This is a genomic window from Paenibacillus xylanilyticus, assembly GCF_047246825.1.
GTDB classification, from domain to species: Bacteria; Bacillota; Bacilli; order Paenibacillales; family Paenibacillaceae; genus Paenibacillus; species Paenibacillus xylanilyticus_B.
Map to the genome: position 1 here is coordinate 1,153,428 of NZ_JBFOLB010000001.1, position 115,343 is coordinate 1,268,770.

Sequence of the window (115,343 nt, forward strand, 5' to 3'; positions counted from 1 at the left end):
GTCATGGGAGCCGTTATTTTTCCCGCTTCTGCGGTTATGCTGGCCTCTGTCCGTAGAACTTGTTCCACAATCTGACGGGCTGTTTCAATGCGCAAGGGTTCCTGAATTCGCAAATGGAGTGAAGCCGTACCCACCGAAGCTTTCAAATGATCCACAGTACCTTCCGCAACGACACGTCCATGATCAATGACGGCAACACGGTCGGCCAGTTGATCGGCCTCATCCAGATACTGGGTAGTTAATAATACGGTTGAACCCGATTTTACCAATTGACGAATCGTGTTCCACATCTGTGCACGGGTGCGGGGATCCAAACCTGTCGTTGGTTCATCCAGAAAGATCAGCGGCGGCTGGGCAATAAGGCTGGCTGCCAGATCCAGACGACGGCGCATACCTCCCGAAAAGCTCTTCAACGGTCGTTTAGCGGCTTCTGTCAAACCGAACTCCTCCAGCAGCTCTGCCGTTTTGCGTTTGGCTTCCGTTCTTCCAAGTCCCAGCAAGCGTGAGAAAATCATCAGGTTTTCGTTCGCACTAAGCGACTCGTCAACCGAAGCATATTGTCCGGTCAGCCCGATAAGCTGGCGAACCATATGAGACTCTTTCACTACATCGTGGCCGAATATCCGGGCTGAGCCCTCATCGGGACGCAGCAGGGTAGCCAGCATGCTGATCGTTGTCGTTTTGCCTGCACCATTCGGACCGAGCACACCGTAGATCGTACCCGCCCTGACTTTCAAATTCACGCCATCCACTGCACGATGACTGCCGAACGTTTTGACAAGTTTCTCGGCTTCAATTGCCCATTCCCCTTGCTTCGTGTTAATTGTACTTTGAAGTGTATTCATCAATTTTTGTTCCTCCCATATCGTTTATAGGGGAAGAATATCGTACATTTATGAACTGAATATGAATGACATGACAGTTGCAAATCCGGCGAGATAAGAAAACCCCGCCTAGGTCTAACATAGACCGGCAGGGTTTGATCTGAAAAATCATATTCTAGTTGGCGGGCTTAATATCAAAAAAGTCCAGTTCTCCGTAACCTTCGCCTTTGGAAAAGCGAATCTTGTTCACACCTGCCTTCAGCTGAATCTTGGCAGTAGACAGTCCCCAGTTCTCCCAACCCTTGTTGGTAATATGAAAAGGACTGGCCGTTCCTCCATTTATACTCAGCAGCAGATTCGACCAATTGCCCCCAGCTGTGCCGTTCGCGGTTCGTGCCAGCAAAATGTAGGTACCCGCAGATGCTGCATTCACATTGAATTCAACATAGCTGTCCACGGTATCCATATGTCCGGCCTTCATCCCTCCAGATCCGGCAGGACTCTGCGAGGCATAAGCTATACCTCCGAATGTCCCCTCTTCCCCTTCATATCGAACATGCTGCGTTTCTCCTGATGGCAGTGCAATAGGAACATTGGGATTGGCTGGTACACCCAGATTCGGTGTATTGTCCGCATTCCAGGTGAATTTTTGCATACGAATCTCTCGATTCCAACCCGCATTATTGTATTTCGCTGTATGATATATCATCCAATCCTCGGTTCCATCAGGAGACTTGGTAAACGACTGATGACCTGGCCCATATAGACCGTTTCCTGACTGGAATATCGGCTGACTGCGCTTGGTCCAGGATGCCGGGTTCAGCAAATTGCTGGACGTACTTGCCGTAATAAGTCCGAGAGAATAATCATTGGTCCAGCTTCCGCTGGCCGAGTACACAAGGCTGATCACACCGTTTCGGATGATCACTTGCGGACCTTCATTAACGTTGGGAGAGTGATTGGTCTCCCATACATAGGTTGGCCGCGCAATCTCTACCCGATTCGAATCAATGGTCCACGGATTGCTCATATGGGCAATGTACAGGTTTTGCCGCACATTGGTATCACCCTCCCAACCGGACCAGATGAAATAGAGCTGTCCATTCGTTTGCAGCACCGTCCCGTCGATGGCCCACTTATTCGTTGGATCGGTGATTTGTCCTTTATACTGCCAGCTTCCCTCAGTTGGGTCAGCCGACGTATTTTCCATCACGTACATTCGATGATTAACGTTGTCCCCGTCGTCCTTGGCGTAATAGATATACCAGGCACCATTGATGTAGTGCAGTTCGGGAGCCCATATTCCGCAGCAGCCCGTATTCACCACTGTTGTTGGCGCCGCATCTATCGTCGTCAGCTGAGCAGATTTCCAGATGGTTACATTGCCACCGGTTGTTTTTGTAAAATAGTAGAATCCATCCGTATGTTTGTATACCCAAGGGTCTGCACCATCCTGCATGACCACATTATAGAAATTGTTCTGAACAGTAGCTGCATGTGAAGTCTGACCCATCGGAAGAATAAGGAGTGCACATAAGGCAAGCAGCAATTTGCTTCTGTAATTCATCTTCATTATCACTCACCGACCCTTTCATCAATCTTCAATTGCAGCCTTTCGCGAATTGATACGGCGAATGATCTCGGGGTCGAACTTGGCACGTCTGTCATAGGTGTACAGTCCGTTCACTTCCTGTTCCACGTCATACAATTGGGTATAACAAAATCCGAACATCATTGGATGGTCAAGCAACACATTGGTCAATCCCTCATATCGGGCAATAAACGCCTCTTCGGATGTCGGCCTGTCGCCGTAACCCCACGCTTTGTCATCTTTTTGATCCGGGTTCCACCATATTCCTCCATATTCACTGATGAAATAGGGCTGCCCAGCGTACGTTTGTCTATCCGGAAACGTATTGAACACTTCTCCGCCGCTTTTCATCGGTTCATATCTGGCCCGGAATGTTTCGGGATTCTGGTCATAATCATGCAGATCGAAAATATCAGTTACAACATGAAAGTTACCGCTGGTGTCAATGACCGGACGTGTCGGATCCATACATTTCGTCATTTCATAGACGATGCGCAGAACATCATTATTCTGCTTGGCCCCGTCCCGATCCCACGTTTCATTAAACGGGCACCAGCCGATAAGCGCAGGGTGATTGAAGTCGCGTTCCATACCCTCGATCCATTCCGGCAGAAACCGGGCAAGACTCTCGGTTGTCGTGATATCCAGTCCCCAGTTGGCATGTTCACCCCACACCAGATATCCAAGCCGGTCGGCCCAGTACAGGAAGCGCGGCTCAAATATTTTTTCATGCAGTCTGGCCCCGTTAAACCCCAGTTCCATGGAGATTTCGATATCCTTGCGCAGGTCCTCATCGCTGGGAGCGGTATAGATGCCTTCTGGATAAAAGCCCTGATCCAATACAAGCCGTTGAAAAACGGACTTTCCATTGATCCGGAACGCCATGCCATCCAATTTCACGGTACGCAGTCCAAAATACGATGTAACCTGGTCTATTACCTGATCCTGTTTAGCCAGTTTCAACTCCAGATCATATAACTTGGCAAGGCCCGGCTCCCATAAATGGATCTCGGATAATGGAATCGTAAGCTTCACGGAAGGCCCATGAATGAACGCAGCGGCCTCCCCAACTTCCTTCCCTTCATATCGTGCAATCGCGGTCAATTTCTCTCCAGCGGTATTTCCACCAAGCCTGATGTCCAGATGAGCACACTGATTGTCCGGATCGGCTACCACCTTCATTTCGGACAGGTGGACTTGTGGCACCCTCTCCAGCCATACCGTCTGCCATATGCCTGTAGTACGGGTGTAATCACAGCCATGGGAGTGATATCTTTCGCTTTGTTTTCCACGAGGCTGCCTTCCCGAACGCGGGTCGTCTTCCGCGCATACGGCAACTACATTCGTACCTGCCGATACATAGTCTGTAATATCAAAATGAAACGACGTATATCCCCCCCGATGTCTGCCAACCGAGGTTCCGTTGATCCAGACCTCGGCTTCATAATCAACGGCGCCAAAGTGAAGCAGAATCCGATCATCTTCCCAAGCCTTTGGAACTTGAAACTCCCGTTTATACCATACTGCAGCCATAAAATCGGTATATTGCACACCTGACAGCTTGCTCTCCGGACAGAATGGCACGGTTATTGTTCCGGTAAGCCGGTGTCCGGATTGCTCATACCCGCGTTCTCTTCCACTTTGGCCGTGATCAATCTCGAATTGCCAGGAACCATTCAGATTGGTCCACTCTTCGCGTACAAATTGCGGTCTCGGATATTCCGGACGGGGTGCAGCCATTTCATTCTGTGCATTCATTATTGAATCGCTCCTTTTAACCTTTTATTGAACCGACATAAACGCCTTTTACAAAATACTTTTGCAAGAAAGGATAAACCATCAAGATCGGAATAGTGGAAACGACAATGGTGCAGTATTTGACCAACTCACGATAAGCGGTCGAACTGCCCGCACTGTCAATCACGACACCACCTGCACTGCCCATCGTTGTTGCGCTCGAGTCATTGGCCACCAGGATCTCTTTCATAAGAAGCTGCAATGGGAATTTGTCCCGATCCTGCAAAAGAACCATGGCGTTAAACCAGGAGTTCCAGTTGCCAACGAGATAATACAGGAAAATAACAGCCAGGGTCGCCTTCGATAGCGGCAGGATGACGTACATCAATATGCGTGCCTGACTGGCTCCATCGATTGTCGCCGCCTCCTCCAGTTCCAGTGGAATGGCCTGAAATCCCGTCCGCAAAATGATGATGTTCCATGTGCTCAATGCCGTAGGCAAAATCATGGCCCACAGATTGTTGAACAAACCGATATCCTTCATTAACAGGAACCAGGGAATAAGCCCTCCACCGAAGAACATCGTAATGGTAATGACGATCATAATGGCATTTTTAAAATATAAATCGCGTCTGGACAGGACAAAGGCCCCCATGATCGTCATGACCATGTTAACCAGCGTACCTAGTCCCACGTAAATCAATGTATTGCGATACCCGATTAATAGACTGTTATCTTTAAAAATCAGCTTGTATCCATCCAAAGTGAAGCCCAGTGGTCTAAGCAATAGTCCTTTGTGTGCCACGAGCTGGGCCGGATCGCTGAATGATGCAAACACAATATGCAAAATGGGATAGAGACAGGCCATCGTCAGCAGTGATAACAGGGTATAATTTACGATGTCGAAAACCCGGTTTCCCCACGTTTTGTGAACAATCATTTTGATTCATCTCCTCCCTACCACAGGCTGACATCGGAGTTGCGCTTTGCAATGCGGTTTGTGGCCCAGAGCAAAGCGAAATTGATTATTGCGCTTAACAGCCCGACTGCGGTCGAATAACTCAAACTTGCTTCCCTCAGACCTCGTCGATACACATAGGATGCGATAACATCTGCAGTATCATAGGTCAGCGGGTTATACAGAAGGATGATTTTCTCATAACCGGATGCCATCAGGCCGCCAATAGCGAAGATGAACAGGATGACAATCACCGGACTGATCTGGGGCAGGGTGATATGCCACATCTTTTTGATTCTTCCCACCCCATCAATGTCGGCTGCCTCGTATAGAGCAGGATCAATCGAACTCATGGCTGCCAGATAAATAATGCTCTCCCAGCCGATGCTCTGCCAGATGCCCGAAAAGGTATAAATCGGGCGGAACATGGACGAGTAACCAAGCAGCGAGCTGTATTCCTTGCCTGTGATAACCTGCAGAATCTGTGTAATGATGCCTTCGTCCGCAGTGAAGATATGAATCATGCCGCATACCACGACGAGTGAAATGAAGTGAGGCATGTAAGTTACCGTCTGAACCACTTTTTTGAATCTGCTGTTACGTGCCTCATTCAGCATTAACGCCAGAATGATCGGTGCCGTAAAGCCAAAAACGATTCCCCATAGATTTAACAAAAGCGTATTCTTAACAACTCTCCAGAAATAAGGTCCCTGAAAAAATTCAATGAAATGCTTCAGTCCAACCCATTCACTGTCCGCGAACCCAAGCAGCGGCTTGAAGTCTTTGAATGCAATCAGCACACCCCACATCGGTCCATAACAGAAAACGAGGAACCAGGCGATTACCGGGATTGCCAGCAAATAGGCAAACCAGTTCTTTTTGAAATCTTTTTTAATGACATGACTGGTATTTTTGCGTTTGGGGGTCATCATTCCACTCTGCAATTCCCTATTTTTCCGTAAAGTCAGCAACTCATAAGCACCTCGTTTCTAACTCCTCACCATTCAGATCCTTACTGACTACCTTTGGTTGTACCGATCCAGTGCAGCCTGATGGATGCTGAGGAATTCATTCAATCCCATCTTTTGCGCATCACTCAGGAACTTGTCATAGGCATCCACCGGGAGTTCTCCCATAATAATTTTGGCAAAGTACTCTCCCCGAAGTGTTGACAATTGGTTGCCGAGCTCTGCCTCTCGTGAAGCTTCTTCCTGAGTAAACGTAATTGGAGGCATTGCCATGCTGGTGTCCATTTTTTCCGTCCACTCCTTCCGGATGTCACCGGAATAGCTTCCTTTGGCCACAATCAATGGATTAGAATTGTGCTCGTCACGAATGGACGGCCAGGAATGCATGCGGTACTTCAACAAAGTTGTCGCCACAGGCTGACCTTCCGGGTCTTTGTAAATGTAGCTGTCTTCATGGAAATAGGGTTTGCCATTTTCATCGATCAAGTGTACCGTTCCATATTCCCCATAGTTGAGAATTTCCCAGCCTTTTTTGCTGTAGTTAAAATCAAGCCAGGCCATTGCTGCTTCGACATCTTCACATTGGGTTGTGATCGCTGCGGTGGTTCCTGTTCGCTTGAAGTTTTTGTATGTGGTTGCGGACTGGTCCCCTTTGTTCAGAACAGGGTTAAGTGCTCCGATAAAATCGATGTCGTTCTGCTGTTTCCAGTAACTAAACATGGTATCCGGGGAATCCATCATGATTGCCGTCTTCTCCGAGATGGCGCTTGCCATTCTCTGATTGAAGTCAGCGGTTGCCCAATCCCGATTAAGCAAACCCTCCTTGTTCCATTGCTGCATGGTAGTTAGGTATTCCTTGGCCTTCGGCTGAGCCGGTCCCCAAGCCACTTTGCCGTTCTCATCAAGGAAGGTCCAGTCCCATACGCCATATGCACCATTAATAATTCCCGTAAAGATCTGACCATACGAAGAGCCGTAATTCAGTGGTTCGGTATATCCGACTTCCTTGCTCTTTTTCAGGAAGTTATGCCATTCGTCAATGGTTGTCGGGACTTCCAATCCCGTCTTTTCCAAAGCTTCCTTTTTAATCAGAGTGCCGAACCAGGTCCATTCGGAGTAAGGCGCGATTCCGTAAAAACCAAGCAGCTTCCCGCTATCCGTTACCGTTGTTTTGCGTCTCGTTTCATCGGAGTTCCGCCATGCCGAATAGTTGGGCGCATTCTTTTCCATAAGTTCGGTAAGATCCAGATATGCCCCGTCATTCAGTCCGGCCTCAAGGCCGCCCGGATAACGCTCAGGATTGATAATAATATCGGGAAGTTCGCCGGAAGAGATCATGAGGGTAAATGCATCTGCCTCCTGCCCAACAGGCGGTGTGATGAAATTAACCTTGATGCCGGTTAGTTCCTCTACCTGCTTTTGCACCGCATGATTGTTCATGTCGGGAATTTCTGCAATAGCTGGCATCCACACGTCCAACGTGACATCTTTCTCGTAGGGATACGCCGAGTAGTCATTAGGGATGGTTTCGTCGAAGAAATCGCCCAGATAGGTGTCATTCAACGTCTGATTGACCTCTTCTTGCTGCTCTTGCGTTGGCGTTTCGTTTCCGCGGATGTTCTGGCTAATATCCGTAAAAGTGACTTCATTCCGTACCTTGGTGTCCTCTTCCTTTTGACCAGCATCACCGGTTTCATTTTTGCTGCTGCAAGCCGCAGTCACCAGCACAAGCACAGACACCATAAAGATGCCAAAAAACCGTTTTGTGAATTTAGCCATATTCATCCCCCCGCTTCAAATTTGAGAAGCACTCTTTCCCTCTGTCTGATCCATTGGCTGATTTGTTATTTTCTGTATTTCAATCAAAGTATAGTTTCATAATTATTGTATGTCAACGCTTACAATTCAATTTGTTGTAATAAATTACACCCGCTACTTTATCCATTCAGTTATTCATAATAAAGATGTTAATCGATAAATATTTGTATAACCACCCTATATATAAGGGTTTATCTTGTCGGAATTGTTTGTTCCGAAGCTACACTTCACACTTCCCCTGTTTTCTCTGTTTCATTTAATTACGGAATTATTGTAACTAAAAGCCTATCTATACATTAACTCTGTCTCCTTCGACGTTACTCTCCGGATGGTCTCTGAAGGCCATCGTAATCACTGAACGGCACCCCAAAATCAGGTGTACCATTCGTGTTCCATTGAAATCGCTGGATGCGTGTTGCCCTTAAACTGGTGTCAGCCCCCGGAGCGGGAAGCCCATGGTAGACAATCCAGTCCTCCAAGCCGTCTGGGGACTTTGTGAAGCTGTTGTGCCCTGTGGCATATACACCGTTTTCCGGGCATTTGCGAAATACCGGCAGCGGGGACTTATTCCATGATGAAGCTTGCATCGGATCACTGTGTTCATTCATGGTCAACATACCCAAAGCATAGTCCTCGGACCAGGTCGTGCTTGCAGAATATATCAAAAAGATTCGTCCATTTCGGTGGAGCGTCACAGGTCCCTCGTTGATCGCCATTCCGCCTTTCTTTTCCCAGGTTAGAGTTGGTGCAGAGAGAAGCACATGATCTCCGGCCACGGTGGATGGGTCAGTCATTCGCATAATATATATGGCCGATCCATAATCGGGAAAATGTCCATAGCCTGCATACAGAAAATAAAGCTGGCCGTTAAGCTTCATCACGGTACCATCCAAACCGGGCACCGGTGTATCCAGGGCTCCCTTCCAGGCCCACTCCCCTGCAAAGGGATCCGCGCTTTCATTTTCCAGTACACAGATTCGCCGGGTATCGTCTCCACCACCATCATTGGCCGTGTAGTATACGTACCATCTTTCATTCAGGAAATGAATCTCAGGCGCCCACAAATGATGGCTGTAAGGACCGCCTGGCTCGGGTGACCAGATGATTTTACGGTCTCCCTCCCCGATTTCGGATAGTCGGGCCGATCGAACGAGTTCTACCTGATCTGAACGTGTTCGCATGAAGTAATAATAGCCATCCGTATGTCTGTAAACCCAAGGGTCGGCGGATTGAGCTGCCACCGGATTGTGAAAAGTTCCTTTGTCAGACATGCTTCTACTCCTCTCAAATCGTTCTGTCTTCTATTATCTGGCAGGGTTAGTTCACACACAATTATGAAACCGCTTCAAAGTGATCTCAAAAAAAGACAACCTTCAATCGATTTCGTCGGTCGAAAAAAAACCGCCCATGGGCGGTTACATGATGGATTATTCAATTCGTGTTTTGCATCCGCCATTCCAGCGGCGTTACTCCGGTAAATTTGACAAAATAATCATAAAATCTGCTGGAGGACGTAAATCCCACTTGTGCCGAAATCATCTCGATCGCTTTATTGGTTTGCTGCAGCAATCGTTTGGCTTCCATTAAGCGAAGATTAATGATGTATTGTTTCGGAGAAACACCTACAGTTTCCGTAAATTTTTTTCGCAGATTACTTTCAGACAAAAAGTGGCGGGATGCGAGCTCGCTGACCGTGATCGGGGTATGGTAAGAGGAATGAATGTCTTTCAGCACTTCCTGAATGATACCTTGACTGGTGGCATTAGCCGGGTAAGGTGATTCCAATGCATGACTTCGCTGAAACAAAAGCAGCGTTGTCTCCATCGCCAGACACATGAGTTGATGAGAAACGGGATCATGCCCGGCAGATTTCCATTCTTTTTCCAACTGGGATAAACTGATGTTTGCCCAAACCATTTGATCATCGGAGAGATGGGTGCTGTAGATTCGATCCAGCCCACGTTCAGGCCCTTGGAAGAGATAGCGGCAATGCACAGGCAGCTGATCCTGATAAAAATGGACCGATATCCCCTGCCATGACTCTGTACACACATAACCGTGATGAAGCTCTGGAGGAATGAGTACCAGGTCACCTGCTGACACTTTAATGTTTTGTTCAGGAGAACTATAGTACCCTTCTCCCTCCAGGATCAACGTCAATTCGTCATATGCATGTGAATGTGACATGAAGTAACCTTCACCATGTTCCAGCTTAAGCGTATGGGGTTTAAAGCGCTCAATGCTGACTATAAACGTTATATCTTTATTTTCCATCTTTGGTAACCTCGACATCTGAATTCAGCGAGTACTTCACACGCATCACAATATGCTGCCCATGATCACCGAACTGACTGCCGAACAGATTCATTCCCCCCTGGTGACTGGCTTCCGGGTCAATGCCAATGCGCAGGCGTAATTTGGGTTTGTCTCCCAAATCCAGATCGTGCAAAGAGATGTCGGAGATTTTCTCCTTATCCAGTGTAGTCCTGACTTGGTCTACTAACCACGTCTTGAGGATTCCATATTGTGTGGAACCGTCATACCACCAATCAGGGTTTAATTTGCCACGCCTGTCCCCGAGGTCTCCCGGGCTTGTCCACATTCCGATCTTGATGCCGTTCACCCAAACGGAAATATCCGAAGGCCAATCATTGTTATAGGTAGGCACTTCAGAGCACATTTCCATTGACAATTCCAATGATTCGATCGTTGCGCCAAACGGAATATTCATGGGCAGCAAATATTCCAGGTACCCTTCTCTCAACCAGATAATTTGAGCTTCTACATGCTCGGGATGAAAAAAGCTTGCCGGATCGTCCTCTTTCAGAATCATTCCTTCAGCGCTGGCCATCCCGCACGTTGGCGTCACCTCACAGTCACTGTAATGCCCGATGGGCATCTGGACCTCATATATATTCGTCGCACGCTCAGAAGCATGCTTCATCTCATCCAAAACAATATGTATATCATCATAATTGCGGCTGCACAATTTCATGGCTCCCCGGGATGCGGGAAGCATCTCTGTGTTTATTAAACTGGCGGCTTCAAGCACTTTGATGTGATTGGCCACTGTCGAAATGGGGAGATTCAGCGCCTCGGCAATTTCAATTATATTCAACTTGCTCACTTGTAACAGCTGGAGAATGTCAATCCGGGAACGGGTTGACAGGGCATGGGCGACACTTACCAGTTTATCCGGGTCGTTGAAACTGAGTTCCAGCACGTATCCGCTCTCCTTTGGGAACATATGAATTAAAATAATTTTACTGAATAACAGGATCAAATACAATCCAATCTCCTGCTTTATCCCATAGCGGAATGGTTGCCCTATTCAGTGACCAAAACAGCTTTACGATCATATGTACTGTCATTCACCTGCTTAAGCAAAAAATCCGCCAGATTGGCACGTGACAGCTTCAGCTTGCGGGATGAGCCCTGGCGAATCTCTGCTTCATGCACATACTTTCCATTATAACCACCCATTGTGAGCACAGGCGGTTGAACCAAAATCCAATTGAGCTTGCTATGGGTGACAAGCGCATCTTTGGCCCGGTGATCGCGAAGCAGATTGGTCATGATGTTTGGAATTACGTACTTATATAAGAAACCGAGTTTACCGGCATCTCGATGGGCGCCAATAAACGACACATGGATCAGTTTACCTGCGTCGCTTTCCTCCATCGCCTGAATGATGTTCTTCAAGGCACCGATTAGAACCACATCCCTTTTGAACATGCTCTTCGCACCAAGAACAGAAAAGACTGCATCAACTTTTTCTTTTTTTAAGACAGTCTTGATATCGATATAGCGGGTAACTTCGCCCTGCTCAACTTTTAAGTTTGGATGAGAAATGCCAAGTTTGGTTGGGTTCCTGACGAATGCGGTTACCGTATGCCCCTCACTTAGCGCGCGCTGCAGCAGTTCACTCCCTGTTCTTCCGGTCGCACCAAATATAATGATATTCATGGGTTCCACGCACACTCTCTATTTATTTTTACTACATCAATCCCTTATACGAATACGAGCGAATCAGAGAAAACTGTTTGGCCAGAAAATGTGGTGAATAGGGCATGTCATTACGAAGCCAGGCCACAATGGTACCGATCAGGGCCGAGGAGCTGTACCAAATCGCAATCTCCTTGTGGATGCCTGCCTGGGCAAAAGCGCTTTCGATCTCCAATCGCTCGATTTTCTCTGTCACGAGTCTGGTTAGCAATTTCAAAAGCCGTTCTGTGAAAATGGGGGTTCGCTTGGAGGCGAGAACGACACGATAGAATTTGGGATGCTCGGCAAAATGCTCAAGCACTTTCACGAGAACCGGCCAAGCCTCCTCTGTTTCAGTGTTGTCGAACCGGTGATATTCATCAACGATCCGTTCAATATGTTCATTCATCTCATCCGCCATCTTCTCCATCATATCTGTAATATCACGATAATGAAGATAGAAGGTCACGCGGTTGATGGTGGCACGTTCAGCAATTCGATTCACCGTTAATTTCTCGATATCCACTTCCTGCAGCAAATCTACAAAAGCATCACGTATTAATTGCCTGGTACGGAGTATTCGCGGATCGATAGCGGACTTGTTATCGTTTTTCATGCTCATGCACTCCTTCAATTTTTGAAAATTACAATTTTAAATAAACAGTCGTTTATTTTCACAATAAACGACAACTTTTATTTTTTTGTAAAATAAGCAACATGTATTCCCCGAAGTGTAAATTGTAATCTGCGGGAATATGTATATAATTCAATAGATACAATGTAAACTATACAACACGTTGTAAATTTAGTCACGTGTAGATTGAAAGGATGGAATGGATTGAGTCAGGCTAGATTATATGATGAGAAAAACATCAAAAAGGGTCCCATACTGTTTGTCATGATTTTGGGTGCGTTTCTTGCCACATTGAATCAAACCCTAATGAGTGTTGCCACGCCGGAGTTGATGATCGATTTTAACATCACCGCTGCAACGGCACAATGGTTTACGACCGGCTACATGCTGGTGAATGGAGTACTTATTCCAATTACAGCGTATTTCATGCAGCGCTTTTCAACAAGGCAGCTCTTTCAGGCTTCCATGCTCATTTTCCTGATTGGTACGATTGTATCGGCACTTGCGACCAACTTCGGTACACTGCTCACAGGTCGTATGATTCAGGCTGCAGGGGCTGGCATCATTATGCCGCTGTTGATGCATGTCATTTTGACATTGTTCTCACCTGAAAAACGAGGAGCTGCCATGGGTATGGTCGGTTTCGCGGTTATCTTCGCCCCGGCGATCGGGCCTACCCTTGCTGGATATGTTCTAGAGAACTATTCGTGGCAAACGATGTTTTATGGAATGATCCCATTGACGGTCATTGTTATCGGGTGCGCATTTGTATATCTGAAAAATGTATCAGAGCGCATAAATACCAAGTTCGATACGCTTAGTGTAGCATTATCCACTATTGGATTTGGCGCATTACTGTATGGCTTCAGCCGAGCGGGCAGTCTGGGATGGTCCAGTGCTGAAGTACTCATTTGCCTCGCGGCAGGTATTATTGCACTGGCCTTGTTCACATGGCGCCAGCTTGTTTCTGCAAGTCCACTGCTCGACCTTCGTGCGTTCAAGTACAATATGTTCTCCTTGACCACGATCATTAATATTGCGATTACGATGATCATGTATGCAGATATGATGCTGCTGCCTCTGTACCTTCAAAATGCACGTGGATACACTGCACTGGAGTCCGGTCTATTGCTGCTTCCAGGCGCTCTTGTCATGGGATTCCTGATGCCGGTAACTGGACGTTTGTTTGACCGCTTTGGAGCGAAGTGGCTCGCCATTATTGGTATGGTTATTACGATTGTAACAACGATTGGCTTTATCGATCTGACGGATTCGACCAGCTACACTTATCTGGTTCTGATGTCCACCGGCCGCCGAATCGGTATGGCTCTGCTCATGATGCCAATTCAAACGGCAGGCCTCAATCAGCTGCCACCAAGACTCGGTCCGCATGGTACAGCAATCTCCAATACAGTAAGACAAGTCGCTGGTGCTGTTGGTACTTCATTGCTCGTAAGTGTAATGACCAGTCGTACAACAACGCATGTGCAGGATATGATCGCGAGCGGAGCAGCGAGTGGCTTATCTCAGGAGCAATTGGCGATGGAGTCCATGATCCAGGGAATCAACGATGCTTACGTGGTTATTATCGGTATAGCGGTCGTTGGTCTCGCACTCTCCTTCTTCATTAAACGTACCAAGCAGGCAGCTGAGGAAGAAGTCAAAATGCCTGTCAGACAGAACGTTTCCATGAATTCGAATTAATTCGTTAGTTATATAAAAAGCGGCAGATCAGGACGATCCCTCATGTCCTGTCTGCCGCTTTTTATATATTTTATCGCTTTGGCTTTCCCTATTCGATCATCGTGAGAGGTAAGTGTGTCAAGGACTGTCCTGGCGCAGAAGTCGAAAGATTATGCTCCAGCTCAAAGGAATCAACCGCTTCAATCCGGGCAACCCTTTCCACAAAAGCCGTTAGTACAAGGGTGAGTTCCATCCTTGCCAGCGGTGCACCCAGACAAAAGTGCGGACCATTACCAAAGGTAAGGTGCTTCTTATTGTTGTGACGGTGAATATCGATTTCAAACGGGTTTTCAAACATCCGCTTGTCCATATTTGCTGCACTCATCCAGGAGATGACCACATCCCCTTTTTTCAAATCGACACCAAGCAATTGGTTGTCCTTCTTGACAGTTCGATGCCGTTTCGCATTATGGAATCGGTATCGAAGCATCTCTTCTACGGCAAGCGGAACCAGTTCTGGATTTTGTCTTAGCTGGCCGTATAAATCTCCTTCATCGTACAGAAAAGAATAAAACGTGCTCGAAACCATATGGCTCGTAGTTTCAATACCGGCACCGAGCAGCAGCATCGTTGTTCGTACAACTTCATCTTCCGTGAATTTCTCTCCCTCAACGTCGACATTCAACAAATCGGTAATGATATCATCCCCGGGATTTGTTCGTTTGTTAACTACGAGTGGATACAGAAATTGATAGTACTCCTGGGCCGCAGCCTGTTTTTTCATTTCGATTTCTTGTGCGTTCTCCTGAGTGGCAGGTTGGAACAGGATATCTACCCAGCTTTTGAACCGATGGCTGTCCGTGAGCGGGATCCCCAGCAAATCTGCCATGACCATGGCAGGCAGTGGAGCAGCAAGCTTTTCAACGATATCAATCGTTGTATTGAATTCCAGGTCTGCCACCAGTTGCTTCGCAATGTTGCGAATTCGGGGTTCCCAATTTTTTAGACTACGAGGGGTAAAAGCAGCGGATAACAATGAACGGCTTTTTTGATGTCTTGGCGGGTCTATGCTTGAAATGTTTAATTTGTCCGGAGGTGTGCCTTCCTTGTTCTTCGCCCCTACAGCTATGGTGGTTCGGGTTCCCTCAGCTGAAAAATATTCATGATTGCTTAGGACCTGTTTGACATCATCATACCTGAACACATTCCAGGTGTCGGTATCTTCATGATAATGTACAGGATTTTCGGACAACATTTTCTGATACCACTCCATGGGGAAAAACTCTTCAGACTTGGACTGGAATCTGGTTATATCCTCAACTCGAATCACTTCTTTGTACATGTGGATGCTACCTCCCAGAATAGTTTCATGTTTGGTTGCTGTAGATTAAAGGGTTTTGGTACATGAATTGACAGTTCAGCACCTTATTAAATTTTATACGAATCGTATAATTTTTGATATAAACCTTTTGAACTAAATTAAAAAACCCTCTTTTTACAAGAGGGTTTCTAGTATACGAATCGTATATTTCATATTTACGTTTGCTGTTCACCATTTTCGATCAGTCCGTTCAGCTCAATAAACCACCAGCATGCCTGGGCGATCTTCCTTGCCTGCAACTGTACGGGTCCGGATACAAAAGCAGCCTGAAAAGCGGATAACGTAATCTTCAGCATCGACATATTGAGTGTATCTTCCCGGAACAAGGACCATAGTCCTTGGCTTAATTCTTTGGCCTGAATGGATCCTTGCGACTTCTGGACAGAATGGTTGAACTTTTCGAGCTCGGCCAGCAGGTTGTTTTTATCCGGTACACTTTGCTTTAAACCAGGATCGATAACAGCCAGACTTGCGGGATCAATGATATGTTCTTGTTTATTCACCATGGCTCGCAGCAAAACTTCAATATAGTTCAGAATCTTCGGTACAAGAGACTTCCAGTTAGGTTGATCCAAGTGAAAGTTCCTCCACGTATTCGATATCTGGTGGACCATGCCAAAACAAAAGATGGCTCCTTCACAGGCATATGGCTTAACCTCTTCACCAAATAACTGAACAAGCCGTCCAGAAAGCCAGTTTAACTGAATTCGTGTAAGATGTTCGACATCAAATTCCCCGGAATAGAAACCTGTCCAGAACAACTCAACAACTCGCTGTTTGTCTGGCGATATCATCGGAACCACGATCTGGTCCACCAGCAAATCAAACTCAGAGGCATAACCCCGCGTTTCTAAATCTTGGCGAATCATCATATCTTCCTGAATCCGCTGCTCGAGAATGGCAAGAATACAATCATCCTTGGAACTAAAAAATTTATAAAACGTACCTTTCGATACGCCTGAATGATCTAGGATCATCTGAATCGTTGTATTGGCCACACCATTTTTCTCGAAAAGCATAAGTGCAGTGTCCAGGAGCAGTTGTTTGCGTTTATTCATAAGGACCTCTCAATCTGCCAGCTTTTCCAATTCATCCTGCAGTTGAACAAGCCGGGTGCGGATCGTTACCATTCGAGTCTGTACTTCGGCTAATTGATGCACCAGATTTTGCTCCTTAGCAGCGTCCTTGAACGAATTCGCATGATCCGTTAAGGATGATCTTAGCTGAGTCAGTTCGGATTCGTACCTTATACGATCCCCATCCGCTTGTTCCAATTCTTCCTTTACAGTACCGATCTGGTACTCCAGATAAGCTATATCTGATGAGCTCGCTTGCGTTAGTCGCTGTGAATACGTCATGCTTCACCTCATATTCGATTCATTATCATTCGTCCATTGCTTTGGCAACATCATAAGGAAGGATATCGATATCCAGCTCCTGATTGAGAGCGAGCTTCGCCAACTGACTGCCAATAAAGGGGCCCATGGTCAATCCCGAAGCACCAAGCCCATTGGCTGCGATCAGTCCCGTCCATCCCGGAACAGGCCCCATTACCGGAAGGAAGCCTGGAGTAAACGGCCGGAAGCCAACCCTTACTTCCTGAAAAGTGCTATCCGCCAAATCCGGTGCCAACTCCAACCCTTTATTCAGGATCTCCTGCATTCCACCCGGCGTTATTCGAGTATCATAACCTTCGATCTCATTTTCGTGAGTTGCGCCTATAACGATCTTGTGTTGGTCAAAAGCCAAAAGATATTGGTCAGAAGGAGGCATAACGACTGGCCAACTGCCCGTATCGTTCTGCTCCGGGACCAGTAAGTGCATAATTTGTGCTTTTTGGAAATGAACCTTAAAGTGAATGCCCAAAGGTTTCAGAATTGAATTGGCCCACGCTCCGGCACATACAATAACTTCGTCAGCCAGGAAGCTTTCTGTTCCGACAGTCACTCCTGTTACACGGCAGGAGTCAAATTGAAGCTTGGCATCGCCATGTACCAGGACAGCTCCATTTCGCCGGGCCGATCGTATCAAGGCATCTCGCAGGGCACGGCCATCTATGCGTGCTGCACCGCTAATATATACCGAATGATAACGTTGTTCCAATAGCGGAAACCGCTCATGGGTTTCTTGTTCATTAAGCAGCGTAATATCCCCAACTTCCGGGGCATCCGCTCTACGGAGATGAGCGCGCTCCTCCATCTTTCCGATTTTCTCTATATCCGGATGAATACTCAGGGCCCCCACTCGGGCATATCCGGTTTCCGTTTCTCCCTCACTTTTGAGTTCTTCAATCAATTCGGGGTAGAAGCGAGCACCGGCCTTCGCAAGCTGGTACCAATCCTGATTACGCCGCTGCGACAACCAAGGGCAGATAATGCCCGCCGCTGCATCCGTAGCCTGTCCTATATCGTTGCGGTCCACAATGATAACCTCAGCACCCCGTTTTGCTAACTGATAGGCTGTCGATGCCCCCAGAATTCCTGATCCTACTACGATGACTTTCTTCATGCTTGCATCCCTTTCCTCCATCACGATATCCATTATAGCGTATACTGTTTCGCATTATATTGGCAAGGCGCATCCCAATGGAGCACATGGCTGAACAGGGCATATTTAAAATAATGTTAATTATGTAATATAATTCTATTTGGGTTTCTTTTAACGCTGTAGCCGCGCCACTTACGCACACGATCCTTTAACGAAAAGAGGAATAACACGACGATGCCGAAACCTAGCATGGAGAATCCGCTGGATGCCGATATGCCACTCATGATTACAGGGCAGATCCGGATGAATGCAGATGAATTCATGCATTGGAGCGACCATTCACGGGATTACACCATTGTGCAATGCATCGGAGGAACTGGGCAAATCGCAGCCAAAAATCATGAATTCTCGATCCGTGAAGGAACCGCTCTTATTATGTTTCCTGAAGTTACCTATCGTTATCACAATCTGAGTGATTCATTGTTGTTCGATTGTCTGACGTTCAATGGCTATTTATTGCCCCGCTTCCTGCATACCTTGCAGATCGGGGAGCTGCGCGCCTTCAAGCCGGATGGAATGCTTCATATCCTGCTGCATGAAATAACACTGGCGCTGCAGTCCCGGCACAAGGATCAGATCTGGCACGTATCCGCATTACTCTACATGCTTCTGGTCAGATTGACGATTGAAGGAGAACGTTATGGTGCTTATGAACGCACCGATGCCCGATTAAAGCTGGCCGGACTCGTTACTTTTATCAAACAAAATTATCATGAGGATATCTCGCTCTCCATGTTGGCTCAGCAGATGAACGTTACCGAACAGCACTTGAACCGGATATTCAAAAAAGAATTCCAAATGACACCGCTTGATTATCTGACACGCTATCGGCTGCTGAAAGCCAAGGAAATGCTCATCCAGGATGAGGCTATCACTGCGCATGACATCGCCAAAGCTGTCGGGTTCAATAGTGCCAGTTACTTTGGTTCCGTCTTCAAGAAATACGAAGGAATCTCTCCGATCGAGTTACGCAAGCAATATCTAAGTTAGAGGATCTCCATATTTATCTCGGCCAGCGAGGATAACCGCAGATCATGCATCTTGAACTCCAGATCACGTGTTACCTCGTTCGGCACAATAACACAGCGAATCCCTGCTGCCTTGGCTGCCTTCAGTCCGTTTGGCGAATCTTCGAAAACAACGGCCTCAGATGCCTCTACTCCGAGACTATTCAGAGCCAGGAGGTACAGCTCGGGGTCCGGTTTAACCCGCTTGACGTCTTCTGCCGTATGAATTACAGCAAATTGTTCGAATATGCCCAGCTTGTGCAGATAACCATGAACCCAATCGCGCGTGGAGCTGGAAGCAACGGCAAGCTGAATCCCCTTTTCTCTGGCCGACTGGAGCAATTCACGCACTCCCGGAAGAATGGCGGCCTGCCCCAGATATGATGTATATTTTTGTTCGGATAACAACTTGATATGTTCATGATCAATCGGTTTTTGCAGGGCTTGTTCCAGATACATAAAAGGATGAAATTCTTCAAAATCAGTCCCTACATTTTTGGACCACAGCTCCAGCCCCAGTTCAAGTCCGTGTTCCTTGTAGATATCGCGAAAGGCATAGTACCACGGAGTCTCCGTGTCCAAAATTAATCCGTCAAAATCCAAAATAAAGGCTTTTACCATGAAGTTATTCTCCCTCCAATGATCGGCAGGGGGACGGCTCAGAAACGGGCAGTCAAGTCCGGTCTCGTGACCTCTAAGGACAGGAAGCGGCAGGTACAGCCTGTTCCAGCTGGTGACTGCGCAACGACTCCGGCCTGGATTTCCCCCTGAATCGGCATGCCGAAGTACCGAATTAGTTTCCACTCACCCCCATCGGGTGAATAAAAAAATGAAATGCAGTCATCTACTTTGCGTATGCGGAGATAAGGATCAGGTACAGGGACTTCAACCGAGTTGCAATCGTCGGATGAGCCGTCCCGCGTGACCACAGACACAATGGTAGCTGCTTTTCCATCATATTCAAAACAAAGCTTGCACCAGTTGCGATCATCTGCCATAACCATCAGACATCCGGAATCATACTGATTTTTCATGTCCACCGTTAATTGGGTTGTCAGTTCGAAATCACTCGGCACAGCCATCGCCAGGAAGGGTGCGGATGCGCGGATGTTTTTGCCCGCAGGGTCCTGGAAAAAGTCTGTATCTGCCTGAGCTTCCACAGTAAGAACACCCTGTTCTGAGTAAGACCAGATTTCCGGTTCATTCATCCAGTTCATTTGGCTCCGTGTTTCTGTTGTAAATACGTTCGTCATCTCTTAACCTCCCAAGTTCGTTTTCTGTATTACATATTCTTCCTATATACAGAAAACCCCTTCTCCTACATATTTTTGTAAGATTCGATCACCTGGGAGTGTTTCTGCGGGTCAGGCAGGAATAACATAATGACCATCAGAACGATGTACAGTGCAAGAATGACGCTGAACAAAAGCACCGGATGATGATGGTACAGCAGACCTGTAAGGTAACCCGAAGGAATCGCCGTCAGTGTCATGACTGTCTGTACCGCTGAAAACATATCGGCCTTTTCATGTGTACCCAGCCTGTTCATCAGAAGGGTATCCCGGTACGTTTGCAGGATGAAATTGCCGGCTGCAAGCACAATCAGTGTCAGAAACAGCATCGCTATATTTCCGGCAGGAATCAACAGAAACAGCACTGCTCCGACTGTACTCAGGACGATGGAAAATCCAACATACTTCTCCTCTGATCGTTGTTTCAGGCGGGGAATAATGACCAGATACAGCAGCATGACCGTTAATGCAGTCACAACCGGGATAAACGAGATCACACGATCATCGAACTTTAACTGCTCCTTGAAAAATATCACCTGAAAGAAATTCAGCTGCAGGATCAGATTCGATAGTACTGTAATCAATATAATCGGGAACAGTCTTCGTTTGTAGAATGATCTCCCGAATAGCCGCAAACTGGAGGCAAGGCTGTGTATCACCCTCGTTTGGCTGTGCATCCCCATCAGCTCTTTCCCGACCTCGGTTTCATCGGTGTATCGGTTACGAATGAAAAACATGACAGTCATGAGAATTCCGCCGATAAAATAAATACTGGCCAGTGTAGGCACAATGCCGAAATCAGCAATCACGACTCCGGCAATCGGTGTCAGTACACCCGCCGCTGTGATGATCATGTTCAGAATTCCGAATACCTTGGACCGTTTGTGTTCTTCGACATCCTCAATGATTAGACAATTGAAGGAGACCGTTACAAATTTGGACGTGGCATTCAGCAAGTAGGCGATCAGAAACAGCCAGAAATTCTGTGAAAACGCCCAGATGAACATCGGAATACTCCAGGCAACGAGATCAAAAATGAGTGTGGTTCGCTTGCGACCCAGCTTGTTCGTAATTGAACCGGCAAATAACTGAAATATAAAGGCAAAATAAAGATTTACCGAATTGATTAAACCGATTTCAATGTCCGAAAGTCCGGCTTCCTTCATATATAAAGGAGCATAAAACAGGACAATCGTGCCCGGGATGGCCCACACCGGTTCGAGTAAAATGGAGTACCGCGGATTTCTCGGCAAATCCTGAAGCAGCTTCAATCCATATCCCCCTCTTTCTGCGGACCTGGCCGCTGCGAAAGGTTACCTGTCGCAGCGGCGATACCGCAAGCGCCTATACGCCTATAAGATTAGAGCTGTTTTAACCGAATTCATGGGCAGTGGTTCACCCGTCCGCAGATGATATCCCACTGTACCGTTGAACGCTTCTTCATAATCACTCAGGAATTCCTTGGCTGTAACCATTTGTTCCAGTTCCGGGAGGCTTTGTGCAAATTTCAGTGCTGTGCTGATCATCGAGTGATTAGCCACCGCACCTATGATACTAATTCCGTCATTAATTACGTGTGTCGATTTGAACGTCACTTCATAGCTGTCGTCATAGCCCATAGGAATGATTCTGCCTCCTTTGGCAATCAGCTCAAATCCCACATGAAGCTGGTTTCCGACAGCATCCACCACGATATCAAATTTTTTATTGTTATTGATCTCGTATACTTTATCCAGCGTCAGTTCCTGAGGATAGAAAACATGGTCGGCAATGCCTACTGCAAACTCTTTGCGGTATGGATCGACTTCTGTTCCTACCGTAAGCCGTGCTAATCGTTTACTCACAAGCTGACATAGCGAACCAATGGCTCCGGAACCCAGGACGAGGACAGAATCACTTGGCTTGACTCCTGCTTTCATAAACGTCTGCAGAACACAACCGAGCGGCTCAATCATCATGGCTGTCTCCCAGCTCATGGAATCCGGAATGGGATAGACATACTTCTCATCTCCGACATAGTATTCTGCAAATGTGCCATGGGTGGTCATGCCTACCTGATAGTCATCAAAGTTTTCGCAATAGATGAACAGACCTTCACGGCAGTACGAGCAGGTTCCACAGGATTGGGTTGGGTCAATCAAAACCCGGTCGCCTACCTTGAATCCACGGACCTCAGAACCTACCTCTACGACAGTACCCACGCCTTCATGACCAATAATCGTCCCCTTGTTCGCCGGAACTTTGCCTTTGACAATATTTAGATCCGTACCGCAGATGCCTGAGCCATAAATTTTGATTTTGACCTGGTTTGGCTTTTGAATGTTCGGCTGTTCAACATCCAGCAGCGCCACCTGTTTGTGATCCTGATATACGAGTGCTTTCATTGAATACTCCTCCTTGTCATTTCCCTGATAGGGACTAGGCTTTAAACGTTTTCGAAAATTTCATTGCGAAAGGTGCTCCTGTTTACGCAGCTCTTTCCAGTCCGATAGCGTCTGCAGGAGTGCTTCTTCCACCCACAGCAATTCCTCCCGAGTATGGGCATCCGAGAAAATGAAGTATCCCTTGGTGAAAATGCCGAAGTGCGCCATTTTTTTCACGATAAACTCACGGAATGGATCGGTCTGGAAGTTATCCTCCGTAATCGAGTGAATGTAGAAGCTCGCATACGTCCCTTTCAACGCCAATTGGTCGGTTAGTCCAAGAAGTATGAGTTCCGCTTCAATCAGATCCATGATCCGGATGGTAGCATCCCGCCAGCTTGGCCATACCTTCGCACTTTTCATCAATCGCTCACATGCGATCGCTGCAGCAAGCGCAGTAGTCTCGCTGGAATGAGCATTGCTGAACCTGACCTGTCCCGATAAAGACATCAAATGCTGCGGTCCCATCACGGCTGCAAGGGGCAATCCGTTCGCCATGCCTTTGGAAATACAGAGCAGATCAGGCCAGATGTCATACTCTCCTGCTGTAGCCTGCTTGCCCATTCGAATGCCTGAAGTAACTTCATCAAATATCACGATGATATCGAGTGAGCGGCACAAGGAGACAACCTGCGCCAACGGCTCGCGTTTCCATTCATTCGGACACAGAACAATGCAGGCGATATCCTCGGGAGAAGCTGTAATCTGTGCCTCGATTCGTTCCGGTGTTGGCTTGTCCACCCAGATTGTTGTACGCTCAATATCGACCGGAATGCCTCGCTCTTTTGTTTCGCGACCATAGTAACCATAGGCAGACCAGTCATGCCACCCATGATAGGCAGTCGCTATCACCTTGCTTTTGCCGCTGCCCGCACGAGCAAGACGTACTGCTCCACTGACTGCATCAGCACCACTTTTCGTGAATCGCAGTGAAGGGTAACGTCCACCAAACCGCTGCAGGATCAGGTCAGCACATTCCAGTTCGATGTCAGCAGGAATGGAATAACTTGTCCCTTTTTTCAGCTGATGGATAACGGTCAGTTGAATTTCATGCCTTGCGTGTCCCCATGGTGCCGTACCCATGGCCATCTCGCAATCGAGCCATTCATTTCCATCGATATCGATAAAGCGGGAATTGCGTGCTTCGGCACAGCATACGGGCGTGTGACCCGGAAATAATCGTTCAGGTGCCTTGGCTAACGTACTGCATCCGCTCGGAATTACCTTTTCGACATGTTCCAACCACTCCAGATTCCGGGTAAATCTAACGGCACGGTCCAGCGTGCTCTCTTTTGATTTCACTTATAGTTCCTCCCCGTATGCTTGGTTTTTATCTTTAACGAACTTTGGTTCCAGGCCAGCAGCCATCGTATATGCGATCCATCGTAATCACATTGCCATACAAATCGATGATCAGATCCTTAGCCCGATGTGCATGTCTCATCTCGATCCAATAGCGGTTTTCCAGCAAACGGGCGAAATTATCCACCAAAAACAATAATCGGTTCTCACTATGGATCAGTTCCTTACCCAGTACCTGCGGCAGCCAGATGGCTCCGTTCGAATTAAAACGGTTGGAATAATCACGTACCTCTGCAACATGTGCTATATCAGCTTCCTCAAGCTTGGTCCAGAACGTATCTGCATCACTTCGTACCTCAGCAAGATCAATGCCGACGATCGGCAGATGTTGATCATTATCCTGGCTCTCCAGCTGTGACTTCAGATGACTGAAAACGAACGGCCAAACATCAGCCTCGATTTCACTGCCCCACTTTTTCCAGAAACGTGCCAGATTGTTTTTGCGGTTGAAGTTTCGATGAATGCCGCTGCTTCGTTCCCAGTGATACGCACGAATATTCGGATTAATGACCGTATCGTAACCGGCAGCCCGTGCCCGCATCTGATAATCAAAATCCTCGTATCCATTAAAGAACTTCTCATCGAGGGTTCCAATCGTCTCATAAACCTCCCTCTTCATGCCGAACATCGCGAATACAACCAGTTGAACCGAGAAGGTCTCTTTGGGAATGTCTTCTGGAGATGCGTTCAGGAAGAGATGACGTCCGATCGTGTCCGCAAAAGCAATGCCGCAGTGCTGCACGCCTCCCGTTTGCGGATAGAGCAGCACACCACCAATCATGCCGATTGTAATATCGCTGTCCAGCGTCTCTCTCATCATCGATTGCCAATCCGGTTGCAGAATGGTGTCGGAATCCAGGAAGAAAATATAATCTCCCTCAGCTCGCCGCAGTGCACTGTTAATGGACACCGCGCAGCCGAGCGGAAAATCATGCTGCAGAATCTCGATGGTTACCCCTTCTCTGACTTCCTGCTTCAGTTTCTCCAGATGCTGATAGACTGCTGAGCCGGAACCATCGTTGATAAAAATAATCTGTGTTGATGGACTCACCGTCCGAAGCAGTGAATCGGTGAACAGGTTCAAAATGTTATAGTCCTGGTTGACTGGCACAATAATGGTGTAAAGCATGGAATCCCTCCTGTTGGATATGATGGAATGCGATCTAAGCCTTTTGAATCTGTGAAAAATGTCCGGATATGCACCTCCTTGTCCCGAATTTACTGTCTTAATTTGGTAATGTTTTGGATCTACTAGAAATTTATATCATTTTTTGCAATTGTGAAATCTTAAATTCTGAACTCTATTAATATTTGAATATGATCAAAAAAGCACCCCCGGGAGCAATTTCCGTATCTGTAGACACGGTTAACTCACCAGGGGTGTTGATAGTTATTGTATAAGCAGTTTAATTTCTGCCGTAATACAGCTTGCGATTGGTGATATCCACCAGATACAAGATGTCTACACCATTCGCATTACGCTCTACACTGAGCCTCTCAATTGGTTTCCCGGAAGCAATTGATGTTTGGGTCCAGCCGCCATTACCATTCGGAACCGCCATATAGGCACGGTCTGTTCCGCTGTATTTTGTATAATAGACTCGAACGTTCGACCCGGTCCATGTAATATCAATTCCTGCTCGGGTCGCAGTGGCATTATAGACTGTCTGCTGATTCCATCCTCCCGCCTCGTATGAAGCATATTTCACAGAGAAGTTGCTGCTCCCTTCCTCACGATATCGGTAGACAATCTTCGGATTGCCTGCAGAGTCAACAGCCAGCTTGGCGCTCTGAATGCCAGGTCCTCCTGGATCTCCTCCATCCTTAACATAGGCCTCGGATGGTGCCATCGATTGCACAATATCCACATTGCTCAGTGATACGGGTGAGGAAATTATACTGCCGTCCGCTTTATAAAAGGTGCCTGTAGAAGGTCTATATTTTACATATGACAAATCATGACGAAGTGCGCTGGATACAAAGGCTGACCATTCAAACAAGATGTGCAAGTCGCCTTGTGCATCGAAAACCAGATCATCGGGATAGAATGACCGACCAGCATTGGCACCGACTACAGCGACTTGACTCCAGCTGGACTGAGCATTGTTCCAACGGAATAACAAGCCAGGTCGATAACCGGTTGAATCATCACTTGATCGGATCAGAAGATAGACATCACCATTGGGTGCCGTTGTCAGGACGGGGTAGGTTCCTTTGAACGTAGTGAAGGAGGGCATATCTGAGGAATGATTTTGTGGGGCGCCTCCAACGGTATCCGACCTGAAATAACGCCAGCTGTCATTGTGCATCGAAGCAAATACATGAAAGCGACCGCTGCCATCGCGGGCAATGGAGGGTTGATTGTGTCCAAAGTCATCGTTATATTCGGCAATGACACTGCTATTCATAACCGGAATGTTGGACCACGCACCTGATCCATCCCGCCTTGCTATATTGACCGTATGTGTGTTCTCTGTGCTGCCCGGAGCGTTGTAAGCCATGTACGCATACTCGGATCCTGTGCCATATGTCTCAAGTGGTGACCACCATCCTGCCTGATTGCTCGAATCAATTACATAAGGCACCTCAGTGAGTGTGGCTGCTGCCATACCTGTGCTCGCTGGCAGTACAGAGATGAGCAGCGCTGCAACGGCACCTATCTTCCAAAACCTGCTTCTTCCCAAGATCATCCGCCTCCTTCATGAATGGTGTAACATGAATTCGTAGAGAATAGGATCCCCGGCCGGGATAAATAAAGCGCTTTCACTTTACTGGCTGGCTTGTTGCCGCCATAACCATCGTAACATGTGATTTCCCTTGACCGTCATATACAAAATCATGTTTCCAATAGAACAAAATTTTGATATTTAATCATTAAGACAAAGCGAATAGAACATTTCACCTTTTTGCTTATTTGGCTTGAAATCTTCGATGAATGGGATCGCAGGTTGCTATAGGAAAATTCAACAAAAAAACTCTGCCAACAAAATGCCAGCAGAGTTGTGAGGACCGATCCATTTTAAGGAAACAGGGGTATCTCCCTCCGACTTTCGCCAGATCCGCCCGAACTGATCACCATTCGGTTTCCTTGGCTCCCAGGTTCGCGATAAATTGGCGCAATGCATGAGATACCCATTTCCGGGTATGAATGACCAGCTGGATTTCCAATCTGAATTCGCCGTGATCCAATGGCAAAACAGTGAGTTCCTCCCGGCGTATTTCATCCATCGCAGTCATTTGCGGCAGTAGTGAAATCCCTGCGCCTGCCATAATGCTTCTTTTGATCGCTTCAGGACTTCCGAGTTCGAGACCTACTTTATAGGGTATTCCGTTTGTTCTAAGCACCCTCTCAAGCAGCTGCCTGTAATTGCAGGTATCCTCAGGCATAATCCATTCCTCGTCAGCCAGATCACTCAGCTCGATTTTCTGCTTATGGGCAAGGGAATGATCTGTGTTAACAATGAGAACAAGCGGCTCTTCCCTGATCGTTATCCACTGCAAACCTGTTTCGGACGAAGCATTGGCAAGAATAAGTCCTACATCTGCTTCTCCCTCTCTCACTTTCTGCAAAATCATGTCTTCCCGATCCGTCTGCAGCCGAATGCCAAGTTCAGGATACTGTTTACGAGTGGTCTGAATCGGGGCAGGCAGAAAATAAGAGGCAAGAGAATCCATGGTTGCAATCGTAAGTGAACCTCCACCCTGTTTCGTCAGCTTTTCCTGTGAATGTTCAAAAATCTCAAGAAGTTGTCCGGAAAGCAAAAACAGTTCTTCCCCTGCTGATGTAAGCCGGATTTTATTGTTATTATAACGTTCGAATAATTTTACCTGGTATATTTTTTCCAGCTTTTGAATCTGGGTTGTTACACTTGACTGCGCATAGCCCAGCTCTTCTGCAGCCTTCGTAAAACTTTGCCTTACAGCCACTTCACGAAAGGTTTGAAAATAGTTCAGATCCATATTCCTGGTACCTACCTCATCAAAATAATTGATAACACTCATCATCTATTATAGTTAACTATGATGCCAATTCCCATGGTAAAGTGAATTTAATATCATTTCAACATAAATGGAGGCCATATCATGTTAACGGAACAACAGATTCATGGTATTTATGTACCTGTAATCACCCCTTTTACGCAAGATAATCAACTCGATTTAACCTCCTTTCAAACCTATATCACTCACATGGCAAATAGCGGAATTCAAGGTTTGGTTATTAATGGTACTACGGGAGAATCTCCTACGGTATCCTGGGATGAAGTGGAACAGCTGGTCCGAATCACGAAGGATACCTTGAGCAGCTTGAATAAAGCGATTCCGATTGTCGTGGGGACCGGAACCAACGATACAGCTTCAACAATAACGCGAACTCAAAAGGCTAAAGAATTAGGGGCGGATGCTGTTCTTGTAGTAACTCCCTATTACAACAGACCAACAGAGGCAGGCATATTCGAGCATTTTCGAGTAACAGCTGATGTGGGTGTACCCATTATTGTATATGAGATTCCAGCGCGAACGGGTGTCCGGGTCTCTATAGACACGATGAAAAAAATAATGAACTTAAACGGTGTTATTGGTCTAAAGGACAGTACCAACGGAATTGAGCTGATGTCAGAACTGGTGCGTAGTGGATCAAAACCGATCCTGTGCGGGGATGATTCGTTTTTCTACGACATGTTAAATGAAGGTGCCGCCGGCGGTATGCTGGCATCTGCCAATATCAACACGAAGCAGTTCATTGAAGTGTACGACCGTTTTAAAGCAGGTGACAAAGATGGATCACGTGACTTGTTCAATGAACTAGTTCCTTTTATTCATCACCTTTTTGAAGAGCCTGCTCCTGCGCTGCTCAAATGGCTGCTCAAACAACAAGGAATCATCGCTTCCGATCATTTGCGCCTGCCGCTGATGCCAGCATCTGAGCAATTAAAAGCCAAGATGGATCAATACACGGTGAGCAGTAACGCAGTAGGTTAGATAAAATAATGAACTATAATGCATAAACATGACAAAAGCCGCACATCTGCGGCTTTTTGAATATGCTTGTCACGTTTAGACCAAAATGGAAATCAGAATTGGCAGTGAAATCAGTGACAGGACCGAGCTCATGACAAAGGATGACGCTGTCTCAACCTCAAGCGTATCGAATCTCGACGCAATCATCGCAGCTACGGCTGATCCAGGGAAGGATACCAGCAGGATAACCATGGTCACGTCTGTAGAAGATAGCCCCATCAATACAGCAAACATGTAAGTAAACAAAGGCAGTGCAATGACTTTCAACAGGGAAATGCTGATGGCATTCAGGCTGAATTTAATCCGATTGATACCCACTGTTACCCCAATGGCAAAGAGCGCTGCGCCGGATGTAATACTACCGATCTGATCAAATGAGCTTTGCAGCAGATGAGGTGACTGGAAGCCAAAGAGTGTCAGGATAACACCCAGAAGCGGTACACAGGCGAGCGGTTCTTTTAGACCATGAACGATGGAATGAATCGTAAGTTTAAACAAGCTTTCGGCATGATCGCCGTTCTTTCCCGCTTCCGTTTTCTTCCCAACGGAACTGACGATGGTCGCGATGGGATCAAGCAGCGCATTGACCACTACGCCTGTAATCGCGATAGGAATGGTTACTTCTGCAGCGCCAAACAGGTTGCCCAGGACAGGAATCCCCATAAACGCGAATGAAGGTTGCGTTGCATTTAATGAAAAGATGGATGACTGGCTTAGGTTTACTTTGAAAATGAAACGCATCACAAGCAATAAAACCACATAGAACCCGATGATGCCAAGGAATATGGTCATGAAAAATGGCCACTTGTCGATCAGGGTTTCTTTTTTTGTTGTAGTAATACCGATAAACAAATGTGCTGGCAACGCGAATTTGGTCACCAGTGTATTTAAACCTTTGGAGGATGCCGAGTTAAATACCTTAAAGTAGCCTCCGAAAAAACCAAGTAAAATTACGAAGAAAATAGGGATTAATATGATGAAAATGTCACTGACTGACATGTTGTTCAAACCTCCATTTATGATCTGAGCATTTGCAACAATTCAACAAATGACAAAAGATGTTGATCATGTATAATGTATTCTTCCTGAATGATGGCCACAGGCAAGGAATACCTGTACGGTGGACAGGTATTCTCTCAGTGTGACGTATTGGTCATATCAAATCATTTGCGAGTTGATTAAACTGCTGCTGCATGGAGGGGTCTGTATACAGGGTGCCACATGGCTTCCTTAATGGCCTCTTCCACGTTCTCAAGTTCACGGCGGGCTACGCCATCCTCAATCGCCGCTTTTGTTACAGCAACTGCGACTTGGTACGAAACATCCTGCAGTTCTTTGACTCTTGGCAGCAATGGAGCACCAGGTTTTGAAGAGTCTACGGCTCCAGCTACCGCGATAGCCGCTGCAGTAAACATATTTTTGGTAAATTTCGAGGCTTTGGATACAATCGCTCCGAGTCCAAGACCAGGGAACACGAAGGCGTTGTTGGATTGACCTATCTCGAACTGAATGTCATTATACATCACGGGTTCAAATGGGCTTCCTGTTGCGATCAACGCTTTGCCATCCGTCCATTCAATCAAGCTTTTCGGAGCAGCTTCGGCAAGTGATGTCGGGTTGGACATCGGCATAATGATCGGACGTTCCACATGCTTGGCCATTTCCTTAACAACCTGTTCGTTGAAGGCACCAGTAACACCGGATGTACCAATAAGAATGGTTGGTTTAATGCGACTCACAGCTTCCAGCAGACTAACCTGACCTTGTTCATCTAGACTCCAGTCTTTGATTTCCTCCGCTTTACGCACATATGGCTTCTGGTATTCAAACAACCCTTCGATCTCATCGGTCAAAATACCGCGATAATCGAATGCCCAGAAACGATCTTCGGCTTCTTCCTGCGTAAGTCCCTCTTCCATCATGGCGTCTCGAATCTGATCCGCATTACCAATGCCGGCAGCCCCTGGCCCGAAGACGAGTACACGATGCTCCCGAAGAGGTACACCCGTCACTTGAACGCCTGACATAACGGCAGCTAGGGTAACCGCACCGGTTCCTTGAATATCATCATTGAATGTGAGGAGTTCTTCTCCATATTTTTGAATAATATTTCTGGCATTCACGCTGCCCATGTCTTCCCAGTGAAGAAGAACGTCGGGGAACCATTTGGTCGTTTCCTTCACAAACGCTTCAATAAATTGATCATACTTTTCACCGCGAATACGTTCATGGCGATTCCCAACGTATAATGGATCATTCAACAATGTAGGATTGTTGGTTCCAACGTCCAGTACCACGGGAAGTACACGGCTCGGATCGACACCTACTGCCGCTGTGTACACGGCCAGTTTGCCGATGGCAATGTTGATGCCACCAACCCCCCAGTCTCCGATGCCAAGAATGCTCTCAGAGTCTGTCACCACAATAAGGTCGACGTCTCCAGCCTGCAGGCCACTGTTCCTGAATGCTTCCTCAAGTCCGTCCATATCATTAATGGAGAGATACACTCCGCCAGGTCTGTGATACTGATGACTATATTCCTGAATCGCTTGTCCAACCGTAGGTGTATATACGATCGGCAGCATTTCACTAAGATGTTCTTTTAACAAACGATAGAATAGGACGATATTTCGGTTGAACAAGTCATTCAGCATGATGCTTTTACGCAAATTATCAGATTCATTTTGCAGCTGCTGATATACCCGGCTCACCTGTTCTTCAATATTTAGAACCATCGGCGGCAAAATGCCGTTCAGGTTAAGTTCTCTTCTCTCTTCTTCGGTAAAGGCAATACCCTTGTTCAGGATGGGATTGGAAAGAATGTCTTTACCTCTTAATTGGGTTTTCAGATTTCCATTGGAATCAACAAAAAATGTGTTCATTACGGATAGCCTTCTTTCGTGATATCTCTTTAATTTCTTTTCAACACTAGGTAACTTTAAGTTAGTTGTTAACCTTCCGATGACAATTATATGACTTTTTTTATATTATGTAAACGAAGCTATGAAACTTTCATGAAAAGAATTTGGTTACCTTTCGATAAATAAAATTTATCACTTTAATATTTTCCAAGAAAATCATTTTATAACTCTCTTTGGGCTTCCACATGGTATGTGAACCAATTTAGGCATAAAAAAGCCGCATATATGCGGCTTATGAGAGACTTATATATACCTTCAAACAATTGTTATATGACGTAAGCATCTTCTACTTCTACCTTTCTATCATTCCCTTCCCCCATGTATTTTACGTCAATCTCACATCCTTTCTGGAATTTCGGAATATGAATTACCGGAATAAACGTAGTCACCACCGATTGGAAGGTTTGACCATCTTCTTGGGTAACGAACAAATCGAGACGTACGCCAGGCCGTCCATGCATGCTTGACGAAGTCTCGGCAATATCCTGAATGATCGCTTTTGCAGGAGTTCCGTACTTTAGTATCTCCTTCCTGATCTGCATCGTCTCTTTACCGGTTCGCAGCTTTTTGGTGACGTTCAGTGTGAGAATCAATCCTGTGGTCAGCCCAAAAACAACAATTACAGCTGCAATGATTAAGGTTATCAAAGTTGAAGTCATCTCATCCTCCTTAAATAGTTGGTATACAGAATATTTCTGGCATCTTGCACCTAAATCCTGCCAATGTCTTAGGACATATTGACCAGGTGTGCACACCAGTATTTATAATGAAAGGATTAGAACGAATAAACACCATACAGAGGTTATACGAATATCTGAACTTTTTAAAAATGAAAGAGATATCATTTTCATATAACACTTGTTCATTACCATGAGATCATCATGTTTAGGCGCTCTCCCTGAGCGCCTTTTTTTCAATAATGAATCCATCTATATCTCTTTGTCCGCGATTGGACGAAACTGGTCTGTAACAGTGATCAACTTGCTCCCTCTCAGGTAAAACTCATCAGCAGCTCTCCACGTATGGCTCTTTTTGTTCTGTCTCCGATGATAGACATAGTTATAGGGAGAGGTAGCATACGCTTTGAATCCTCTTTTCCTGCATTGCCTTAGAAACGTAACATCTTCTCCAACGGACCGGTCGGTAAATCGGACCTTCTTGAGGACTTCCTTTCGGAACAGAATCGTGCCACCCTGCACAAATTCCACAAATTTATTGGCTTCCTTAGGAGATCTAATCAGAAGTTTCTTTGAAGCGCCTAAATATACCAGACAGGAATGTTTGCCAACAATATCACTATTCGTTTGCTTCAATGCTCTCACTTGTTCTTTCAAATAATAGGCGGAATAATAATCGTCATCATCAAATTTCGCGATTAACGAGAAACGCGCACGTTCCATCCCTGCATTTAAACATTGTCCCAACGATAATCTTTCAGGAACCTGGTATACGTTTATATTGGCATTGCCCCGAACACGGTTGCGGTATGATTCCAGATTCATGCTGTCATGATTCAGAATGATAATCAACTCTTTGCTCTGGTAATGTTGTCTCTTGAAATTCGTCAGGATGTTATCAAAAAATCGCGGTCGATTCGTACATACAATAATGGAAACCCCATGTCCACTCTCTTTCTTATTCAAGGCTTAACCTCTCTTCTATGAATGATCTTTCATCATATGTAGGAGAGTTGAACAGGTGTAGGCTAATAGAAAAGAATTATAGATTCGCCTTGGCAGGGCTGCCAAGGCTCTTCAAACAGGGTTACGTACCAAAATAAACGTCCAGTTTTCCTGTTGGTGGTGTGGTTGCCATCCACACAGCAGCCAGATTATCCGGAGCCGCAGTGGCAGCAGTAATATAATCCCCAATGAGTACTGTGGGTACAGGGGAATTTCCATTTGGATTAAAGGAAGTCGTTGTGAGTCTGCGATTACTGAAAGTGGCCCCACCATCAAATGATTCGGCAACGAATACATCCAATAAGAATCCATCTATTCGGTTTGTCATATAGATGACCCTGATCGTTCCCGCAAATGGCGACACCGTAATGAAAGGGAAGAAGTTCTGAGTACCGGGAGGGGCTCCGGTAATACTTACAGGGGCGGACCAGAGAAGCCCATCGGGAGATTTGCTGAGGAAGACATCCGTATAACCATTTCGGGCATCATTCCAGACAGCGTATACGGTTCCGCTGTTTGGTCCAACGGATATATCCGCACCCAGACACAGGTTAGTTTGGACTCGAAAAGCATAGTTGGGTACAGGCAATGGTGAAGGTGCAGGCACAACGGACGAGATGAATGTGGCCTGTCGATCCAGCTGGGGTTCATAGTTAATGCCACCATCGTAAGATATCCGCAGTAAGGCAGATGGACTCGCAGGACCTGTAATGATATATCCCGCATAGACCTGTCCCGAGAAACCAACGGCTAACGCTGCACGGTCATGAATCCCACGCGGGTTGGATTGTCGGTCTGGTGGTTCCCAGGTTAAACCCTGTGTCACTGACCTTTGCGTAAAGATGGCAGAAGACGTCGTAGCCAGAGGTGTATACCCCACGTAGGCATGCCCGCGATATGGACTTCCCGGAGACCGATCCACAGCAATGAAAGGCTCATCATTATGAACGATCGTTCCGTATCCGGCTTGGACGATAACGGGGGGCTGCCATGTTTCACCATTATCAAACGAAGTGTAACTGGCAATCGTGCCATCATTGATACCATTGAACAAGTGAACCGTCACTATAAATGTACTCGGAAAAGTGTAGTCAATGGTAGGCGCCTCTGCCCCGGAGTAACCCGAAGGCTGTGGAAGCACTGTCGTTGACCAGGTGCTGCCGCCATCAATTGTACGGTAAAAACCTGTTAATGTGGGCCCTGTGCTGGTGTCGACCGCAACGACACACATAATATTTGGATTTAACGTATTCACGGCAATGGAAGGTTCAAACTGGTTCCCTCCCAGCGCACCAGTAATATTAACAACTGGCAATATGCTCACCTTCTTTCCTTTAAGGAATATTTGTAAATCGGTCAATCAAGGTCATTTCCGACTGAAGAATCCGTTGGATAACCTGACCAGTCGAGTCCACGCCGTAAACGTTGATAATAGTACTTGTAGCACTGAAAAAATCACTCTGGACCTCGAAAAACGCACCATTAATCAGCGGATAGATTAACGTCCTTGTTGCTTGGGGGTTCAATTGAAACAGATCGTGACCAACGGTAAAACGTGCGGTTTGGGTCGTGTCCCATCTGAAAACTTCAAGCTCAATATTGACGGGTACGTTTAGAGAGTCATTGATGCATGTGACAATAATCTGAGTGGATTGAGTTGGACCATTTACCGGATTATAGATCAGCCCTGTACTATTCGGCAAAAGTTTCACTCCTTTCTCTGCAGGAAAAGGTACCATTCTTTCCGTTTAGACTATACTATGTTCCTGTCTATCGTCCGGCACGGCTAATATATCCCAACAAATCTAGTTCCCCTTCATTCCACTCCTTGCTCCTTGCTCCCTGCTTGCTTAATCAACAAACCATCCACAATCTGAGTTGCTATGCCGGCTGTTATCAAGGGAATTATGATCAATCTTCAACCACTTACAATGGTTGTTTACAGTTTCATCTCCATTAGGCTCATAAAAATCAGTTTTGTAATTACAGCAAAAAGGCCTGTCCTACAACAGGCCTTTTTGCTGTATCTTATTGGTATTTCAGTTTGATATCAACTGGAATTAATCCTTCTTCATGCCCCTCATCTTCTATAACAGACCATTGTCTGTCTAATAGAGAACGAAGCAATTGAATCTGTTCGCAGTTCAGCTTAATATTCCGCAGCGTCAGATCTTCTTGCACATAATCCCGATCCAGTTTAAGACCGAAACGGAAGTCCAGCACCCTTTTTAAAGCATTAATATGCAAAAATTTGAACTGGTATCCGCTACGAATGGCCTCTGCCCAATCCTCACCCATTTCTTCAGCGGTCTTCAGTCTTTCTTCCAAATCCATCGCTGGTTCCTTGATTGTGGAACGCAATGAAGCAAGATCCCTCCGGTGCAAACAATCAATAATCACTTCACTCGCTACACCACTCGTCAGAACATTCTCCACCAGCATCCCCACGGGAATCGAAAGCCGTACCAGACTCATACTTCCCCCGCCTCATTTCGAAGATGCTGATTAAACCAGGCATTGACCTGTTCGAAGCTGTCCACCCGCAATGAAGGTTTACCGCTTTTGAGCAATGAGTGATTGGACCCTGGGTAGCGAATCAGTTTGGTCTTTTTACCGTAACGTTTGAGAGTGGTATAGAGCTCCTCCGCCTGTGCAATCGGGGTTCTGTAGTCTTGCTCTCCATGCATAATCAGAAGCGGTGTTTCAATCTTATGTGCATGAGCCAGAGGTGAACGGGACCACAGCAGCTCAGCATGGTCTGCCGGATTGCCTCCAATGACACCCTCGACATAAGAGATGCCTATGTCACTGGTACCGTACATGGACAGCCAGTTGGAGATACAACGCTGAGTTACAGCAGCCTTGAACCGGTTGCTATGGGCAACGATCCAGTTCGTCATAACCCCTCCGTAGCTGCCGCCTCCGACACCCAGACGTGATTCATCCAGGTGGTCGTATGTATCAAGGGCATAATCGACCGCCTCCATCAGATCTCGGAAGTCTCCCCCAGCAAAATCACCACGGCAAGCTCTGGCAAATTCCTGCCCGTATCCCATACTTCCACGCGGATTCACCCATAGAACGGCGTAGCCTTGTGCCGCAAGAGACTGCATCTCGAAACTGAACGTTCCCGTATACATCGCATGTGGTCCCCCATGAATCTGCAAAATCAGCGGGGTTTTGACATTCAAGTCACGTTTCGCAGGTTGCAGCAACCATCCCTGAATACGCCATCCGTCTGAGGATGTAAACTCCATTCGTTCAGGCACATTCACTTCCAGCCCGGTGATCCATTCGTCGTTTCGCCGGGTAAGCCGGAACGTTTCGCCGCTGCTTATATCCACACGATACAGTTCCGCAGGATGACCCGCTGTCAGAGCAGCAATGACCAGCGTTGTTCCATCAGGTGATAACGTGTATTGAAACACATCCTTCTCACCACTTCCGGTGATGGATTGAAAGTCTCCATTCTCATGTATGCGGTATACCTCCACACTTCCATTTTCGGTACCCAGTACATACATGCCAAGTTCCGGATGTCTGTCATCCCAGATTGGTGATGGAGACGGACCAGCGGATTTCATATCTCCAAGAGCAGCATTACCGAGCTGCATATCCATTTTCGTATTAATCAGCTTGGGCACCCCTCCTTGGAGGGGAACAGCATATAGTCTGTTATGACTCCCGCTGCCAAACTCACGGTCGCTGGCGATCAGGTAGAATACCTGACCATCGGGTGAATAGGAGAACTGGCTAACCAGCAAGCTGGAATCAGTAACTTTGGAAGGATGGCTCTCTCCCAGCCCTATGGTGTATACATCTGCAAAGTACAACAGATCCGCATCGGAGTCCTCATCCTCCACCTGCTTGGAAATAAAGGCAAGGCTCTGGCTATCTGGCGACCATGCTGGCCCGCTGACATTCCACTGTCCGGAAGTGACTGGAGTGATCTCTTCACTCCCGATCTCATAAACGTACAGATGGCTATATAGCCCATCCCACCAGCCGGAACCTTCCGCTTTTGGGGTGGTACGCTCAAAAATTTTACCCCGCAGCACGGTTGCTGCCTCATTTTCCAGTTCGCCTTTGCCTTCCTCGTCATTCATCTGCACTTTACTGGTAAAGGCAATATACTGCCCGTTTGGCGACCATGCATAATCCAATATTTTACGTTCCGGAGAGATAAGCCTGACCGGTTCGGTTGAATCTGCTGGAAGTGTCCATAATCCCTTGCCCCCATCTTCCAGACGCAAAAAAGTGAGCTGTGTTCCATCGGGTGACCAGGCCGGCGCCGTATCCTTGGTGCCATTCGTAAGCTCCACATCATTGCTGCCATCCAGTGAGATTCCCCGAATCCGGGTGTTATACTCGTTCTTTTGCCGATCTATGGTCTGCTCAATGTAAGCCACCTGTCCATTCGGATGGATCACTGGCTGGCTAATGGAACGATAGTGATATAAATCCTCTGGTATCATCGGTCGTTTGTTCATCTGAGGGTCCCCTTTCTCCAGTCCTGTTATTTTTTGTTCGTTTCTGTTCGCGGATCGAGTACATCGCGCAGCCAATCACCGAGGAAAATAACCCCAAGTACCGTAAGTGTAATGGCCAGTCCAGGGAATGTGGCTACCCACCAGCTCGTGGCTACATATTGTCTTCCATCACTGAGCATGCCTCCCCAGGAAACGTCAGGTGGCTTGATACCCAGACCAAGAAAACTGAGCGAAGCTTCCATAATAATGGTGGTTCCGACATTCATGCCGCAGATGACAATAAAGGAAGACAGGATGTTCGGCAAAATATGTTTCAGGATCAACCGTCCATTCTTGGCCCCAATCGATCGTGCAGCATGAACAAAATCCCGCTCCTTGATACTGAGAACCTCGCTTCGAACGATACGGGTAAACGGAACCCAGTTGGTCACACCGATGACGAAGATCAATGTCGTGATTCCCGGGCCAACGATGGCCATCACCACAAGCATGAACAGTATGGTAGGAATGGCCATGAAGGCATCCCCTACACGCATGATGACTGCATCCAGCCATTTCCCGTAAAATCCGGACAGCAGACCCAGAATGGCTCCGATGATTCCGGAGACGATTACCGCTCCCATACCTACTATTAATGAAACGCGTGCACCGTAGACAATTCGGCTCCACATGTCTCTACCCAGGTTATCCGTACCCAGCCAGTGTTCAGCAGTTCCTCCCTCTAACCAGGCAGGCGGTTTAAGTCGACCCAGCGGATCGACGGCTGCGGGATCATGACTCGTTAACAGAGGTGCACATATGGCGATCAAGACGACCAGTAAAACGAGCACAGAGCCAAGCATTCCGGTCTTGCTGATGATCAGTTGTTTCCAAATATAGCGAAATCCTGTTGGTGTACGTAAACTCTCACTTTCCTGTTCTGCACCCGGAATGGGCATTTCATTGCTCCCTGACATAGGTTGCACCTCCCTCTAGTCGAATTTAATGCGCGGATCAAGCAGCCGGTAAGCTACATCCGTCAAGATATTGGTTACAACAACAATTAAGGCAATGACAAACACGGCTGCCTGGACAATTGCCATGTCATGCGTATTGACGGCAACAACCAAGAGCTGACCCAGCCCCGGCCAGGAGAATACCGTTTCCGTAATCAGCGTTCCGCCGATCAGGCTGGTAAACTGCAAACTCATAATCGTTACGACGGGTATCAAACCGTTGCGAAAAGCATGTTTACCGATCACGACCATTCGTCCCAGCCCCTTGCTGCGAGCCGTACGAATATAGTCCTGACTTAGAATCTCCAGCATACTTGAACGGATCAGACGGGTCATTTGAGCTGCCAGTCCTACACCAAGGGTAAAAGCCGGCAAGATCAAATGCGTCAAACCGCCGCGACCCGAAACGGGCAAAATGCCCCACATGACGGAGAACAACAGGATCAGCATGATTCCCATCCAGAAGTTTGGCATGGCCTTGCCGACGACCGATATTCCCGAAATGATAAGATCGGTAAACGTATTACGTTTAACAGCTGAAGCTACTCCCAGTGGCACAGCCATAAGAACGGCAAAAAACATCGCGGCTACAGCCAGTTCGAAGCTGGCAGGCAATCTCTCCAGGACAAGCTGTAAGGCGGGCTGTCCATAGCGAAACGATTGTCCGAAATCTCCCTGTAAGGCACTGCCCAGGAATTTCACATACTGCGTGTATAGCGGCTGATCCAGACCGAGCGCTTGCGTTAACACCGCACGGTCTTCCGCAGTGGCGGTCTCGGGAAGCATTAATGCAACGGGATCACCCGTAACCCTGACCAAAATAAAGACAATCAGCGAAACAATGAACAATACCGGAATGACTTGCAGTAAAGATTTAAGTACGTATTTCCCCATCCTCATTCACCTCCATGCTATACAAAAGAACGGCAGGAACATGGTGTACCCAGTCCCTGCCGTTCACGGCCTATCCTTGCAATGACAGGTTGTTCTGCCGGATATTACTGTGCAGCAGGTGTAATCTCGTCGGCATAGAACATTTCATCACTGCGCGGCGTGAAGTTCACGCGTGCATTCGTTCCATAGACACCTTCCATCTGGTACAGATACACGGCTGGACGTTCTTCAGCGAAGATTTGCTGTACTTGCTGGTACTCTTTTTCACGAGCCTCAGGGTCCATGTTCACCAATGCAGATTGAAGCAATTTCTCCACTTCGGGATTGTTGTAATCCGACTCGCCTTTGGCTTCTTCGAACATGTAACGGTTGTAGTTATTCGAAGCGTCGAACAGGGAGTTACCAATACCGATCATGAAGATTTCCTTGAATGATTTGGAGCTGTAACGTTCACTGAAAGCACTTGGCTCAAGCACGTCCATGTTGATTTTAAAGCCTGCTTGCTCCAGCATCGCTGCAACAACTTCGACCTGCTCTTTGTATTGTGACGAAACGGAGATGGTCATCTCGGCCTCACCTTCAGCGTAACCGGCTTCCTTCAGAAGCTGTTTGGCTTTTTCCAAATCGTATAGCGATGTTTTGTACAGGGATGGGTCCGCACCGAAGTTTCCTGGCGTGACGGATGTGCGGGTAACAATACCTGCTCCACCGGCAATGCTGTCTACAATACCTTGTTTGTCGATTGCGAGGTCAATCGCTTCACGCACTTTCGGATCAGCCGTGATGCTGCCTTCCGTCTGACGGAAGATCAATTGCAGGACGCGCTGGATCGGTGCTTTGACAATTTTCTTGTCTGCTTCGCCTTCAATGCGGGCAATGTCCGTGGACGGAATCGATGCAGCTACGTCAACTCCACCAGCGAGCAGTTCGGATACCCGTGTGGAAGCTTCAGGAATAACGCGGAATACGACTTCATTCCATTTTGGCTCACCATCGAAGTAGTTCTCATTCTTCACGAGTACCACACGATCGTCTTTTGTCCACTTGCTGAATTTGTAAGGTCCTGTTCCTACCGGTTGTTTCAGGAAAGCATCCATGCCGTTTTCCTCAATGTATTTGGCAGGCAGGATGCCCGCTCCCATTTTGGACAGGCGGTTAAGCAGAAGCGGATCCGGTCCATCTGTAATGATGTCCACGGTATGCTCATCAACCTCTTTGACCTCAACAATATTTTTGAAATAACTGTTTTGTTTAAGCGTCTCGTCTTTGGCTACACGTTCAATCGTATATTTGACATCTGCTGAAGTGAACGGATCGCCATTATGGAACGTAACCCCTTCACGCAGCTTGAAACGCCAGGTTGTGTCATTCACTTGTTCCCAGGATGTTGCAAGACCGGGAACCTTGTTTTGTTCACTGTCATTTTTGACCAGATAATCAAACACGTTGACCAAAACGGCCTCACTGGACGTATTGTTGTTGTTATGTGGATCAAAGCTCTCAATATCGGTAGCAGCTGCAATCGTAAGCGTTGTGCTAGCAGTTCCACCATTTTCTGTTCCACTGGATCCCGAATTGCTGTCAGTGCCTGCACTTGTTCCACCGCATGCGCTTAGCACCAATACTACAGCCAGTAATGTGATCCACATGCTCGTCCATTGTCGTTTTTTCATTTGGTACGCTCCCCCTCAGAAGTTGTGTTTCTTGCCAAAAATTCAAGTGCTACGGATGAAAGTATGCCTACACCATAAGGCATTGCCGTTTCATCCAGATCAAACATCGGATGATGAAGCGGATAACGGGTACGTTCTTCTTCATTACCGGAACCAAGCCGGAAGAAAACGCCAGGAATCTGTTCGCAGTAGAAGGCAAAGTCCTCACCTCCGGTGGACGGCGAAATGCTGCTCCATCCTTTTGCCCAGTCCAGTCCGTCTACGGTTTCGGTAAGCAAGTCCACCATACCCAGATCGTTCACCACAACCGGATATCCATCACCGTAAATAACCTCGTGCCCTGCGCCGAAGGAAGCGCACACCCCGCTCACCACCTGTTCAATCAGAGCAGGCATGCGTTCACGAAGAGCTGGTGAGAGTGTACGCACCGTGCCGATCATCTCCACCTCTGGCGCAATGGCTGTACCCATGTAGCCACCAGTGATTTTACCGATGGTCACCACTACGGGCTCCAGCGGGTCTACCAACCGACTGGCGATATTTTGTAAAGCGGTGATGACCTGCGCGGATACAGCAATTGCATCGATACCCTCATGTGGCCGGGCAGCATGTCCACCCTTACCGAACACACGAATGACCAAGCGGTCTGCCGAAGCAAAAGCCACCCCTTTACTGACACCGACGGTACCGGTATCCTGTCCAGGTGTCATATGCAGACCGGCGATCGCATCCACCTTCGGATTCTCCAGTACACCGTCCTGAATCATGGCTCGTGCACCGGCAAGCCCCTCTTCTGCAGGCTGGAAAACAAACTTGATATTGCCCGACTTCGGCCTGCCGAGACCCGTAAGCAGCTCAACCGCTCCCATCAGAATCGTTGTATGCGCATCATGACCGCACAAGTGAGCCTTGCCTTCGACCTGGGAGCTGTATTCGGCCGACTTCTGATCCTGGATCGGAAGTGCGTCCATATCTGCCCGCAGTGCAATGGTTGGGCCATCCGTCTCGCCCCGGAGCAGACCTACAACCCCGGTCTTCCCAACGTTACGGATCACTTCAAGTCCCAGGCTTTCCAGATGCTCGGCGACGATACTTGAAGTACGAACTTCTTCATATCCGATCTCCGGATTGCGATGGAAATCTCTCCGCCAGTTCGTGAGCTTTGGCTGTAATTGCTGTGCAAGTTGAAATAATTGTGCTCGTTCCATTAATGCTCATTCCCTTCTTGTTGTTCCGATGAGACCAGCCGTGAATAGATGGCGTCAGCGGAAAATGCAATATGACGTTTCATTGTATCCCTTGACTTGATCGGATCCCGGGATTTGAGGGCTTCAAGAATCTCGGTATGTACGCCCTGGTTAATAACCCGGATATTTTCATCGTATGGCATCAAATCCAGCGCAGGGTTGATCTTGGTACGAATCTGTCTGACTGCCGTCTCCAGGTACGGATTGCCCGAAGCCTTGGCAATCGTGAGATGGAACTTGACATCGAGTGCCCTGAACCATTCCCGTGTACACTCTGGCTCCATACTCTGCTTGATGAAACCTTCCAGCAGTGTCAGTTCGCCTGCGGTGATCCGCTCAGCAGCCAGAAAAGCGCCTTCCGGCTCTACAATCGTCCGATATTCAAACACATGTAACATTTGATCCCAACCACGCATGATTTCTTCCTTCGTTCGTTTATGCGCGTTGGCCGTGATTGGAAGTACGAAGGTACCTCCCTTGGCACCGACCCGCTTCTCGATTAATCCCTTACTCTCAAGGGCCGATAATGCTTCACGAACCGTAATTCGACTTGCATTAAAAATCTCGGCAAGCTCACGTTCAGAAGGAAGCTGGTCTTCACTCATGATTTCCTTAAGAATGATGGCCTCCTCTAACTGTTCCCTGATAAATTCGCTGACTTTTATGGCAGAAACTTTCTCGAATTGGAAAGTCAGTTGGTTGAACATATCAACACTCCGATCGATATAATGTCTAAACCTTATACCATTAACTCTTATTCATAATATAATTCCGAGTAAACAGATATGCAATAGTTTTTTTTGAGGAATCGTCATTATTTTTTAAATCTCGATAAACTCTCTTCTCACTTTGGGGATATTTCGGTTTTGGGATATTTCGGTCGATGAATAATGCTACAACCCTACGTTCACTACGTTAGCAATAGGTATTATGCTTGTTCGGCCAACGAAAAAGACGTTGTCGTGATATACGACAACGTCTCTTCAAAGTGTATCTGTGTTCTAAATAATTTCACTTTACTCGTTCAAGTAAACGGCTTTCCCTGTCCGGGCAGATTCATAGAGAGCTTCCAGGATTTGCGACACCACCAAAGCCTGTTTAGGAGTAACTACAGGCTCCTCATCCTTCTCGATGGCTTCGATCCATTTTCTCATCTCCACATCCGGTGCGCTTTCCGACTTCCCGTCGTAAAAGGCGACTCCGTCCGCACTGAGTGAGATTTCATTCGTATAGAGACGGCTGAATTTCTCACCGTTAATGCGAAGACCGTTCTTCATATCGGCTCCAGCTTCCGTTCCGCTGAGACTGCATTTGGCTTCATCCACATCCAGTGAATTCAGTGCCCAGCTGGATTCCAGCATAATGGTCGCACCATTTTCCATCACGATCATGCCGAAGGCCGAATCTTCCACCGAGAATTTCTTCGGATCCCATGGCCCCCATGCATTCGCTGCATTTTCCTTTTGGGAAAGCTCATGATATGTTGTGCCCAGAACGACCTTCGGTTTGTAGTTATCCATCATCCAGAGCGTCAGGTCCAGTGCATGTGTGCCGATATCGATCAATGGTCCGCCGCCTTGTTTCTCCTCATCCAGGAAAACGCCCCAAGTCGGTACAGCTCTTCTTCGAATCGCATGTGCTTTGGCAAAATAAATCGATCCCAGCTCTCCTGCTTCACACATCTTTTTCAGGTACAAGCTGTCTTCTCTGAAACGGTTATTGTATCCAATCGTCAGCTTTTTGCCTGTTCGTTCAGCAGCTTCAAGCATGCTCTGTGCTTCGGCAGATGTCTTCGCCATCGGTTTTTCACACATCACATGTTTGCCAGCTTCGAGAGCAGCAATGGAAATTTCGGCATGTGAGATATTTGGAGTGAGTACATGAACGATATCAAGCGTTTCATCTTTCAGCAATTCCAGATAATCCGTATACACTTCAGCTTCAGCATTGCCATATTTCTCTTTGGCTTCTTCTGCACGTTCCGGGACAATATCACAGAATGCAACCAGTTCCACATTATCAAGCTTGCTGAGACTCGGCAGATGCTTGCCATTCGCAATCCCGCCACATCCTACAATTCCGATACGGTACACTTTACTCATATCCATTCACCCTCACTTTTGATTTGGTTTGTTTCATTTTCCGAAAAGCTGAGGGAGTCATCCCCAGACGTTTGCGGAAAACGGCATGTAAATAATTGGCATTGTTAAAACCTGAGACAAGCGCAATTTGCTCGATGGATCCATTGCTCTCCTCCAGATTGCGGCAAACCGCACCCAGGCGAATATCTTCCAGCACACGACTGAACGGCATGCCCGGCTGCACCTGGTAAAATATTCTTTGCAGCTGTCTGGTGCTGATATGTAGCTTCTCTGCCACATTTTCCAGTGTCAAGGCATTGGAGTAGTTGGCCTCCATGTACTGGACGGCATATTCATACCTGTACATGGACATATCCCGCTCCGGTGCTTCTACCCGAATCTCTCCGTTATCGTGGGCACGAACGGTTCTCAGCAGGATGCTGATCACCAGCTGTTTAATGGAAGTATAATATCCGATCAATTTACGATCACATGCTTCATACGCTTCCAAAAAACAGTTCATGGCCCGATGGTAATCCTGCACCGGAACAAGTGGCAACGCTCTGAGCTTGGCGATCGTTTCCTCGGATTCTGCTGCCTCCCAGGGATCTACATTCTCTCTGGGCTGCTCCACAATATCCACATGAAGACACAGTTCATCCATGTCCTCTTCGGAATCGGCCTCCTGGTAATGAACAACGCCTGGCCCTGTCAAATACAGCATGCCTTCGGACAAAGAATGCATCTGGTCTCCCAGAATGACTTTCCCCTTGCCCCGCGGAATAAAATGAAATTCGAATTCCGCATGGTTATGAAAATCAACGATTCGACCTGCCGGAAAAGATGTCAGATGAAATCGTAAAACCCGAATTTCGTAATGTCCCCATGCAATGGAAATATCCAACCGCTCAAGGAGGTCCTGTCGTTCAAGCATTTTTTCAAAAGGATATCGGTTCAATATCGTACCTCCCCAACCAGCCTAACCTTGTAAATCACCCAGGGAGATCCTGCGTCCTTCTTTGGCAGAGGTGTTGGCAGCCTCCATCAGGCGTGTCAATTCGGCGGCGATCTGCAGATTTTCAGCAGCCAAGGAATCGTTCTGAATATGAGAGACCCACTGACTGAATGCGCTTTCTCTTTTATCCAGCAGGGGAAGCTCCGTCCACTCCTTATAGGCCTCTGTCCCCGCATTGGTGCGGAGAAGCAGCTTGTCGTCAGGTGTTCCGTACAACAAGGTTCCTTCCGTCCCATGAACTTCAATGGTAAATGGAGAATGACTATTCACAAAGCCAGCCTCTACCACACCAATCGCTCCTGAATCCGTGAACAAGGTGGCAACAGCATTATCTTCTACCTCTTTGCCGGTGACATAACCGAAATTGGCATTTACGCCGGTCACTTCTTGCCCCAGGAAGAGTCTGGTCAGATACATAGGATGGCACCCCAGATCAATCATAGCACCTCCCTGGCATTCCTCCAAGCTGTAAAAGTGCTGCGGCAGCCAATCTGCAATGGCTCCATTGTGAGACAAGCGAACCCTGACATAAGTCACTTTTCCCAACAGGCCTTGCTGAAGCACGTCCTGAATGGTTAACGTATACCCGTCATTCAAGCGAGGTAAGGACACGGTCATTTTGACTCCTTGCTCACGCACCTCAGCCATGATCGCATTGACATCTTTTACTGTTGAAGCGATGACTTTTTCCGTAAAAATATGTTTACCTGCTTTGGCAGCAGCGGTAATTACGTCCTTGTGGTCACGAGTAGGTGCGTCCACAATAACGGCGTCAATATCCTTCTGTGCCAGCATCTCTTCAAGTGACGCATAGAAGGGTACATTCAGACGGCTTGCAGCTTCCTGCCCGCGCTTGGCATCTTCATCCCAAACTGCGGCTATTTCAGTGTCCTCATGCTCCTGGACTTGCTTGATGTAATCCCATGCATGCACATGCCATAAGCTTATTTTGCCGATTCTGATGGTCACTATGTCTTACCTCCTAGTATATAATATCCTGACAACTAAATATAAATTATCACAGACTTCATTTCATTTTAATAGGAACGGACGACAACAAATATATAAAATTGCGACATTCATTCCAAAACCATCGATCCAACTAGAACAAAAATATCTACCCTCCCTACCTCGTGATCAGTAAGGTTCAACCGTTTGGTTAACTCTTGGTCATCCGGAGAATAAAAAGAGACAAGGTGCTCACGCATATACATATGCATGGCACCTCGCCTGTTGAATCATTGGATTCGTTATCCAGTTGAGCATTTTGCATAAATCCAATAAGTGACTTCCAATCTTCAATATATAGATCGAAATGGTTCTATTCGTCTATATATTGCACCCCGGAGCGAGTGGAATCGAATGATGCAAAATACTGAGTTAAGAAATTTAAGGAAGCAGAGTCTCCTCGGCAGGTGGTTCCGGGCTCGGATCCTCTGGGCTCGAGTCCTCTGGGCTCGGCTCTTCCGGGTTCGGGTCTTCCGGACCCGGTTCTTCCCCGGCAGTCACGAACAGCCGTCCTGGTGCTTCGGTCTCGATTTTGTTCCCTGCTGCGTCTTGGACACGAATGACGATGACTCCTCCCTCAAGTACCAATGTGGAAGGTGTAGTATACGTGCCCGTATAGTGGCCAGGCTCCGTTTCCACCAATGGAATCTCGGATCCGCCTTCAGTATTCAGATTCAACGGCAGCTGAATTCGGAATGATGCCGTCAGACCTGGAGCACTGTCAAAGGAAACTGTTACGGTTTCTCCTGACGCAATGCGTACATCTTCTGCAGGTGTAATATTGGTTAACTCAGGGAGCGTTGTTTCCACATAAACCTTACGGGTTACCGTCGCTTTATTGCCCGCGAGGTCCGTCGCAATGACCGTAATTGTGTTCTCCCCTTCATTGACGAGAATACGATGACTGAAGCTGCGATCTCTCTCCAACTTAACCGTCTCGCCGTTTACCGTAACCTTGTTGAGAAATTGTTCCACTGCGCTGCCCGAAACATGCACAACTTCTGCATTGGTCCGGCTTCCTTCCTCTGGTGTAAGAAGTGTTAATTGCGGCGGCGTTTGATCCTGGATAATGACAACTGGAAGCGAGCGGTCCGTTACTTTCCCACCGATCACTGCTTCTGCTGTGAATGCATTGACCCCTGGACGAAGTTTGGCGTCCAACTTAAACTTCCCATTTTCAACCGTTGTGGTTCCTGCCACATCTTTGCCATTGTAGATTTTGATCTGAGCTCCATTCGCCGGAGAGGTTCCGGACACGGTGAAGGTCGATTTATTCGAATACGTGTTCGTCGGTGCCGTAATGACTGGTGCGTTTACCGGATATCTCACCACCGCACGAATCATATAGTTTCCCTCTTCCGCTGGTGCTGTGCTCCACACGCCGCTTACACGCTGCCAGCTCCGCCCCGCATTGGTGCCATTCTCGTCGGTTGCCAGTCCCGGTGCGCTTGTCCCGGCCACAGACTGTACATAAACGATATAGAAATCGCCGTTCACGATAACTGGCTCCGGGAATTCAACGCTGGTCCACTGATCGTTACGTAAAGCTGTACCGTCAAACGGTCCTGCCAGCAAACGTCCAGGTGCGCCATCTGCGCCGGAAGCATCATATACGGCATACTGGAATGCTGTTCCACCAGGTACAGGCCACTCGGTGTTCCAGAATCGAAGCGATGCACCTGTTACTTGAGCCGTTGCCTGCTCAGGTGTCATTCGCACAGCCCAAGCATTATCAGCGGCAACAAAAGCTCTGGCATTCTCAGCTGTTCCATCGTCATATGCGATTTCCCCAGGGAAACCGATAAATGGCTTCAATGCCACACTCGCTTCCGCTGTACCATTTCCAGGCACCGTCACATTTACGGTTTTGCTGTAATAGTCGGCAGCTCTGACGGATAGGGTATAGCTTCCTTCCAGCACATCAAGAACGAAGCTGCCGTCTGCGCCGGTACGAACCTCACCTACCTGAGCATCTTCCAGTACGAGAACGGAAGCGTCGACCAGCGGTTCGCCTGTCCGTTCGTCGGTAACTACACCTTCAATCTGTCCATGAGGGATGGCTTCCAGATTGAAATTGGCTTTTGCTCCATCACCATCGGTGATGGTTACTGTCTGAGTCCGCGGATAGTATCCGTAAGCCTCAGCTTTCAATGTATAATCACCCGCTACATGGGTGAAGCTGTATTTTCCTGTCGATGGGTCTGTTTTCACCGAACGTCCGGTTTCGAGAACGGTGACCGTTGCACTTGCAGGCAGGCTTTGCGGAGTAACGGAACCTGTTTCAGGTTTCTCTGCTTCCGGCTGCTGCTGCTTGGTTTGATTAAATTCAGCCTTATCGGTTCGTGTAACCTTGTACCAGGAATTGTCATAAACCGGTTTAGGTTTGTCACTGCTAAGAACTGCCGCGCTATCTTGTGTTACCGTCTCAGGTGCGATACTCAAAATGCGGAAATCGTCAATATACCAGCCCGTCTTAACCACACTGCTGTCCGAGGTCAGGCGGAATCGGAATTGAACTTCGTTTCCAGTGAGCGCACTCAGATCGTAATATACCGGCGTCCATTGTTTCCCGTTAGAACTATGAGAGAACTTGCCAAGTTCAGACCATGTGCTTCCTCCGTCTGTTGACGCTTCCACATAGCCATAGTCATATCCGCTTTCAATCTCATACCAGTGGTTGAAGGTCAGTGTAGCATCATTGGTTTCCGTCAAATCCACAACTGGCGATACCAGCGAATAGTTCGATCCGTTCTCGTACGTATTATCCAGATCGGTTGCCCAGACATTCGGCGTAGAAACGGCACTTGCAGGGCCATTGACCGGAACACCGCGTTCCCATTCATCCTTGGTTCCCGAGTGGGTCCATCCATTATCGTCACTGCCATCAAAATGATCGACGTAAATATCTTCCGGCACCTCAACCGTGATGGATACCTCATTCGACTTCTCGCTTTCATTGCCACTATAATCCAGAGCAGCAACGGTATAATAGTACGTTGCATCCGTCACTGTGGCCGTATCTGTAAATGTCGTCGCTCGTGTACTTCCAATCGCCTCGTAGTCGGCACCGGATGTCGTCGAACGATAGACAATGTAAGACTCGAGATCCTCATCGTCAGGTCCATTCCAGGACAATGCCACATTACCCAAAATGTCGGCCGCTGCGCTTAATTCTGCAGGCGCCCCCGGAGCGATATCATCCGGTGATTGTACGGAGAAGTCATCAATATACCAGCCTGCCTTTTGGACAGAATTGTCACTGGTCAGGTTAAACTGGATGAACACCTGCTGCCCTGCATATTCTCGCAGATCCACATACTGTGTCTTCCAATCACCGCCTGTTCCCGTGAAGCTTAACAACTCTTCAAACACGTAATCATTGTCTTCGGTAGCGATGTACACTTTGCCGAAGTCAATATTGCTCTCCAGATCAAACCAGTGTTTGAAGGAGACTAATGCACCTTCCGGACTTTCGGTAAGATCAATAGGTGGTGCCAGCAGGTATGCATTGCTGTTCCCTGCATACGTACCTTCCAGGTTGGTTGCAATCACCTTGTCGCCGGAGGCTGCACTGCCAGGACCACTGACCGGTGCTCCCCAAACCCAGGTGCTTCCTGTTCCGCCTGTTGAGAAGCCCAATTGATCTTCTTCAAAATCCTGAACATATCCTGGCTGTACACCATTGGATACAGCCACTTTATACACCTGGCTCTCAAATCCGTTATTGCCGTAATCGTTAACCCGGATATAATACTCCACCCCTTCCGGCTCAATCAGAAATGCCGGAATGGTAGCTGAATAGGTTCCATCCTTGCTATCTCCCGCGATGCGGTTCATCGGCAGATAGACGTACTGACTCGTGCCTGTCGTTTTGGCGAATGCTTCTACCGAAACCACGCCAACGTTATCCGTTACATGCGCAGTGAGCGGGATATCAAGTCCTGTGAAAGCTGAGTTAACAGGTGTGTGTGCCAGGACTGGTTCCTCAAGATCATCTCCTGCGGTAACCACCCGCCCTGATACCGTTCCGATCCCTTCAAGTACAGAGCCGACAGCATCCAGCGCATTAATAATGCCATGTCCGTATCCATTGTTTGGCGATGTTGGATATTGACTATCCGTTCTCGGAGTTGCTGTATCCATAATAATCTGTTCCAGCTGATCTACGGTCAGGGAATGATTGGCCTGAAGCAGGAGTGCTGCAAGTGCTGTGGTATGCGGGCCTGCCATGGATGTTCCGTCCCATCCTCCCTCATATACCCCACCTGGAACAGAGGAACGGATATTGACCCCTGGTGCCGAAACTTCTGGCTTAATCTCGTCATATGGAGATGGACCGAGGAGTGAGAAGGAAGCCAAATTACCGTTAATATCCGTAGCGCCTGTGGCGAAGCTTTCAGGATAATTGGCAGGATTCGCGACCGAACCTGGGCCTCCAGGATTCGTCAATCTCACATTACCGGCAGAAAACTCGGGGAAAATCTGTGCATCCCGCCAGGCTTGTACCATTGGCCGGAACCACTCGTCCAGTCCTGCACCGCCACCCCAGGAGTTGTTGACCACATCTGGGGCGAGTTCAGGATGAAGGTTGCCTTCGGCATCCACAGGTGCAATCAGCCACTGTCCGCCGTCCAGGATAATGGCATCCGTTGTTTCCGGATTAAATATCCGTACACCGATCCATTTGGCACCTGGAGCAACCCCGATCTGATTGCTTCCATCTTCTTCTGAACCTACCATTGTCCCCATCGTATGTGTACCATGCCCATCCTCATCGGCAGGCAGGGAAGCGTTACTATGTGGATCATACCAGCTGAGCTCTGGATCGACGATATTGCCTGATGCATCAAGTCCTCTCCATTTGCTGCGAAGAGCTGGATGAGTATAATCAACTCCACTGTCCAGATTGGCAACAACGATGCCTGTTCCATCGATTCCTCTCTCCCAAACAGCGGGTGCATTGATATAATCGATATTCCATTCAACGTTCTCTGTCGCCAGGTTACCCTTTGATGCGGCTGCCGAGTCATTGGCATCTGCTGCATCTTCTTTGGCTGGCGTTTTGGCAGGATCTGCAGCCGGGGCCGCACTTGCGTTTTCTTTGCTTACCTCGGCTTTTTGCAAGTAACGTGTTTCGTTAGGAAGGACTTTCTCCACTTCGGGCAGCAGAGCAATCTGTTCCATGACTTCCTTAGTACTCGTTACGGCCAATGAATTGACGATAAAATAGCTTTTATATTCTTTGACCTTGCCCAGGTCAATTTCCTTCTCGAGATAGCTTTCCAGCGTGTACTGAGTCCGAGATGCCGTTTCCCGCAGAGAGCTGACAACAGAATTCCGCACGGACAGCTTGGTTGCTGAAGCCGTTTGTTTCTCTATTGTCGCCTTTTCCATGGCCTGTTTGGAGACAGCTGAGGTATCCACCTGTTCCTTCATTTTCACCAGATAGGTGACATAGTCACTATCTTCAAACTGCTTGGTCAACTTCGCGTTGACTTTGGATGTCGAAACCTTGGCCAGGCCAGATTTCATGTCGATTTTTTGTGATGCGGAGGTTTCAGCTGATACCGGATGTACGATCGAAAATGCAAGGAGAAGCGAGAGCCCCATGGAGATGGGCTTGCGTAACCGATTAATCTTTATCAAACTTTTCCACTCCTTTTACCCGGTTTTTGAGTTATTCTGGTGCATATGCCCTTCTCTGCAAAATCAAACGGGAAAAACGGCCTTTTTGCGGACCACAATAGACGCCCGACTCACTACATAGAGCCTCACCTCCTTTAAAGGTCTGGTTAAGGGACAATGTGAAACAGTAGCAGCTGTTTGTTGATCCTAGAAGTCAAGTAGAGGAAAGATTATGGTTTAGTCATGAGAGTGAATGTCTATAAGCATTCATATGGGAGGGTAATCACGAGCGTTAGCAAAGGACTTGCCAGGGAGTAAATGAATCAATCGATTAGGGAGTAGGTTGAGTGATGTTTGAATCTTTATGAATTTCACATAATATACAATTTGATTTTTAATTGGATTTTTATGGAATAGTATAGAACCAGAATCCGATATATACAAGCATTTTTCTTGATAAATATAGAAATTAAGCCTTTTTAATGCTTTTATAAGTCTATCGTCTCTCACAGATCGGAATCACATTTTCGCAATTGCGCAACATCGGGGTATTTACAGGTCAAATTAGAGTCTTTATAACCAAGACTTATCGCATCACTATCTTGAAATAGAATAGAACGACAAAAAGAACCGGCATGGTTGCCGGCTCCGTCCGTCTTTAGTCCATCTCTATTTTGAATACCACAGGTGAATCGCTCTTTATACTTCTCGTTGTAATCGTAAGGGCATCCGCTGTTCTTATCCAATGAGGTTGTTCCTCAAAACCCAATACCTCTATGCTCTTAATTATTCCATGAAAATGATGAGAATTCTCCTTCAAGGATTGAATACGAACTTCTCCGTCATCCGGATAGACCAGAACCGTTGCGTACAGACTGCTTTCTTTGACTGTAAAACGAATATCTTCACTCGTAAAAATTTTGGTATCTCCGTCTGTGAACTGACCTTCCTTCACTTCTGTCGGGCCTTCTCCGTAGATACGCCAGAAGGTGGTATCATATATGGCTTCGCCATTCACCTCCAGCCACTCGCCGATCGCGAGCAGAATATCCCTGTCTTCATCGGGGATGCTGCCATCCGCTTTAGGTCCAACATTCAGGAGAAGATTGCCGTTTTTGCTCACAATGTCGACCAGGTCCCTGATGATTTCATTTGCTGTCTTGTAGTTATTACTTTCCGTGTAACACCAGGAGTTTTTGGCGACGGCTGTATCAGTTTGCCAGAAGTACGGTTTGAGATCGGCAAATTGCCCCCGTTCCACATCGGGAACGGCACACCCCAGGACAAATGCGTCATGTTTATAGTTAATCGCTACAGGAATCCCCCACTCTTCGCCTTTGTTGTAGTAATACGCGCTGAATTTTTTCAGATAGGGTTTGAAAGCAGCGGTCTGAATCCACCAATCAAAATAAAAGACTCGAGGCTGATATTGGTCAACCAGTTCACAGCAGCGAATCAGCCAGTCTTCCAGAAATTCCGTGGATGGCGGCGAGCCATACAGGTCGTGATGGTCCGGTTCAGGCATGGCAGGCCAGTAAAAATCCCCACGTCTGAGCGGTTCCTTGATATCTGAATCGAATTCCTTCCCGTGGGACATGAAAAACCAGTGCTCGGCCCGGTGCGAGGACACGCACAATGTCAGACCCTGCTTCTCATAAGCGGTCTTCATCTCCCTGAGAAGATCCCGTTTGGGTCCCATTTGAACTGTGTTATAGTGGGAAATGGAGCTTTTATACATTTGAAAACCGTCATGGTGCTCAGCGACAGGCATCACATATCTGGCTCCTGCCTTTTTAAATAGCGCAGCCCATTCGTCTGCATTGAACTTTTCAGCACGGAACATCGGAATGAAATCCTTGTACCCAAAATCCTTCGGGTGGCCATAAACTGCCAGATGATGCTCATGGGCTTTGGAACCCTGGATATACATATTACGTGAGTACCACTCACTATCATAAGCCGGAATGGAATACAGTCCCCAGTGAATAAAAATGCCAAACTTTGCATTTTTGTACCAATCCGGCACCTCAAAAGCACTAAGCGAGCTCCAGTTATCCTTGAATCGGCCTTTCGCAATGGTCGCTTCAATCTGTTGCAAATATTCGTTACTGTCCATGATCTGTTCTCATTCCTTTCGTTATCCTGTTCCCTTGTATTGTAGTGGCATGATGAACGGATAGACATGCAGAACACTAACTTTTGGATGGACAATAATAACCTTGTAAGGAGATGAGAGCCGTGAATCATCAGACGCTGCTTACGAACTACCTGTCCAACCTGCAAGTGGAATTGTTCATGGTCGACTACAATCGGTGCGGAGCCGACTGGCGTGATCTGGATTATACTCCCGACTACAGCAAATTTTATTGGATATGCGAGGGGGAAGGATGGTTGAAGATCAGGGATCAGGAATATTATCCGGCACCTGGACAGCTCTTTTTGATGCCTGAGGGGGTCACTCAATCCTATTCGGCCATTAGTGATCAACCTTTTCTCAAATACTGGTGTCATTTCAGCGCAAAGGTCGGGGGGATCAATCTCTATCAAATTCTGGAGTTCCCTCACTTCTGTTCCATAGAGCGACCTGAGCTGGTCAACGACATCTTTAATAACATTCTTTTGCATGCCAAATCAGGTGAGGTATATGGGCACATGATGGCCAAAAGTAAACTCACGGAGCTCATCTCCCACTATCTGATGAATCTGGATCTGGAGCAGATCACTTATTTGAATATACCTGTTATTGAAAAAATGTCTGCCATACTGGCTTATATCGATGCCCACATTGAAGAGAATATAACGGTTCAGGATCTGGCTCGCATTGCCTATATGCATCCAAACTATTTTATTCGTTTCTTCAAACAGCAGATCGGCACCCCGCCCATACATTACATCACGGGCAAAAAAGTGGACAAAGCCAAGGAACTGCTCTCCTGTACACCAAGCACCATTACGATGATTGCCGAACATCTCGGCTTCCGCGATTTGTATTATTTTTCAAGACTGTTCAAGAAACATACCGGTCTAACCCCTACTGAATTTCGTAAACAAACGACACCGTTGGCAACGTAAGGATAGATTATGAGGACTGGATATGCAGTTCTGAACGTAATATGAAATGGAGTCCCCTATGAGGAACCCCATTAATTATAAGTACATGTTATGGAGTCCTTCGCTTAGTTGGATGACTCTTTTGATCTCTTTCAAATAGGCATAGCCATAATCTTCATCGGGTTCGAGATATGTGCCTTCTGCCCACTCGTTCCAGGCATTGATGAACATGAAGCCGCTCTTGTACGAATTCCGGCTCCGCTCCATCTGTCTGGACAGATACACCCCAAATTTCTCGGGAGTGGAACCAAGTGTACTCTGTCCGTTCATGCCGCGACGCGGCGTATTATCCCAATTTACAAAAGCACCCGGGTATACCACTTCCCCGTTTCGATGTGGCGACCTATCCAGAATGGCAGACCAGACTTTATCATAGTTCACAACAATATGCTTCTGACTCCCGATATTCATCTCGATCCAGATTTCGTTCGTGTGACCATGGGCAAACGTATAATGCGGCTCAAATTCCATGCTTGCGTCAAAAATCTGGTTATTATAGGTCGGGAAACCGCCTATCGTTTGCACAAAATGAATACCCTCCAGCCCATGTTTTATGGCCAGCATGCGCCAGTAACGAATCATATCCTCACAACGGGGAATGCTGGCAGGCCGGTATATAAGGAACATGGGTTTTCCATCCACCCGGATATAGCGTTTGTCCTTAAAAGCCCTGACCAGATAATCGAAATGTTCTTTCCAGTCGCTCTCATCTCCATAATCCTGTGAAATCAGAATATCCGATTCCTGACCATCCCATTTGCGTGTCCAGGTTTCATTGGCCCAAGACAAACAAAATGGGAAATCGGGTTCCCCGGTTTTTATGATCTCGTCAACCGGCTTTTCAAGCAGCCGCTTACCCTTAAACCAGTAGTGATAATAACAGAATCCATATATTCCATATGATTTTGCCGTCTCTGCCTGCCATTTGCGCACCGCAGGGTCCGTCAGATCATAATAATTCTGCTGCAATGGCTTCCTGGGCTGGATATGGCCCGAATATAAGGGAACTGTTTTTTTCACATTCGTCCATTCGGTGAATCCTTCCCCCCACCACTTGTCATTCTCAGCAATCCGATGAAATTGAGGTAAATGTAACGCAATAAGTTTCAATCAGGATTCCTCCATTAGACAGCCGGATTTATCGGAATATACGATCCAGAAGCTGCAAGCTTTTCTGAAAATAGGAATGATTATATTTGACGTAAGCCATTGCCCGGGAAGCAGCCAGTCTTCGCTGATCCACCTGGTTCCAGTAATAGTCGAACTTCTCAACGAGCTGCTCAAGCGAATTGTAGCTTTGGAATACGTCCGTATCCGGACCAACGTTTGATGATATCGAGATTAATTGGAACGTTCCGCAAGCCGCTACCTCCAACACGCTTCTGATCGAAGAGTTGTCCTGAATAACAATTTTGGTACCGTTGTACAACCACTCCCGCTCTTCATGAGCCTGCACAGGGATAAATGCTCCATATCGCTCCCATCCCTTCCCCTCAACTCGTACCTTTTTGCCGGACAATAAGGCATGATTCGCAAATTCAAAAAGGCAACTGCCAGGCTGCGCATCACCAATGATATACACATCAGACTCGTCATGCTTGCGAGCTGTCTGAGGATAGAATACGTTAGAATTCGGTGGAAAAGGAACTTCATAACATAACGCATTACCCATGCGCTGATAGGATGGAATATTCGCCGATTCCTGTGTGAATACATAATCGAATAAGGAGATCACGGATTCCAGGTGCTTTACACCAGATTGATCGGATAACCAAATGGCCTTTTTGATAGGCGAGACCCGTAACGCTTCAATGTTCTCCTCCGGCAGTTCTTCTTCCCCGCCCAGTAGAAGAATCAAATCCGTTTTGGATGTCTCCAGATATGTTCCAATAGGTTGAATTGTTTTGATTTCATATATGCTTTTCACGAGATGCCTCAGACTCTGTTCCACCAGAACGGACATGGACGAAGTCTCTCGATTCATACACGGCGTAATAAGAAGCACATTTAATTGTTTGTACACGACCTTTGGCGGATCATCCTTAGGTGGACGATGACCATCCTGTAAAATTTTCATCAGGTGCTGCTGCAGATCCGTCTGCTGGATGGTCAGATGATGCTGAATCGACTTCAATTTCCGATTTAATATGAAATTCATCTGTCTAAGCAACCTTTGATTGGGTTGCTGGACAGAGAGCTTGTTTTTATGAGATTTGACTTGTATGCGTCTCTTTTTTTTGATGACCAAACCCTCCATCCCAAAGCAGATTGATACTCACTGCCTACAATATGCATGGATGACTGGCTAGGTTTCTAGAGTTGGATTTTTAGGTGTTCAACTATGTGTGAACGTTGTTTCTCCCAATAAATGTGCCAGAACCCCGTGTCCATCCGGTTCTTGTCCTCATAGAATATATCAAGACCAGATAGGAGTTGATATGTTTGCCAACATTTGATAGCATCCTCGTTACGGGAAACCAGACCATCAATCAGGATCTGCATGTGAATGGAAATGAAACGGTTGGGTTGGACCTGCATGTAAACGGAAACCAGACAATTGCCGGCCATCTTCAGATTAACGGCAGCAGTTCCCTTACAAGCAATCTCGGAGTCGGCGGAGTTATCGATGCAGGGGACAGTGTAAAAGCCGCCACCCAGCTCATGGCGCTTAATCAGCCGACCCTTCCTGCAGCTTTGCCGGTAGTGCAGCAGTTGTTGTATTACAATCCGGGTGTCTTGAATCAACCAGGCCTTGTTCTGACGGGAACCAGCGGGAATCAATATGTGTTGTTTATCGATGATAGCGGAGGAACGCCCAATCTCGCTATTCAGATGATATGATGCAAGAAAAGCGTGCGAAAAAGCCGATCCGCAGAGATGTATCACTCTGCGGATCGGCTTTGTTTTATTTGATTACGATTATCGGCTAGGAATTAATATGGACAATGCACTTTTGGATTCCATTTTTATGCTTAACAGCTCTTCATCACGAAGCTTCACCTGAATATTACCAGACTCTTCTCCATCATTGAAGAGAACGACGGCAATGGAACCGTCCCTGTTGTTGAACGCAACGTTCTGAATGGAAGCATGACTTGACGTCGATTCGATGCGAACGGCCTTCGGGCGAATGATTGCGCTAAAATGAGCCAGGGCATAGTAATCCAGAGTATAGGTAAGCTCACCCGTTTGCTGGTTCACCTGCACGATGCCGCGACACGTGCTGCGACCGAAGCCGGGTACCGTTGGACCGTTGTTCTCATCCAGTGCCATATTCCAAAGCACCAGAGACTTGCTATAGTTTTGAAGAATCTGAATTCCTGTGCGCATGACATTGGAGAAAGCCTGCTCGAAGGGAGGAATCCACTCCCCTCCTGACCCTTCTGTGAAGTGTACTTCTTTACCAGCATACGCTTCATACACCTTCGTTTGTGCCGATGCTTCGCCTCCGTACCAATGCCAGGCAACACCATCGACTTCCTCTCCCGCCTGCTCCAGCACGGTAAGAGGATAAGCGGGCTCATCCCAGTTGTGGTCATAACAGAGAATTTTGGTCTGAATACCCTGGCGGACAAAGGCAGGTTTAAGATGATTTTTGATAAAATCCGCCTGCGCTTCCGCTGGCATTAACATGCCGGGATAATGCCCCGGTTCATACAGTGCCTCATTCTGTGGTGTCACCGCATAGACCTGCAGTCCATGTTCCGCATAAGCTAGAATATATTTGGCAAAATACTCGGCGTACGCCGAATAATATTCACGCTTCAATTGACCGGTGATCATCGATCCACTGGTTTTCATCCACCCGGGTGCACTCCAAGGTGAAGCAAACAGCTTCAGGTCCGGATTCAGTTCCAGTGCCTTTTGGGTTAAAGGAATTACATCTTCCTTATCATGCGCAATGCTGAAACGGGCGAGCTCCATATCCGTTTCCCCTTCAGGAAGATCATCATAGCTGTATACCGTTCTGGCATAATCCGATGCCCCCATCGGATTACGTACAACAGACAACCCGATGCCATCATGAGGATGGAACAGTCTGGTCATTACCTCTGCCCGCTGCTCCTCATTCAATATCTGATGGATCAGATAGGCTGCCGAATCAGTAAAAGAAGCTCCGAAACCGTCCATTTCCTGAAACGTCTGCTGATCATCCAGATGGACTACGATTGTCTCCTGATCCGCATGAAGCGGTTTCAATTGTTTCTCTGATACAGGCACAAATATTTCATGCTCTCCTGTAGATTGATACATCCTGATTTGGCTCATTTGATTCCCTCCGCGATTCTTTTATTGGATACCCAGTTTCTCCTTGTTCTGTTTCATCTTCTCACTGCGAACCTTCACGATCTCTTCCCAGCGATTTTCATCCAAAAATGACTTATATGCCGCAAGCGCACTATCAAATGCAGCATCATCCTTGGCCCGAACCATACTTACCAGTGTCGAATTCCATTTGGTATTAATCGCAGACAGTGCACGTGCCTCCTGCGTTCCTTGATCTGGGTTAATATTCTCCAGGATGAAGTGTGGCTTGAGCTTGCCTTTGCCCCATTCCTGCATTTGTTTAATCGACTCAGGAAAAGCATCCGCACTTAATGCCTTATGACGGTCATGCCCGAAGAACATGAATTCGCCCATACGATAATCCTTTTTGAACTTATCTGCATTGTTGAGCTGCAAATCCTTCACAGCAGGCAGTAATTCTACCGTTCCGTCCGCTTTGGTTTGATAGGTTTCACCTTCGATGCCGTAATTCATCAGAGTCTGACCTTCTTCACTGAGCAGATACGTGAAGATCTGAATCGCTTTGGCCGGATCTTTGCTGTCCTTGGAAATGAAGTTAATCATCCAACCCGTAATGCCGGATTGATTCAGTGTCGGTGCGTTGCCTTTGGTACTCTGTGGACCGTCAATCGCAATATACTCCTTGCCAGGGTTAGCACTCATGTATATTTGAAGATTGCCACCTTGTTGAGGTGTGCCGTCCAGCAGCATCGTTGCGTATTTTCCCGATTTCACTTTTTCCTCAAATGCTGTGCCGTCATCCGCAAAACTGTCATCACTGATATTGCCATCTCTGTATACCGTGTTCAGCGTCTTTAGCCAGGCAAGATAGTCTTCATCCAAATTTCGATCATAGAATTCGCCATTCTCGCTCTCCAGCGGTACACCAATGAAATCCTGCAGGGTATCTCCGAGTGACCCCGTTCCTTCGCCAATGGAGTTAAATCCGAAAGGAATCAGCGTCGGAAACTTCTCCTTGATCTGCTTCATCACATTCTGGAATTCTTCCGGTGTACCCATTACGGGACTTCCCAGTGCTTCATACACATCCTTGCGGATGATAAATGCGGTTTTAGCTGGAATGTTACCGCTATCATAATCGGCTTGCGTATTGGAATAGTTCGGGTATCCGTAGGTCTTGCCATCAGCAAGCTGGAACCAGTTTAAGGTATCGGCTGCAGCCACCTTGTTGAAATACGGATCATATTTCTCAGCCAAATCATTCAGCGGCAGTGCCCAGGTTGCGGCCTTTTGCACGACAGGAGAGTTGGAGTCAAACACTGTCAGCAGGTCAGGCATATCTCCACCGGCAAAAAAGGTATTTAATTTGGTGTCATCCCCTGTAATGAATTTGATGTTGATGTTCAGGTCCTCTTTGATTTTCTTCGTAACAATGTCTTTGCCAAAATCGGTGTTCCACCAGTCCGCGTTGACGTACCAGGTCAGATCTGTCACTTCTTCCTTTTTGTCCAATTGCCACGCCGGCGTCTCTGGATCAACCGTATAGCGGTCTTCAATGGAAACCCAGTTCCCCTCACTGGAACCACCCGCTCCCCCGCTGCAACCTGTAATCATCAGTACCGCTGTCAGCAAGGCAGCACTCAGTTTAACGCCCGTTTGGCCTATGGCCTTCTTCATCTTCAACATAGTGTTTCCTCCTCAAAATAGTCTTTTGAACTAACTTGGAATTAACGTTACTCTTTGACCGCACCCAACATCATTCCTGATATAAAATACCTTTGAAGGATGGGATATATCAGCACGATCGGCAATGTGGTAATCACAATTGTGGCAAGCTGCACGCCTTTGGTCGTCGTTTCGATTACCGCCGAACCTCCGATATTTTGCATGGATTGGGTCTGGGATTGAACAATAATTTCATACAGCATCATCTGCAGTGGATACAGGGATTGGTCCGTAATATACAACTTGGTGGTCATGAAGTCATTCCATTGTCCGACTCCATTGAACAGCGCGATCGTAGCCATCGCTGGCATGGAGAGCGGGATGAAAATTTTGAGGAAAATATGCCAATCCCCTGCGCCATCAATCTTGGCCGATTCTTCCAGGGAATCCGGGACGTTCCGGAAGAAGTTCATCAGAATGACGACATCATAGAAACTGAACAACGCCGGAATGATGTATACCCAGAAGCTGTTAAGCAGACCGAGGGATTTGATCAAGAGGTACGTTGGAATCATTCCACCCGAGAAGAACATGGTGATGACACCCATGGCAACATATAATTTACGGCCCCGTATGTACTTTTTGCTCAAACCGTAACCAACCATGGCGCAGAAAAATACGTGAGTAACCACTCCGATTGTCGTTTTCGAAACCGAAATGAAAAAGGCCTGCCAGATACCCGGATCGTTAAATACAGCCCGATAGTTCTCCAGTGAGAACTCTGGTGACCAGAAGATAAAACCACCTTCCGCGAGCGCCCTGCCTGAACTAAAGGAAGAGATAATAACATTCCAAAGCGGGACTACAATAATAACAGTACATATAAACAGTAAAATAATATTCAGGGTATCAAAGATCCGGCTATCGAGATCTTCTTTAGCCACCTTTCCATTCACGCGGTATGCCTCCTTCTAGAGCACAGATTGATTATCGTTGAGCTTGCTCGTGATTTTGTTCGCGGTAACCAGCAGAATGACTGACACAATCGAGACACCCAAACCAACCGCTGTCGCGTACGAAAAGTCGCCTTGAGACATCCCCATGCGATACACATAGGAGTTGATGACCTCTGCTTTTTCACGATTTTGAGAGTTCATCAGAACCAGTGTCTGATCCAGGTTGGAGCCAAGTAAACCGCTTACAGTAAGAATCAGATTCAAACTGATGATCGATCTCATGTTGGGGAGCGTGATATTCCAGATTTGTCTGAGCCTGCTTGCACCATCGATTTTGGCCGCTTCATAATACGTGGGATCGATCTTCGACATTATCGCCAGATACAAAATAGTCCCCCAGCCTGCCTCTTTCCATATATCCGATAACGTGGCAATCCACCAGTACTTCCCTGCATCCAGCAAGATATTTGACGGCTGCGAGATGAGTCCCAGACTGAGCAGGATTTGGTTGAACAAACCCGTTGTTGAAAACCAGGTAATGAGCATTCCGCCCAGTACAATCCAGGACAAAAAGTGCGGCAGGTATGAAACCGTTTGCACAAATTTCTTGAATCGCCCGCTGTTAAGTTCGTAGATCATAATTGCCAGAATGATCGGAATGACGAATCCAATCCCCAATTTGAGAAAACTGATTCCCAGCGTATTCACAACCGCGTCCCAGAAATATTTATCGGACAGTATAATTCTGAAATTCTCCAAACCTACCCATGGCGCGGTAGCGAGCGTATCGATGACCGTGTAATTTTTGAAAGCGATCGTCAAACCGTAAATCGGGATGTAACAAAAAATAATCATAAAAATAATGCCTGGTATAATCATGGACTGAATTTCCCATTGTCTGCGATAATCCACGACGAACTCTCTAACCCTCTGCCCCATTGGTTTCTTTTGTTTATGACCGGGTCTGATTGGCTTTTTGCCGCCTGTCGTCTCAACAGCTAATTTACTCACGTTCCATTGCTCCCCTCTGACTTGCCGCATTTATATAAAAACGTTTTTATTTTTGTGCATAAAAACCCCCTCTACTTGCATGAATCATTAAAAAAAGACCGGGAATGACCCCTTACAGCTATGCTTGAACATCATTCCGGTCGATCTTTAGGTGACTTGAACCTCTTACAATAAGTTCACCTGCTAATTTTTGGGCTGCGCCCTGCTCTTTCTTTTTGATCATGCCGACCAATTGGTTGATGGCCAGTATCCCTTGTCTTGCAATCTGGTTCCTTACCGTCGTGAGCGGCGGCGAAAAATAGGGGGCGATATCAATATCGTCAAAGCCCACAACACTTACATCCTGGGGAACTTCATACCCTTCCGATTTCAAAGCATGAATACAGCCGACCGCACTCAGGTCGTTACCCGCGAGAAATGCATCGGGACGCTTGCCTGGATGCAGGTGCAAAAAGGATTTTATCGCACTGTACGTGCCCTCTTCCTCAAAATAACCCTGAATGATATAGTCATCATCCACCGGAAGCTGGTATTCACGCAAAGCCGCCAAATACCCCTCCCTGCGCTGTACGCTGTCGAACATCGTGTCCACGCCGGATATGTAGGCAATTTTCCTGTGTCCCAGCGAGATCAGGTACTTGGTTGCTTCGTATGCCGCCACATAGGAGTCGAAAATGACGCTCCCCATCGTTTCGCTCTGGTAAACACGATCCAGAAAGACAGCCTTGATCTTGTCTTTTTGCATGGACAGAATATCCTGCTCATCAATCCGAAGCTCTTCGTATATGATGACACCATCGACGCGGCGCCCCAGGATATTGCTCATGATGACCTGTTTATCCTTGGTGACAAATACATTCAGCCCATAGCCGAGACGGTCACACTCGCGAGACATCGACTCAACCAGCTTGTAGAAATACGGACCCGATACACTGGTCGTGAAGAAGCCCAGCATCTTGGTTTGCCCGGATTTTAACAGCTTGCCGTTCAGATTGGGAACGTAGTTTAACCGCTCTGCCACCTTAAGCACGTGAGACTTGGTCTCCGGATTGAGGACGTCCACGCCATTAAGGGCGTTGGAGACGGTGGATATGGAGACACCAGCTTCCCTTGCAACATCTTTGATCGTAACTTTAGCCATTATGTTTGTTCCTTTACTATAAAAACGTTTTTATATTGTTAAATTAGCATAAAACCGTTTTCAACACAACACTTTAATTTTTTTCGTGTCGTAAGCTCATGCTTTTTTTAAGTATACATATTGAAAATCTGCTCCAATTGCTCTGCCAAGCGATCCAGACGGACAAAGCGATCAGCCCGGATAACTTCCCTTTTCTCCACCAGCATAAGCATGATGGGAACGGTCAAAATGAGAAACCTTGAGGCCACCTCTTCTACCTGATTCGCATCGATGTGTCCCAGATGAATTGAAGGATAAGGCTTAAGCAGCTCCCTGATCTTGGGAAGCAAAGCATGGCATACACTGCATTCCTGGCGGGAGACGTATAGAAAACTCATTTCATGCTGCTCAATAAACTGTTCAACCATGTCCATGGACGTTAATTCATATATTTCTTTCATGTGCGCCTCCGTCTTACACAAAAATGTTTAGCAAGTATCAGTGTACCATGATTACGATCCCTGATAAAATTCGCATGTAAGTGAATTATCCAATCATTAGCCAGCTGGAGTTCCTTCATACTTTCAATAAAACGGACACGATCCTGTGAAGTCCTGCAGGGTCGTGTCCATTTTAGTTCAATCTACCTTCGCACCATACGAACGCATAAAAAGAATCGCTTGTTCCCTGTCTATTCGTGCACCTTTGACGTCCAAGGATTTCAAATCAATTCCCTCCAGATTGGCACCGCGGAGATCGGCTCCCAGAAGCTTGGCTCTGCTCAGCGTTGCTCTGGTCATGTCACAGTCTCTTAGATCTGCCTTACCAAGATCCGTATCGGAGAAATCCGTTTCATAGAATCGAATGCCTCGCAGATCCTGTTTGCCCAGTTTTGTATGTCTCAGATTCGTATAGGACCAATCCCCCTGAATGAGGGTTACCCCATCCATCTGTGCCCCCGAGAAATCGGATCCGGTCATTTTACAGGACGTAAATTTGGAAACAAACAGGTTGGCTCCGTTAAATGTGCAGTTCTCAAAAGCAGATTCGGTATGAAATGATCCGTTCAGGCTCGCCCCTCTAAAATCACATTCAATAAACCGACAACTGCTTGTCTCAATTTCCTCCATCGAGGCATTCATAAAGGTACACTGCTTGAACACACAGCGCATCAGCTCTCCGTATCTCAAGTCGTGCCCGTCAAAATGCACCGCTTCATATTCCTGATCCTTGTATTGGTACACGCTAATCCTCCTACTAAACATCTTGTCTCTAGTAACCCAAACTTTTTATACTATACCATACCCCTATCAAGTACCTGCCTAACTGATGGTGAAAGTCAAGAAATTTAATTTGTAAAAAGCTAAGGTAACGAAAAAAGGCGTCTCTATTGCTACTGCACTCTACAGTAAACTGATCGCCTTTTCATGCTGAAGTATGATGTTTATTTCCAGTCTCTTTTTTTCAGATATGATTCAAATACAAACGTTCCAAACGGCAGCAAACCGGCTATAACGCCCATGATCCAGCGTGCTGCCTTCCACCGGTTTACAACAGCCAGATGTACCAGTGCAATAAGATACAGAGGAAACAGTATCCCGTGGATCATGCCCATGATGGTCACCGGAGAAGAAATGTCTGCAAAATATTTCAAAGGCATGGCAATCAGAATCAGTAAGAGCAGGGATATCCCTTCCCATATTCCCGCTATTTTAAATCGGCCTGTCACAGTTTTCATAAAATCCAATCTCACCTTTCCAATCACGGTTTGTGAATTATGTAACGTTATCCTCATTCAGTATAACGCATGGCTTGGAGTGAAATATGGTTCAAATTTGAATAATTATTGAATCTGCATCGGCATGATTTAACTACTCCTTTGGTCAATGAAAAAAAGCCACGAAATGCGCGGCTGAGTTCAAGTTGTTTCTCGCTCGATCAGTTGATAACGAAAAAAGATCAATTAATTTGAATTACGGTTGGTTCAAGCTCTTTTAATGTTAACCACCGCATGCCTGCTTCAAAATGTTCCTGAAAAGATTCGTTCAGGATCACCTCAGGGAAAACGGGCATTAACTGCTCTGCCTGATATGCTTCCCATCCACGAATAAACGCATCTGCTTCTATCTGTTTTTGATAGATCACTACTCTGTCCGGTGCAAGGATTGCATTCACGGTTTGTATAATGGTATATACCTTTTCAGCAAACACTTGCGGTTCCATGGGGCTGTACCAATCCGTCTCCATGGGAAGAAATTTGATCTCTCCCGCCATGCCGTTTTTGCCTTTGACTACTTTTCCATTCAGGTAGATGCCCATGCCCGGAGGATATTGCGTTGGGAAATAGATTCCGATTACACTGTGATCCTCCTCATCCAGTTCCTGCCGGGAACAATAACCGCTGACTGCCGCATTCACATCATTCTCCACCATCACTGGGAGCCCAAATTTCGCTTCAATATCCTCAACCAAACGGATACCTTTTAACTGCTGATGGCTGCTTACCGTTACCTCACCATTCACCGTTTGTCCGGGAATTCCAATTCCAATCCCTTTAATCGAAGGAAACTGAGCCAGCATTTGTTCAATAATGACATGGAATTGTGTCTGATCAAAAACAGGCAAGGTATGCACTTCTTTCAGCAAAATGTGGTTTTCCAAATTAATAACTGTTGCCGTAATCACATCCTGCCCCTGCTTGTCATTCATATACATCACCAGAGCGAGACTGAAATCATAGTTATAACGGTACGTTAGAGCTGGTCTGCCTCCGTTGGAAGGAATCGTCTCATCCTCGAAGAGCTCTCCCTTTTCACATAACTCTTTTACCAGCGAGTTCACCGTAACCACACTTAATTTGGTTAATGAGGCAAGCTGTGGTTTGGTCGCTGTCTCAACCCGTTTCATGACTTGACGCACATTATTTATATTAATTTCTTTCATCAAAATCGCGTTCGCTATTTTCATTACATCCATGCCTCCACGTTTCAACGTCATGTAGTAACTATACAATATCTTGAAAGTGATGAAAAACGACATGTGGAGATATCCGATTCTTTTCTATCCAAAACCATTGAAATTCGTCAGATGCAGCACAAAAAGAGCACACCAATCTATTCAATTCGATAGAATGGCGTACTCTTTCTTTCATAATCTCTATGCAGCTGCCTGAATGGCTTCTTCCTTGCGACTAATTGCATAAATGGCGGATACCAATCCCAGCAGTATGAGAATTGATCCTACCCAGCCGTTGTATAAAATAGATGAGTGATTAATCACAATACCGCCGATATACGTGCCGAAGGCAATCCCTGCGTGGGCAATCCCCGAGTTGGTGCTGATTAACGTTTCAGCTGTTTCCGGAGATGTTTTCATAATCAGACTGTTCTGTACCGGCGTAACCGTCCAGCTTAAAGCACTCCAGATACTTAACAAGAGCATGAACGCAATCAATGGCAGTTCTACGCTGAATGGAATGGCAGCCATGCTCACGATGAAAGGAATCAACACAATCACAATGGCTTTTGCCGGATGCAGGCGATCCGATAACATGCCGCCAATTCCCCCACCAGCTACAGCTGCGATGCCAAACATCATATAGATAAAGGTGACCATGGTAGAACTAGCACCCAATGTTGCCTGGAGAAACGGTGTGAAATACGCATATAACGTCAAGTGACCCGCGAGAACCAGCAAGGTGGTAACGTGGATTGCCAGCATTTTCGGATTCCAAAGCGCAGCAAACTGCCTCTTGAGCGAGACTACAGGAATTGGCTGCACACGTTCCATGACCATACCAATAGCCACCATAACAATTGCAGTAAGAATGGCTATGAACAAAAAGACTTCGCGCCATCCGGCCAGATTACCTAAGAAAATTCCGAGCGGTACACCCAGAATGAGCGATGCACTTCCCCCCATGGTGATAATTCCTACGGCACGCCCCTTGTACTGCGGCTCCACAATTCGTGCAGCCAGTGTAAGGGAAAGCACAAAAATAAGCGAGCCTGTTGCAGCACCAAGTGCCCTGCCCGCCATCAGCATATAAAAGCTGGTACTGAATGCGGAAATGAGGTTACTAACCAGGAAGATCAGCAGCGTACACATATATACCTTTTTACGTTCAAATCTGGCCGTTACATTTAACAGAATAGGTGCAGATATGGCATAAACCAACGAAAAGATGGAAATTAAATATCCGGCTTTCGCCAGAGTCAGATGAAGATCTGTGGCAATCAGGTCCAGAATCCCGCCTAAAATAAGCTCCACGGTTCCAACCACAAAAGCCGCTATCGCAAGCAGATACACTTTATTGTTCATGTTTTTTGAATCCTCCTCAAAAGTTACAACTACGATAGTAACCTATAAACGATAGGATTTCAATAAAAAAACTATTCATAAAAGAATAGTTCTCTAATAAATCAGCCGGGCCAACAGCTTCGATATTTCTTCATCCTGCAGCAGCTGATCCCCATACTTTTTGGTTATTTGAGTAAGGGCAATATCATGATAGAAATAATCCGTCATCGCTTTGACGATCGGCTTGGACATGGTCTTGATCGCTTTCCAGGAATCATTCTCAACCCCAGCAAACAACAGATAGGCATGGTCAACAATGAGCAGCTGCAGCGGTTCCAGCTTGTCCAGGATGGGGATTAATGCGTATTTATGAGTCAAGGACGTCTCTAATCCTCCCACAGACAGGACCTCAACGTGCACCCCCTGCTGTTCCTTTTGCTCCAGAAGCGTACGATAGTTCTCCATCTTCTCATTCCAGGCCAGAAAAAGAATCGATGAATCAGCCTCCTCTATAAGCTGCTCGATATTGGAACCAATCGATGTTTCATCCTTGAGCGTCCAGATATGCTCATCCGTGAACGTTCGTTTGATTTTATAGGTCTTTAATTCCTCAATATCCTTCTCAAAGTCCGCTCTGATTTTTAAAATAATGGACTGAAGATCAACTGCCGTGTACAGTTTTTTCTTGCCATGCATCGTGGTCAATACAATGCCTTTATCAATAAGCCGATTGAGCACTTCGTAAATCTTGGCTTTGGGAACATTGGAGTGATTGACAATCGATGATGCATCAAGCGGTTCTTCCTGGGCAAAGATAGCCTCATACACCTGACTTTCGTATTGGGTAAAACCGAATTTCTGCAGCATGATCGGACCCGCGCTCCTTCTTATTATGTATCGTTTGCTACATTCCAGTTTAGACATCGTCCCCGCCCTTGTCCAGTTTCATATAATGGACTTCCACTGGTTATATTAAGATCCGGGTACACATTTTGATCGCAAAGGAGCTGCATTCGTTCATGGAGAGCACCCACGAATTTGTACAAAAGGTCAATGAGAATGCCGAGAAGGCCCGTCATAACAAGAACAATGGCAAAGGAACGCCCAGCGACAAGCTGCCCACCAAGCAGCACGGCACGAAAAAGTAAGTTGAAAACGAGCTAATTGTGGATTTCCATAACGGAAATCCTGCATATGCATTGTCTCATTTGTAAACAAAAAAGGATCTCTGGATAGAGATCCTTTTCTTCTCATGTGCAAGTTTATTTGTTGGCGTTAATCACTTCATTGACTTCCTGTGTAATTTGGTCTCCACCAAGTTTTTTCCAATTGGCGACAAAGTTATCGAACTCATCGATCGACAGGTTGCCATAGATGATTTTTAAAAACGTCTCAGCTCTAAGCTTATCGAGTGTAGCCTGTTTCGTATTCATGGTTCTCGTTGGTGCATATATAAATTCATTCATGACAATCAGGTCATTGTCCCGATAGTACTTGATGACACCTTGTGAGCTCTCTGGGCCGAAAATGCGCTCCATATGCCATTTGTCCAGATTGCCATTCCGGTAGTCCATAATATCATCGTAGAACAGTTTCGCTTCCAGCTCCAGTCCGGATGTATCACTGGTTTTGAGCGCCTGTTCAACTTGATCCTGAGCTTTTACATTTTTGTTTGCAGGCAGGTTGGACACCGTTGCATTATGAAAACCGAGTCCGGTTAAGCCGTTCAAATAGGCTGCGCGTTCTTTTTCTGCAGATTCACCGAACATCTTCTCTGCCTGAAAATTCAGCAGTTTAATGAGTGCTTCCGGATGCTCATACCCTTTGCGGACAGCGAATATACCGCCCAAGCTGAGGTGATTCTGCGTTTTGGCTGGCTGATCATCAATGGATTTTACGGGATACGGCATCCAGTCTACGTTTTGGTCTTTCTTGATCATGCTGCTAACTTGGAATGGTGCCCACTGTGGCAAAAAAAACATGCCGGACTTCCCTGCATTTACGTCCTCCATCATTTTCGCAAAATCCTTCACCCCAAATTCGGGATCCAGCACACCCTTCTGGTACAGATTCTGCAGCTCTCTCAAGCCTTCCTTCACTTCAGGCTGAATCGTACCGTTTACAACCTGTCCCGATGCATCCTTGATCCAGGTTTCGAGATACCCATGGTACCCCAGCAAAAACGCATTGATTGGCAGATCCTTGTTCAGTGCGATGCCATACGTATCATCTTTGCCATTGCCATCCGGATCTTCAAAGGTGAACGCTTCAGCAATCCGGATGACATCCTGCATCGATTTCGGTGCTTCAAGCCCCACCTTTTTTAACCAGTCCTGCCTGATCCAGATCATGTCCGAAGAATCAAGTGAACCTGGAAAACTAACCATGGCGTAAATCTTGCCATCTTTGGTTACGGGCTTCAACCCCGCACCATCTTCTGCGGACATAAATTCTTTTACCAAGTCCGATGCGTACTTATCATATACTTCTGTCAGATCTTCCAACATCCCGGCTTCATGCAATTGTTCGAACTGTACAGCGCTTACTTTCAGCACGTCCGGCAAATCTCCGCTCGCAAGCGTCACATTCATTTTATCGTTATAATTCGCATCCGGTACAATCCAATCATAGGTTACTTCGATGCCGAGCTCATCCTTGTACCCGCGAGTCCAAATGTTGTTGGCATGTGTATCTCCTTCGGCAAGGGATTCTTTCCCCGTTTCGTTCATGGTTGAGGTCAATTGGATAGGTGGGTCATATTTGGTAAGCGGACCTCCAGCATCCTGCTGTGTTGTCGTCTTGGTTTCATTCTTCGCACTGCCCGCACCCGATGAACAGGCAGCCAGTGTCCCTGCCAGAATCATGCTAAGCGATAACAACGAAAGCCTTTTGAATGACATATTCATACGAATCCCCCTTTTTGTTCCTCCCGTGAGGTATGTTTTCATTGTATAAAGAAAGCGCTATCAGTTCGAGTGTACCTCGTTTACATCTGGTATCTTTGATTTACCATTTGGAACTTATTTTAACTTTTTTGATCTCGATACTCCTGAGGGGTGCAGCCGATGGCTTTTTTGAAAAAACGATAAAAGTAATGCTGATCACTGAACCCGACCTTGGCGGATATTTCGTGCATTTTGCAGGTGGAACCGAGCAGCAGTTCCTTGCTTCGCTCAATACGGCGATCATGGATATATTCCGATATGCCTTTGCCTGTAATTCGCTTATACCAACGGGACAAATACGAAGGGTTAAGAGAGACTTCCTGCGCAATGCGGGTAAGCGAGAGATCATCCTCCAGATGATGCTTGATGTATTGATGGATTGCGATCAAAATCTGAGACTGATCATTCATCCGGGTATCGCTGCGCTTGGAAATAATCCATTCCAATGCAGACTGGTAAAATACGACGAGTTCCGACCACGGAGTATGAATGTCAAAATGCAGCATCCTGGAAAGAGCGATCTCCTCCAAGGCAGATTCATACAATCCCAATTCGTGAAGGACTTCGATCAGTGTATTCGCTGCCCCGGTATAGACCTTCATTCGAAAGAACGGATCCTGAAGACCCTCCTTCGAAATCTCTGTCCATTTCTGAAAAGATCCGATCCACTCCCTGTCGCCAGCAGCAATTTGCTGCCTGACCTGATCCAGATGAAGAGACGCAACCGCTTGCTGGTTTAGCAGGTTTGGCACATCATTCAGTTCAGGCTGCACATTGACGCGAAGCAGCTTTTCCATTCCGAGCCCCGGCCCTTCGTAAATGGATATACGCAACTGGGCGATGGCCTGATGGAGCTCCATCCACTCCACAGCTTGTTCACTGACCATAATGGATACCGAGAGATTCAGACAATCTGCACATGATTGCTGTACAGACTCCAATGTTCCGTAGACAAACCGCAGCGTTTGGTCCCAATGTTCCTGCATCTTCACCTGAAAATGTGATTGTTCCATCAATGGCTGAACCAGGCAGGCAATGACCTGATAATCCAGATCAATCGCCTTGACTATGGCCTTATCCTGAAGCAGCTCCTCTGCCACATTTGCCACCGCATATCGAATCAAACTCCGATCCGCCTGGGATTGATAGTTATTCCAGTCCTCCACGCGTATAATCACCGGAATAACGGGTTCCACAGAGCGAAAAGGAAGCTGCACAGCATCCAGTTCTTCCTGAAGCGAAGCGGCGTCGTTTCGTTCCGTTCGTTTTATCAAATCCAGCAGTAATTGACGCTGCAGTTGGGGCAAGGCTCTTGGCAATTTGCTGCGAAACCAGGCATTCTGGTATCGAAAGTCATTTTCTTCCGAAATCCGAACCAAAGCCCGCTCCACAGCCGTACGAATATGGCTCATACCCTCTGTCTTCAGGAGGTAATCCACGACACAAGGATTGCGTATGGCCTGATGTGCATAATCAAATTCGTTGTGACCAGTTAGCAGCAAAACTTTGCATCTTGGCCACCGATCCATAATTTTCTCAATGAGCTCCATGCCATCCATGCCAGGCATACAGATGTCGCTTAGGACAATGTCGATTTTCACCGAATTCAACCACTCGATCGCTTCAAAGGCAGAATAGGCCTTGATGATCTCCAGATCCTGAAAATTTGCTTTCTGAAAAAATGCATACAATCCATCCAAAATAACCGGTTCGTCATCTACGATCAGCATCCGCTGCATTTGGCAGCTCCCCTTTCCATGGCACATTCACAATAATGCATAAACCGCCCAAATCACTGCGCCTCGCAATGAGGCCGTACCCTGTGCCAAACTTGATTCTCAGTCTTTGGTTAACATTGAAGAGTCCCGTAATTTCTTTATCTTCCTGTCTCTGCGTTGACTCCTGGAAGGAATGATGAAGGTGGTTCAACATTTCATCTGTTAGCTGGTCACCATCATCTTCAATGAATATGGACAGTCTGTCCTGAGCCGTTTGGTAAGAAAGTTTCAGAATACCACCCTGACTTCGTTTGGAAAGCGCATGTTCGAAAACATTCTCCACAATCGGCTGAACAATGACTCTTGGGATCGTGATGGATCTGTACACAGGATTCATATCCTCAATGAGCAATTGTACTCTCGATCCAAATCGGATTTTCTGAATGGCTGCATACACCATCGCATGATCCATTTCTTCACCGAGTGAGACCTCTGTATGGGAGTCACGGGACATATACCTGAAATATTGACCCAGATAGTCCGTAAACTCCTGGATTAATTCCACGTTCTCCACTTCAGCCATCTGTTTGATGCTGAAGAGACTGTTATATAGAAAGTGAGGCTGAATCTGGGACTGAAGATGCTTGAGCTCTGCCTCACTTGTTCGTATTCTCGCCACATAATTTTCTTCTATCAAAACATGTAAGCGCTCTATCATATGGTTAAAACGAGAGTATAAATAACCGAATTCATCGCGTCTTGAGTGAGGAATGTGAACGCCTGGTTGTCCTTGCTCTGCCATTCTGAATCCTTTAACGAGCGCAGATAACGGCTTGTGGATCGATTTGTAAATGGATAACGAGAAGATAATAATGATGACCATCGACATTAGAGTCAACATCCACAACCACAGCTTGTACCGTTCCAGCGGGGCTTGAAGTACTTCTTCAGCAATACTGGAAGTTAGTGTGAACGAATGGTCCGAATCATAGAGTGAGTAATACAAGTTATGATCGGACTGGTATCTCGTCACCTGCAGCGAATCCTGTGGTTCAGATGGAAGCTTCTGCAATAGCCTAGTTGTGACAGCCTGTTCGGATGAGGATATGACGACTTCATGTTTGTCACCAAAGCTTAGCGTAATATCACTTCCGCCTGTTTCCGACAGCTGCTGCAGTCTCTTTTTCAGTTCATCCGCCGACAAGCGTATCCCTAATATAAAATTGGGCGGCTCCTCGTGATTCATATTGTACGGATTGCTCTTCAAAAAATAGAGATCATTTGCCGAGGCAGATAACTCACCATTCAGATTGCCCATCGTTGCCAGCAGGCTTTTCCACTCTTCATCTTCCACGCTGCGGATGCCATCGACAGCACTTACCCGCTTTTGAAGTGCAGGTACATAGTACACAACATCACTGATGTATGGGCTTGTCACCATGATCTGACCGAGCTTCTTATGTATGTCGTTCAGACTGGAAGTAATCTCATACCGGCTCATAATGGGCGCTCTCGTACTAAGCGTGGACATCGGTTCATCAAACGAAAATTCATTGACCAGACCGCTCATTCGCTCCAACTCGAATTGCAGATGATTGTGGTAGAAATGCAGTTTGGAATCATGCGCATTTTCCACTTCGGTCTGCATTTGCTTGGAGCTGTAATGCGTAATCAGAATGCTGATTCCGTACAATGGGAGAATGACCAACACAAAAGCAATCATCAGCTTGACGACAATGGAGTTGGTCTTCCAGCTCCCCCCAAAAAATCTCATCGTCCCATCGACTCCTCTCCTCAAACGGAAAAAAGGAGCCGGAAATCGGCTCCTCCAATCGGTTTTCCTCCTACCGATCTTATCCCTTTACACTGCCGACAACAAGCCCATGGACGAAATACCTTTGCAGAAATGGATAGACGAGCAGAATGGGTATAACGGACAAAAATATCTGTGACGCCTGGGTCGTTCTGTCGGATACTTGGCTTAACAACGTTGCATCCTCCAGCGTCATCATCTCACTCTGAATCATCGTCACTTGCTGCAGCATGGACTGCAGATACGTGGCGAGTGGGTAATGTTCCGGACTTTTCATATAAATCATGCCATCAAACCATGCATTCCAATGCCCGACCATGGCAAACAGCGTAATGGTTGCGATACTTGGCAGTGAAATGGGAAGATAGATGCTCCACAGCGTGCGGAAATGTCCTGCACCATCCATCCACGAGGCTTCTTCCAATTCTTTTGGCAGCCCCCGGAAGAAATTAAGCATAAGCAGCACGTTGAAGATGGGAACAGCACCCGGCAAAATCAATGCCCAGATCGAATCCAGCAGACCTGCTTCCTTAACGACCAGATAACTCGGAATCAAGCCGCCACTGAACAGCATGGTGAAGACAAATATCCAGGCATAGAACGTTCTGGAACGAAATCTGGAAGCCTCTTTGGAGAGAGGAAACGCAACAAGGATCGTAAAGATAAGGTTCGTTGCGACCCCCAATACCACCCGGAGCAGACTTGTGCCAAACGAGTTAAGGAACTGTTGATTTTCCAAAATGTATTTATAGGATGATAACGTAAAATCCACTGGCCAGAACGTGACATTCCCTGCTTTGACTGCATCACTTGAACTAAAGGATATCGCCAGAATATTCACGATCGGAAACAGGCACAACAAGGCAAGAATCGTCAGGATGACGTAGTTAAAACCTAAAAACCAACGATAGGCTTTCGAAGCATGGTGCATGATCCTGCCTCCTTTCTAAAATATTCGATAATTGGCAAACCGATAGGCCAGGAAATAGCCAAGTCCGATAAAGATGAATGAAACTACCGATTTGATGAGACCAAGTGCCGTTGAAACCGAGTATTGGGCATCCTGCAAACCGATTCGATAGATCATCGTATCCAAAATATCACCTGATTCGTAGACCAATGGATTGTACAGATTGAATACCTGATCGAATCCACCGTTAAGTACATTTCCAAGACTCAGGGTCACCATCAAAATGACGATGGGACGAATTCCGGGCAGCGTAATATGCCAAGTCTGCTTCCATCGTCCTGCTCCGTCCATGACGGCTGCCTCATAGAGGGACTTATCAATGCTGGTCAATGCCGCCAAATAAATGATGGTGCCAAAACCGAATTCTTTCCATTGATCCGTAATGACAAGTATGTATGGAAACCAGTCGTTGCTCGCCAGGAATTGAATCGGTTCCATCCCTAGTGCCTTGAGCAGCATATTCACAATTCCGCTGCTCGGAGATAACACATCGACGATAATACCGGCCAGGATTACCCAGGAAAAAAAGTGAGGCATATAAATGACCGTCTGAATCGTTCGTTTAAATCCGGTTTTGCGTACTTCGTTGAGCAGTAAGGCTACGAGTACAGGAATCACAAGTCCGGATATCATCTTCATAACAGAGATAAATACCGTATTCCACACGACCTGCCCAAACCCGGGAAGATCAAACAGGTACCGGAAGTTTTCCAAGCCTACCCAGTTCATGTTTTTGAATCCGGCGATTGGAGAGAAATTCTGAAAGGCAATGGAAAGACCTGCCATTGGAATGTAACCGAATACAATAATGATGAGCAGGCCTGGTAGAATCATAAGATGAAGCGGAATATTTCTTATAAATTGTTTGTAGTTGGAACGCATGAGCTGTCTCCTCCTTCAAATTTATTATAGGAGCAGACATTCAGAGGCAATAGTGGAGGTTATTTACTTTAGGTATCTTCTGTTGACTCTCTTTGGAAGCACAAAAAAACCGCGAATATCGCGGTTTCTTCATTCAAACGTCTCTAAGGGGGATAAACTTAAATGATTACAAATCCAAAATCAGCACATTGACCGAATGAGCCGGTAACTCAAGAACCACGGATTCACCGTTCAGTCTGATCTCCTGTTCTTGCGGTACCACTTTCTCATCATTTTTCTGATTCACATTCGGAACATGAACCAATGCATGATCTCCGCTGAGTGTAATCATACGAGCTGCAGCCTTCACATTCAGTTCCTGAATGCGAACCTGTGTAGCTTTATCCACGCTGTCTGCATTGACCAGTTTTACATATACATGCTGTGCATCTTTCGTAACTGAATGGAACACCTCACGATTGTAAGCTTCAAGCTTGTAATTTAAAACGTTGCTGGTCGTATGTCCGTCCGTGTAGGAGCAGATCAGGCTCTTACCGGTGTCCCCGCCATAATTGACAGTAATCACATAATCGATGTCGCTCTCCAGCGGCTCATAACTGGCAGCTCTCAGATTGCCTGCTGCTGAACTTGATGAATAATCCCCAAGCGTGTAGCCTTCGACACCTTGTTTGTACACTTTCACTCCCGTAGCATCGCCACCATAACCGATCGCATATTCAATGACGTCTTTCTTTTCAGGTGAAATATCCGTAAGTCCCACACCGACATAGAAACCATCCTCACCTGTCAAACGTTTGGTTTCGACTTGCACCTTGTAATTGGTCCATTCCTCATTCAGAAGATATAACCCATTCAGACCACTCGGCTGTGCCTTCAGAATAAGACCCTTGCCAGCTTCAAGCGTATAACCGTTCGCACCAGGAATCAGACCCCAAGCTTTACTGAGCTCCGACTGCTCCCTGAAATCCTCATCCAATAGCACACTGCCGTCCTCGTTCGATGTGACCGTGACACGTTTCACCAGGATGTCTGCATTGCCCGTTGCAATCTCGATCCCGCCACGCGGGATGAGCTCCACCGGCTTGCCTTTGCTGTACGTCGTAAACGAAGTGCCGATCACCTGATCTCCAACGTATTTTGCAAAAAGATGCTGAACGTAGTAATTCGGTGTGTACCATACCGTTTCATCGTCAAACCAGATGCAGTCCGGTGTCCAACGGTAGGTTCCGTCCGTCAGCACCTTGTTAAACAATGGCGCGTAAGCAGCCAAACGAACGACATCTGCATTGTTCTCAAAACCGGTCATCACCGCTGCTTCAGCGACGGCGCCTGCCAGTGTATTTTTATCCGTAGACGCATACTCTCCGACAAAAACCTTGGAGGTCTCCTTCCAGTTTATACGCCCATCCTCGTGATAAGCTCGCTTATAATAGTTGTACCGATCCACGTTATTCAGCAAATAATCATTGGACCGATAATAGTGTTCGTCCGCAATGGTATCCATGTAATCGTCCTGCTTCTCATACCAGGTTACCGTTTCTTCGATGACCTCCTGACCATCCGCAAACGCAATCTGAGCCGATCCCGTGAGATTTCCGCTCAGGAATTTCCACCCCTGTTGGTACGCATCATCATCCGCTTGTGCACCAACCGTTGAAATAATATGCAATTCATGCTCAGGGTAGTTCAGCTTCATATAGTCATCAATGGATGTTTTGAACACCTCAAAGTTGGCAAAGAATTCGGTTCCCCAGTTCTCATTACCCACACCGAGATAGCGCAGATCGAATGGTTCAGGATGCCCCATTTGACTTCGTATTGCCGCCCATTCGTTATGTTCAACATCTGTACTGAGGGCAAAATCGATCAGATCGGTGAAGTTTTTGATGTAATATTCCCTTAAAGCACCGCCAGCCGGATGTGCATAATCCGAGCGCGCCTGACACAAAACACCACAGGCCATCACTGGAACAGGAGCAGCATTCAAATCTTCAGCCAATTGGAAGTATTCCATATATCCGAGCCCCATTGTCATCATATAACCCCAGACATTGTAGTTCTCTTTGCGCAGCTCAACCGCCCCTACGGAATCCTTCCAGTCATACACATTATCCCAAATAAACGATCCCTCCGAGATGCAGCCGCCCGGAAAACGCAGAAACTTCGGATGCATGTTGACCAGCGCCTTGACCAGATCCTTTCTCAGCCGATAGTTCGGGTTCCCTTTGTAGTTGGCATGTGCAGATGCCGATATTCCTTCTTCACCAGGATCTGCGCCCCATACGTCACCTGGTATCAATGACACCATGTCGATGGAAATCTCACCTTCAAAAGTGAGCACCAACTGTCCGAGAGCTGTCTCTGTACCTGTAAGGACAATCTCCTGATTGTTACCTTCAACATCTGCATGGACAACACCGTACTTTTTCCAGGTGCCCCCTCCATGCACATGAAGAGAAACGGAATCACTGATTGTATTCCCTTTTCCATCCTGCAATTGAATTGTGATTGCACCGGCCGACTCCGCTTTGGCCCAGATGGTGAAGTCGTACTGCGCACCTTTCTTGATGGACATGGCACAATGCTGATTGGTATCCGAGAATCCGCGATTACGAATCGTCGTTCCATCCTGAAGCGTCACATAGTAAGCATTCGCATCGGGATCTTCAAGATTGAAATGCGCATTCAATCCACCTTCATGCTGCACAATCATTTTTTCTGTATCGCCAGACCAGGCAAACAAAGGATCACGGTTCCGGCCGGTGGAACATCCACACTCTCCGGAAGCATGCGAATACGTATCAAATGCAAAGGATTCAAATGAACGGTTCTGAACAAGCTCTGCATAGATTCCGCCGTCCGCCGCATTGTTAATGTCCTCGTAGAACAAACCGTACATCACCTCGCTGATATCAGCGACGTTCTGATTTCCATGGATCGTTAGCGTATAGGGTGGCAGACCCTCAGGTATTACGGATACATCAAAACATTGATTCAGCGTGCTCTCGCCTTTACTCAAAAGTGCATTCAGTCTAACCTCCTGTGCTGAGGCAATGGACTGGACTTCTCCTTGATGTGACAGCGCCTCAGGGCGATCGGACTGCCATTGCACCTTCACTTTGCCGCCAAGCAAATCCGCAGGCAGTGAAATGTCTTTGGTAATGATACGGGTCGGAAAAGATAAATATTTATCTCCTGCCAATTTGACAATCTCTTCGTCGGTCAACGATTCACACATCACTTCTATGACCTCGTCCATTGTCAGTCCTGCCTGATAAATCCGAAAATCGGACAGCGAGCCGGCAAAATCCGCATCTGCTGCGTACTGGGAGCGTCCGATGAAATTCTGGCTATAATTGGCCGAATCGGTGAATGAATCGAACCATCTGCGCAGCTTCGCATAGTTCCCGCTGGACGTCTGACTGATGGAGCCATCTGCAATTTTCTCTCCGTTCACATAGACAATCGGACCGGCACTGCTGAGTGTACCTCCCTGAGTACCAACTACCGTCAAGGCCACGTGCATCCACTCTCCCGCAGCAAATCCCCGGCCCGGATCCACAACCAGATCATCTTCCGCGGATAATGTGCCTCTCAATTGTCTCGTCAAAAACAAATAGGGGCCCTTCTCGCCTTTACCGAAGTCAAAAATCCGCTCCCACACATTGAACCCCTTGTTCAAATTGACCCAGGTTGCCACAGTAATGCCCGTTTTATCGCTTATATTCTGAAATAAATCTGCCGGTAATTGCAAATACGATGTACCATTCGCTCCTCCTGCAAAAGTAGCTGCAGCTCTCCCTTGCACTTTCTCCACCGATGGGACCGATTCACCTGCCGCAATGCTATCCTTCCCTTGACCCGAATAATCCTTACCGATGTTGCTCGCATCCTCAAACTTGTAGTGCGCAATGATCTGATCCTGATAACTGCTCATCGTTATGCCTCCTATGTAGATATTTTAATAGTTCACATAAACATGAATGATTAATAAATTTATAAATATATCATATACTCGTAATAGTACTCATTTCAAATTGGATTTTCAACAAAAAAGTTCAAACCAGCTTGAAATCCATAAAAAATTCAATCTTCAACAAGCAGTTTTGCTTTTTGCACTCAACCTCAACAACATGGTTTACAAATATATAAATTAATTGATATTATAGCAAATGTAAGCGCTTGATTCGAGCAACATGCGAAAGGAGGACTGCACTGCTACTTTCACTGGTTGTAATTCTCACTTATTTTTATTTTGTGAATGAAGAAAGGGGATACGTATGAAGCGTCATTTGGTCATTGCACTTAGTACGGCACTGCTCGCTGCACCACCTCTATCACCAATCTCCGCTTTGGCGGACAGCACAGCCTCAACTGCTCTCAATTCGCAAAGTTCCGCCACATGGAGCGAAAATCAGGTTCCAACATTTAAGAACGTTTCCGTTCATGACCCTTCTGTCATTAAGGTTGAAGATACTTATTATGTTTTTGGCTCTCATCTGCAGGTGGCGAAGTCCAAAGACCTGATCAGCTGGGATTCAGTTGCATCAGGAGTTACCGATGACAATCCGGTCGTTCCCAATGTCACCAAGGAGTTCGCCGAAGCCCTGCAGTGGGCTCAGACCGATACACTCTGGGCCGCAGACGTCATTCAGCTGGCAGATGGAAAATATTATATGTACTATAATGCATGCAAAGGGGACTCTCCCCGCTCTGCACTCGGGGTTGCCGTAGCTGACAACATTGAAGGACCATACAAGGATCAGGGTATTCTGCTGAAATCAGGCATGTGGGATGAAATTAGTGAAGATGGCACCATATATGATGCGACCAAGCATCCCAATGTGGTCGATCCCGATGTGTTTTTTGATAAAGACGGCAAGTTATGGATGGTCTACGGTTCCTATTCCGGGGGCATTTTCATTCTGGAAATGGACGAGACAACCGGAAAACCGCTGCCCAATCAGGGCTATGGCAAAAAGCTGACCGGTGGTAACCATAGCCGCATTGAAGCACCATATATGCTCTACAGTCCCGAAACAGATTACTACTATCTGTACATGTCTTATGGCGGACTCGGTGCAGACGGTGGATATAATATTCGCGTGGCACGCTCCAAGACTCCGGATGGCCCCTTCTACGATGCTGAAGGCAACGATATGATCAAGGTCATGGCTGACAAGGATAAACCGTTATTTGATGACCAGTCCATTGAGCCGTTTGGTGTAAAATTGCTGGGGAACTTCCTGTTCCAAAGACAGATCGGCGACCCAGGCACAGGCCAGGGCACAGGATATGTCTCTCCAGGGCATAACTCCGCCTATTATGATGAAGAGAGCGGCAAGCAGTTCCTGATCTTCCACTCGCGCTTTCCGAATCGCGGAGAAGAGCATGAAGTCCGTGTACATGAGATGCACATGAACTCCGAAGGATGGCCGGTCGTATCTCCTTATCGTTATGCAGGTATTGAGGGAGATACAGTACAAGTGATGGAGCAAAATGCTGCGGGTTCATACAAATGGGTTAATCACGGGAAGGATATTACAGCCGAGATTAAGCCGTCCCAGATCGTTCAGTTCACAGCAGATGGCCAGGTTACTGGTGCTGTCACAGGAACATGGAGTCTCCAGGGAAACAACAAGGTACGAATCACGTCCAATGATGTGGTTTACGAAGGTGTCTTTACCCAAGAGTGGGATTCGGATTCCCAGCAGAACGTACTGACCTTCAGCGCCCTCTCTTCCTCCGGTGTAGCGATCTGGGGAAGTCAGATGATTGCCATGAAAGATCAGGATGTCGTACAGGCTGTAAAAAAGGATCTGAACCTTGGAAATACAGAGAATATTTTCTTTGATCTCTCCCTTCCCACCACAGGTACACGTGATAGTGAGATCACATGGAAATCTTCCCTCCCCTCCGCGCTATCGGCTGACGGAGTAGTGAATCGGCCGCGCAGTGGTAAAGGGGATGCCAAAGTGAAATTGACCGCAACGATCCGAAAAGGAACAGCTACAGCTACCAAGACGTTCAACGTGATCGTGCCGGAACTGGCGAAGGGCCCGCTGCTGGGTGAGTATACTTTTGAGAACAAAAAACTCGCCAAAATCGCCGAGGATTACAGCAAGAACAGCTATCACGGTCAGGCCTTTAACGTAGTAAGCTCAGCCATTGGCAGCAAAAATCAGGCTGCTGCTTTTAACGGAAAAGACAGCTACATTCAGCTGCCTGGAATCCTCACAGACACGACAGACTTCACCTTCAGCGCTTGGGTAAACTGGGACGGAGGCGGGGCTTGGCAGCGCATTTTTGACTTCGGCAATGGTTTGACCCGGCATATGTTCCTGACGCCATCCCAGCATAATGGCGCTCTCCAATTTACCATTCATGATCAGGGCCGTGACCAGAGTATAATTGCGACTGAGGCGCTGCCCACCAAGCAATGGGTTCATGTGGCTGTCACGCTTCAAGGAGAGACGGGCACCTTATATGTAAACGGAAAATCGGTAGCGAGCAGCTCTGAAATCACGTTTAATCCGAACGATCTTAACGTTACGGAAGCCTATCTGGGCAAGAGTCGGTATGCTGCTGATCCGTTCTATCAAGGGAAAATGGATAATGTTAAAGTGTATGACAAAGCGCTAAGCGCCAAAGAGATCCAGCGTCAGGCAGAAGTCCAACCTTAGAACTGACCCCTTAAAATTTTTATGCAACCTTGTTTGGCATGTTCTCGGTATTGTCCCGGGCTCATGCCTTTTAATTTTGACTTGATACGTTTGTGATTGTAGTAAACCATGTATCGTGCTAGTTCTACACTTTCAAACTCATGAAGATAAAGAAACTCTGACTTCACAATGCTATATATCTTCGTTGATAAGTTCAGTGAGATTAAGATCACCTCTACCCTCACCTTGCCCCACAATAGAGTCATTTCTATGAATGTAACCTCTCTCAGTATACTCTACTGTTGAACTTAGCTGTGCTTATCTTCCGTGTACATACTTATTATTCATTTTTGTGAATGAATTACAACCAAACCACAGTACAGAGTGTAATGGACAAAATGCTTCTATTTCACGAATGGCAATCTCCTAAATGATATGTGTATTCTAATTGTTCTCTTACAAATTTTAATTTCACTGTAACATTATTCAACCTGCCTCGTTGTCTAAAGAGAAGGAGGAGGAAACTTGAAATGAGGAGTGATCTATATGCCGAACTATTCAAGCAGTACCAATCCTCCCTGTATCTCTATCTATACCGAATGTGTGGATCGCCGGAGACAGCTGAGGAGTTAGTTCAAGAAACCTTTTACAGAGCTATGGTTTCCATGAAAGCGGAGCATGCAAATTATGCTAGAGCTTGGTTGTATAAAGTGGCACGGCATTTATTTATCGATTGGTACCGTAAATATCGTGGAGAAAAGCAAATGAATCAAGAGTTGGAGAAGCAAGGCGTAGAAAATACATATCGGACTCCTGAGGAAGTACTGACTGCTCGTGAACATAGCATTCGTATTCAACAAGTGATGAAGAAGCTGCCCGAACAATATCGAACCATCTTGTTACTACGAGAAATGAACGAGTTATCTTATAAGGAACTTTGCGAGATTCTGGATATGAATATGAACCAGGTTAAGGTCACTCTTTTTCGCGCCAGAGAACGATTCAAAGCAGAGATGCTTCAAATGAAAGGAGACGTTTGAGTATGCCTAAAATACCACATGATGAGGAACGTGTATTTCAGGAAGATGATTTTGAGCATCAGCGTCCTGAATGGGGTCATAAGCAGTTTAGACGAATGGTATGGAAAACAAGGTGGAAATTTTTCCTTAATGCAGGAGGAGCGCTTTTTCTAGTTTTTTTGGTCTATCACATTTACGTCTCAGCTCTCCATATCTATTTTGATCAATCAAAGGTACGTAACCATTTCATGCGTTCCATTATATCTGTGGTTGAAATGCACGGTGACGGACTTCGTGTAGAGAAAAGAATATCTGCTGAACCTTTTGAAGTAACCCCTTTTTTAACTCAAAAAGCTAATTTGAAAATATATCGACATGTGGGTTCATGGGAGGTAATCACAGGTGAGATTCAGGCTAAACTCAGTATAACCGGTAAGTTCACCTATTCAATTACCAATACAGGAGCGTATATGAATGGCAATAACTCCGGGCCTTTCTATCTCCCTTACTCATTGGTCGATGGTAAGTCTGATTATAATGATTCTGAGGAAAATAGCAGCCTCAAACGGCTAGCTGAAATTGATGATGGACATGTCGCAGAGATGTCATTATCCTTGAAAAACCTGGCGTCTCCCGATCAACTGATGAAGCTTCTTTCAGATTACGATGTTGCGGTGACTGCTATGCCGATTTATTCTGGCGAATTCACCCAGCCTGATGCTTCCTATTCACGGGCAGGTATGTACGACTATAATGTTCCTCATCTTAGCCTTAAACCTCTTTATGAATTTCATGAGAATGGAGCAAGATGGTTTAATTACTTTATCCCAGACGATGCAGGACAGATGCAGGAACAGGTTGAGGCCATGATGACTGAACTAAAATGGATGATTAATCATCTTGAATACAATGGTGCTGCACAAGATAAACAGCGCCTTGCTTATTTAGAGAAGAATGGAGTTCAAGTATATGGCGCAGTTGTTACAGGTCCCGTGCGAGAGTTGGAGAAACTTACAAAGTTAGCTGAATTCCATCATTTCCAATTGAGCCGTGTAGAGGTCTGGAACTGGGATTGAGATAGCAATTGGGCAGTTGACTAATCCTATAGTACCGTTAAGTTCCATATCAGTAAGAGATGATACCTGTTAATCCAATGTATCATCTCTTTTTCAACTCACTTTAAGAGGTTTCATTTCTAAAATATTCCTGTATCATTTGTATTAACGTAGAAACAAAAAATACCGACCCTTCAACTTCAAAGGTCGGTTTACCCATATGGGAGAAGAAAACAATGGTTATTAATGTATTATATCCACCCTATGAAGTTATATACGGTATTCTTCCTCTAACTCTATGTTTAATTGGGCAAATCAGTAATATCAACGTTCATATGTTCAGTAAGCATTAAGGTTACATCCACTTTCACTTTACTCCACAATAATGTCATTTTATGAAGGTAACCTCTTACCGAATAATTTACCGTTAAACTCAGCTCGGATCTCTTTTCATCAATGATTTTTATATGGTGTTCCTTTAAACTTTGTTTCGATTTGTACATCTCTAAAGCAATTTTCTTTTGGGTACCGTCCAAGTAGTCAACATACACAGATTTCATCTTAAAGTTTGAAGCATATATTTTATGCTTATCTACCTCCAGAGCACCTAAAAGATAAGGCAGCTCTACCAGCCTCTTCACAAGTGCAAGTTCTTCAGAAGTCTGTCTCACCGTACACGCCTCCTTCTTCAAGCTTTACAGTGACCAATTGATCAAAATCGACCCATTCAAATCCATGTTCCATTTCAATTTTGATTTTCTTTCCAAAGGTACTGACTGAAGTGACGATCCCGTGTATATACCGATTGCCCGACTCATTAAACACTTCAATAGTGGCTTGCAGCGTATAGTTAAGCGACATATCTACATTTTGAGCAATAATCTCCCACTCATCTTCATGGATTATAGGTCTGGCTTGATAATGAATTTGAGTACGATGCTGTATAATTCGTTCTTTATGTTGTGGAAGCATCATGCGGCTCGATTCCCATAATCCATTGGCCTCAAGTTTTTTGCTCATTTGTAATGCCCCCCAATTTTAGATGCTCTATCGTTCGCTTGACCAGCAGCCGTAATGGAGCTCGCTCGTAGAATGGCAATGTCGCCAAATCGATCCTTAATGTCGTCCATCACCTGATCAATGGCCCGTTTCTGCTCCTGATCATCAAAGAAAGATAGTTGATATGTATCCGCGCTGGATAATTGAGAAAGGGATACGCCTACACGGCGCACAGGTTGCCCATCCCAGTATTGATGGAATATGCGTTTGGCTATTTTGCACACATCAACGGTTATGTTTGAAGGATCAGACAGTTTAACCTGCCTGTGAAAACCAGTTGGATGGTCGAAATCCGCTCCAGACACACTCACGGAAACGACACTACCCATCAGGCCCTTTTTACGCGCTCTTCTGCACACTTCTGTACAGATATCGAGGATAACCACTTCGATCTCCCAAGCCTCTGTATAATCTCTAGGCAGGGTCATTCCGTTTCCGATATCCTTTTGTGTACTGTGCGTGTTGACGGTCACCGGCGAATTGTCTAGTCCATTTGCGACTCTCCAGATGACCTCTCCATTAACGCCCCATTTACTTCTTAATTTAGAAAGAGGCGTATTTGCCAAGTCTCTAATGGTTCGGATACCCATCTTCCACAGATGTTTCTCCATTCTTGAGCCAATCCCCCACATATCTCGGATGGGCTTATCTCCAATGTGGAGGTGTAACTCCTCTTTCTTTAAGTGGAAAATGCCACCCTCAGCTTTTTTAGCAATCATGTCGCAGCACAATTTACTGATGATTTTGTTTTCACCAATGCCTGCTCTCGCGTAAACGCCTGTTTCATTATAGATCTTGTCTTGAATTTGCTTCGCTAAATCGATTGGATCATTACCGAATAGATGCATAGACCCTGTAAAATCAGCGAATAATTCGTCTATACTGTACGGTTCAACCAGATCGGTGAACTCCTCAATAATGGACATAATTTGAGTGGATACTTCAATGTATTCTTGCATGTGAGGTTTGACAATGATCAGTTCAGGGCACTTCTGAAGAGACTGCCAGAGTGGTTCCGCGGTAGATACACCTTTAGATTTGGCCAATGGACAAGCGGCAAGAATAATGCCAGAACGTCTTGCTGGATCGCCTGCGACGGCTAGTGGTCTATTTTTGTATTGAGGCATTTTTGCCTTTTCGACTGAAGCATAAAACGACTGCATATCGATGAGCATAATAGTTCGCTGCTTAGGCAACACTGAAATCACTCCTGTATATTTAAGAACATATGTTTGTATATATTATAAACAGAACACATGTTCTTTATGCAAGAGGTAAATATTTATATTCATCCGAGATAAGGTCATACTCAACATACAGAAAACGATGACTTATGACAAAAGAAAAACCCTGAGGCGGTAAACCCTCAAGGTCAGTTAGGCAATAACTAATTCACTTGTCTATTTAAATGGCGTCCTGTCTCCAAAGCGTCCACAAAGACAATCCTCTAAACTTAATAAATCGAACCCGAATTTACTTGGGATAATGAATGACCATGCTGAATCGGTTCTCTGAAGTACCAGAGTTCATATACGCATGCGGCTTGTCCGCTCGAAAGCGAATGGACTCTCCTCGTTTCACTGTATAATCTTCTGTCCCAACCCGAATCGTTATTTCCCCTTCAAAGACCGTAATAAACTCTTCTGTCCCTTCAATGTGCGGCTCTGCACCCAGTGAAGCTTCCGCATCCATTTCCATGGCATACATTTCAAACCGGCGACCTTCTTCAAAGGGAAAATGCGGGTAAATCCGTACCCGCCCTTCCTCCTCCGTTAACACTTGAATGTCATCGCCAGTTACAACAGTCGTATCCGTTTTGGGCTCATGGATCAATGTAGTAAAGGATAGTTTAAGGCCGTTTGCAATTTTCCAAACCGTTGCAATGGAAGGATTCGATTCTCCCCGTTCGATTTGACCAAGCATTGTCTTGCTGATTCCCGTTATTTCGGCAACCTTATCCAAACTAAGTTTTCTTTGTTCCCTGATCTGCTTCAAGTTTTGCGCAAGGACAACGTTTATATGTTTCAACTGTTAGCCACCTCTGATTGTAAAGATGTTATTGTACTTTATAACGTCTGTATTGTACAATGATAACGAGCGGTCGTTATCGCGTACTTTTCATGCAATTATAACATACTATATAAACTTTTACGGAGGACAATCATGATCATTCCTTTATTGACGTATGCCATCGTAGCTTCATTTACACCGGGACCCAACAATATCATTGCCATGACTCATGCGAGGCATCAGGGATTTACCAAAACACTACCGTTTATTAGCGGCATTGCTGCTGGATGCCTGCTGATTATGTTTCTGTCCAGTTATTTCAACCTCATTCTGCAACAATATATTCCGGCAATCAGACCGTTACTCAATATAGTAGGTTGTATATATTTGATCTATTTGGCCATTAAAATCATGCGTAATACATCTGCGGATCATAAAGATCCCCAGAGCAATCCGTATTCCTTTGCTTTTGGGTTCACCTTGCAGTTCATCAATCCCAAAGTCATTTTGTATGGCCTTACTGCAATCTCGGTGTTTGTTTTGCCGCTGGCTCAGTCACATGTGCATATGATTTTCTTCTCTTTGCTGTTAACTGTTGTAGGCGTTAGTGCCAATATGACATGGGCATTAGGTGGTAGGTTGTTTCAGAGCTTTATAAATAGACATGAGCGTCCCTTTAATATAGTCATGGGCATTCTGTTAATCTATAGTGCAATCTCGATGCTATAAAAATGAAAAGCGTCCACTCATTGCTGAGTTGAACGCTGTATGATTATTGCATGCCAGATCTCCACCATGGTTCTGTTGGATACTCTCTGGTATGTATCCGCACTTGTTCTCCAATTTTCGGTGTTGCGATATCGACATTAGAGCTGCGCGCAGCCTGGCTAATCCGTTCAACCGGATCGTTCCATGCATGATAGGCAAGGGTGAATGCTCCCCAATGGATGGGAATAAGCAGTTCTCCTCTTACATCCAGATGGGCTTGTACCGTTTCTTCCGGCATCATATGAATATTGGCCCATCGTTCGTCATATTGTCCGCATTCCATCAAGGTTAAGTGGAAGGGTCCGTACTTTTCACCAATTTCCTTGAAATGTGGACCATACCCGCTGTCCCCACTAAAGAAAACCCTGGTATCTTGTCCGGCAATGACCCATGAGCACCATAAGGTGGAATTACGATCAAATAAACCTCTCCCCGAGAAATGTCTCGCAGGCGTGCAAGCCAGTGTCAGGCCCTTGAAGCGAAGTTCATCCCACCAGCCATGCTCGGTAATCTTGTCCGAAGATACACCCATCTGAATCAACCGTCGACGCACGCCATTCGGCACAATAAACCGTTCGGTTTTGTCCTTTAATTTTCGAATGGAAGAGTAATCCAGATGATCGTAATGGTCATGAGATAAGATGATCGCATCAATGGCAGGAAGATCCTCCGGTTGGATCGGCAGGTTGGTAGTATATCGTTTGGTGCCTGCCCATGACACAGGTGAAGGACGATTACCCAACATCGGATCAAAAAGCAGTCTGTATCCTTCCAGCTCCAGCAAAAAGGCCGAATGGCCAAACCATGTCACCTGCGGATCATCGGCAGCATTTAACGTTTGGGCGAACTCACTTTTCACCAACGGGATATTACTCACAGGTCTTCGTTCCTGACTGCCCTTAAGAGAATCCCGGAGCATGCTCAGCATGGCCTTCAAACTCATACCCATGGATGTTGGAATCTGATTTTCGTATTTTTTCATCTTATCCCTTCTATCTTAATAATTGTTTCGGTATCATTATTTATCATAATCGTTTAATAATAGACTTATATTAATGGATTGTTCGTTTATAATCAATTCGCCTTCCGTTGTCTAATCCCATTTATCAACAAACCATTATGATTGGAGGACTGGATATCATGGTTGAGCTCATTCAGGACTACGTGCGTTCTGAATCGAAGAGCATTTTATCAGGCCTCGGTGAGAACGATTTGTCCCGTGAAGTGACCATCCCCTATGAGCTGGCGGATTGGAACCGTATGAATCGCAGTGAAGACGAAGCCCAGGATGCTAAGGAGCATAAAATTGTCCGCGCCGTTTTAATTAAAGTAGCTGCACATTACGGCTATCACACTGGGCAGATTGTACTTCTATCGAAGATTTTGCATCCAACCGATGAGCATTTAACGGGGTTATATCATTAATAGGGCATTAGTAGCATTATCCTCTCTCCTTACAGAGGGATCTTAAGGAATAGAGAGGCGATAAATAAAAACGGATTAGTTCCCTGCCAAGCCTTAACGAGATCCATATTCGTTGGGGTTTGGCTTGGCGTTCATTGTGAAACTACAAGACTCGACCCCTGGGAGTGGAAGTGCTCCAGTGCCTGCTGTATCTCTGAAACCGTAAGTCCGTGGCGGTAAAAATAGGGCTCCAGCTTCTGCATTTCACTTCGATCGCCGCTGTAGACTCTGTCTATTTTACGGATAATCGCCTGTTGTACATCGTTCTGCATCAAGCCTGCCGGTTCGCACAGCCAAAAATCAGTTCGTTTGACTTCTCCCCCCTTGGTCCATAACAAATTCTCATAACGAATGACATCCCAATCCCGATAACCTGACTGAATCTGCTGGAGTTCGGATGAAAACATATCGTAGATCAAATTGTGCGGAATATGACCATGGATCTCCCGATACTGTCTCAAATTGAAACCATCAATCCATTCGGTCAAGATAAAATTCCCTGTAGAGTAGGCATACACCTTGGGAACATGTCGGTTGTTTTGCAGTGACATCATCGCCTCGCATTCGAGTTCTCCACCGACTTTCCCACGCTTGGTATACACCTTGAGACAGTATTCCTGTACTTTATAGACAGCAGACTGTTTCCCCAATAGCGAAGCCTGCATGTTTAGATGCCCGTTTTGCTCATAGTGCCTGAGCATCTCCTCAATATGGGGTGTCAGCGGTTTAATGATTCTCATAAAAGACGTCTCCTCGATTCGTTAATAGAAACTAAAACGTTTTCTATCATTTGATGAACAAAGCTTCTCTTTACTATTATTATCTCTAACATTGAAGTTGAACATATCCAATCTCGCCAGAACATGAACTATCTGCTTCCAAATTCGATAATGGGCTTTTTGGCTTGGTGAACTGTCTTTTACTCTAATAGATGGAACCCGTTTCACGTCAAGATACAAAAATACAAAAAAAACGATGCCTCCCTGTGTGATCAGGAAGTGCATCGTTTACTGACTAACTAAATATTTTAATGCATTGGACCTTGTTGGCCTTGTTGCGAACCAACCTTAACCCGTTTAACGAAGAAGGAGATCACCAGACCAATTACGGCGAGGACTAATGCAAAGACAAATGCGTTTTGTACCCCGGACGTGAATCCGGCGAGCTGATTCTCCGGGCTTTCCGGGTTAGTCACATTGCTCAGGAAGCGAGTCTGTCCCGCACTCAGAATACTTACCGCAACCGCCGTACCAATCGCTCCGGATACTTGCTGCAATGTATTCATGATTGCCGTACCGTGAGGATAATACTCAGGCGGCAGCTGGTTCAGACCGTTCGTTTGAGCAGGCATCATAATCATCGAAATTCCGATCATCATGAACACATGCATCGTAATAATTGTACTTAATGCCGTTGTCGGCGTAATACCTGTGTATAAGAACAGAACAATTGCCACGATCGCCAGACCGATGATAACAAGCCATTTTGGACCGAACTTGTCAAACAAACGACCCATAACCGGGGACAAGAATCCGTTCAGCAAGCTGCCCGGCAGCAAGACCAGACCTGCTGTCAGTGCTGTAACCGCCATACCTTGTTGCAGATACATTGGAAGGATCAGCATCGAAGACAACATCATCATCATACAGATGAAGATCAGGATCAAACCGATCGTAAACATTGGATATTTGAATGCGCGCAGATCCATCATAGGCTGCTTCATTCTCAATTGACGGAAGCTGAACAAGAGCAAGGACAACGCCCCGATGACCAGAGTGGTTACCACAACAGGGCTGGTCCAGCCTCCGCCAGTCTCTCCGTGTCCCCCGGCGCTGCTGAATCCATATACAATTCCGCCAAAACCAAGGGTAGATAATATAATGGAAAGAACATCAATTTTCGGTTTGGTCAATTTCGAAATATTCGGTAAGAACAACAAGCCGCAAATGAGCGAGATGATGAAGAACGGCAGTGAAATCCAGAAGATCCAGTGCCAGCTCAGATTAGCCAAGATCAATCCGGAAATACTCGGACCGCTTGCTGGAGCAAACATGATAACGAGACCGATTAATCCCATGGCAGCACCACGTTTTTCAATCGGGAAAATAACCAATATCGTGTTAAACATCAGCGGCAGCAAGAGAGCTGTACCTACGGCTTGCAATACCCGTGCCACCAACAAAATTTCAAAACTCGGTGCAATTGCAGCAACAATCGTTCCCGCAATCGAAAAAATCAGAGAAGTCGTAAACAACTGTCTTGTTGTAAACCATTGTAGTAACATACCGGAAACCGGCACCAAAATACCCAATACGAGCAGATAACCTGTCGTCAACCATTGAATCGTAGTAGGTCCAACCTCGAGCAAGGTCATCAGCGGTGTCAATGCCACATTAAGTGCCGTTTCACCGAACAGACCAATGAATCCGCTCAATAGCATCGCGAATAATATTGGTAGTACTTTATATTGCTTTGTTTCTTGTTGGTCCTGTACAGAACCAGCTTTCATGGAAACCTCCACGATCCCATCCTCCTCAAACATTATATATGTTTCTCTCTTTGTGCAGACTTAATGGATCTCTCTCGCATTCTTTGCCACACCCGACAAATAATCAGCAGCCGTCAGCAGAGGCTGTTTATCCTGATTGGTCAGACTGATAATCAGCGCTCCCTCCATTAAAGAGATGACCAAAAGTCCCGTCTCTCGTGCTTTCTCCTCGCCAACACCTTCCATCATCAGATGTTTCGTAATAATTTGCTGCCAGTTCGAGAATACTCCCTGACATGCGACACGCAATTGATGACTGATGCAGGAAGTCTCCACAGCTGCCCAAAAGCTAAATGGCAGAAAACCCGTGAAACCAGCCGCCTCCGTTTCATCAGCCATGTCATGGATAAATCGCTGAATGGCATCTCCTGTACTCTCATGAGCTGCAAAGGTATCCTCGAATTTCTGCATGATATGTTCATTGGCTTTCTGGATGCACTCGTGAGCGAGCTCTTCCTTACCGTGCGGGAAATAATGATATAACGATCCTTTCGGCGTACTGCTCTCCTTAATAATCTGATTTAGACCGGTCGCATGATATCCCTGTGAAAAAAACAGTCTGGCTGCTGTGCTGACAATTAGTTCTTTAGCATTAGACTTTTCACTCAATGGAGCCACTTCCTTAATCTGAATTATAACAATCGGTCTACATAATTAAACCCGTTTCGATAAGCACTGTCAACTACTTTATCAGGGAAATGTTATGAAACCGCTAACAGTTTATTTTCCCAATGTTAAATGATTGAGCAGCGATAAGAATTGATAGCATACCCGTTTAAAACACAACAAAGAGGCATCTGCCTACAGGCAACACCTCTCTGTGTATATTCCTTCATTTAATGAAAAACAAATCCAACCCTACCTCGACTCAAATCCGATCCTTCATTAATAATTCTAACGCTTATCCCATGCCTCCGCATTCAGCTCACTATTGATGCTAACTGCTGCCAACGCTCCCAAGGACGCGGCCGTGATCGCTTGATATATCTCTGAAGCAGCATCTCCCGCACTAAAGACGCCTGGTACAGACGTTTTGGCGAACTCATTAACCACCACCGTCCCAGATTCCGTTACCTCACACCCCAAATTTTTGGCCAGATCCGAACCGATCACGAGCTTGGGTGCAAAGAAAATGCCTGTGCACTCTACGTTATTACCATCTTCCAGCAAAATCTGCCGAACCATGCCTCCCTCCGATTCAATGGATTGAATAGGTGCATCCAATACAGGAACATGATGCAGTTTCAATTCTTTTCGTTGCTCATCAGTCAATCCATCGGTTCCATTTGTGAGTATCGTGAACCGGTTTGTCCATCCCGATATCACTTTGGCCATGTGTACAGCTTTGTCACCACCAACAATGATGCCGAGTGACTGGTCCCTTAACTCCCAGCCATCGCAATACGGGCATACGAAGGCACTCTTGCCGTACACCTCCAATAGTCCGGGAATATCCAGAGGCAGATCTTTTTTTCCGACTGCAAAAAGAAGCTTCCGACCTTTCACGATCTTGTCCCCAGCCGTTCTAACTTCGAATGAACCTTCTGTTCCTGTAACCGCAGTGGCAGTGTCTTCCATGATATGTACAGAAGGATATGCCAGTATTTGCTGCTTCGCAACCTTTCGGAATTCGCTTGGGCTGATTCCGTCTCTCGTTAGAAAACCGTGGGTTTCACGAGTAACCGCATTACGCGGTCGCCCGTCATCTATAACAACGACCTCTTTTCTGGCTCTTCCAAGTACCAATGCAGCATTGAGCCCAGAGGGCCCCCCACCAATAATAATTACATCTACTGTTTTCTCCACACTAAACACCCTTTCCCGGATACTTAAAGTCTTTAATATACCTAAAAAAATAAATCATGTTCTTACCTTCACGGATTTGAAATGTTTAACTGACAACAAAAATGTGAAACAAGATCAATTAAAGATACAATATAATAACTATTAAAGATCCTCTATATCTACAATAAACCTTCAATCGGAAATGCGCAAGTATATTTTTATCATTTTTCAATGTTTTTTTGTTTTTTTCATGACATCTGTAGCACAGAAATTCATTTTTAACAATTAAAAAAAAGCGTGTTTTTAAATTGTTCACAATCAATTGACAGTATTTTTAAACCTAAAACGTGTTTTAATTCACATAGTAAACTAAATGCTATAATAAGTGACGAGATATATAAGTATAGATATAGGAAGTGAGTATTTGAAAACATTGAATAAGGGGTCTCAACCCAAAATTGAATTAGAGTACAGTTCCATTCCGAAAATGTTCTTCGATACGATTAAAGTCGGGATTATCAAGTCTAATCTGATCGCCATGCTTGCCGGTTTGTGTTTGGCATTGTATGTATTTGATGCCTCATTCATAGCCAACATTGTGCCGATCATCTTGTCCGTCATCGGTTCCTCCCTGATCATCGGGGCGGCTGGCGTGTTCAACAACTTGTACGATCGCGATATCGACGCCATTATGGAACGTACAAGAACCCGTCCAACCGTTACTGGTCAGGTTGATACCAAATCCGGATTGATTCTGGGGATCACCATTACCGTGCTTGGGGGCATTTTATTGTATATTGCCTCACCTTCAGCTGCTGTATTCGGAATCCTGGGATTGTTGCTCTATGTGTTTCCATACACCATGTGGACCAAACGTACAACGATATATAATACGGAAGTAGGCAGCCTGTCCGGTGCCGTTCCTCCACTGATTGGCTGGGCAGCCATTTCACCAGAACTTGGACATTTTGAAATCTGGGCTTTGGTTGTTACGATGCTGCTCTGGCAAATGCCACACTTCTACGGTATTGCCATCCGCAGATTTGATGAATATAAAGCTGCCGGCGTCCCTATGCTTCCCGTTGTCAAAGGAATCAGACGCACTTATATTCAAACGAATGTTTACCTGGTATTGTTATTGCTCTCCAGCTTTTTATTCTGGCCGCTGAGCCCGTTTGTTGCCATCGTTGCATTTTTGGTCAGCTTGGCATGGCTCATCCTTAGTGTGGCAACATTTGATCGCAAAGAAACCAAGAAATGGTCACATCGAATGTTCATCTTCTCGATTAATCACATTACGATTGTTTTCCTGGTGATCATCGCCTACTCCCTGATTGCACAGCTGGTTAGATAAAAGGGTACAGCGTTACAACGTGAAGATAAAGAGCCGTACAGACAAACTCTTGTATAGAGTTGACTGTACGGCTCTTTTATTTCTCTTCGGATATTATCCCACTTTGACAGGTGACTGTTCTCCTTGCCACAGCAGTTGCATTTCTTCATTGGTTGCCAGCAGTTCCGCCAGGCTTCCTTCAGCCTCAATACGCCCATCCTTCATGACGATAATATGATCAGCCTTGGCAAGCGCTGCCCGTCGGTGTGATACGGCAATACATGTCACATTTTGCTCGTTGGATAAACCATCCCATACCTGCTGTTCCGTTTCCACATCCAGTGCACTGGACAGATCATCAAAGATAAACAGATCTGCTCCAGTCATCAGCATACGTGCAGTTGCTGCACGCTGAATTTGACCGCCAGACAGCATCACCCCTCTTGGGCCAACGGATGTCTCCAGCCCCTGATCAAGGTGGTCAATATCTTTTTTCATTACAGCAAGGCGAATGGCCCGCGCGAGTGATTCATCCACCTTCCCTTTTTTGCCTTGCACAATGTTCTCCCTCAATGTATCACTGAAAAGGCGAGGGACCTGGGGAGTGTATGCCGCTCTCGGCGGCATTAAGAAGGTCGCCGGATCCACATCTTTTCCATTCCATCGGATACTTCCCGCCTGTTTCGGCAACAGTCCAAGGAGAGTTCGTACAAGCGTTGACTTCCCTGATCCGATGCGTCCGGTAATGACAAGAAATTGACCTCGTTTCAGCCGCAGGTTGATATCCTGAATTCCATTCACAGAGTCAGGATATTGATACGACAGATTGCTGACTTCCAGCTCCCTGAGTTTCTCGTCCGAACCTCTCTGCACTTCACCAAGTTCTGGCGGGTCTTCATACAGATAGATTTCCCGTGATTCCATAATGCAATCTTCTTCACCAGGACGAAACAGCTTGCGCATGCGGTCAAAGGATACCTTCAGCCGTTTATGCTGGAATACCATGTACCCGAATAAGGAAATACTAAAGCCGATGTTGGCAAGATACGATGTAAACAGGGCAAAATCTCCTACGGTGAATTGTCCGGTCCTCATCTCAGCAGCACACATCAGCAGAATTAACCCCGTACAAATGCTGAGTACATGCTGATTCATGGATCTCATCCACTGTTTAAACAGATTATCCCGCAAAGCAGCTTGACGCCGTTCTTCATTTAAATGGTTAAACCGTGCTGAAACATGCTGTTCTGCCTGCCCCAGCTTCAGTGCTTGCACCGCACCGAACGTCTCGGCAATGAAACTCGTAATTCGCCCCGTCGCTTCACGATTGTTCTGGGCATATTTGCGTGCACGATTCCCTGACAAATTGTTAAGCAGGGTAACCACGAGTAAGGGCAAAACGGCAACCAGTGTAATTTTCCAGTTAATGTTCGCCATAATAGCGATGGACACGATCGCAAAGACAAGTCGTCCCCAGAAGTCTACCCACGATTCAACGTACTCAACGACCTCTTCCACATCATCACGAAAGCGACTCATCGCTTCTCCTGGTGAAGCTGGAAGGTTGCGTCCAGGCCAGCGCATGATGCCAGCCAGCATATTGGTACGAAGAATCGCCTGAATATGGTAGACGTATGTAATCCATGCATAGAAAGCGGCAAAGAACGTACCCACTCTGGCTACCCGTATCAGTGCAATGAATATAAGCGGAACTGCCAGCCACAGGTAATCACTGGAGCCGATCGTTGCCCTGTCAAAAAACCACTGCATTCCGATCCCGATCGCAAGCGGCAAGGAATGAAACACACACCATAACAAGCCATTAATGATGAACAGGACAACTTTGAAGCGAAACAGTCGTCCAATAAATCCTGCTACATTCACGCAAGCTCCTCCTCTCTGCCTGTAATCCGCAGCCGAGCATAATGTGAATTCGGATTGTTCGCCAGCTCTTCCCTTGCCCCGAATTCCAATATCCGGCCATCCCCCAGCACCATAATCTGGTCTACCTGCTCAAGCGTAGCCAGGCGATGGGCTATAATAATTCCCGTACATTGCTTCATTAACTGATCGACAGCCGACTGGAGCAGGTGTTCCGTAGCCGCATCCAGACGTGAGGACGGCTCATCCAGAATGACCAGGCTTGGCTCAGTCAGAAACACTCTGGTTAAGGCAAACAACTGTGCTTCGCCAGCAGACAGGGAAGAACCTCCCGCAGTCAAATGAGTATCGAGCCCTTTTGGCTGGGTATCGATCCATTGACGCAGTCCAAGCCGATCGGTCGTTTCCAGGATCATGTCATCCGAGACCTCCTGATTAAACAGCGTCAGATTATCCCGCAATGTGCCATCGAACAACTGTACATCTTGCGTCACCATGCCCACTCGTCTGTAGAGTGCCTGCAAGCTAAGCTCGGAAATATCCTTGCCACCAACACGTATGACACCACTATCCAGATTGTACAAACGAAGCAGCACACGACTCAGACTGGACTTGCCGCTGCCTGTGCGACCAATAATCCCAAGTCTCTGCCCAGGCTTAATTTTAAAATTGATATCCCGCAATACAGGTTTATCTTCGTTATAACTGAAATTTACCTGCTCAAATTCCAGACCAAGCGCTCCATCTGGCAGCCGTTCCTGATCTCCGTCTTTGATTTCGCTGCTTAGAGCAAGCAGTTCCCTGGAACGAAGCATACCGGATTTCGCTTTTTGAAACTCCTGGACCTGATCTCCAAGCATCTCAATCGGATCATTCAGCATCTGGGTGTATTGATAAATAAGAAATAACGTACCGAGACTGATTGCCCCCTGCATAAAATAATGAACACCCAGCAGGAGAACCGCTGTGACAGCAATGGCAAACAAAATCACGGTTGTATTCCACGGAATAACGCGTAAAATCCAGGCTCTCCGGCCTTTCAGGAAAACAATTCGCATCAATTTGTAGAATCTGTTCATGACATACGGTACATGCCCATTCGCCTGGACATCCTCGATTCCGGCAATACGTTCTTCGATCATGCCGAACAGGGAAGCACTTGCTTCACGCTCATTTTTGGAAGATTGTACACCGAGGTTACGGATAAATACCATAAACATAATCGATAATAACGTAAATACCGTCATGACGATCGCAATGGGTAAATTCACCGTGAACATAAACCCAAGTATTCCCGCAAGCAATACAAAACTCCCGATAACCTGCACAATAAACATGGCGAAGAAGTTTGAAATGCTCGTTACGTCTCCATCGACACGTTCAATCATCTCCCCGGGTGTCTTAACATTGTGGAAACGCATATCCAGACGCAGACAATGCTTCAGCAAATCCCCGCGAAGCTGGTTTGTTGCCCGCCACGATACATCATTTCCCAGATAACTTACCGCTACGGTAATCAGCTGATTAAACACGGCAACGACCAGAAAAAAGGCTGCCAGCTGAATCAGACTTGTGAGTATTCCGCCACCTGCGGCTGTATCGATAAACCGCTTGATAATCTGCGGATTCAGCAGCTGCAAGCCTGTTGAAGTCAGCAGCATAACCAGCAGCAGGGCCAGCCGCCCCTTCACGGGTTTCAGGTATCGCAAGAGCCAGGACATGGATCTTTTTTCTTGTTTGGGCACATTGCCCACCCCTTTACGTCTATTTAGATGTTAGTCTCATTCGGCTTATCACATCTCTTACATGGCTAAGACGAATCATGCAGAAAAACATGAAATGCCTTGTTTACGGCCCAAGTATCATTATTAACATGACTTTCTACCATCTTTTATTCTCCCAACCCTTCTGGCCATCTTCCCGGAACCTTTGAACCCACTGTTCGGAAACCTCGTCTGCGATGGGGTCAAAAGATGGAGGCGAAATGGTAACGTGATCAGATGGGATATCCAGATACTCCAGCACTTTTATGACGGTTCCTTCGTAATCCTGTATAAAATCCTCATATACAATCGTTAAAGGGATGATCCCCGACTCCGAAAGAAAATCCTCTATTGCAGCTTCGCACATGTTACTTTCAATAAGCAGGTGTTTAATTGCATCAAAATGATATTGGTCTGCAATATTATGCTTTTCCGCCTGATCTCCATGTTTGCGATGCCACTCACCTGAAACAATGGCTCGCCACCAGGATACAGCCAATCTAACTTTGTTTCGACGTGTCATGTAAATATGCTTCGTGCAGTTAGGGAAACCGGTACTCCATACTTCAGCCCGCGATACTCCGGATGGCAAATGATACAGATTGCGGATTGCATCAATCCATCGTTGTTCAAAATTGATCTTGATGCCAAACACACCATTAGGCGTTGTTCCCTGCTCCCACATTTGCTCCAGATCTTCTCGTTTCAGGGTATCCGGACTCTTCTGCTGAAAGTGCAGCCATTCCCCGGGTTTGCCTGCAAGGCCCGTAGAACTTAATGCTTCACTGAGCAGTGTACTGCCTGTGCGCTGGGAAAACCATATCGTATAACTTTGAACCGGTTGCTTCATCTCTTTACCTCTCTTTCTTCCCTTAGGAATATTATAAAAATAGATGCCCAGTCTCCTTTCCATGTGAACAGATTGGTGGAATGCATGCAAAAAAGCCATAGATGAACTGATGTTCATCTACAGCTTTGTATCAACAAGAGAACCATATGAAATCAAAAACGTTTCTGGATTTCTCCTCTGCATCGCAATAATGAATAGCGTCCACGCCAGGGGCTGCACAAACACGGCTCTCCAAACGCTGACATTTTCACCTTGGACAGTACCTATGCTCATGCTTATTCAGTTATCGATTCGAAACCCCACACTGGCATGAACATATTCATCTACCCACCCGTTACACATATTTGTTGTTTATTGTATTCGCTCCATAAGGATACGTCAAGAACATTTTTACTTAATTGTTATTTACTTCATGTTGATAAAATCATTTGCAACCGAACTAACGATCATACTCCAGATTAGGAATCATTCTGAAAACAAACTTTATTCGATTGACCTTCCATACACCCTCACTGTATACAAGTTCAATGTTTCGATCATTCACGTAGTGGGATTCACCCGTTAACGAATTTCCTAGAACATACGACTGAGATAACGTTCCAGTTGTACTGCTCGTATAATTAACGGAGTTCTCAGGAATATCATACTGAATCCATTCGCTCTGCAACTCCTGCCCTTTAATGATGGACTGGATTAACTTTTCTGTAAAATAGGGCTTGAAATATGTCCGTATTTGATTAATCTCAGACAGATTGGACGTTTCGTTCATTTTTTTCGATAATAAATTGATCCGTGTTTGGCTTATTTTCTGAGAATCAGGTATCTGGGATTCATCGTTCTGGACGTTCACAACCACCGTATGATCATTTAACATCATTGTAGCCTGTTTGTTTTCACCATCCCAGCTCAGCTCGGCCCCAAGCGTCTGACTGACAAATCTCAACGGAACATACGCAGTGCTTCCAATTAACACCACAGAAGAATCCATGGTTATTACCTGGTCATTCACGCGCGCATTTTTGAAGTTAACAGCGAGAAAAATCTCCTTCTCATCTGTTTTGATTCGTATATATTTGTCATCTTTATACCACTTTACATCTCCCCCTAAATTGCTGGACACCACTCTCAAAGGGATCAACACCCGATTTCCAGATAACACTCCATCCTTAATCTCAACTGTAGTATCCTCAGCGAGAACCGTAGTGGAAAGTGTAAAAAGCATTATAGACGCCAGCACGGCTAAAGCAATTTTTTTCAATATCAAGTAACAGCCTCCTTTCGAGTAAATAACGTAACTATCTTTTCTAAATCAGTTAACGTTATCTGACTCATGAAAGTTGCCGCCTTCTCAAAAAAGACGCTGGCCTGAATGCCAACGTCTCATTATCATTTTGCATAATCCTTTATTTGCAATTCCATTTACTTGTTTATCGTTCCGGTCATAAGCGACAAACGTTCCACCCGTTCTTCCTTCTTATTCAGATTGGAATGGATATAGAACATCAGCAGTGCGGCAAACGAGGACATGGTTCCCAAAAAGATGACCGGCACGATTCCCCACCAATCATAGACATTCCCGAACATCAACGGACCAATCATTCGGCCGATATTCGCAAATCCACCAGTAAGCCCCATATAAAAAGGTGCGTTCACTCCCGTTTGTTCGGACAGGAATGTAGGTATGGTGGGAAGTAACATCATTTCCCCAAAGGTGGCAAGAATCATGCCGAGTACCAGATAAATATAATGTTCGTGAAAAAACAAAATGAACGTAAACGCCAAAGCCGAAAATAAGGCACTTACAAACATCTGCCTAACGATAGTTGGAGCAAACCGCTTCTTGATCCATGACGTAAACGGCTGCCCCAGCAAGATAACCAGTCCATTAATCGTCCACAGCAAGCTGTAGAACTTGAGGTCCAGTCCCTGCTCGTCAATATAAGGAGCAATGCCCGTTGACCATAGCGAGAATGAAATCCAGAAGAACATGGCTCCAAAAGAGAGAAATAGATAAATACTTACATTTTTCAGCAAGCTCCTTCGATTCACTGGCATGTCATTCGCTGTCATGTCATTTTTTCCTTCTATTATATGTTGGTCCGGTTCCTGAACTGAATCGATTGTTTTGTGTGAATCGACCTGGCTTGGCAGGCGCATGAACAGCAACAGAAAGACAGCAAATAATAAAGTGGTTGTTCCCGTAAACAGATATGTCAGGGTAAAAGAAATCGATGCAATCAAGCCGCCAACCATGGCACCGATCGACAGCCCAAAATTGTTACAAACGTACATCAGATTGTAGAGCGTTCTGCGATGCTCTTTCCAACGAAAACCGACGTAGGCGTTTAGGGAAGGAAGTGCAATTCCGTTTACAAAACCGAGCACGCAAATGAAAACAATGTAAGCTGGCCAACTGTCCGTCAACGCAATGCCAAACAGCATGCAGGCAGAGATCAGGAAAGAGCCGGTAATCAGAACTTTGGGACCCAAGCGATAATAGAGGTTGCCCCCCACCAGTTCGCCGAAAACACTGCATAGTGCTTGATAAAGAACGATCAATCCGGCCTCTCCATACGATCTGCCCATCACATTGTGCACATACAATGTAGTTAATGGCCACATGATAGCCTTGCCTGTAGAATTAACGAAGCTCGCGGCGATGAATAAGAGTGCATCCCTTGGATAGTTACGAAGATGCCCTAATTTGTTCCAGGACGATAGCATGGAAATTAACGTTCTGTTCATGTTCCCTCTTCTCTATGCGCTGGTCCTGCGAGGATCCATTGCATCACGGATACCATCACCGATAAAATTAATGGATAAGACCGACAGAATAATGATTAGGCCTGGTGGAATCCAGAGCCAAGGCTGACTTGTCAGGGCCGTTATGGACTGTGCTGCATTTAGCATATTCCCCCAGCTGGCTGTGGGCGGCTGTACGCCCATACCCAGAAAGCTCAAGGAGGATTCGGACAGGATAGCGGCGGCGGCACCAAAAGTGGCATTGACCAGAATTGGTCCCAAAGCATTCGGCAAAATATGCCCAAAAATCAGTCGAGGTGAACTAAAACCTAGCGCCTGTCCTGCCTTTACAAATTCGGTTTGCCGAAGAGTTAATACACTGCCCCGAACCAGACGTGCAACCGCAGGCCATCCCAGCAGAGCGAGTACAATGATAATGTTGGACAATCCGGTGCCAAGAACAGTTACCAGAACCAGAATCACCATCAGACTTGGAAAAGACATAAAGACATCGATGATTCGATTGATCAACATGTCTACCCATCCCCCCACATAACCGGCGATGGCTCCTACAATGGTACCTACACATACGTAGAGCAAAACAGTAACTACACCTACGGCAAGAGATACACGTGTCGCGTAGATCAGCCTGCTCAGCACATCCCGGCCCACCTGATCTGTACCCAGCCAATGCTGACTGGAAGGAGAAGCGGCAAATGCACCCGTAATTTCGTTGGGATCGTAGGGAGCAATGAATGGTGCAAAACTACTGATCAGGATGAGGAATCCGAGAATAATCAGCCCTGCTACCGCAAGTTTGTGCTGGACAAAGCGATGACCGATCATTTTCCAGTAGCTCTCACGTTCAAAACTCGGTGTATTTACTGCAGCAGAACCCGCAACGAGTTCAGGGGAAGCAGCTGTGCCAGACTCCAGATTTAGTGAAGGCATAATGCTCACTCCTTTCTTCAACTGTATTTGATTCGAGGATCCACGACCGCATACATCAGATCAGACCACAGATTGGCGGCCAGTACAGATAGGGCTGCAAGCATATTTACACCCATCAGCAGCGGAAAATCCCTTGAAAAGATGGCCTGAATCGTCAATTGTCCCATGCCGTTCCACTGAAATATGCTTTCTGTAATGACGGCTCCCCCGATTAATACAGGAATATCGAGACCCGCTATCGTGATCAGCGGAATAAGTGCATTTTTCAAAGCATGCTTGTGAATTACGATAAATTCTCTGACTCCCTTGGCTCTTGCTGTTCGCAGATACTCTTGTCCAAGCACTTCAATTACACTCGCGCGAACATAACGGATCATTCCGCCAGAGATGGAAGTTCCCAGCGTAATTGTAGGCAATATCAGGTGAGTCAGCGTATCCCCGATCCCGGCGTTCCCTCCCATGGTGCTCATGCCTCCCGTGGGAAGTACACCCAACAGGACGCCGAAGATATAAATCAGGCCCAGGCCCAGAAAAAAATTCGGAATGGAAACACCCAATAACGAGGTGGTCGACATTAAATAATCAAACTTGGAGCCCGACTTTACAGCACAGTAAATGCCAATCGGGATCGCAATCAGATATCCAAACAGAATCGATGCCCCTACCAGCAGCAAGGTCGGACCTATTCGTTCAGCGATTAAACTGGTTACAGGTTGGAAGGAACTGAACGAATGCCCCAGATCACCCTGCACCAAATTCACGAGCCACTTCCAGTACCGAATCATGAACGGATCATTTAATCCAAGTGCTTCTCGCCTTAATTGTTTGTCCTCTTCACTCACATCCGGATTCACATACATGTCCACGGGATCCCCCGGGGCCAGATTGATGAGGACAAAATTAAGGAAAGTTACTCCAAACAATACCGGGATCGCGATCAGAAGTCTCCGAAGCACGTAATTCAACATAAAAGGCCCCCTCTGTGCATACATGGTTATAACGTTTATCCAAGTGGATCATGACAAGCATACAAGTGTCCTTTACGGAAGATATCTTCAGTAAGAAGCGGCTCCTCCTCCTGACATTTGGTACTGGCGAGTGGACAGCGGGTATGAAAACGACAGCCTTGTGGTGGTGATGCGGGACTTGGTACATCCCCTTCGAGTACAATTCGCTCTTTGTTTCTCAAATGGGGATTCGGAATAGGATAAGCATCGAGCAATGCTCGGGTATATGGGTGTCTGGGCGAAGAAAACAACTCTTGTGCCGGGGCGAGTTCTACCACTTTGCCGAGATACATTACGGCTATGCGATTACTCATATACTTTACGGATCCAAGGCCGTGACCAATAAACAAGTAGGTTAAGTTAAATTCACGCTGTAAGTCCTTAAGCAGATTCAGGATTTGGGCCTGAATGGAAACATCAAGTGCCGAAACAGGTTCATCACACACAATCAGTTTGGGTCTAAGAGCAACCGCACGCGCGATACCTATTCGTTGACGCTGACCTCCCGAGAATTCATGTGGATATTTCCCCAAACCTTGAACCGATAATCCTACAATCTCCATTAACTGTGAAGCTTCTCGCAAGGCTTCGGCGTCCGACATACCTCGTAATACGTGAAGAGGCTCTGTGATGAGATCGACAATCCGCTTTCGGGGATTCAATGATGAATAGGGGTCTTGAAATATCATTTGAATATCCCTGCGCAGTGTTCTCATCTCTGCGCCCGACACTTGGGTCAGATCCCTTCCTTCAAACAGCACCTTGCCTGAACTAATATTCTCCAGCCCGATAATGCTGCGTCCAAGCGTAGATTTGCCGCAGCCTGATTCCCCGACCAGACCAACAGTTTCTCCAGGGTATACCTGAAGGTCAATTCCATCCACTGCCTTGATCTGTCCAACTGTTTTTGAAAATATGCCCTTCTGAATGGGATAATATTTCTGGACCCCTTCCAGCTGGAGTAACGGTTTATCGGCGCTTTTCTCAATCGGCATTCGCATCGCTGACATGTCATGTCCCCCTTATCCTGTAGGTTTAAGTCTTACACCGGAAACCAGCAGCGTACTTTATGAGCTTCGCGAATCTCTGTCAATGGTGGAGGGGTATGGCATTGGGCTGCCGCCCTGCTGCAGCGATCCATAAATCTGCAGCCTGAAGGCATGGATTGGAGTGAGGGAACCGAACCGGGAATGGAACGCAGCTCTGCGTCTTCAATTTCGATATGTGGGATGGATTCCATTAGTCCAATGGTGTAAGGATGTTCGGGATGATCGAACAGCTCATATACGTCTGCCTCCTCGACGACCTGCCCTGCATACATCACGATGATTCGATCCGCCATTTCGGCAACGACACCCAGATCATGCGTGATTAACATAATTGAAGTCCCTGTTTCCTCACGGATTTGTTTCATCAAACTCAGAATCTGGGCCTGTATGGTTACATCAAGTGCTGTTGTCGGCTCATCAGCAATAAGAAGTTTCGGCCTGCATGCCAGTGCCATGGCAATCATGACACGCTGCTTCATTCCACCGGACAATGTGTGGGGATACTGTCCAAGCAGCTGCTCGGCCCTTGGAAATCCAACCTGTTTTAACAGGGAAATGCCATGCTGTTTCGCTTCCTTGGCTCCCATCCCAAGATGCAGTCGAATGGTCTCCGTCAATTGATTGCCAATGGTAAAGACCGGGTTAAGAGAAGACATCGGATCCTGAAAAATCATGGAGATTTCCTTGCCGCGAAGCTTGACCAGTTCGTGTTCAGGAAGTTCGGCCAGATCCCTTCCATCAAATCGTATGGAACCACTGCTGATATAACCGCTCCGTCCAAGCAAACGCAGAATGGATAATGAGGTGACACTTTTGCCGCATCCGGATTCTCCTACAATGCAGAGTGTCTCTCCTGCTTTTAGGGAGAAGCTCACATCATCTACCGAAGTCACTTCCCCTTGATTAGTACGGAAATTGGTCCTGAGATGCTGTATTTCAAGCAGTTCATTCATGCCTGTTCCTCCAATTCCATTTATTTGCGCTCCCACATGTTAACGTCATAATGCATGCCGTCCACCACGCCACCTTTACCCGCGATCTGTTGAGAAATCGCCATCAGATTAAATTCGGAGTATACCGTAATCAGCGGTACGTCTTCCTGAATCATATTTTGCAGCTTGTTGTAGATCTCTTGACGCTTGGCTGAATCTGTCTCTGCCATTCCGGCATCAAATAATTCATCCACTTCCGGATTGTTGTAACGCATATCGTTAAGTGCTGCTGTGGAGCGATATACGGTTGCCGGGCCATCAGGGTCCATAATACTGCCAAAGCTGCTAAGCACAAGATCGAATTCGCCTGCAACAAGCTTCGAAACCGTCGTCGGAAAATCATAATTCACCTGGTTTACCTGAAGCCCGATGGCTTGAAAATTTTGCTGAATGATATTGCCTGCCATCTCACGAGTGCGGTCACCGGTAGGCACAATCAATTCAATGGGGCGCTTCATATCGAAGCCGGCTTCTGCTAACATTTGTTTGGCTTTTTCAGGGTCATAACCATAGCTGATAATATTGTCGTCATGATACGGATGACTGTTGGCATACGGGCCGTCCTGCAATTCTCCGGTGCCTGGCATCAGCTGTTCTACAATCATCTGCCGGTTGATCGCATAGGCCAGGGCTTGTCTTACTTTTTTGTCCTGAAAACGTTCCGTATTAATCTCGATCGAGTTGTATCTCCGGGTCTGCTCCTCTTTCGTTGTCAGCCCCTGAATGGATTTTACGGTCTGCCATTCTGAAGCCGGGATATTCCCTACCCCTTGTGCCGCATTCATGTCCAGCTCTCCGGATTGAAGCTGTGCGACCATATTGGAGGCTGGCATGATTTTGATAAACACCTTTTCAATCTTGGGAGCTCCACGGTAATATTCCGGATTGGCAGCGAGTTCCACATAGGATTTGTTCTCATATTTCACAAAAGTATAAGGACCTGAAGTCACATTGGGGCTGCGCCAAAATGAGTTTTGATTCAGTTCTGCCGGATTTACATCCTGCAGCACATGTTTGGGGACAATCAATACATCGGAGAAGCGTTCATAAACCAGATTGGGGTCCACCGGTGTTTTGGTTCGAATCTCAAGATGTTTCTCATCAATGACCTTGATCGAATCCAGCTCTTCAGAGCCTTCAGGCAGCGTCCCTTTCTCATTCAATCCGTCTAGGGAAAATATGGCGCTGCGCTGTGTAGTGATCGTCATGGGATTGGCAATCAGGTTGATCGTAAATTCAACATCCTGTGCAGTAATAGGTGTACCATCTGTCCAGTTTGCATCCGGATGAATGGCGATGCGGAACGTTTGATTATCATCTGTCTCAAAGGACTCGGCAAGCTGCATTTCGAATTGAAGCGGGCCCGTTGTTTTGACCAGACTATCAAAGAAATATCGGTAGGTGAATACAGCACCACTTGAGCCACTTCCGTCTGAGTCGATCGGATTAAACATCAGAGGCGGGTTCGTAATCCCGATGGTCAACTGATTTGCCTGAGTATGGTTACCTTTGGCTGCACTCGCTGATGTCCCTGATCCTTGTCCTGCCGAACCGCAACCTGTGATAAGCATCATTCCGAACAACGGAAACAGCGCTGTCCTCTTCAACCATTTTTTCATATGAACGCTTCCCCCTTATGTTTTGCTATCATTTATCCTTCCGCAGCGAAAAGCTCCTTGAGCGCTATAATGCTGCTTCAGCAGTCTCCGACATCTTCATATCCGCTCTGCGCTTCACAGCAAGCAAGCTGACAAACTCGAAGGCAATATTCGCTGCATTCAGTGCTGTGACTTGACTTGGATCGCGATCCGGAAGCACTTCCACCAAGTCAAAACCGATAAAATCGATACCGGCCAGACCCCGAAGCATTTTCTGTGCTTCGTAGGTCGTAAAGCCGCCAACCTCCGGTGTTCCTGTACCAGGTGCATATACCGGGTCCAGAAAATCAATGTCAAAGGTTAGAAATACCGGTCGATCTCCCACGCGTTCCTTAACTTTCTGACACAACTCAGGAATGGTAAGCTCCCTTACATCATCGGTTGTCATCACTTCAAACCCCATCGCACGCGCCTCATCCAAACCTCCAGCACGATAGGTCGTTCCTCTCATTCCCATTTGAATCGAGTGATGTGGATCAATCAGCCCTTCATCCACGGCGTAACTGAAGACTGCTCCATGAGACCACATTCGTTCAGGTTGTTTGGAACGTCCTGTATCGGAATGTGAATCAAAATGGACAAGGCATACCGGACCATGTGTTTGCGCAGCTGCCCTTAAATGCGGAAGCGATATGGAGTGATCTCCACCCAATAGAATGGGAACTACTCCTGCCTCAAATACAGGCGCTAATTGCTCTTCGATCGCTTGATAGGATTGTTCAATATATCCGGGATGTACAAGAAGGTCACCAAAATCGATACCTGATAAAAATTCTGAAATATCAATCTGGTGAACGGGAGATATCGGTCGAATCCGCTGTGACATCGTACGGATGGAAGCTGGACCGAAGCGTGCACCAATCCCATAGCTTACACCTGTATCAAAAGGAACTCCTATGACCGCAAAATCAACATCTTCCAGTGTTTGTACATACGGCAAATGCATGAAGGTATGGATGCCGGAATAAAGAGGCTTTCCCATGTCGATCTGTGGACGGTATTTCATGTTTGATCTCTCCCTTTGTTTATCATTTCAACTTAAAAAAATACAAAAAGAGGCCGCTTATGAGTAAGCGGCCTCTTTGCCATAGACAACCATCCTCCAGATGAAGGATGATTGCTTGTATGCAGTTGTGTAATGCCAATTATAGAAACAGCCTCAATCAATGTCAATATATTTGACACAAATTCTCGAATAAAAGATTTTGCAGCTAAACTACGTTATGTTATATCACTTGTTCTGTTGACTTTTGTCGGGATGTATTATATAAATTAACATTAATCAGGTCATCCACATCCAGTTCATACACGAAGATATTGTCTCAATTCCGACTTCGAGGTGATGGGTAAATTATGAAACCAAGACTATTGCATGTTCATGATATCCCGACTACAAAATGTCGAGTTGATGTCAAATTCAACGAATTAGGTTATCGGGTTGAGTCAATTGAGGCTGAATGTATGAGTCAACTGACCAAGAGCAGGTTTGAAATGATTATTTTGGATGTCCCCGCATGTCGACTGAAGAAATGGCTGTATTCAGCCAGTCACTTGTTCTCTTTCCCCATTTTATGGTGGTGTGACGAGCGTAAACCTGCCACCACTGCTCCTCATGAGAAGCTTGACGGTGTACTCTGTTCAGGAATGAATGACAATGAACTTCAATGGTCTTTGCTGATCGGTCTTAAAAATTACCAGACCCGTGTTCATCTGGAGCGGGAATACCGTTTCTTATCCACCAAACTGGAAGAAATCAAACGAGTGGAGAGTGCCAAGATATCACTTAGCAAGCAAAAAAACATCAGCGAAACCAAAGCCTATGAATGGATGCGCACGCAGGCCATGAACGAACGCAAGAAACTGGTTGATATTGCAGAATCAGTGTTGACTGAAATTAAATAATTACTAGATCATCAAAAAAACCTGCCTGTTGAACAGGCAAGGTTTTTTTCATGCGTTTTTTTAACCTGTAATACTGGCAGCCAACGCTTCCTTGGTACTCCGGCGATACAGGGCCAGCAGTGTAATAAATTCAGATACGATGGAAGCTGCATTGAGGGCTGTAACACGCGTAGGATCACGATCCGGCAGCACCTCCACCAGATCACAGCCGATCAACCGAATTCCCGCAAGACCCCGAATCATCTGAATCGCTTCATACGTCGTGAATCCGCCCACTTCCGGCGTGCCTGTCCCGGGAGCGAACACAGGGTCCAGAAAATCAATATCAAAGGTCAGGAATACGGGCGTATTGCCCACCCGGTCTTTGACTCGCTGACACAGTTCCTCGGGCCCCAGCTTTTTGACATCATCTGTGGTGAGCAGATCGAAGCCGAGTCCCCTTGTTTCTTCATAATGTGTCAAACTGGAATGCCCTCTCATTCCCATCTGAATCGAGGTTTCGGCATTGATCCAACCCTCTTTCACCCCATGATAAAACATATTGCCGTGTGAATATTTGCGGATCTCGTCCATGGGCTCCCAAGCATCCGAGTGCGAATCAAAATGCACCAGACTGATCGGCCCGTATTGCTCCGCCGCTGCTTTCACATGAGGATAGGAAATGGAGTGATCTCCACCCAAAATAATCGGTACGATTCCACTTGAATAGATGGGTGCTAATTGTTGCTGTACCGTTTCATACGTCTGTTCAATGTATCCGGGATAGATGGAGAAATCGCCATAATCAATACCTGATAAATATTCACTGCTATCAATGCCTTGAGCAGGATTGGTTGTTCTGATCCGCTGCGACATTTCCCTGATGGCCGAAGGGCCAAATCTGGTGCCTACCGCATACCCGGCTCCTGTATCAAATGGATTGCCGATAATGGCATAATCTACGTTCTCCAATGTCTGAATATGGGGCAAATGCATAAACGTTCGCACCCCCGCAAAGGCCGGCTTTCCTCTTTCCAGTAAGGGACGATACATGAACAACACTCCTTTGGATTTTTTCGCATATAAAAACAAAAAAACCGCTCCCTTATCTATGATAAGTTAGCGGCTCTATTGCCGATCAAGTGTTAATCTATCCAGAAACAACACTTGAATATATGCATTTGTTATGGGTGTAATATAGCAAACTATGCTATTATCGTCAACATTTTCTTTTGCCTGATTATGAATTGATCTGCTTCTTGATGTAATACGTCTCCATCACTTGCATAATGGACTCGCTTTTAATTGGTTTGCTTACATATGCATCCATGCCTGCCTTCAAGCACCTGTCCATGTCCCCTCTCACAGCGTTTGCCGTTACCGCGATAATGTATGGGCACTCTTCAGGATTCAGCAGCTCCTTAATCGCTTTTGTAGCTTCGAATCCATCGAGTCTTGGCATATGCACATCCATAAAGACAATATCGTATGCATTACGTTTGACAGCCTCGACTGCCTCAACACCGTCCGCCACATGATCTACAAAGTGTCCCTTTTTCTCGATCATCCTGCTAAGGACAAGCTGATTCACCTCATTGTCTTCCGCGATCAAAATTCGAAGAGAGGCTGCTCTGCTTTTTTTCTGCAGTCGATCAAACCTGTTGCTCTCTTCACTGTTGTTTAATTTGAAGCTGGCTGTAAATATAAAGGTTGTACCCGGTTCATCCGATTCTTCGATCCAGATATCACCCTGCATGAGCTCAACCAGCTTCTTACTGATGGCAAGCCCCAGACCGGTGCCTTGAGGTGTGCGGGTCATGAAGTTCTCCAGCTGGTAGAAGGGCTCGAACAATTGTTGTCTTTTCTCTACCGGAATCCCTATCCCCGTATCCTTCACCTTAAAATACAGCTGTACGTTATTGCCGCACTGCTCCTTAACCCCAACTTCAATTTCCACGCCGCCTTCTGAAGTGAATTTGACCGCGTTGCCGATGATATTGGTAAGTACCTGTTTAAGGCGGTAAGCATCACCATACAACGGAGTTGGAATGCCATCATCCAGAGATAAACGGATATCCAGCTTTTTCTCGCGAACGAGTGGTTTCACGATTTGCACGGTCTCTGTCACGATTTCTCCAAGATCAAAGGGATCGTCCACCAGATCGGTTTTGCCTGACTCAATTTTGGAGAAATCAAGAATATCATTGATAATGGCCAGCAGGGAATCTCCGCTCTTCTGGATAATTTCGATATATTCCTTTTGTTCTCCGCTAAGTCCAGGGGTATCCAGGAGCAGGTCCGTCATCCCGATGACACCATTCATGGGAGTACGGATTTCATGGCTCATCATCGCCAGAAATTCACTTTTGGCCTTATTCATTCTCTCGGCTGTCTCTTTGGCTACAAGCAGTTTTTTCTGCTCGGTGATGTCCTTCGCAATAAGGTAAAACCCAACATTATTTTTATTGATAATGATCGGTGCCAGCGTAGCCAAGACCTCTGTCTCACTGCCATTCGTGTGGCGAATACTGTTAATCTCCTTCTCGGCCATCTCGTAATTGCTGCGCAGGATCAGGCCCAGATTACTGGCGCCAATAAATCTGCTGATGCTTGTGCCAATCATCTCAGACACCGGACAGCCCGTCATATTTACGGCTACAGGATTTGCATTCATAATGTTACCATCCATGTTAAACGAAATAATGGCGTCATGATTATATTTTTTCAATGAAGTGTACCGTTCCACAGATTCCTGCAGCTTGAATTCGATCAGTTTCCGTTCAGTGATGTCCTGCAGTGTTCCATTTAACTGGACTGGCTGTTGGTGTTCATCGAGGGTGATCAACCCGCGCAAGTGAAGGTATTTTTCACTTCCATCCGACCGGATGTGCTTGTATTCAAAATCAAGCGGCTCCCCTTGTTTTACCCATCCAATTTGTTCTCGTAAAGACGCTGCATCCGCCGGAGTCATCACGTTGAAAACGTCACTTGCCCGATAGGGTTTGCGGGTGCGTTCAAGTTCAAAAATCTCAAAAATTTGATCTGAAATGGCAAGCTGGTCATTGACCATATCCCACTCCCAACTGCCGATCATTGCTATGCGCTCTGCCTCTGCACTGATTTCCTCATGTTTCTTTCGCTCGGATACATCTCGTCCAATCGAAAGAATCTGCTGCTCGTGTTCAGCGTCCCCGATAATCTTGTATGTGGTTTCAAACCAAAGATAATGCCCATCTTTATGACGGACCCTTATATTCAGCAAATTACCT

95 protein-coding genes and 1 pseudogene (2 of these 96 cut by a window edge) are annotated in these 115,343 nt (G+C 46.3%); 13 read left to right on the plus strand and 83 right to left on the minus strand.

The annotated features are described in order from the left end of the window. The 11 genes from AB3N00_RS04905 to AB3N00_RS04955 all read right to left on the minus strand — a co-directional run. Positions 1–845 carry the 5' portion of an ATP-binding cassette domain-containing protein gene (locus AB3N00_RS04905; RefSeq protein WP_413033578.1) on the minus strand. 184 nt of this gene lie to the left of the window's left edge, so only the first 845 of its 1,029 coding nucleotides appear in the window; it begins with the start codon at positions 843–845; the stop codon falls past the left edge of the window. A 154-nt stretch (positions 846–999) separates the two neighbouring features. Beyond that, positions 1,000–2,397 carry a family 43 glycosylhydrolase gene (locus tag AB3N00_RS04910; protein ID WP_413033579.1) on the minus strand — a complete coding sequence of 466 codons (1,398 nt, stop codon included), beginning with the start codon at positions 2,395–2,397 and terminating at the stop codon, positions 1,000–1,002. 21 nt (positions 2,398–2,418) lie between these two features. After that, positions 2,419–4,173 (minus strand): glycoside hydrolase family 2 protein, encoded by a 1,755-nt coding sequence (locus AB3N00_RS04915; protein WP_413033580.1) that lies wholly within the window; start codon positions 4,171–4,173, stop codon positions 2,419–2,421. Between the two features lie 16 nt (positions 4,174–4,189). Continuing rightward, a complete protein-coding gene (locus AB3N00_RS04920; RefSeq protein WP_413033581.1) occupies positions 4,190–5,092 on the minus strand; it encodes a carbohydrate ABC transporter permease in 903 nt (300 codons plus the stop codon). A 17-nt stretch (positions 5,093–5,109) separates the two neighbouring features. Further along, positions 5,110–6,081 carry an ABC transporter permease gene (locus AB3N00_RS04925; protein WP_413033582.1) on the minus strand — a complete coding sequence of 324 codons (972 nt, stop codon included), beginning with the start codon at positions 6,079–6,081 and terminating at the stop codon, positions 5,110–5,112. Between the two features lie 48 nt (positions 6,082–6,129). Further along, positions 6,130–7,857 carry an extracellular solute-binding protein gene (locus AB3N00_RS04930; RefSeq protein WP_413033583.1) on the minus strand — a complete coding sequence of 576 codons (1,728 nt, stop codon included), beginning with the start codon at positions 7,855–7,857 and terminating at the stop codon, positions 6,130–6,132. A 356-nt stretch (positions 7,858–8,213) separates the two neighbouring features. Continuing rightward, entirely contained in the window at positions 8,214–9,167 is a 954-nt protein-coding gene (locus AB3N00_RS04935) for a family 43 glycosylhydrolase (protein ID WP_413033584.1), read from the minus strand. Between the two features lie 160 nt (positions 9,168–9,327). After that, complete coding sequence (locus AB3N00_RS04940) at positions 9,328–10,170, minus strand: AraC family transcriptional regulator (protein ID WP_413033585.1); 843 nt, start codon at positions 10,168–10,170, stop codon at positions 9,328–9,330. Then, the gene (locus AB3N00_RS04945; RefSeq protein WP_413033586.1) at positions 10,160–11,119 is read right to left on the minus strand and encodes an ArsR/SmtB family transcription factor; all 960 of its coding nucleotides are present in this window, start codon (positions 11,117–11,119) and stop codon (positions 10,160–10,162) included. Before AB3N00_RS04945 ends, AB3N00_RS04940 begins: the two co-directional genes overlap by 11 nt. A gap of 104 nt (positions 11,120–11,223) precedes the next feature. Next, positions 11,224–11,862 carry an NAD(P)-dependent oxidoreductase gene (locus tag AB3N00_RS04950; protein ID WP_413035191.1) on the minus strand — a complete coding sequence of 213 codons (639 nt, stop codon included), beginning with the start codon at positions 11,860–11,862 and terminating at the stop codon, positions 11,224–11,226. Between the two features lie 31 nt (positions 11,863–11,893). After that, positions 11,894–12,496, minus strand: a complete 603-nt coding sequence (locus AB3N00_RS04955) for a TetR/AcrR family transcriptional regulator (protein ID WP_413033587.1) — start codon at positions 12,494–12,496, stop codon at positions 11,894–11,896. Between the two features lie 282 nt (positions 12,497–12,778). On the opposite strand from AB3N00_RS04955, the gene AB3N00_RS04960 reads away from it, so the two are divergent. Next, positions 12,779–14,218, plus strand: a complete 1,440-nt coding sequence (locus AB3N00_RS04960) for a DHA2 family efflux MFS transporter permease subunit (RefSeq protein WP_413035192.1) — start codon at positions 12,779–12,781, stop codon at positions 14,216–14,218. An 88-nt stretch (positions 14,219–14,306) separates the two neighbouring features. Here AB3N00_RS04960 and AB3N00_RS04965 read toward each other — a convergent pair whose 3' ends face one another. The 4 genes from AB3N00_RS04965 to AB3N00_RS04980 all read right to left on the minus strand — a co-directional run bounded on the left by AB3N00_RS04965 (position 14,307) and on the right by AB3N00_RS04980 (position 18,086). Further along, positions 14,307–15,539 carry a cytochrome P450 gene (locus AB3N00_RS04965; RefSeq protein WP_413033588.1) on the minus strand — a complete coding sequence of 411 codons (1,233 nt, stop codon included), beginning with the start codon at positions 15,537–15,539 and terminating at the stop codon, positions 14,307–14,309. Positions 15,540–15,733: 194 nt separating this feature from the next. Beyond that, the gene (locus tag AB3N00_RS04970; protein ID WP_413033589.1) at positions 15,734–16,636 is read right to left on the minus strand and encodes a TetR/AcrR family transcriptional regulator; all 903 of its coding nucleotides are present in this window, start codon (positions 16,634–16,636) and stop codon (positions 15,734–15,736) included. Positions 16,637–16,645: 9 nt separating this feature from the next. Further along, positions 16,646–16,936 carry a hypothetical protein gene (locus AB3N00_RS04975; protein WP_413033590.1) on the minus strand — a complete coding sequence of 97 codons (291 nt, stop codon included), beginning with the start codon at positions 16,934–16,936 and terminating at the stop codon, positions 16,646–16,648. A gap of 25 nt (positions 16,937–16,961) precedes the next feature. Further along, positions 16,962–18,086, minus strand: coding sequence for an NAD(P)/FAD-dependent oxidoreductase (locus AB3N00_RS04980; protein WP_413033591.1), 1,125 nt, complete (start codon positions 18,084–18,086; stop codon positions 16,962–16,964). Between the two features lie 213 nt (positions 18,087–18,299). Between AB3N00_RS04980 and AB3N00_RS04985 the strand changes: the two genes are divergently transcribed. Further along, positions 18,300–19,115: an AraC family transcriptional regulator gene (locus AB3N00_RS04985; RefSeq protein ID WP_413033592.1), complete on the plus strand. Its 816-nt coding sequence runs from the start codon at positions 18,300–18,302 to the stop codon at positions 19,113–19,115. Here the strand turns inward: AB3N00_RS04985 and AB3N00_RS04990 are convergent. From AB3N00_RS04990 to AB3N00_RS05025, 8 genes are all read right to left on the minus strand, one after another. Beyond that, positions 19,112–19,753: an HAD family hydrolase gene (locus AB3N00_RS04990; protein ID WP_413033593.1), complete on the minus strand. Its 642-nt coding sequence runs from the start codon at positions 19,751–19,753 to the stop codon at positions 19,112–19,114. The genes AB3N00_RS04985 and AB3N00_RS04990 overlap by 4 nt on opposite strands. Positions 19,754–19,791: 38 nt before the next feature. Further along, a complete protein-coding gene (locus AB3N00_RS04995; RefSeq protein WP_413033594.1) occupies positions 19,792–20,385 on the minus strand; it encodes a DUF1349 domain-containing protein in 594 nt (197 codons plus the stop codon). 65 nt (positions 20,386–20,450) lie between these two features. Continuing rightward, positions 20,451–21,695, minus strand: a complete 1,245-nt coding sequence (locus AB3N00_RS05000; RefSeq protein ID WP_413033595.1) for an MFS transporter — start codon at positions 21,693–21,695, stop codon at positions 20,451–20,453. An 81-nt stretch (positions 21,696–21,776) separates the two neighbouring features. Continuing rightward, positions 21,777–22,808: a zinc-dependent alcohol dehydrogenase gene (locus AB3N00_RS05005; RefSeq protein WP_413033596.1), complete on the minus strand. Its 1,032-nt coding sequence runs from the start codon at positions 22,806–22,808 to the stop codon at positions 21,777–21,779. A 60-nt stretch (positions 22,809–22,868) separates the two neighbouring features. After that, a complete protein-coding gene (locus AB3N00_RS05010; protein WP_413033597.1) occupies positions 22,869–24,149 on the minus strand; it encodes an aminotransferase class III-fold pyridoxal phosphate-dependent enzyme in 1,281 nt (426 codons plus the stop codon). Positions 24,150–24,183: 34 nt separating this feature from the next. After that, on the minus strand, positions 24,184–25,338 hold the full coding sequence (locus AB3N00_RS05015) for a glycosyltransferase family 2 protein (RefSeq protein ID WP_413033598.1): 1,155 nt from the start codon (positions 25,336–25,338) through the stop codon (positions 24,184–24,186). A gap of 277 nt (positions 25,339–25,615) precedes the next feature. Further along, complete coding sequence (locus AB3N00_RS05020) at positions 25,616–26,893, minus strand: BNR-4 repeat-containing protein (RefSeq protein WP_413033599.1); 1,278 nt, start codon at positions 26,891–26,893, stop codon at positions 25,616–25,618. A 388-nt stretch (positions 26,894–27,281) separates the two neighbouring features. Next, positions 27,282–28,211: a LysR family transcriptional regulator gene (locus tag AB3N00_RS05025; RefSeq protein ID WP_413033600.1), complete on the minus strand. Its 930-nt coding sequence runs from the start codon at positions 28,209–28,211 to the stop codon at positions 27,282–27,284. A gap of 81 nt (positions 28,212–28,292) precedes the next feature. On the opposite strand from AB3N00_RS05025, the gene dapA reads away from it, so the two are divergent. Further along, complete coding sequence (gene dapA / locus AB3N00_RS05030; RefSeq protein WP_413033601.1) at positions 28,293–29,189, plus strand: 4-hydroxy-tetrahydrodipicolinate synthase; 897 nt, start codon at positions 28,293–28,295, stop codon at positions 29,187–29,189. A gap of 75 nt (positions 29,190–29,264) precedes the next feature. On the opposite strand, the gene AB3N00_RS05035 is transcribed toward dapA, so the two are convergent. The 18 genes from AB3N00_RS05035 to AB3N00_RS05120 all read right to left on the minus strand — a co-directional run bounded on the left by AB3N00_RS05035 (position 29,265) and on the right by AB3N00_RS05120 (position 54,975). Beyond that, positions 29,265–30,227, minus strand: a complete 963-nt coding sequence (locus tag AB3N00_RS05035) for an AEC family transporter (RefSeq protein ID WP_413033602.1) — start codon at positions 30,225–30,227, stop codon at positions 29,265–29,267. Between the two features lie 179 nt (positions 30,228–30,406). Beyond that, positions 30,407–32,110, minus strand: coding sequence for an NAD-dependent malic enzyme (locus AB3N00_RS05040; RefSeq protein ID WP_413033603.1), 1,704 nt, complete (start codon positions 32,108–32,110; stop codon positions 30,407–30,409). Between the two features lie 305 nt (positions 32,111–32,415). Next, positions 32,416–32,808 carry a hypothetical protein gene (locus tag AB3N00_RS05045; protein ID WP_413033604.1) on the minus strand — a complete coding sequence of 131 codons (393 nt, stop codon included), beginning with the start codon at positions 32,806–32,808 and terminating at the stop codon, positions 32,416–32,418. A gap of 270 nt (positions 32,809–33,078) precedes the next feature. Then, positions 33,079–33,792 carry a glycosyltransferase gene (locus tag AB3N00_RS05050; protein ID WP_413033605.1) on the minus strand — a complete coding sequence of 238 codons (714 nt, stop codon included), beginning with the start codon at positions 33,790–33,792 and terminating at the stop codon, positions 33,079–33,081. A 121-nt stretch (positions 33,793–33,913) separates the two neighbouring features. Then, complete coding sequence (locus AB3N00_RS05055; protein ID WP_413033606.1) at positions 33,914–35,155, minus strand: exo-alpha-sialidase; 1,242 nt, start codon at positions 35,153–35,155, stop codon at positions 33,914–33,916. A 10-nt stretch (positions 35,156–35,165) separates the two neighbouring features. Further along, entirely contained in the window at positions 35,166–35,534 is a 369-nt protein-coding gene (locus AB3N00_RS05060) for a hypothetical protein (protein WP_413033607.1), read from the minus strand. A gap of 325 nt (positions 35,535–35,859) precedes the next feature. Next, entirely contained in the window at positions 35,860–36,306 is a 447-nt protein-coding gene (locus tag AB3N00_RS05065) for a hypothetical protein (protein WP_413033608.1), read from the minus strand. Beyond that, a complete protein-coding gene (locus AB3N00_RS05070) occupies positions 36,303–38,321 on the minus strand; it encodes a prolyl oligopeptidase family serine peptidase (protein WP_413033609.1) in 2,019 nt (672 codons plus the stop codon). Before AB3N00_RS05070 ends, AB3N00_RS05065 begins: the two co-directional genes overlap by 4 nt. A 26-nt stretch (positions 38,322–38,347) precedes the next feature. Then, positions 38,348–39,277: an ABC transporter permease gene (locus AB3N00_RS05075; RefSeq protein ID WP_413033610.1), complete on the minus strand. Its 930-nt coding sequence runs from the start codon at positions 39,275–39,277 to the stop codon at positions 38,348–38,350. A 15-nt stretch (positions 39,278–39,292) separates the two neighbouring features. Continuing rightward, positions 39,293–40,210: an ABC transporter permease gene (locus tag AB3N00_RS05080; protein ID WP_413033611.1), complete on the minus strand. Its 918-nt coding sequence runs from the start codon at positions 40,208–40,210 to the stop codon at positions 39,293–39,295. Between the two features lie 104 nt (positions 40,211–40,314). Beyond that, entirely contained in the window at positions 40,315–41,883 is a 1,569-nt protein-coding gene (locus tag AB3N00_RS05085) for an ABC transporter substrate-binding protein (RefSeq protein WP_413033612.1), read from the minus strand. After that, positions 41,880–43,091 (minus strand): M20 metallopeptidase family protein, encoded by a 1,212-nt coding sequence (locus AB3N00_RS05090; protein ID WP_413033613.1) that lies wholly within the window; start codon positions 43,089–43,091, stop codon positions 41,880–41,882. The genes AB3N00_RS05085 and AB3N00_RS05090 overlap by 4 nt, the downstream gene beginning before the upstream one ends. Beyond that, entirely contained in the window at positions 43,091–43,837 is a 747-nt protein-coding gene (locus tag AB3N00_RS05095) for a FadR/GntR family transcriptional regulator (RefSeq protein WP_413033614.1), read from the minus strand. The genes AB3N00_RS05090 and AB3N00_RS05095 overlap by 1 nt, the downstream gene beginning before the upstream one ends. 309 nt (positions 43,838–44,146) lie before the next feature. Beyond that, positions 44,147–45,232, minus strand: a complete 1,086-nt coding sequence (locus tag AB3N00_RS05100) for a Gfo/Idh/MocA family protein (protein ID WP_175396457.1) — start codon at positions 45,230–45,232, stop codon at positions 44,147–44,149. Further along, complete coding sequence (locus AB3N00_RS05105; protein WP_413033615.1) at positions 45,225–46,169, minus strand: helix-turn-helix domain-containing protein; 945 nt, start codon at positions 46,167–46,169, stop codon at positions 45,225–45,227. Before AB3N00_RS05105 ends, AB3N00_RS05100 begins: the two co-directional genes overlap by 8 nt. Positions 46,170–46,190: 21 nt before the next feature. Then, positions 46,191–47,195, minus strand: a complete 1,005-nt coding sequence (locus AB3N00_RS05110) for a Gfo/Idh/MocA family protein (protein WP_413033616.1) — start codon at positions 47,193–47,195, stop codon at positions 46,191–46,193. A 420-nt stretch (positions 47,196–47,615) separates the two neighbouring features. After that, positions 47,616–52,880 (minus strand): S8 family serine peptidase, encoded by a 5,265-nt coding sequence (locus tag AB3N00_RS05115; RefSeq protein ID WP_413033617.1) that lies wholly within the window; start codon positions 52,878–52,880, stop codon positions 47,616–47,618. Positions 52,881–53,517: 637 nt separating this feature from the next. After that, positions 53,518–54,975, minus strand: coding sequence for an alpha-L-fucosidase (locus AB3N00_RS05120; RefSeq protein WP_413033618.1), 1,458 nt, complete (start codon positions 54,973–54,975; stop codon positions 53,518–53,520). 113 nt (positions 54,976–55,088) lie between these two features. Here AB3N00_RS05120 and AB3N00_RS05125 point away from each other — a divergent pair, with 113 nt between their 5' ends. Beyond that, positions 55,089–55,931 carry a helix-turn-helix domain-containing protein gene (locus tag AB3N00_RS05125; RefSeq protein WP_413033619.1) on the plus strand — a complete coding sequence of 281 codons (843 nt, stop codon included), beginning with the start codon at positions 55,089–55,091 and terminating at the stop codon, positions 55,929–55,931. Between the two features lie 75 nt (positions 55,932–56,006). Here the strand turns inward: AB3N00_RS05125 and AB3N00_RS05130 are convergent, their stop codons facing one another. Together AB3N00_RS05130 and AB3N00_RS05135 are read right to left on the minus strand one after the other, a co-directional pair. Then, a complete protein-coding gene (locus AB3N00_RS05130; RefSeq protein ID WP_413033620.1) occupies positions 56,007–57,080 on the minus strand; it encodes a glycoside hydrolase family 99-like domain-containing protein in 1,074 nt (357 codons plus the stop codon). A 28-nt stretch (positions 57,081–57,108) separates the two neighbouring features. Next, the gene (locus AB3N00_RS05135; RefSeq protein ID WP_413033621.1) at positions 57,109–58,128 is read right to left on the minus strand and encodes a glycosyltransferase; all 1,020 of its coding nucleotides are present in this window, start codon (positions 58,126–58,128) and stop codon (positions 57,109–57,111) included. Between the two features lie 284 nt (positions 58,129–58,412). On the opposite strand from AB3N00_RS05135, the gene AB3N00_RS05140 reads away from it, so the two are divergent. Continuing rightward, a complete protein-coding gene (locus AB3N00_RS05140; protein WP_413033622.1) occupies positions 58,413–58,811 on the plus strand; it encodes a hypothetical protein in 399 nt (132 codons plus the stop codon). Positions 58,812–58,889: 78 nt separating this feature from the next. On the opposite strand, the gene AB3N00_RS05145 is transcribed toward AB3N00_RS05140, so the two are convergent. From AB3N00_RS05145 to AB3N00_RS05195, 11 genes are all read right to left on the minus strand, one after another. After that, on the minus strand, positions 58,890–60,239 hold the full coding sequence (locus AB3N00_RS05145) for a glycoside hydrolase family 30 protein (protein ID WP_413033623.1): 1,350 nt from the start codon (positions 60,237–60,239) through the stop codon (positions 58,890–58,892). Between the two features lie 21 nt (positions 60,240–60,260). Further along, positions 60,261–61,904, minus strand: a complete 1,644-nt coding sequence (locus tag AB3N00_RS05150) for a sugar ABC transporter substrate-binding protein (RefSeq protein WP_413033624.1) — start codon at positions 61,902–61,904, stop codon at positions 60,261–60,263. A 47-nt stretch (positions 61,905–61,951) separates the two neighbouring features. Further along, positions 61,952–62,839 (minus strand): carbohydrate ABC transporter permease, encoded by an 888-nt coding sequence (locus AB3N00_RS05155; protein WP_413033625.1) that lies wholly within the window; start codon positions 62,837–62,839, stop codon positions 61,952–61,954. Between the two features lie 15 nt (positions 62,840–62,854). After that, the gene (locus AB3N00_RS05160) at positions 62,855–63,778 is read right to left on the minus strand and encodes an ABC transporter permease (RefSeq protein WP_413035193.1); all 924 of its coding nucleotides are present in this window, start codon (positions 63,776–63,778) and stop codon (positions 62,855–62,857) included. Between the two features lie 190 nt (positions 63,779–63,968). Next, positions 63,969–64,991, minus strand: coding sequence for a LacI family DNA-binding transcriptional regulator (locus AB3N00_RS05165; protein WP_413033626.1), 1,023 nt, complete (start codon positions 64,989–64,991; stop codon positions 63,969–63,971). A gap of 107 nt (positions 64,992–65,098) precedes the next feature. Then, positions 65,099–65,431 (minus strand): thioredoxin family protein, encoded by a 333-nt coding sequence (locus AB3N00_RS05170; RefSeq protein WP_413033627.1) that lies wholly within the window; start codon positions 65,429–65,431, stop codon positions 65,099–65,101. Positions 65,432–65,608: 177 nt separating this feature from the next. Then, entirely contained in the window at positions 65,609–66,214 is a 606-nt protein-coding gene (locus AB3N00_RS05175) for a pentapeptide repeat-containing protein (protein ID WP_413033628.1), read from the minus strand. A 200-nt stretch (positions 66,215–66,414) separates the two neighbouring features. After that, positions 66,415–66,708, minus strand: a complete 294-nt coding sequence (locus AB3N00_RS05180) for a DUF3817 domain-containing protein (RefSeq protein ID WP_413033629.1) — start codon at positions 66,706–66,708, stop codon at positions 66,415–66,417. Between the two features lie 221 nt (positions 66,709–66,929). Continuing rightward, positions 66,930–67,937 carry an ROK family protein gene (locus AB3N00_RS05185; protein ID WP_413033630.1) on the minus strand — a complete coding sequence of 336 codons (1,008 nt, stop codon included), beginning with the start codon at positions 67,935–67,937 and terminating at the stop codon, positions 66,930–66,932. A gap of 189 nt (positions 67,938–68,126) precedes the next feature. Further along, complete coding sequence (locus tag AB3N00_RS05190) at positions 68,127–69,290, minus strand: MFS transporter (protein WP_413033631.1); 1,164 nt, start codon at positions 69,288–69,290, stop codon at positions 68,127–68,129. Between the two features lie 93 nt (positions 69,291–69,383). Further along, positions 69,384–70,136 (minus strand): TrmB family transcriptional regulator, encoded by a 753-nt coding sequence (locus tag AB3N00_RS05195; protein WP_413033632.1) that lies wholly within the window; start codon positions 70,134–70,136, stop codon positions 69,384–69,386. A 152-nt stretch (positions 70,137–70,288) separates the two neighbouring features. On the opposite strand from AB3N00_RS05195, the gene AB3N00_RS05200 reads away from it, so the two are divergent. Then, on the plus strand, positions 70,289–70,417 hold the full coding sequence (locus tag AB3N00_RS05200; RefSeq protein WP_095358309.1) for a DUF4023 family protein: 129 nt from the start codon (positions 70,289–70,291) through the stop codon (positions 70,415–70,417). 114 nt (positions 70,418–70,531) lie between these two features. On the opposite strand, the gene AB3N00_RS05205 is transcribed toward AB3N00_RS05200, so the two are convergent. The 6 genes from AB3N00_RS05205 to AB3N00_RS05230 all read right to left on the minus strand — a co-directional run bounded on the left by AB3N00_RS05205 (position 70,532) and on the right by AB3N00_RS05230 (position 81,534). Further along, entirely contained in the window at positions 70,532–72,175 is a 1,644-nt protein-coding gene (locus AB3N00_RS05205; RefSeq protein ID WP_413033633.1) for an extracellular solute-binding protein, read from the minus strand. Between the two features lie 119 nt (positions 72,176–72,294). Beyond that, on the minus strand, positions 72,295–73,953 hold the full coding sequence (locus tag AB3N00_RS05210) for a response regulator transcription factor (RefSeq protein WP_413033634.1): 1,659 nt from the start codon (positions 73,951–73,953) through the stop codon (positions 72,295–72,297). Continuing rightward, a complete protein-coding gene (locus AB3N00_RS05215; protein ID WP_413033635.1) occupies positions 73,928–75,706 on the minus strand; it encodes a sensor histidine kinase in 1,779 nt (592 codons plus the stop codon). The genes AB3N00_RS05210 and AB3N00_RS05215 overlap by 26 nt, the downstream gene beginning before the upstream one ends. 79 nt (positions 75,707–75,785) lie before the next feature. Then, on the minus strand, positions 75,786–76,676 hold the full coding sequence (locus AB3N00_RS05220; protein ID WP_413033636.1) for a carbohydrate ABC transporter permease: 891 nt from the start codon (positions 76,674–76,676) through the stop codon (positions 75,786–75,788). 15 nt (positions 76,677–76,691) lie between these two features. Continuing rightward, positions 76,692–77,597 carry an ABC transporter permease gene (locus tag AB3N00_RS05225; protein ID WP_413033637.1) on the minus strand — a complete coding sequence of 302 codons (906 nt, stop codon included), beginning with the start codon at positions 77,595–77,597 and terminating at the stop codon, positions 76,692–76,694. A gap of 166 nt (positions 77,598–77,763) precedes the next feature. Next, a complete protein-coding gene (locus tag AB3N00_RS05230; protein ID WP_413033638.1) occupies positions 77,764–81,534 on the minus strand; it encodes an alpha-L-arabinofuranosidase C-terminal domain-containing protein in 3,771 nt (1,256 codons plus the stop codon). Positions 81,535–81,877: 343 nt separating this feature from the next. Here AB3N00_RS05230 and AB3N00_RS05235 point away from each other — a divergent pair, with 343 nt between their 5' ends. Next, positions 81,878–84,280: a family 43 glycosylhydrolase gene (locus AB3N00_RS05235; protein WP_413033639.1), complete on the plus strand. Its 2,403-nt coding sequence runs from the start codon at positions 81,878–81,880 to the stop codon at positions 84,278–84,280. Here the strand turns inward: AB3N00_RS05235 and AB3N00_RS05240 are convergent. Further along, positions 84,277–84,456 (minus strand): annotated as a pseudogene (locus AB3N00_RS05240) (IS3 family transposase); the annotation flags it as partial. The gene AB3N00_RS05235 and the pseudogene AB3N00_RS05240 overlap by 4 nt on opposite strands. Positions 84,457–84,789: 333 nt before the next feature. On the opposite strand from AB3N00_RS05240, the gene AB3N00_RS05245 reads away from it, so the two are divergent. Beyond that, on the plus strand, positions 84,790–85,299 hold the full coding sequence (locus AB3N00_RS05245; RefSeq protein ID WP_413033640.1) for an RNA polymerase sigma factor: 510 nt from the start codon (positions 84,790–84,792) through the stop codon (positions 85,297–85,299). A gap of 2 nt (positions 85,300–85,301) precedes the next feature. After that, entirely contained in the window at positions 85,302–86,354 is a 1,053-nt protein-coding gene (locus tag AB3N00_RS05250) for an anti sigma factor C-terminal domain-containing protein (RefSeq protein ID WP_413033641.1), read from the plus strand. 281 nt (positions 86,355–86,635) lie between these two features. On the opposite strand, the gene AB3N00_RS05255 is transcribed toward AB3N00_RS05250, so the two are convergent. From AB3N00_RS05255 to AB3N00_RS05270, 4 genes are all read right to left on the minus strand, one after another. Beyond that, complete coding sequence (locus tag AB3N00_RS05255) at positions 86,636–87,004, minus strand: hypothetical protein (RefSeq protein ID WP_413033642.1); 369 nt, start codon at positions 87,002–87,004, stop codon at positions 86,636–86,638. Continuing rightward, positions 86,988–87,353: a YolD-like family protein gene (locus AB3N00_RS05260; protein WP_413033643.1), complete on the minus strand. Its 366-nt coding sequence runs from the start codon at positions 87,351–87,353 to the stop codon at positions 86,988–86,990. The genes AB3N00_RS05255 and AB3N00_RS05260 overlap by 17 nt, the downstream gene beginning before the upstream one ends. Beyond that, the gene (locus AB3N00_RS05265) at positions 87,350–88,567 is read right to left on the minus strand and encodes a DNA polymerase IV (RefSeq protein ID WP_413035194.1); all 1,218 of its coding nucleotides are present in this window, start codon (positions 88,565–88,567) and stop codon (positions 87,350–87,352) included. Before AB3N00_RS05265 ends, AB3N00_RS05260 begins: the two co-directional genes overlap by 4 nt. 298 nt (positions 88,568–88,865) lie before the next feature. Then, positions 88,866–89,420, minus strand: a complete 555-nt coding sequence (locus tag AB3N00_RS05270; protein ID WP_413033644.1) for a helix-turn-helix domain-containing protein — start codon at positions 89,418–89,420, stop codon at positions 88,866–88,868. A 135-nt stretch (positions 89,421–89,555) separates the two neighbouring features. On the opposite strand from AB3N00_RS05270, the gene AB3N00_RS05275 reads away from it, so the two are divergent. Then, complete coding sequence (locus AB3N00_RS05275) at positions 89,556–90,131, plus strand: LysE family transporter (RefSeq protein ID WP_413033645.1); 576 nt, start codon at positions 89,556–89,558, stop codon at positions 90,129–90,131. A gap of 43 nt (positions 90,132–90,174) precedes the next feature. On the opposite strand, the gene AB3N00_RS05280 is transcribed toward AB3N00_RS05275, so the two are convergent. Continuing rightward, entirely contained in the window at positions 90,175–91,152 is a 978-nt protein-coding gene (locus AB3N00_RS05280; RefSeq protein ID WP_413033646.1) for an MBL fold metallo-hydrolase, read from the minus strand. Positions 91,153–91,259: 107 nt separating this feature from the next. Here AB3N00_RS05280 and AB3N00_RS05285 point away from each other — a divergent pair, with 107 nt between their 5' ends. Continuing rightward, complete coding sequence (locus AB3N00_RS05285; protein WP_413033647.1) at positions 91,260–91,595, plus strand: hypothetical protein; 336 nt, start codon at positions 91,260–91,262, stop codon at positions 91,593–91,595. A 131-nt stretch (positions 91,596–91,726) separates the two neighbouring features. On the opposite strand, the gene AB3N00_RS05290 is transcribed toward AB3N00_RS05285, so the two are convergent. The 4 genes from AB3N00_RS05290 to AB3N00_RS05305 all read right to left on the minus strand — a co-directional run bounded on the left by AB3N00_RS05290 (position 91,727) and on the right by AB3N00_RS05305 (position 95,988). Then, the gene (locus AB3N00_RS05290) at positions 91,727–92,374 is read right to left on the minus strand and encodes an AarF/UbiB family protein (protein WP_413033648.1); all 648 of its coding nucleotides are present in this window, start codon (positions 92,372–92,374) and stop codon (positions 91,727–91,729) included. Positions 92,375–92,661: 287 nt separating this feature from the next. Continuing rightward, on the minus strand, positions 92,662–94,143 hold the full coding sequence (locus tag AB3N00_RS05295) for a DHA2 family efflux MFS transporter permease subunit (RefSeq protein WP_413035195.1): 1,482 nt from the start codon (positions 94,141–94,143) through the stop codon (positions 92,662–92,664). A gap of 60 nt (positions 94,144–94,203) precedes the next feature. Then, entirely contained in the window at positions 94,204–94,791 is a 588-nt protein-coding gene (locus AB3N00_RS05300; protein WP_413033649.1) for a TetR/AcrR family transcriptional regulator, read from the minus strand. A gap of 285 nt (positions 94,792–95,076) precedes the next feature. After that, positions 95,077–95,988: an NAD(P)/FAD-dependent oxidoreductase gene (locus AB3N00_RS05305; protein ID WP_413033650.1), complete on the minus strand. Its 912-nt coding sequence runs from the start codon at positions 95,986–95,988 to the stop codon at positions 95,077–95,079. A 403-nt stretch (positions 95,989–96,391) separates the two neighbouring features. On the opposite strand from AB3N00_RS05305, the gene cyoE reads away from it, so the two are divergent. Continuing rightward, entirely contained in the window at positions 96,392–97,321 is a 930-nt protein-coding gene (gene cyoE, locus AB3N00_RS05310) for a heme o synthase (RefSeq protein ID WP_175396389.1), read from the plus strand. 93 nt (positions 97,322–97,414) lie between these two features. Here cyoE and AB3N00_RS05315 read toward each other — a convergent pair whose 3' ends face one another. From AB3N00_RS05315 to speB (AB3N00_RS05365), 11 genes are all read right to left on the minus strand, one after another. Continuing rightward, entirely contained in the window at positions 97,415–99,184 is a 1,770-nt protein-coding gene (locus AB3N00_RS05315; protein WP_413033651.1) for an ABC transporter ATP-binding protein, read from the minus strand. Then, positions 99,181–100,926 (minus strand): ABC transporter ATP-binding protein, encoded by a 1,746-nt coding sequence (locus AB3N00_RS05320; protein ID WP_413033652.1) that lies wholly within the window; start codon positions 100,924–100,926, stop codon positions 99,181–99,183. Before AB3N00_RS05320 ends, AB3N00_RS05315 begins: the two co-directional genes overlap by 4 nt. Positions 100,927–101,062: 136 nt before the next feature. Then, positions 101,063–101,794 (minus strand): Stf0 family sulfotransferase, encoded by a 732-nt coding sequence (locus tag AB3N00_RS05325; RefSeq protein ID WP_413033653.1) that lies wholly within the window; start codon positions 101,792–101,794, stop codon positions 101,063–101,065. Between the two features lie 439 nt (positions 101,795–102,233). Beyond that, positions 102,234–103,058: a copper amine oxidase N-terminal domain-containing protein gene (locus AB3N00_RS05330; protein WP_413033654.1), complete on the minus strand. Its 825-nt coding sequence runs from the start codon at positions 103,056–103,058 to the stop codon at positions 102,234–102,236. A gap of 155 nt (positions 103,059–103,213) precedes the next feature. Further along, positions 103,214–104,539, minus strand: a complete 1,326-nt coding sequence (locus tag AB3N00_RS05335) for an MFS transporter (RefSeq protein WP_413033655.1) — start codon at positions 104,537–104,539, stop codon at positions 103,214–103,216. Between the two features lie 12 nt (positions 104,540–104,551). After that, positions 104,552–105,487 (minus strand): oligopeptide ABC transporter permease, encoded by a 936-nt coding sequence (gene opp4C / locus AB3N00_RS05340; RefSeq protein WP_413033656.1) that lies wholly within the window; start codon positions 105,485–105,487, stop codon positions 104,552–104,554. A gap of 17 nt (positions 105,488–105,504) precedes the next feature. After that, on the minus strand, positions 105,505–106,455 hold the full coding sequence (locus AB3N00_RS05345) for an ABC transporter permease (RefSeq protein WP_175396383.1): 951 nt from the start codon (positions 106,453–106,455) through the stop codon (positions 105,505–105,507). Between the two features lie 35 nt (positions 106,456–106,490). Further along, positions 106,491–107,504, minus strand: a complete 1,014-nt coding sequence (locus AB3N00_RS05350; protein WP_413033657.1) for an ABC transporter ATP-binding protein — start codon at positions 107,502–107,504, stop codon at positions 106,491–106,493. Positions 107,505–107,536: 32 nt separating this feature from the next. Continuing rightward, entirely contained in the window at positions 107,537–108,496 is a 960-nt protein-coding gene (locus tag AB3N00_RS05355) for an ABC transporter ATP-binding protein (RefSeq protein WP_413033658.1), read from the minus strand. A gap of 20 nt (positions 108,497–108,516) precedes the next feature. Further along, positions 108,517–110,154, minus strand: coding sequence for an ABC transporter substrate-binding protein (locus AB3N00_RS05360; protein WP_413033659.1), 1,638 nt, complete (start codon positions 110,152–110,154; stop codon positions 108,517–108,519). A 64-nt stretch (positions 110,155–110,218) separates the two neighbouring features. After that, entirely contained in the window at positions 110,219–111,199 is a 981-nt protein-coding gene (gene speB, locus AB3N00_RS05365) for an agmatinase (protein ID WP_413033660.1), read from the minus strand. A gap of 455 nt (positions 111,200–111,654) precedes the next feature. Between speB (AB3N00_RS05365) and AB3N00_RS05370 the strand changes: the two genes are divergently transcribed. After that, a complete protein-coding gene (locus AB3N00_RS05370) occupies positions 111,655–112,095 on the plus strand; it encodes an ANTAR domain-containing response regulator (RefSeq protein WP_413033661.1) in 441 nt (146 codons plus the stop codon). A gap of 60 nt (positions 112,096–112,155) precedes the next feature. On the opposite strand, the gene speB (AB3N00_RS05375) is transcribed toward AB3N00_RS05370, so the two are convergent. Next, positions 112,156–113,127 (minus strand): agmatinase, encoded by a 972-nt coding sequence (gene speB / locus AB3N00_RS05375; RefSeq protein WP_413033662.1) that lies wholly within the window; start codon positions 113,125–113,127, stop codon positions 112,156–112,158. A 187-nt stretch (positions 113,128–113,314) separates the two neighbouring features. Beyond that, positions 113,315–115,343, minus strand: the 3' portion of a protein-coding gene (locus AB3N00_RS05380) for a PAS domain S-box protein (RefSeq protein ID WP_413033663.1). It continues 605 nt past the right edge of the window; the window shows 2,029 of its 2,634 coding nt (coding positions 606–2,634); its start codon lies beyond the right edge, outside the window; its stop codon occupies positions 113,315–113,317.

Excerpts from the sequence above, each read along its gene's own strand:
- AB3N00_RS05090 (WP_413033613.1), bottom strand. The coding sequence starts at position 43,091 with ATGGAACGAGCACAATTATTTCAACTTGCACAGCAATTACAGCCAAAG.
- AB3N00_RS05235 (WP_413033639.1), top strand. The coding sequence starts at position 81,878 with ATGAAGCGTCATTTGGTCATTGCACTTAGTACGGCACTGCTCGCTGCA.
- AB3N00_RS05355 (WP_413033658.1), bottom strand. The coding sequence starts at position 108,496 with ATGAATGAACTGCTTGAAATACAGCATCTCAGGACCAATTTCCGTACT.
- AB3N00_RS05245 (WP_413033640.1), top strand. The coding sequence starts at position 84,790 with ATGAGGAGTGATCTATATGCCGAACTATTCAAGCAGTACCAATCCTCC.
- AB3N00_RS04940 (WP_413033585.1), bottom strand. The coding sequence starts at position 10,170 with ATGGAAAATAAAGATATAACGTTTATAGTCAGCATTGAGCGCTTTAAA.
- AB3N00_RS05220 (WP_413033636.1), bottom strand. The coding sequence starts at position 76,676 with ATGCACCATGCTTCGAAAGCCTATCGTTGGTTTTTAGGTTTTAACTAC.
- AB3N00_RS05290 (WP_413033648.1), bottom strand. The coding sequence starts at position 92,374 with ATGAGAATCATTAAACCGCTGACACCCCATATTGAGGAGATGCTCAGG.
- AB3N00_RS05045 (WP_413033604.1), bottom strand. The coding sequence starts at position 32,808 with ATGACTTCAACTTTGATAACCTTAATCATTGCAGCTGTAATTGTTGTT.
- AB3N00_RS05295 (WP_413035195.1), bottom strand. The coding sequence starts at position 94,143 with ATGAAAGCTGGTTCTGTACAGGACCAACAAGAAACAAAGCAATATAAA.
- AB3N00_RS05005 (WP_413033596.1), bottom strand. The coding sequence starts at position 22,808 with ATGAAAGCACTCGTATATCAGGATCACAAACAGGTGGCGCTGCTGGAT.
- AB3N00_RS05170 (WP_413033627.1), bottom strand. The coding sequence starts at position 65,431 with ATGAAAGAAATATATGAATTAACGTCCATGGACATGGTTGAACAGTTT.
- AB3N00_RS04975 (WP_413033590.1), bottom strand. The coding sequence starts at position 16,936 with ATGACGTATTCACAGCGACTAACGCAAGCGAGCTCATCAGATATAGCT.
- AB3N00_RS05065 (WP_413033608.1), bottom strand. The coding sequence starts at position 36,306 with ATGAGTCTGGTACGGCTTTCGATTCCCGTGGGGATGCTGGTGGAGAAT.
- AB3N00_RS04950 (WP_413035191.1), bottom strand. The coding sequence starts at position 11,862 with ATGAATATCATTATATTTGGTGCGACCGGAAGAACAGGGAGTGAACTG.
- AB3N00_RS05195 (WP_413033632.1), bottom strand. The coding sequence starts at position 70,136 with ATGCTGCAGAAATTCGGTTTTACCCAATACGAAAGTCAGGTGTATGAG.
- AB3N00_RS05260 (WP_413033643.1), bottom strand. The coding sequence starts at position 87,353 with ATGAGCAAAAAACTTGAGGCCAATGGATTATGGGAATCGAGCCGCATG.
- AB3N00_RS05335 (WP_413033655.1), bottom strand. The coding sequence starts at position 104,539 with ATGAACAGAACGTTAATTTCCATGCTATCGTCCTGGAACAAATTAGGG.
- speB (WP_413033660.1), bottom strand. The coding sequence starts at position 111,199 with ATGAAATACCGTCCACAGATCGACATGGGAAAGCCTCTTTATTCCGGC.
- AB3N00_RS04965 (WP_413033588.1), bottom strand. The coding sequence starts at position 15,539 with ATGTACAAAGAAGTGATTCGAGTTGAGGATATAACCAGATTCCAGTCC.
- AB3N00_RS05190 (WP_413033631.1), bottom strand. The coding sequence starts at position 69,290 with ATGAACAATAAAGTGTATCTGCTTGCGATAGCGGCTTTTGTGGTTGGA.
- AB3N00_RS05035 (WP_413033602.1), bottom strand. The coding sequence starts at position 30,227 with ATGTCAGTCAGTGACATTTTCATCATATTAATCCCTATTTTCTTCGTA.
- AB3N00_RS05200 (WP_095358309.1), top strand. The coding sequence starts at position 70,289 with ATGGAGAGCACCCACGAATTTGTACAAAAGGTCAATGAGAATGCCGAG.
- AB3N00_RS05135 (WP_413033621.1), bottom strand. The coding sequence starts at position 58,128 with ATGAATTTCATATTAAATCGGAAATTGAAGTCGATTCAGCATCATCTG.
- AB3N00_RS05280 (WP_413033646.1), bottom strand. The coding sequence starts at position 91,152 with ATGAAAAAATACGAAAATCAGATTCCAACATCCATGGGTATGAGTTTG.
- AB3N00_RS05180 (WP_413033629.1), bottom strand. The coding sequence starts at position 66,708 with ATGAAAACTGTGACAGGCCGATTTAAAATAGCGGGAATATGGGAAGGG.
- dapA (WP_413033601.1), top strand. The coding sequence starts at position 28,293 with ATGTTAACGGAACAACAGATTCATGGTATTTATGTACCTGTAATCACC.
- AB3N00_RS05095 (WP_413033614.1), bottom strand. The coding sequence starts at position 43,837 with ATGTTCAACCAACTGACTTTCCAATTCGAGAAAGTTTCTGCCATAAAA.
- AB3N00_RS04910 (WP_413033579.1), bottom strand. The coding sequence starts at position 2,397 with ATGAAGATGAATTACAGAAGCAAATTGCTGCTTGCCTTATGTGCACTC.
- AB3N00_RS05225 (WP_413033637.1), bottom strand. The coding sequence starts at position 77,597 with ATGCGTTCCAACTACAAACAATTTATAAGAAATATTCCGCTTCATCTT.
- AB3N00_RS05120 (WP_413033618.1), bottom strand. The coding sequence starts at position 54,975 with ATGGACAGTAACGAATATTTGCAACAGATTGAAGCGACCATTGCGAAA.
- AB3N00_RS05275 (WP_413033645.1), top strand. The coding sequence starts at position 89,556 with ATGATCATTCCTTTATTGACGTATGCCATCGTAGCTTCATTTACACCG.
- AB3N00_RS05080 (WP_413033611.1), bottom strand. The coding sequence starts at position 40,210 with ATGGGGAAATACGTACTTAAATCTTTACTGCAAGTCATTCCGGTATTG.
- AB3N00_RS05230 (WP_413033638.1), bottom strand. The coding sequence starts at position 81,534 with ATGAGCAGTTATCAGGATCAGATCATTGCGCACTACAAGTTTGAGGAT.
- AB3N00_RS05025 (WP_413033600.1), bottom strand. The coding sequence starts at position 28,211 with ATGAGTGTTATCAATTATTTTGATGAGGTAGGTACCAGGAATATGGAT.
- AB3N00_RS05360 (WP_413033659.1), bottom strand. The coding sequence starts at position 110,154 with ATGAAAAAATGGTTGAAGAGGACAGCGCTGTTTCCGTTGTTCGGAATG.
- AB3N00_RS05370 (WP_413033661.1), top strand. The coding sequence starts at position 111,655 with ATGAGTCAACTGACCAAGAGCAGGTTTGAAATGATTATTTTGGATGTC.
- opp4C (WP_413033656.1), bottom strand. The coding sequence starts at position 105,487 with ATGCCTTCACTAAATCTGGAGTCTGGCACAGCTGCTTCCCCTGAACTC.
- AB3N00_RS04930 (WP_413033583.1), bottom strand. The coding sequence starts at position 7,857 with ATGGCTAAATTCACAAAACGGTTTTTTGGCATCTTTATGGTGTCTGTG.
- AB3N00_RS05015 (WP_413033598.1), bottom strand. The coding sequence starts at position 25,338 with ATGCTTTACACCATTATTGTGCCAGTCAACCAGGACTATAACATTTTG.
- AB3N00_RS05185 (WP_413033630.1), bottom strand. The coding sequence starts at position 67,937 with ATGAAAATAGCGAACGCGATTTTGATGAAAGAAATTAATATAAATAAT.
- AB3N00_RS05350 (WP_413033657.1), bottom strand. The coding sequence starts at position 107,504 with ATGTCAGCGATGCGAATGCCGATTGAGAAAAGCGCCGATAAACCGTTA.
- AB3N00_RS04920 (WP_413033581.1), bottom strand. The coding sequence starts at position 5,092 with ATGATTGTTCACAAAACGTGGGGAAACCGGGTTTTCGACATCGTAAAT.
- AB3N00_RS05165 (WP_413033626.1), bottom strand. The coding sequence starts at position 64,991 with ATGGCTAAAGTTACGATCAAAGATGTTGCAAGGGAAGCTGGTGTCTCC.
- AB3N00_RS04955 (WP_413033587.1), bottom strand. The coding sequence starts at position 12,496 with ATGAAAAACGATAACAAGTCCGCTATCGATCCGCGAATACTCCGTACC.
- AB3N00_RS05040 (WP_413033603.1), bottom strand. The coding sequence starts at position 32,110 with ATGAACACATTTTTTGTTGATTCCAATGGAAATCTGAAAACCCAATTA.
- AB3N00_RS05125 (WP_413033619.1), top strand. The coding sequence starts at position 55,089 with ATGAGAGCCGTGAATCATCAGACGCTGCTTACGAACTACCTGTCCAAC.
- AB3N00_RS04970 (WP_413033589.1), bottom strand. The coding sequence starts at position 16,636 with ATGAATAAACGCAAACAACTGCTCCTGGACACTGCACTTATGCTTTTC.
- AB3N00_RS05265 (WP_413035194.1), bottom strand. The coding sequence starts at position 88,567 with ATGCTCATCGATATGCAGTCGTTTTATGCTTCAGTCGAAAAGGCAAAA.
- AB3N00_RS05145 (WP_413033623.1), bottom strand. The coding sequence starts at position 60,239 with ATGAGCCAAATCAGGATGTATCAATCTACAGGAGAGCATGAAATATTT.
- AB3N00_RS04935 (WP_413033584.1), bottom strand. The coding sequence starts at position 9,167 with ATGTCTGACAAAGGAACTTTTCACAATCCGGTGGCAGCTCAATCCGCC.
- AB3N00_RS05325 (WP_413033653.1), bottom strand. The coding sequence starts at position 101,794 with ATGAAGCAACCGGTTCAAAGTTATACGATATGGTTTTCCCAGCGCACA.
- AB3N00_RS05070 (WP_413033609.1), bottom strand. The coding sequence starts at position 38,321 with ATGAACAAACGACCGATGATACCAGAGGATTTATATCACTATCGTTCC.
- AB3N00_RS05250 (WP_413033641.1), top strand. The coding sequence starts at position 85,302 with ATGCCTAAAATACCACATGATGAGGAACGTGTATTTCAGGAAGATGAT.
- AB3N00_RS05215 (WP_413033635.1), bottom strand. The coding sequence starts at position 75,706 with ATGAGATTTTTTGGGGGGAGCTGGAAGACCAACTCCATTGTCGTCAAG.
- speB (WP_413033662.1), bottom strand. The coding sequence starts at position 113,127 with ATGTATCGTCCCTTACTGGAAAGAGGAAAGCCGGCCTTTGCGGGGGTG.
- AB3N00_RS04980 (WP_413033591.1), bottom strand. The coding sequence starts at position 18,086 with ATGAAGAAAGTCATCGTAGTAGGATCAGGAATTCTGGGGGCATCGACA.
- AB3N00_RS05150 (WP_413033624.1), bottom strand. The coding sequence starts at position 61,904 with ATGTTGAAGATGAAGAAGGCCATAGGCCAAACGGGCGTTAAACTGAGT.
- AB3N00_RS04995 (WP_413033594.1), bottom strand. The coding sequence starts at position 20,385 with ATGACGAACGTATTTACAACAGAAACACGGAGCCAAATGAACTGGATG.
- AB3N00_RS05205 (WP_413033633.1), bottom strand. The coding sequence starts at position 72,175 with ATGAATATGTCATTCAAAAGGCTTTCGTTGTTATCGCTTAGCATGATT.
- AB3N00_RS05085 (WP_413033612.1), bottom strand. The coding sequence starts at position 41,883 with ATGAAAAAACGACAATGGACGAGCATGTGGATCACATTACTGGCTGTA.
- AB3N00_RS05210 (WP_413033634.1), bottom strand. The coding sequence starts at position 73,953 with ATGCAGCGGATGCTGATCGTAGATGACGAACCGGTTATTTTGGATGGA.
- AB3N00_RS05075 (WP_413033610.1), bottom strand. The coding sequence starts at position 39,277 with ATGTCAGGGAGCAATGAAATGCCCATTCCGGGTGCAGAACAGGAAAGT.
- AB3N00_RS04985 (WP_413033592.1), top strand. The coding sequence starts at position 18,300 with ATGCCGAAACCTAGCATGGAGAATCCGCTGGATGCCGATATGCCACTC.
- AB3N00_RS04960 (WP_413035192.1), top strand. The coding sequence starts at position 12,779 with ATGATTTTGGGTGCGTTTCTTGCCACATTGAATCAAACCCTAATGAGT.
- AB3N00_RS05345 (WP_175396383.1), bottom strand. The coding sequence starts at position 106,455 with ATGTTGAATTACGTGCTTCGGAGACTTCTGATCGCGATCCCGGTATTG.
- AB3N00_RS05160 (WP_413035193.1), bottom strand. The coding sequence starts at position 63,778 with ATGGGGCAGAGGGTTAGAGAGTTCGTCGTGGATTATCGCAGACAATGG.
- AB3N00_RS04990 (WP_413033593.1), bottom strand. The coding sequence starts at position 19,753 with ATGGTAAAAGCCTTTATTTTGGATTTTGACGGATTAATTTTGGACACG.
- AB3N00_RS05100 (WP_175396457.1), bottom strand. The coding sequence starts at position 45,232 with ATGAGTAAAGTGTACCGTATCGGAATTGTAGGATGTGGCGGGATTGCG.
- AB3N00_RS04915 (WP_413033580.1), bottom strand. The coding sequence starts at position 4,173 with ATGAATGCACAGAATGAAATGGCTGCACCCCGTCCGGAATATCCGAGA.